This window comes from Lysobacter sp. CCNWLW3, assembly GCF_036697405.1.
GTDB lineage: Bacteria > Pseudomonadota > Gammaproteobacteria > Xanthomonadales > Xanthomonadaceae > Lysobacter.
Genome location: NZ_JBAHWA010000005.1, coordinates 141,471 through 252,023, shown reverse-complemented (window position 1 = coordinate 252,023; position 110,553 = coordinate 141,471). Strand labels below are relative to the sequence as shown.

General features: G+C 68.6%; 107 protein-coding genes (1 of these 107 cut by a window edge). 53 read left to right on the top strand and 54 right to left on the bottom strand.

All coding sequences use genetic code 11. From position 1 onward, the window contains the following. The 3 genes from V1318_RS11460 to V1318_RS11450 form a co-directional block, all read left to right on the top strand. On the top strand, nt 1–798 hold the 3' portion of the coding sequence (locus V1318_RS11460; protein ID WP_332939801.1) for a hypothetical protein. 6 nt of this gene lie to the left of the window's left edge; only the last 798 of its 804 coding nucleotides appear in the window; its start codon lies off the left edge, out of view; it ends in the stop codon at nt 796–798. Between the two features lie 64 nt (nt 799–862). Then, nucleotides 863–2,077, top strand: coding sequence for an RtcB family protein (locus tag V1318_RS11455; protein WP_332939800.1), 1,215 nt, complete (start codon nt 863–865; stop codon nt 2,075–2,077). A gap of 290 nt (nt 2,078–2,367) precedes the next feature. Beyond that, complete coding sequence (locus V1318_RS11450) at nt 2,368–2,604, top strand: hypothetical protein (protein ID WP_332939799.1); 237 nt, start codon at nt 2,368–2,370, stop codon at nt 2,602–2,604. A gap of 27 nt (nt 2,605–2,631) precedes the next feature. Here V1318_RS11450 and V1318_RS11445 read toward each other — a convergent pair whose 3' ends face one another. Continuing rightward, complete coding sequence (locus V1318_RS11445) at nt 2,632–3,543, bottom strand: DMT family transporter (protein ID WP_332939798.1); 912 nt, start codon at nt 3,541–3,543, stop codon at nt 2,632–2,634. 83 nt (nt 3,544–3,626) lie between these two features. On the opposite strand from V1318_RS11445, the gene V1318_RS11440 reads away from it, so the two are divergent. The 4 genes from V1318_RS11440 (at nt 3,627) to V1318_RS11425 (ending at nt 7,807) form a co-directional block, all read left to right on the top strand. After that, nucleotides 3,627–5,072, top strand: coding sequence for a PLP-dependent aminotransferase family protein (locus V1318_RS11440; RefSeq protein WP_332939797.1), 1,446 nt, complete (start codon nt 3,627–3,629; stop codon nt 5,070–5,072). A gap of 66 nt (nt 5,073–5,138) precedes the next feature. Beyond that, nucleotides 5,139–5,957, top strand: a complete 819-nt coding sequence (locus V1318_RS11435; RefSeq protein WP_332939796.1) for a hypothetical protein — start codon at nt 5,139–5,141, stop codon at nt 5,955–5,957. A gap of 65 nt (nt 5,958–6,022) precedes the next feature. Next, nucleotides 6,023–6,583, top strand: a complete 561-nt coding sequence (locus V1318_RS11430) for a nucleoside 2-deoxyribosyltransferase domain-containing protein (RefSeq protein WP_332939795.1) — start codon at nt 6,023–6,025, stop codon at nt 6,581–6,583. A gap of 72 nt (nt 6,584–6,655) precedes the next feature. Then, nucleotides 6,656–7,807, top strand: a complete 1,152-nt coding sequence (locus V1318_RS11425) for a DUF2235 domain-containing protein (RefSeq protein WP_332939794.1) — start codon at nt 6,656–6,658, stop codon at nt 7,805–7,807. 7 nt (nt 7,808–7,814) lie between these two features. Here the strand turns inward: V1318_RS11425 and V1318_RS11420 are convergent, their stop codons facing one another. After that, nucleotides 7,815–8,507, bottom strand: a complete 693-nt coding sequence (locus V1318_RS11420; protein WP_332939793.1) for a glutathione binding-like protein — start codon at nt 8,505–8,507, stop codon at nt 7,815–7,817. Continuing rightward, a complete protein-coding gene (locus tag V1318_RS11415) occupies nt 8,504–9,433 on the bottom strand; it encodes a haloalkane dehalogenase (protein WP_332939792.1) in 930 nt (309 codons plus the stop codon). Before V1318_RS11415 ends, V1318_RS11420 begins: the two co-directional genes overlap by 4 nt. Nucleotides 9,434–9,677: 244 nt before the next feature. On the opposite strand from V1318_RS11415, the gene V1318_RS11410 reads away from it, so the two are divergent. Next, the gene (locus V1318_RS11410; RefSeq protein ID WP_332939791.1) at nt 9,678–10,721 is read left to right on the top strand and encodes a lipid A deacylase LpxR family protein; all 1,044 of its coding nucleotides are present in this window, start codon (nt 9,678–9,680) and stop codon (nt 10,719–10,721) included. A gap of 260 nt (nt 10,722–10,981) precedes the next feature. Here V1318_RS11410 and V1318_RS11405 read toward each other — a convergent pair whose 3' ends face one another. Then, the gene (locus V1318_RS11405) at nt 10,982–13,324 is read right to left on the bottom strand and encodes a PKD domain-containing protein (RefSeq protein WP_332939790.1); all 2,343 of its coding nucleotides are present in this window, start codon (nt 13,322–13,324) and stop codon (nt 10,982–10,984) included. 652 nt (nt 13,325–13,976) lie between these two features. On the opposite strand from V1318_RS11405, the gene V1318_RS11400 reads away from it, so the two are divergent. Then, nucleotides 13,977–14,381, top strand: coding sequence for a DUF3224 domain-containing protein (locus V1318_RS11400; protein ID WP_332939789.1), 405 nt, complete (start codon nt 13,977–13,979; stop codon nt 14,379–14,381). Between the two features lie 49 nt (nt 14,382–14,430). Further along, nucleotides 14,431–15,105: a YoaK family protein gene (locus V1318_RS11395; protein WP_332939788.1), complete on the top strand. Its 675-nt coding sequence runs from the start codon at nt 14,431–14,433 to the stop codon at nt 15,103–15,105. A gap of 114 nt (nt 15,106–15,219) precedes the next feature. Here the strand turns inward: V1318_RS11395 and V1318_RS11390 are convergent, their stop codons facing one another. Further along, nucleotides 15,220–16,203 carry an NAD(P)-dependent oxidoreductase gene (locus V1318_RS11390; RefSeq protein ID WP_332939786.1) on the bottom strand — a complete coding sequence of 328 codons (984 nt, stop codon included), beginning with the start codon at nt 16,201–16,203 and terminating at the stop codon, nt 15,220–15,222. A gap of 122 nt (nt 16,204–16,325) precedes the next feature. Between V1318_RS11390 and V1318_RS11385 the strand changes: the two genes are divergently transcribed. Beyond that, nucleotides 16,326–16,664 (top strand): hypothetical protein, encoded by a 339-nt coding sequence (locus V1318_RS11385; RefSeq protein WP_332939785.1) that lies wholly within the window; start codon nt 16,326–16,328, stop codon nt 16,662–16,664. Here the strand turns inward: V1318_RS11385 and V1318_RS11380 are convergent. Then, the gene (locus V1318_RS11380) at nt 16,661–17,251 is read right to left on the bottom strand and encodes an isochorismatase family cysteine hydrolase (protein ID WP_332939784.1); all 591 of its coding nucleotides are present in this window, start codon (nt 17,249–17,251) and stop codon (nt 16,661–16,663) included. The two genes, V1318_RS11385 and V1318_RS11380, sit on opposite strands and share 4 nt — an antisense overlap. 131 nt (nt 17,252–17,382) lie before the next feature. Between V1318_RS11380 and V1318_RS11375 the strand changes: the two genes are divergently transcribed. Beyond that, a complete protein-coding gene (locus tag V1318_RS11375) occupies nt 17,383–18,000 on the top strand; it encodes a trimeric intracellular cation channel family protein (protein ID WP_332939783.1) in 618 nt (205 codons plus the stop codon). 39 nt (nt 18,001–18,039) lie between these two features. Here V1318_RS11375 and V1318_RS11370 read toward each other — a convergent pair whose 3' ends face one another. The 6 genes from V1318_RS11370 to V1318_RS11345 form a co-directional block, all read right to left on the bottom strand. Then, nucleotides 18,040–18,828, bottom strand: coding sequence for a MetQ/NlpA family ABC transporter substrate-binding protein (locus V1318_RS11370; RefSeq protein ID WP_332939782.1), 789 nt, complete (start codon nt 18,826–18,828; stop codon nt 18,040–18,042). Between the two features lie 33 nt (nt 18,829–18,861). Continuing rightward, complete coding sequence (locus V1318_RS11365; protein ID WP_332939781.1) at nt 18,862–19,554, bottom strand: methionine ABC transporter permease; 693 nt, start codon at nt 19,552–19,554, stop codon at nt 18,862–18,864. Beyond that, nucleotides 19,551–20,558 carry a methionine ABC transporter ATP-binding protein gene (locus tag V1318_RS11360; RefSeq protein WP_332939780.1) on the bottom strand — a complete coding sequence of 336 codons (1,008 nt, stop codon included), beginning with the start codon at nt 20,556–20,558 and terminating at the stop codon, nt 19,551–19,553. The genes V1318_RS11365 and V1318_RS11360 overlap by 4 nt, the downstream gene beginning before the upstream one ends. A gap of 130 nt (nt 20,559–20,688) precedes the next feature. Then, nucleotides 20,689–21,351 carry a DsbA family oxidoreductase gene (locus V1318_RS11355; protein ID WP_332939779.1) on the bottom strand — a complete coding sequence of 221 codons (663 nt, stop codon included), beginning with the start codon at nt 21,349–21,351 and terminating at the stop codon, nt 20,689–20,691. 121 nt (nt 21,352–21,472) lie between these two features. After that, the gene (locus V1318_RS11350) at nt 21,473–22,003 is read right to left on the bottom strand and encodes a GNAT family N-acetyltransferase (protein WP_332939778.1); all 531 of its coding nucleotides are present in this window, start codon (nt 22,001–22,003) and stop codon (nt 21,473–21,475) included. Nucleotides 22,004–22,063: 60 nt separating this feature from the next. Then, nucleotides 22,064–23,713: a M28 family metallopeptidase gene (locus V1318_RS11345; RefSeq protein WP_332939777.1), complete on the bottom strand. Its 1,650-nt coding sequence runs from the start codon at nt 23,711–23,713 to the stop codon at nt 22,064–22,066. 374 nt (nt 23,714–24,087) lie between these two features. Between V1318_RS11345 and V1318_RS11340 the strand changes: the two genes are divergently transcribed. Further along, nucleotides 24,088–25,365 (top strand): MFS transporter, encoded by a 1,278-nt coding sequence (locus V1318_RS11340; RefSeq protein WP_332939776.1) that lies wholly within the window; start codon nt 24,088–24,090, stop codon nt 25,363–25,365. A gap of 63 nt (nt 25,366–25,428) precedes the next feature. Here V1318_RS11340 and V1318_RS11335 read toward each other — a convergent pair whose 3' ends face one another. Together V1318_RS11335 and V1318_RS11330 are read right to left on the bottom strand one after the other, a co-directional pair. Beyond that, on the bottom strand, nt 25,429–25,860 hold the full coding sequence (locus V1318_RS11335; protein WP_332939775.1) for a PepSY domain-containing protein: 432 nt from the start codon (nt 25,858–25,860) through the stop codon (nt 25,429–25,431). 140 nt (nt 25,861–26,000) lie between these two features. Continuing rightward, on the bottom strand, nt 26,001–26,645 hold the full coding sequence (locus V1318_RS11330; protein ID WP_332939774.1) for a hypothetical protein: 645 nt from the start codon (nt 26,643–26,645) through the stop codon (nt 26,001–26,003). Between V1318_RS11330 and V1318_RS11325 the strand changes: the two genes are divergently transcribed. From V1318_RS11325 to V1318_RS11305, 5 genes are all read left to right on the top strand, one after another. Beyond that, nucleotides 26,644–26,901 (top strand): hypothetical protein, encoded by a 258-nt coding sequence (locus tag V1318_RS11325; protein WP_332939773.1) that lies wholly within the window; start codon nt 26,644–26,646, stop codon nt 26,899–26,901. The genes V1318_RS11330 and V1318_RS11325 overlap by 2 nt on opposite strands. 69 nt (nt 26,902–26,970) lie before the next feature. After that, a complete protein-coding gene (locus tag V1318_RS11320) occupies nt 26,971–27,540 on the top strand; it encodes a TetR/AcrR family transcriptional regulator (RefSeq protein WP_332939772.1) in 570 nt (189 codons plus the stop codon). 27 nt (nt 27,541–27,567) lie between these two features. Further along, the gene (locus tag V1318_RS11315) at nt 27,568–28,032 is read left to right on the top strand and encodes a PaaI family thioesterase (protein ID WP_332939771.1); all 465 of its coding nucleotides are present in this window, start codon (nt 27,568–27,570) and stop codon (nt 28,030–28,032) included. 13 nt (nt 28,033–28,045) lie between these two features. Beyond that, nucleotides 28,046–28,516: a MaoC family dehydratase gene (locus tag V1318_RS11310; RefSeq protein WP_332939770.1), complete on the top strand. Its 471-nt coding sequence runs from the start codon at nt 28,046–28,048 to the stop codon at nt 28,514–28,516. 92 nt (nt 28,517–28,608) lie between these two features. Next, entirely contained in the window at nt 28,609–29,967 is a 1,359-nt protein-coding gene (locus tag V1318_RS11305) for an MATE family efflux transporter (RefSeq protein ID WP_332939769.1), read from the top strand. Between the two features lie 114 nt (nt 29,968–30,081). Here V1318_RS11305 and V1318_RS11300 read toward each other — a convergent pair whose 3' ends face one another. Then, nucleotides 30,082–30,291 carry a cold-shock protein gene (locus tag V1318_RS11300; protein ID WP_055904688.1) on the bottom strand — a complete coding sequence of 70 codons (210 nt, stop codon included), beginning with the start codon at nt 30,289–30,291 and terminating at the stop codon, nt 30,082–30,084. Between the two features lie 311 nt (nt 30,292–30,602). On the opposite strand from V1318_RS11300, the gene msrB reads away from it, so the two are divergent. After that, nucleotides 30,603–31,070, top strand: coding sequence for a peptide-methionine (R)-S-oxide reductase MsrB (gene msrB, locus V1318_RS11295; protein ID WP_332939768.1), 468 nt, complete (start codon nt 30,603–30,605; stop codon nt 31,068–31,070). Nucleotides 31,071–31,091: 21 nt separating this feature from the next. Here the strand turns inward: msrB and V1318_RS11290 are convergent, their stop codons facing one another. Continuing rightward, entirely contained in the window at nt 31,092–31,637 is a 546-nt protein-coding gene (locus V1318_RS11290; protein ID WP_332939767.1) for a hypothetical protein, read from the bottom strand. Nucleotides 31,638–31,786: 149 nt separating this feature from the next. Here V1318_RS11290 and V1318_RS11285 point away from each other — a divergent pair, with 149 nt between their 5' ends. Next, on the top strand, nt 31,787–32,101 hold the full coding sequence (locus tag V1318_RS11285; protein WP_332939766.1) for a DUF3247 family protein: 315 nt from the start codon (nt 31,787–31,789) through the stop codon (nt 32,099–32,101). 89 nt (nt 32,102–32,190) lie between these two features. After that, nucleotides 32,191–32,439: a DUF3297 family protein gene (locus tag V1318_RS11280; protein ID WP_332939765.1), complete on the top strand. Its 249-nt coding sequence runs from the start codon at nt 32,191–32,193 to the stop codon at nt 32,437–32,439. 121 nt (nt 32,440–32,560) lie between these two features. Here the strand turns inward: V1318_RS11280 and V1318_RS11275 are convergent, their stop codons facing one another. Then, nucleotides 32,561–33,934, bottom strand: a complete 1,374-nt coding sequence (locus tag V1318_RS11275; protein WP_332939764.1) for an amino acid permease — start codon at nt 33,932–33,934, stop codon at nt 32,561–32,563. A gap of 209 nt (nt 33,935–34,143) precedes the next feature. On the opposite strand from V1318_RS11275, the gene V1318_RS11270 reads away from it, so the two are divergent. Then, a complete protein-coding gene (locus V1318_RS11270) occupies nt 34,144–35,571 on the top strand; it encodes a DUF1800 domain-containing protein (protein ID WP_332939763.1) in 1,428 nt (475 codons plus the stop codon). 1 nt (nt 35,572) lies between these two features. Then, on the top strand, nt 35,573–36,712 hold the full coding sequence (locus V1318_RS11265) for a DUF1501 domain-containing protein (protein WP_332939762.1): 1,140 nt from the start codon (nt 35,573–35,575) through the stop codon (nt 36,710–36,712). Nucleotides 36,713–36,724: 12 nt separating this feature from the next. Here V1318_RS11265 and V1318_RS11260 read toward each other — a convergent pair whose 3' ends face one another. The 5 genes from V1318_RS11260 to V1318_RS11240 form a co-directional block, all read right to left on the bottom strand. Beyond that, the gene (locus V1318_RS11260; RefSeq protein ID WP_332939761.1) at nt 36,725–38,593 is read right to left on the bottom strand and encodes a hypothetical protein; all 1,869 of its coding nucleotides are present in this window, start codon (nt 38,591–38,593) and stop codon (nt 36,725–36,727) included. Nucleotides 38,594–38,638: 45 nt separating this feature from the next. Continuing rightward, nucleotides 38,639–40,921 carry a hypothetical protein gene (locus V1318_RS11255; RefSeq protein WP_332939760.1) on the bottom strand — a complete coding sequence of 761 codons (2,283 nt, stop codon included), beginning with the start codon at nt 40,919–40,921 and terminating at the stop codon, nt 38,639–38,641. A gap of 313 nt (nt 40,922–41,234) precedes the next feature. Next, nucleotides 41,235–41,759 carry a class I SAM-dependent methyltransferase gene (locus V1318_RS11250; RefSeq protein WP_332939759.1) on the bottom strand — a complete coding sequence of 175 codons (525 nt, stop codon included), beginning with the start codon at nt 41,757–41,759 and terminating at the stop codon, nt 41,235–41,237. Between the two features lie 84 nt (nt 41,760–41,843). Beyond that, complete coding sequence (locus V1318_RS11245) at nt 41,844–42,812, bottom strand: diguanylate cyclase (protein ID WP_332939758.1); 969 nt, start codon at nt 42,810–42,812, stop codon at nt 41,844–41,846. 7 nt (nt 42,813–42,819) lie between these two features. Then, nucleotides 42,820–47,553, bottom strand: a complete 4,734-nt coding sequence (locus V1318_RS11240) for a PAS domain S-box protein (RefSeq protein ID WP_332939757.1) — start codon at nt 47,551–47,553, stop codon at nt 42,820–42,822. 207 nt (nt 47,554–47,760) lie between these two features. Here V1318_RS11240 and V1318_RS11235 point away from each other — a divergent pair, with 207 nt between their 5' ends. Then, nucleotides 47,761–48,138 carry a metalloregulator ArsR/SmtB family transcription factor gene (locus tag V1318_RS11235; RefSeq protein ID WP_332939756.1) on the top strand — a complete coding sequence of 126 codons (378 nt, stop codon included), beginning with the start codon at nt 47,761–47,763 and terminating at the stop codon, nt 48,136–48,138. A 208-nt stretch (nt 48,139–48,346) separates the two neighbouring features. After that, entirely contained in the window at nt 48,347–48,721 is a 375-nt protein-coding gene (locus V1318_RS11230; protein WP_332939755.1) for a YciI family protein, read from the top strand. A gap of 201 nt (nt 48,722–48,922) precedes the next feature. Here the strand turns inward: V1318_RS11230 and V1318_RS11225 are convergent, their stop codons facing one another. The 4 genes from V1318_RS11225 to V1318_RS11210 all read right to left on the bottom strand — a co-directional run bounded on the left by V1318_RS11225 (nt 48,923) and on the right by V1318_RS11210 (nt 52,920). Continuing rightward, entirely contained in the window at nt 48,923–49,426 is a 504-nt protein-coding gene (locus V1318_RS11225; protein ID WP_332939754.1) for a hypothetical protein, read from the bottom strand. 86 nt (nt 49,427–49,512) lie between these two features. Continuing rightward, a complete protein-coding gene (locus tag V1318_RS11220; protein WP_332939753.1) occupies nt 49,513–50,337 on the bottom strand; it encodes an alpha/beta hydrolase in 825 nt (274 codons plus the stop codon). 270 nt (nt 50,338–50,607) lie between these two features. Further along, a complete protein-coding gene (locus V1318_RS11215) occupies nt 50,608–51,927 on the bottom strand; it encodes an amidohydrolase family protein (protein ID WP_332939752.1) in 1,320 nt (439 codons plus the stop codon). A 234-nt stretch (nt 51,928–52,161) separates the two neighbouring features. After that, a complete protein-coding gene (locus V1318_RS11210) occupies nt 52,162–52,920 on the bottom strand; it encodes a type 1 glutamine amidotransferase domain-containing protein (protein WP_332939751.1) in 759 nt (252 codons plus the stop codon). A 112-nt stretch (nt 52,921–53,032) separates the two neighbouring features. Here V1318_RS11210 and V1318_RS11205 point away from each other — a divergent pair, with 112 nt between their 5' ends. Together V1318_RS11205 and V1318_RS11200 are read left to right on the top strand one after the other, a co-directional pair. Next, complete coding sequence (locus V1318_RS11205; protein ID WP_332939750.1) at nt 53,033–53,929, top strand: LysR substrate-binding domain-containing protein; 897 nt, start codon at nt 53,033–53,035, stop codon at nt 53,927–53,929. A gap of 86 nt (nt 53,930–54,015) precedes the next feature. Continuing rightward, nucleotides 54,016–54,573 carry a DUF3016 domain-containing protein gene (locus tag V1318_RS11200; protein ID WP_332939749.1) on the top strand — a complete coding sequence of 186 codons (558 nt, stop codon included), beginning with the start codon at nt 54,016–54,018 and terminating at the stop codon, nt 54,571–54,573. A 532-nt stretch (nt 54,574–55,105) separates the two neighbouring features. Here the strand turns inward: V1318_RS11200 and V1318_RS11195 are convergent. Then, nucleotides 55,106–56,035: an alpha/beta hydrolase gene (locus V1318_RS11195; protein ID WP_332939748.1), complete on the bottom strand. Its 930-nt coding sequence runs from the start codon at nt 56,033–56,035 to the stop codon at nt 55,106–55,108. Between the two features lie 177 nt (nt 56,036–56,212). Here V1318_RS11195 and V1318_RS11190 point away from each other — a divergent pair, with 177 nt between their 5' ends. Then, nucleotides 56,213–58,159 (top strand): beta-propeller domain-containing protein, encoded by a 1,947-nt coding sequence (locus V1318_RS11190; RefSeq protein WP_332939747.1) that lies wholly within the window; start codon nt 56,213–56,215, stop codon nt 58,157–58,159. A gap of 51 nt (nt 58,160–58,210) precedes the next feature. Here V1318_RS11190 and V1318_RS11185 read toward each other — a convergent pair whose 3' ends face one another. Together V1318_RS11185 and V1318_RS11180 are read right to left on the bottom strand one after the other, a co-directional pair. Beyond that, entirely contained in the window at nt 58,211–58,627 is a 417-nt protein-coding gene (locus V1318_RS11185; protein WP_332939746.1) for a VOC family protein, read from the bottom strand. A gap of 134 nt (nt 58,628–58,761) precedes the next feature. Then, entirely contained in the window at nt 58,762–59,670 is a 909-nt protein-coding gene (locus V1318_RS11180) for a LysR family transcriptional regulator (RefSeq protein ID WP_332939744.1), read from the bottom strand. A 124-nt stretch (nt 59,671–59,794) separates the two neighbouring features. Here V1318_RS11180 and V1318_RS11175 point away from each other — a divergent pair, with 124 nt between their 5' ends. The 4 genes from V1318_RS11175 (at nt 59,795) to V1318_RS11160 (ending at nt 63,320) form a co-directional block, all read left to right on the top strand. Next, nucleotides 59,795–60,556: an SDR family oxidoreductase gene (locus V1318_RS11175; protein WP_332939742.1), complete on the top strand. Its 762-nt coding sequence runs from the start codon at nt 59,795–59,797 to the stop codon at nt 60,554–60,556. Between the two features lie 211 nt (nt 60,557–60,767). Then, complete coding sequence (locus tag V1318_RS11170; protein ID WP_332939741.1) at nt 60,768–61,229, top strand: RcnB family protein; 462 nt, start codon at nt 60,768–60,770, stop codon at nt 61,227–61,229. A 174-nt stretch (nt 61,230–61,403) separates the two neighbouring features. Then, the gene (locus tag V1318_RS11165; RefSeq protein ID WP_332939740.1) at nt 61,404–62,390 is read left to right on the top strand and encodes a zinc ribbon domain-containing protein; all 987 of its coding nucleotides are present in this window, start codon (nt 61,404–61,406) and stop codon (nt 62,388–62,390) included. A 57-nt stretch (nt 62,391–62,447) separates the two neighbouring features. After that, on the top strand, nt 62,448–63,320 hold the full coding sequence (locus V1318_RS11160; protein WP_332939739.1) for a hypothetical protein: 873 nt from the start codon (nt 62,448–62,450) through the stop codon (nt 63,318–63,320). 108 nt (nt 63,321–63,428) lie between these two features. Here V1318_RS11160 and V1318_RS11155 read toward each other — a convergent pair whose 3' ends face one another. From V1318_RS11155 to V1318_RS11140, 4 genes are all read right to left on the bottom strand, one after another. Beyond that, nucleotides 63,429–64,274 carry an arylamine N-acetyltransferase gene (locus V1318_RS11155; RefSeq protein ID WP_332939738.1) on the bottom strand — a complete coding sequence of 282 codons (846 nt, stop codon included), beginning with the start codon at nt 64,272–64,274 and terminating at the stop codon, nt 63,429–63,431. Between the two features lie 107 nt (nt 64,275–64,381). Continuing rightward, nucleotides 64,382–64,894 (bottom strand): DUF1697 domain-containing protein, encoded by a 513-nt coding sequence (locus tag V1318_RS11150; RefSeq protein ID WP_332939737.1) that lies wholly within the window; start codon nt 64,892–64,894, stop codon nt 64,382–64,384. A gap of 81 nt (nt 64,895–64,975) precedes the next feature. After that, complete coding sequence (locus V1318_RS11145) at nt 64,976–65,269, bottom strand: hypothetical protein (protein ID WP_332939736.1); 294 nt, start codon at nt 65,267–65,269, stop codon at nt 64,976–64,978. An 88-nt stretch (nt 65,270–65,357) separates the two neighbouring features. Then, nucleotides 65,358–66,326, bottom strand: coding sequence for a LysR family transcriptional regulator (locus V1318_RS11140; protein ID WP_332939735.1), 969 nt, complete (start codon nt 66,324–66,326; stop codon nt 65,358–65,360). Between the two features lie 140 nt (nt 66,327–66,466). On the opposite strand from V1318_RS11140, the gene V1318_RS11135 reads away from it, so the two are divergent. Next, nucleotides 66,467–67,261, top strand: a complete 795-nt coding sequence (locus V1318_RS11135) for an alpha/beta fold hydrolase (RefSeq protein ID WP_332939734.1) — start codon at nt 66,467–66,469, stop codon at nt 67,259–67,261. Nucleotides 67,262–67,275: 14 nt separating this feature from the next. Here V1318_RS11135 and V1318_RS11130 read toward each other — a convergent pair whose 3' ends face one another. Then, nucleotides 67,276–68,271, bottom strand: coding sequence for an alpha/beta fold hydrolase (locus V1318_RS11130; RefSeq protein WP_332939733.1), 996 nt, complete (start codon nt 68,269–68,271; stop codon nt 67,276–67,278). Nucleotides 68,272–68,869: 598 nt separating this feature from the next. On the opposite strand from V1318_RS11130, the gene V1318_RS11125 reads away from it, so the two are divergent. Continuing rightward, nucleotides 68,870–69,502, top strand: coding sequence for a hypothetical protein (locus V1318_RS11125; RefSeq protein ID WP_332939732.1), 633 nt, complete (start codon nt 68,870–68,872; stop codon nt 69,500–69,502). A 40-nt stretch (nt 69,503–69,542) separates the two neighbouring features. Next, on the top strand, nt 69,543–70,028 hold the full coding sequence (locus V1318_RS11120; RefSeq protein WP_332939731.1) for a hypothetical protein: 486 nt from the start codon (nt 69,543–69,545) through the stop codon (nt 70,026–70,028). Nucleotides 70,029–70,066: 38 nt separating this feature from the next. On the opposite strand, the gene V1318_RS11115 is transcribed toward V1318_RS11120, so the two are convergent. Next, entirely contained in the window at nt 70,067–71,044 is a 978-nt protein-coding gene (locus V1318_RS11115) for an alpha/beta hydrolase (RefSeq protein ID WP_332939730.1), read from the bottom strand. 137 nt (nt 71,045–71,181) lie between these two features. Between V1318_RS11115 and V1318_RS11110 the strand changes: the two genes are divergently transcribed. Further along, nucleotides 71,182–72,066, top strand: coding sequence for an AraC family transcriptional regulator (locus tag V1318_RS11110; RefSeq protein ID WP_332939729.1), 885 nt, complete (start codon nt 71,182–71,184; stop codon nt 72,064–72,066). A gap of 24 nt (nt 72,067–72,090) precedes the next feature. Here the strand turns inward: V1318_RS11110 and V1318_RS11105 are convergent, their stop codons facing one another. The 7 genes from V1318_RS11105 to V1318_RS11075 all read right to left on the bottom strand — a co-directional run bounded on the left by V1318_RS11105 (nt 72,091) and on the right by V1318_RS11075 (nt 79,008). Further along, nucleotides 72,091–72,816 (bottom strand): hypothetical protein, encoded by a 726-nt coding sequence (locus tag V1318_RS11105; RefSeq protein ID WP_332939728.1) that lies wholly within the window; start codon nt 72,814–72,816, stop codon nt 72,091–72,093. Nucleotides 72,817–73,044: 228 nt separating this feature from the next. Continuing rightward, nucleotides 73,045–74,436, bottom strand: a complete 1,392-nt coding sequence (locus V1318_RS11100) for an XVIPCD domain-containing protein (RefSeq protein WP_332939727.1) — start codon at nt 74,434–74,436, stop codon at nt 73,045–73,047. A 50-nt stretch (nt 74,437–74,486) separates the two neighbouring features. Continuing rightward, nucleotides 74,487–74,897, bottom strand: a complete 411-nt coding sequence (locus V1318_RS11095) for a hypothetical protein (RefSeq protein WP_332939726.1) — start codon at nt 74,895–74,897, stop codon at nt 74,487–74,489. A gap of 152 nt (nt 74,898–75,049) precedes the next feature. Then, nucleotides 75,050–76,570: an XVIPCD domain-containing protein gene (locus V1318_RS11090; RefSeq protein ID WP_332939725.1), complete on the bottom strand. Its 1,521-nt coding sequence runs from the start codon at nt 76,568–76,570 to the stop codon at nt 75,050–75,052. Nucleotides 76,571–76,583: 13 nt separating this feature from the next. Further along, nucleotides 76,584–77,120, bottom strand: a complete 537-nt coding sequence (locus V1318_RS11085; protein WP_332939724.1) for a lysozyme inhibitor LprI family protein — start codon at nt 77,118–77,120, stop codon at nt 76,584–76,586. A 212-nt stretch (nt 77,121–77,332) separates the two neighbouring features. Beyond that, nucleotides 77,333–77,821, bottom strand: coding sequence for a hypothetical protein (locus V1318_RS11080; protein WP_332939723.1), 489 nt, complete (start codon nt 77,819–77,821; stop codon nt 77,333–77,335). Nucleotides 77,822–77,850: 29 nt separating this feature from the next. Continuing rightward, nucleotides 77,851–79,008: a LamG domain-containing protein gene (locus tag V1318_RS11075; protein WP_332939722.1), complete on the bottom strand. Its 1,158-nt coding sequence runs from the start codon at nt 79,006–79,008 to the stop codon at nt 77,851–77,853. A gap of 841 nt (nt 79,009–79,849) precedes the next feature. On the opposite strand from V1318_RS11075, the gene V1318_RS11070 reads away from it, so the two are divergent. From V1318_RS11070 to V1318_RS11030, 9 genes are all read left to right on the top strand, one after another. After that, nucleotides 79,850–80,365: a hypothetical protein gene (locus V1318_RS11070; protein ID WP_332939721.1), complete on the top strand. Its 516-nt coding sequence runs from the start codon at nt 79,850–79,852 to the stop codon at nt 80,363–80,365. 191 nt (nt 80,366–80,556) lie between these two features. Then, a complete protein-coding gene (locus V1318_RS11065; protein ID WP_332939720.1) occupies nt 80,557–81,183 on the top strand; it encodes a hypothetical protein in 627 nt (208 codons plus the stop codon). Nucleotides 81,184–81,197: 14 nt separating this feature from the next. After that, a complete protein-coding gene (locus V1318_RS11060) occupies nt 81,198–82,583 on the top strand; it encodes an XVIPCD domain-containing protein (protein ID WP_332939719.1) in 1,386 nt (461 codons plus the stop codon). A gap of 195 nt (nt 82,584–82,778) precedes the next feature. Then, the gene (locus tag V1318_RS11055; RefSeq protein WP_332939718.1) at nt 82,779–83,294 is read left to right on the top strand and encodes an alpha/beta fold hydrolase; all 516 of its coding nucleotides are present in this window, start codon (nt 82,779–82,781) and stop codon (nt 83,292–83,294) included. Nucleotides 83,295–83,330: 36 nt separating this feature from the next. Continuing rightward, entirely contained in the window at nt 83,331–83,471 is a 141-nt protein-coding gene (locus tag V1318_RS11050; RefSeq protein ID WP_332939717.1) for a hypothetical protein, read from the top strand. Between the two features lie 198 nt (nt 83,472–83,669). Next, nucleotides 83,670–83,828, top strand: coding sequence for a hypothetical protein (locus V1318_RS11045; protein ID WP_332939716.1), 159 nt, complete (start codon nt 83,670–83,672; stop codon nt 83,826–83,828). A gap of 32 nt (nt 83,829–83,860) precedes the next feature. Further along, nucleotides 83,861–84,397 carry a hypothetical protein gene (locus V1318_RS11040; protein ID WP_332939715.1) on the top strand — a complete coding sequence of 179 codons (537 nt, stop codon included), beginning with the start codon at nt 83,861–83,863 and terminating at the stop codon, nt 84,395–84,397. A 400-nt stretch (nt 84,398–84,797) separates the two neighbouring features. Continuing rightward, nucleotides 84,798–85,898 (top strand): helix-turn-helix transcriptional regulator, encoded by a 1,101-nt coding sequence (locus tag V1318_RS11035; protein ID WP_332939714.1) that lies wholly within the window; start codon nt 84,798–84,800, stop codon nt 85,896–85,898. Nucleotides 85,899–86,008: 110 nt separating this feature from the next. Continuing rightward, nucleotides 86,009–87,118 (top strand): serine hydrolase, encoded by a 1,110-nt coding sequence (locus tag V1318_RS11030; RefSeq protein ID WP_332939713.1) that lies wholly within the window; start codon nt 86,009–86,011, stop codon nt 87,116–87,118. Between the two features lie 101 nt (nt 87,119–87,219). Here the strand turns inward: V1318_RS11030 and V1318_RS11025 are convergent, their stop codons facing one another. Together V1318_RS11025 and V1318_RS11020 are read right to left on the bottom strand one after the other, a co-directional pair. Further along, nucleotides 87,220–87,456, bottom strand: a complete 237-nt coding sequence (locus V1318_RS11025; RefSeq protein WP_332939712.1) for a hypothetical protein — start codon at nt 87,454–87,456, stop codon at nt 87,220–87,222. Nucleotides 87,457–87,680: 224 nt separating this feature from the next. Further along, a complete protein-coding gene (locus tag V1318_RS11020; RefSeq protein WP_332939711.1) occupies nt 87,681–88,034 on the bottom strand; it encodes a helix-turn-helix transcriptional regulator in 354 nt (117 codons plus the stop codon). Nucleotides 88,035–88,340: 306 nt separating this feature from the next. On the opposite strand from V1318_RS11020, the gene V1318_RS11015 reads away from it, so the two are divergent. Together V1318_RS11015 and V1318_RS11010 are read left to right on the top strand one after the other, a co-directional pair. After that, nucleotides 88,341–89,825: a reverse transcriptase domain-containing protein gene (locus V1318_RS11015; RefSeq protein ID WP_332939710.1), complete on the top strand. Its 1,485-nt coding sequence runs from the start codon at nt 88,341–88,343 to the stop codon at nt 89,823–89,825. A 51-nt stretch (nt 89,826–89,876) separates the two neighbouring features. Continuing rightward, nucleotides 89,877–90,854, top strand: coding sequence for a hypothetical protein (locus tag V1318_RS11010; RefSeq protein ID WP_332939709.1), 978 nt, complete (start codon nt 89,877–89,879; stop codon nt 90,852–90,854). Nucleotides 90,855–91,091: 237 nt separating this feature from the next. Here V1318_RS11010 and V1318_RS11005 read toward each other — a convergent pair whose 3' ends face one another. The 3 genes from V1318_RS11005 to aceE all read right to left on the bottom strand — a co-directional run bounded on the left by V1318_RS11005 (nt 91,092) and on the right by aceE (nt 95,990). Beyond that, nucleotides 91,092–92,528, bottom strand: coding sequence for an ankyrin repeat domain-containing protein (locus tag V1318_RS11005; protein ID WP_332939708.1), 1,437 nt, complete (start codon nt 92,526–92,528; stop codon nt 91,092–91,094). Nucleotides 92,529–92,578: 50 nt separating this feature from the next. Further along, the gene (locus V1318_RS11000; RefSeq protein WP_332939707.1) at nt 92,579–93,214 is read right to left on the bottom strand and encodes a hypothetical protein; all 636 of its coding nucleotides are present in this window, start codon (nt 93,212–93,214) and stop codon (nt 92,579–92,581) included. Between the two features lie 70 nt (nt 93,215–93,284). Then, complete coding sequence (aceE, locus tag V1318_RS10995) at nt 93,285–95,990, bottom strand: pyruvate dehydrogenase (acetyl-transferring), homodimeric type (RefSeq protein ID WP_332939706.1); 2,706 nt, start codon at nt 95,988–95,990, stop codon at nt 93,285–93,287. Between the two features lie 395 nt (nt 95,991–96,385). Here aceE and V1318_RS10990 point away from each other — a divergent pair, with 395 nt between their 5' ends. Next, on the top strand, nt 96,386–96,787 hold the full coding sequence (locus V1318_RS10990; protein WP_332939705.1) for a transposase: 402 nt from the start codon (nt 96,386–96,388) through the stop codon (nt 96,785–96,787). Between the two features lie 172 nt (nt 96,788–96,959). On the opposite strand, the gene V1318_RS10985 is transcribed toward V1318_RS10990, so the two are convergent. The 3 genes from V1318_RS10985 to V1318_RS10975 all read right to left on the bottom strand — a co-directional run bounded on the left by V1318_RS10985 (nt 96,960) and on the right by V1318_RS10975 (nt 98,261). Further along, entirely contained in the window at nt 96,960–97,289 is a 330-nt protein-coding gene (locus tag V1318_RS10985; RefSeq protein WP_332939704.1) for a multidrug efflux SMR transporter, read from the bottom strand. Beyond that, nucleotides 97,286–97,525, bottom strand: a complete 240-nt coding sequence (locus V1318_RS10980; RefSeq protein WP_332939703.1) for a hypothetical protein — start codon at nt 97,523–97,525, stop codon at nt 97,286–97,288. The genes V1318_RS10985 and V1318_RS10980 overlap by 4 nt, the downstream gene beginning before the upstream one ends. A 112-nt stretch (nt 97,526–97,637) precedes the next feature. Continuing rightward, the gene (locus V1318_RS10975) at nt 97,638–98,261 is read right to left on the bottom strand and encodes a glutathione binding-like protein (RefSeq protein WP_332939702.1); all 624 of its coding nucleotides are present in this window, start codon (nt 98,259–98,261) and stop codon (nt 97,638–97,640) included. Nucleotides 98,262–98,354: 93 nt separating this feature from the next. Here V1318_RS10975 and V1318_RS10970 point away from each other — a divergent pair, with 93 nt between their 5' ends. Further along, entirely contained in the window at nt 98,355–99,227 is an 873-nt protein-coding gene (locus V1318_RS10970; protein ID WP_332939701.1) for a LysR family transcriptional regulator, read from the top strand. 367 nt (nt 99,228–99,594) lie between these two features. On the opposite strand, the gene V1318_RS10965 is transcribed toward V1318_RS10970, so the two are convergent. Continuing rightward, the gene (locus V1318_RS10965; RefSeq protein ID WP_332939700.1) at nt 99,595–100,578 is read right to left on the bottom strand and encodes a glycosyltransferase; all 984 of its coding nucleotides are present in this window, start codon (nt 100,576–100,578) and stop codon (nt 99,595–99,597) included. 43 nt (nt 100,579–100,621) lie between these two features. Further along, entirely contained in the window at nt 100,622–102,907 is a 2,286-nt protein-coding gene (locus V1318_RS10960; protein WP_332939699.1) for an NADP-dependent malic enzyme, read from the bottom strand. Nucleotides 102,908–103,117: 210 nt separating this feature from the next. Between V1318_RS10960 and V1318_RS10955 the strand changes: the two genes are divergently transcribed. After that, nucleotides 103,118–104,461, top strand: a complete 1,344-nt coding sequence (locus V1318_RS10955; RefSeq protein WP_332939698.1) for a hypothetical protein — start codon at nt 103,118–103,120, stop codon at nt 104,459–104,461. Between the two features lie 352 nt (nt 104,462–104,813). Here V1318_RS10955 and V1318_RS10950 read toward each other — a convergent pair whose 3' ends face one another. Beyond that, nucleotides 104,814–106,088 carry a flavohemoglobin expression-modulating QEGLA motif protein gene (locus V1318_RS10950; RefSeq protein ID WP_332939697.1) on the bottom strand — a complete coding sequence of 425 codons (1,275 nt, stop codon included), beginning with the start codon at nt 106,086–106,088 and terminating at the stop codon, nt 104,814–104,816. Nucleotides 106,089–106,342: 254 nt separating this feature from the next. Next, nucleotides 106,343–107,464, bottom strand: a complete 1,122-nt coding sequence (gene rsgA / locus V1318_RS10945) for a ribosome small subunit-dependent GTPase A (RefSeq protein ID WP_332939696.1) — start codon at nt 107,462–107,464, stop codon at nt 106,343–106,345. A 196-nt stretch (nt 107,465–107,660) separates the two neighbouring features. Between rsgA and V1318_RS10940 the strand changes: the two genes are divergently transcribed. From V1318_RS10940 to V1318_RS10930, 3 genes are all read left to right on the top strand, one after another. Then, nucleotides 107,661–108,914, top strand: a complete 1,254-nt coding sequence (locus tag V1318_RS10940) for a pyridoxal phosphate-dependent aminotransferase (protein ID WP_332939695.1) — start codon at nt 107,661–107,663, stop codon at nt 108,912–108,914. Nucleotides 108,915–108,922: 8 nt separating this feature from the next. Beyond that, a complete protein-coding gene (locus tag V1318_RS10935) occupies nt 108,923–109,558 on the top strand; it encodes an SGNH/GDSL hydrolase family protein (protein WP_332939694.1) in 636 nt (211 codons plus the stop codon). Between the two features lie 106 nt (nt 109,559–109,664). Beyond that, nucleotides 109,665–110,339: a methyltransferase domain-containing protein gene (locus tag V1318_RS10930; RefSeq protein ID WP_332939844.1), complete on the top strand. Its 675-nt coding sequence runs from the start codon at nt 109,665–109,667 to the stop codon at nt 110,337–110,339. Nucleotides 110,340–110,553: the final 214 nt, after the last annotated feature.

The window sequence follows — 110,553 nt, the reverse complement described above, 5'->3', positions numbered from 1 at the left end:
AAGGACATGTACAAGGTGATCGTGGAACGGCCGCGGCGCGGAGGTCGCTACAGCAGCGAACGCCGTCCCCTGGCCGATCCCGAGGACCAGACCCAACACGAAAGCCTCAAGTTCCGCCATCGCTCGCGCAAAGGGCTCAACGAAAACCTCAACCCGCTGCGGCGATATCTCGGCCGGCAGGTCGGCCGTCGGTGGGACGAGGTCTACTCGGAGCTGTGCGCCAACATCGACCGCCGCAATACCGTGCAGCGACACATCCACGAACACCTCGAGGATTTCGTCGCGCTGCGGGCGCAGACCTTCGACGGCGCGCTGCACTACGAGCGCGGCTACGGCGGCCTGCGGCGACTGGCCCAGCGCTGGACGCCCAAGCTCTATGTGGATCCGGTCAGCGGCGTGCTGCTGATCAACCACGCGGGGCTCCAGGCCGAGCGCGAGGCCCGACGCGAGTACGCACGGGCGCGCAAGCCGCAGACACCGGCCGACGTACGGCCGCTGGACGAACTGCATCAGCTGCGTCGCATCGACGGCATCTGGTACGAGATCGAACTCGCACCGCTGCCGGCGGTCGCGGCGGCGGCCGGCGCCGAACCGAAGGCGTCCAAGCCGGTCGCGCCCTACGACGTGGTCGCGCGGCGTCCGGCCAGGCGGACCGGCAAGCCCTGCGGCCATCGCGGCTGCGAGGCCTGCCGGCCCTACGGTCGCGCCGGCCTGTACGCGCGCGGCAAGCGCCAGTTGAATCGGCACGAGCTGCAGCGTCACGGCCTGCGCAATCACGACGGCGAACGCCTGCACTGAGTCAACATGAAGCAAACCGGCGGCGTCGCACGGAGCGCGCCGCCGCCGTTCAGGAGACAACACCATGAGTCATCAATACGAACTGCTGCATGCCGAAGGCGCCACCCCGATCAAGGGCTGGGTCCGCGGCGTGCCGCTGGAATCGCAGGCGCACGAACAGCTGCGCAACATCGCCGCCCTGCCCTTCGTCGGGCCCTGGGTGGCGGTGATGCCCGACGTGCATCTGGGCAAGGGCGCGACCGTGGGGTCGGTCGTGCCCACGCGCGGCGCGATCGTCCCGGCCGCGGTCGGCGTCGACATCGGCTGCGGCATGGCCGCGGTACGCACTACTCTGCGCGCCAGGGATCTGCCCGACAGCCTGGCTCTGCTGCGCTCGTCGATCGAGCGCAGCGTGCCGGTCGGCAACGGTCCTGGCGGCGATCACCGCAAGCGCCCGGACAGCATCGATACCCGGATCGCGCAGTCGGGGCTGATGCCGCGCCTGGAGGCGGTGCGCGCCCGCCATCCGAAGGTCCGCAACGACAAGGTCGACAAGCAGCTGGGCACGCTCGGCGGCGGCAACCACTTCATCGAGATCTGCCTGGACGAGGCCGACGCGGTGTGGGTGATGCTGCACTCGGGTTCGCGCGGCACCGGCAACCTGATCGGCACCTACTTCATCGAGCAGGCGCGGCGCCAGCTGGAACGGCGCGTGCTGGGCTTCCACCTGCCCGACAAGGACCTGGCGTTCTTCCTGGAAGGCGAGCCCTTGTTCGAGGAGTACGTCGAGGCCGTGTCCTGGGCCCAGGACTACGCGCGCGAGAACCGCGAGGCGATGATGGCGCGGGTGCTGCACGAGATGCGCCAGCGCCTGCCGAAGTTCCAGTTGGAAAAGATGGCGGTCAACTGCCACCACAACTACGTGCAGCGCGAACAGCATCACGGCGAGTCCCTGCTGATCACCCGCAAGGGCGCGGTCAGCGCGCGCGCCGGCGAGCTTGGCATCATTCCCGGCAGCATGGGCACCTGCAGCTACATCGTGCGCGGCAAGGGCAACGCCGACAGCTTCCACAGCTGCAGCCACGGCGCCGGCCGCGTCATGAGCCGCACCCAGGCGCGCGCGAGCATCACCCTCAAGCAGCACCGCGAAGCCACCGCGCACGTCGAGTGCCGCAAGGACGCGGCGGTGATCGACGAATCGCCGGCGGCCTACAAGTCGATCGACGCGGTCATGGCCGCGCAGACCGATCTGGTCGAAGTGCTGCACACCTTGCGGCAGGTGGTCTGCATCAAGGGATGAGGCCGAGCGCCGGATCGCACGCCGCTCCGCGAGGGGCGGCGTTTTTTTGCCACCGGTTTCCCGACGATCGGGCGGCGCATCCCGGCCCGAAAGGTCCGCCCCGTATGGTTCGCAAGGCCGTCGCGATAACGCCGTTCGTCGCAATTTCGCGATCGCAACAAAACGTAACGACGGGACTGCGACACGGTGCGCGATTCGCCCCCTCGTCAGGGCCGCGCGGGTAACGGATAGTTAACCGGCCGGGCGTATCGTCGTCCGGGCAGGGGGCCCGCTCAAGGAGAGGTGGAGCCATGAACGATCTGGCATTGGATGCCGCGTCGTCTCACGCGACCCTGTCGCATGAGGACCGCGAATTGGCCGTCACCTACGGCATCGAAGCGCGTCGGCACCACGCCGAACGCGCGTGGACCGACATACAACACGAACTGGCCGCCGGCTGGGCGCGCATGCGCGGCTATCGGCGTGCCGAGTGGCCGGACGTGGTCGACCACGTCGAGGCCGCCTGGAACGGCGCGATCCGGCTGTAGCGGCGCGGGCGCGCTACGCGCCCTTGCCTAAGCCGCGGCCGGCCGCGGCCGCCGCGGCCATTGCCATTTCAGATTGACGCCCAGCGTGCCCAGCACGATCAGGGCCACGCCCAGCATCTGCACGCCGCCCAGGGTGCTGCCGTAGAGCAGGTAGTCCAGCGCCAGCGCGATCACCGGATAGACGAAGGCGAGCACCGCGATCGTCACCACCGGCAGGCGCGGATAGGCCGAGTAGAACAGCACGTAGCACACGCCGCTATGGATCAGGCCCAGGCCGGCCAGCCAGTACCAGTGCGGCCCGGCCTGGGCGACGGCGGCGTAGTCGGCGAACGGCGCCAGCATGCACAGGCCGACCAGGCACTGGATCAGCACCACCGCGAACGGCCGTTCGCGGCTGATCCGGCGCGACAGGATCAGCGAGGCGCCGCACAGCAGGGCGGCGACGAAGGTCAGTCCGATGCCGATCAGATAGCCGGCGTCGGCGCTGCGCCACAGCTTGAGCGGATCGGCCGAACAGGCCACGCCGACGAAGGCCAGCGCGGTCCAGGCCCAGTCGGCCGGACGCGTGCGCTCGCCGAAGAACAGCGCGGCCATCGCCAGCATCGCGAACGGGAAGAAGTGGTAGACCATGGTCGCCACGCCGATCGACGAACGCGCCATGCCGGCGAACAGGGCGACCCAATTCAGCACCAGCAGCACGCCGCTGACGATGGCGGCGCGGATCAGCGCCGGTTCCCGGCTCAGCCCGCGCAGGTGGCCGCGCGCCAGGCCCCAGACGATCAGGAACGCGCTGCCGAACACGCAGCGGAAGAACACGGTGGTGATCGCGTCCTGGCCGCCCTCGTGGGCGAACACGCCGACCGATCCGATCAGGATCTCGGCGACGAACAACTGGATCAGCGCGGTGCGCGATTCGGCGGGGCTGGCGGTCGGGTTCATGGAGGCAGGCTAGGTCCGTGCGCGCGACCGGTACAGACTCAGTTAGACTCGGTTTCGACCAGTACAGATTGGCGGAGCCCGTCATGGCAAACGAGCTGCTTTACGAACGCCTCGCCGAACGTCTGCGCGGCCAGATCCAGCGCGGCACCCTGCGTGCGGGCGAGCGCCTGCCCTCGCTGCGCCGGCTCGGCCGCGACCAGCGCATCAGCCTGGCCACCGCGGTCGAGGCCTATCTGCAACTGGAACGCGAAGGCCTGATCGAAGCACGCCCGCGCTCGGGCTACTACGTGCGCGCGCCCGCCGCGCCCGCGCCGCGCGCCAGCAGCCATCGCCGGCCGCGCGCGCCGCAGCCCATCCGCAACCCGGCCCTGCTGGGCGTGCTCGACGTGCTGGGCCGCTGCGACCTGATCTCGCTGCACGCGGCCACGCCCGCGCCCTCGCTGCTGCCGACCGCCGCGCTCGCCGCCGCGGCCTCGCGGGTGATGCGCCGCAATGCCCAGGCCGCGCTCAGCTACGCCGTGCCGCAGGGTCTGGCGCCGCTGCGCGCGCGGATCGCGCAGCGCTACGCCCAGTGCGGGGTCGACGTCGACCCCGACGAAATCGTGATCACCGCCGGCGCGATGGAAGCGATCAGCCTGGCGCTGCGCACGGTCGCGCGCGCGGGCGACGTGGTCCTGGTCGAGACGCCGACTTACTACGGCCTGCTGCAGGCGGTGGCCGAGCAGGGCCTGCGCGTGATCGAGGTCGCCAACCGTCCCGGCCAGGGCATCGACCCGACGCGCTTGTCCGAACTGCTGGAGCGGCATGCGGTGCGCGCCGCGGTGCTGGTGCCCAACTTCAACAACCCGGTCGGCAGCCTCACCGGCGAGGCCGCCAAGCGCGACATCGTCGCCGCCTGCGCCGCGCATGGCACGGTGCTGATCGAGGACGACCTGTACGGCGAACTGGCCTACTCGGGCGAGCGCCCCAGCCCGCTGCGCCGCTACGACGAGAGCGGCGGCGTGATCACCTGCGGCTCCTATTCCAAGATGCTCGCGCCCGGCCTGCGCGTGGGCTGGGTGATGGGCGGGCGCTGGGCGACCGCGCTGCTGCGCGCGAAGTGCTTCTCCACCGTGGCCACCTCCACGCTGTCGCAACTGACCATCGTCGAGTACCTGGAACGGTACGACTTCGACCGTGGCCTGCGCCGCCTGCGCCGCGAACTGGCCACCAGCGCCCAGCGTTATCGCGAGGCGATCGCCCTGCACTGGCCGGCCGGCACCTGCGTGAGCGCGCCGGCCGGCGGCATGGCGCTGTGGCTGGAGCTGCCGCCGCAGGTCCAGGGCCAGGCCCTGTTCGAAGCCGCGCTGGCGCGCGGCATCGGCACCCTGCCCGGTCATCTGTTCTCCAACCGCGGCGACTACGATCGCCACCTGCGCCTGAGCTGCGGCCAGCCCTGGAGCGAACAGGTCGACGACGCGTTGCGCACGCTAGGCGCCCTGGCCGGCGGCCTGGCCGGCGATCCGGCCGGTCGAAAACGCGGACCGTGACCGCTGTCCGGCCGCCGCCGCCGGCGGCGTTGGAGCATGCAGGAACCCATGCACAGGGAGTGCGGCATGAACATCGGCAACAACAATCTGATCCTGAGCAAATACCCGGCGGCGATCGAGAAGCATCCCGAGGCCAGGCGCGCGTTGTGTTTCGGCGACTCCTGGTTCCAGTACGTGCCGCATCCGACCGACCTCAACAAGCAGATCGCGCGGCTGTTCAAGAAGACCCTGTTCCTGCGCGAGGGCGTGGCCGGGCGCGACAGCGCGATGTGGAAGGCGGCGCTGCCGCGGATCCAGCGCGAGATCGGCACCTTCGGCTTCGATGCGATCCTGCTGTCCAACGGCGGCAACGACATCGTCGGCGAGGAGCTGCGCGAATTCGTCAAGACCGCCGCGCAACCGCAGTCCACCGGCTCGGGTCCCTGGGGCGAAATCCCGCCGGAGGTGTTCGACCACATCCGCCTGGAAACCTTCGAGCACGCCTTGCGCTACGCGATCAAGGACATGAAGGAAGTGGTGCAGATCCGCGACCTGCTCTCGCGGGACACGCTCATCTACGTGCACACCTACGACTACATTTTCCCCAGCGGCAAGGCGTTCAAGCTCGGGCCGTTCACGATGGGCCCCTGGGTCAAGCCCTTCCTGGACAATGTCGGCCTCACCGATCCCAAGCGCCAGCGCGTGGTCACCAGCTGGCTGGTCGACCAGTTCGCGCGCGCCCTGCGCGCGTTCGTCTCGCAGAACGCGAATATGCGCCTGGTCGATTCGCGCGGCACGCTCAAGACGGCGTCGCAGTGGGAGAACGAGATCCATCCGGTGGCCAGCGGTTTCGAGGCGATCGCCAGGAAATGCTGGAAACCGGCGCTGACCGGCGTACTGGAGTAAACCGCGGCTGGGCTAGACTGCGGGCGCGCCGCGCGGCGCGCCCCACCGTCCCGCCCGAGGTCGCGATGAAAACCCTGCTGCTCTGGTCCCTGCTGCTTGCATCCGCGCCCACGATCGCCGCCGAGGCCGCCAAGCCGCCGCCGGCCGCGTCGGTCACGGTGAAGTCGCCGCAGCCCGTGCCCGGCGACGACCGCATCAAGGTCTTCCTGGCCGGCAGCATCGACATGGGCGGCTCCGAGAACTGGCAGGCGCGGGTCGAGCAGGCCCTGGCCGACGAAGGCGTGGTGCTGCTGAACCCGCGCCGCGACGATTGGAACCCGGCCTGGAAACCCTCGGCCGCGGAACCGGAGTTCCGCAAGCAGGTCGAGTGGGAGCTGGGCGCGCTCAATCGCGCCGACGTGATCCTGATGTACTTCGCGCCGGCCTCGCAAAGCCCGATCACCCTGCTCGAACTGGGCCTGCACGCGCCTTCCGGCAAGGTCCTGCTGGCCTGCCCGGAAGGCTATTGGCGCAAGGGCAACGTCGACATCACCGCCGACCGCTACGGCGTGCCGCGCTACGAATCGCTGGACGCGCTGATCGCCGGCGTGCGCGCGCGCCTGGCCGAACTGCGACGCCGGCGCTAGCCGTGCGCGGCGCGCGGTCGCAGGCTGTGCGATGAGTTCCCTTCATACTGGCCGACCCATGCGAGGCCGTGCATGAGCCCAGCGCGCAATATCGTCGTCTGCCTGGACGGCACCAACAATTCCCCCGCCGACGCCCGCACCCACGTGCAACGTCTGTACCGGCTGATCGAGAAATCCCCGGCCCAGCTCACCTATTACCAGCCCGGCGTGGGCACGCTGGAGCCGATCGGCGTGCTCGGCCCGATGCGGCGCCGGCTGCTGATGGGCCTGGACTCGGCCAGCGGCTGGATGCTGCAGCGCCATGTCTGCGCGGCCTACCAATTCCTGTCCGACGCCTACCGCGAGGGCGACCGGCTCTACTTGTTCGGCTTCAGCCGCGGCGCCTATTCGGTGCGCGTGCTGGCCGGCATGCTGGGCACGGTCGGCCTGCTGCAGCCGGGCATGCACGAGATGGTCGCGTTCGCCTGGCAGGCCTACGCGAGCATGCCGGTGCTGCCGCGCCGCAGCGAAACCGCGCCGCCGCGCCAGCAGCAGGCCTTGCGCGATTACTTCCGCCGCATCCACAGTTTCCGCAAGAGCTATTCGCGGCGCGTGCCGGTGCGTTTCCTCGGGCTCTGGGACACGGTCAGTTCGGTCGGCCTGCCCTGGCTGCCGCGCGTGTACAGCCGCACCGCCTCCAATCCCATCGTCGCCACCGTGCGCCAGGCCATGGCCCTGGACGAGCGCCGCGGCAACTTCGTGCAGAACCTGTGGACGCGCACGCCGCCGGGCGGCCAGGACGTGCGCGAGGTCTGGTTCGCGGGCGGTCACGGCGATGTCGGCGGCGGCTACCCGACCGCCGGCGGCGAACGGGAGCTGGCGCGCATTCCGCTGGCCTGGATGCTGCGCGAGGCCGAGGCTGCGGGCCTGCTCAGCGATCCGCACGCGCGCGCCGAGGCCGGTCTGCCCGATCTCGACGACGACGAGGCGCTGCGCCGGTTCGCGCTGGCGCCGCGCCACGACGAAATCCGCCACTGGCTGTGGCAGTTGTCGGAACGATTGCCGATACCGCGCTGGTCGCAGACCGCCGACGGACGCTGGCAACGGCGCTGGCAGCCGCATCGCGGCCGCGCGCGCACGCTGCGGCCGGGCGCGCTGGTGCACGAGAGCGTGTACCTGCGCAGGGAACTCGATCCGAACTATCGGCCCGAGAATCTGCGCGAGGACGCCCAGCGGGTGCGTTGAGCGCGCCTCAGCGCGGCGCGCCCTGCCCGAACAGGATCCGGCGCTGCTCGTCGCTGACGCGGGTATCGGGCGCGTAGGACTCGGGCGTGTCGGCGTACGTACGCTGCACCGCCGGGCGCTCGCGCATGCGTTCGAACCAGCGCCGCAGCTGCGGGAAATCCTGCAGCGACTGGCCGTGCGAGGTATGCGGCACGATCCAGGGGTAGCAGGCCATGTCGGCGATCGAGTACTCGCCGGCGATATAGTCGCGCCCGGCCAGGCGGCGGTCGAGGACGCCGTAGAGGCGATGGGTCTCGCGGGTGTAGCGGTCGATCGCGTAGGGCACCTTCTCCGGCGCGTAGACGTTGAAGTGGCCGATCTGCCCGGCCATCGGGCCCAGCCCGCCGACCTGCCAGTACAGCCATTGCAGGGTCTGCGCGCGGCCGCGCGCATCGCCGGGCAGGAAGCGGCCGGTCTTCTCGGCCAGGTACTGCAGCATGGCGCCGGATTCGAACAGCGCCAGCGGCGCGCCGCCGTCGGCGGGCGCATGGTCGACCAGGGCCGGGATCTTGTTGTTGGGCGAGATCTTCAGGAATTCGGTCTCGAACTGCGCGCCCTTGCCGATGTCGACCGGCACGATCCGGTGCGCCAGTCCGGACTCCTGCATGAACAGCTTGAGCTTGAGGCCGTTGGGCGTGGGCCAGAAATACAGATCGATCATGAGCGGGCTCCGGCGCGGGGGTGAGCAGGGCGGACCTCGGCGACGAACCCGCGCAGCGCGCGTCCGATCTCGTCCGGCGCATCTTCCTGCAAATAGTGGATGCCGGGTACCGTGACCTCGCGCTGGTTGGGCCAGCTGCGGCAGAAACGCCGCGCGCGCCCGGTCAGCAGCGCGCCTGGCTCGGCGTTGACGAACAGCTTGGGCAGCGGGCTCCAGGCCAGCCACTGCGCATAGGCCTCGACGCAGGCGGCGACATCGGCCGGCGCGCCCTCGATCGGCAGCTCGCGCGCCCACGCCAGGGTCGGCTCGCGCGCCTCCGGCGCGCGGAACGGCGCGCGATAGGCCTCCATCTCGGCCTCGCCCAGGGTCCGCAGCACGCTGCGCGGCAGCACCTGTTCGACGAAGAAATTTTGCTCGCGCACCAGGCGTTCGCCGTCCTCGCCGCGCAGGGCGCGGAACAGGCGGTCGCGGCCGTCGGGGAAATCCTCCCAGCGCCGCGCTTGCACCAGCGCCTCCATGTAGGCGATCGCCTGCACGCGCTCGGGATGGCGGCGCGCCCAGTCGAAGCCCAGCGCCGAGCCCCAGTCGTGCAGCACCAGCACCACGCGCTCCAGCGCCAGCGCGTCGAACCAGGCATCGAGGTGGCGCGCGTGATCGGCGAAGCGATAACCGCCGTCCGCGGCCGCGCCGCTGCCGCCCATGCCGACCAGATCCGGCGCCAGGCAGCGCCCGAGGTCGCCGACATGCGGAATCACGTTGCGCCACAGATAGGACGAGGTCGGATTGCCATGCAGGAACACGATCGGATCGCCGGCGCCGCTGTCGACGTAGCGCAGGGTGGTTCCGAGCACCGCGAGTTCGCGGCGCGGATGCGGGTCGTGCGCGGCGATCGCGGCGGCGGCATGGGTAGGGGCGGCTATCGACATGATCCGGTCCTGGGCGAAGGAGACGGCCCAGCTTAGGTCTGGCATGGTTCCCAGATAAGGTCCAGATTCGTCATATTTCATGGAACCAGTTTTGCGGATTCCGCTCCCCCGCATGCGCCGGCCGCATCCGAATGGAATACAGCGTCGCGCCGTTGCGCGTGAACCATGGCGCAGGCGCCCTCATTTGAATCCGGCCACGCCTCCGCAAGGCGCGCGCGTTCCCTATCGCTATCCGACCCCCCCCATGCATCGCATCGCCTTGCTGCTCCTGCTTCTGCTCGCCGCCACCGGCGCCCGCGCCGACGACCGCGACACCTGCGTCACCGGCCACACCAAGCTGCCGCCCACGGTCAATTTCCGCGTCGACAACGATCTGTTCGGCGGCCAGGACCAGGGCTACAGCAACGGCGTGCAGCTGACCCTGGTCTCGCCCAACCTGGTCGACTACACCGACGACCCCTGCCTGCCGCGCCTGGCGCGCTGGATCAACCGCCACGTCAGCGCGCTCACGCCGGAAGGCTTCGAGCAGCAGAACATGGTGGTCAGCTTCGCCCAGGGCATCTTCACTCCCACCGACTACAGCCGCCGCGATCTGATCGAGGACGACCGCCCCTACGCCGGCGCCCTGCTCGCCAGCCTGGGCTACAACGCGCGCAACGGCGACGAACTGCGCACCACCCAGCTGCAGTTCGGCATCGTCGGCCCTTCGGCCTACGGCAAGCAGGTCCAGAACGAGGTCCACAAGCTGCTCGGCGACGAGACCTTCCAGGGCTGGGACAACCAGCTCCACGACGAGCCCGTGGTGCGCCTGGTCCACGAGCGCATGCGCCGCTATTCGGCCGGCGACGAAGAGAACGGCCCTTGGGGCTGGGACGCGATCGGCCACTACGGCGGCAGCATCGGCAACCTGGCGACCTACGCCAACGTCGGCGCCGAGTGGCGCTTCGGCCGGCACCTGCCCGACGATTTCGGCAGCACGCCGCTGCGCCCGGCCGGCGAGAACACCGCGCCCACCCGCAAGACCCGCGGCGCCAACCAGTTCGGCGCGCACCTGTTCCTGACCGTGGACGCGCGCTGGGTGCTGTACGACATCACCCTGGACGGCAACAGCTTCCGCGACAGCCACAGCGTCGATAAACGCCCCTTCGTCGCCGATGCGGGCTACGGCATGGCCTTCATGTACGGGCGCTGGAAATTCGCCTTGGCGCGCTACCACCGCACGCGCGAGTTCGAGGGCCAGAAGCAGACGCCGGTGTTCGGCAGTTTCACCATCAGTCGGACGCTTTGAGCGAAAGCTAACGGCATTCGCGCTTTGCGCTCATCCCCTCACCCTGGCCCTCTCAGCCTTGCACACCCTTCGGGCGCCGCCAGCGGGAGAGGGAATCAAAGCAGCGCCGATCCTGGAGCCCCTCTCCCGCTGGCGGGGTGAGGGGCACGCGAGCCACTGGCTCGCGCTGCACCGACCGCCCGGCCGCCGGACGGTCGGGCCGGGGGCACGGGTGAGCTGAGGGCGCTGGCGGCGTCCTCAGCGGTTCCGCATCAGCCCACTCAGAACGTCACGCTCCAGCTGTCGATCTTGCCGGTGTCGTCGCTGGCGTTGTCGTTCACGCGCAGCTTCCACACGCCGTTCAAGGTTTCGCTGGACAAGTTGAACGTGACCGTCTTGTTGATGTTGTCGGTGCTGCTGCCGGTGCGGTTGTGGATGTTGTAGAGCGAACCGTCCGGCGCCACCAGGTCCACCTTCAGGTCGCCCTGGTAGGTGTGCACGATCGCAACCGTCACCGAGGCGTTGCTGGGGGCGTTGCCGCTGCGGCCGGAGACCGTGATCGGGCTGTCGACCGTGGCGTTGTCGCTGATGGTGTAGTCGGTGGCGTTGCTGTAAGTCTGCACGCCGCTGGCGGTGACGGTGACGCTGGCGGTCTTGGTGTGGCTCGCCCCGCCGTTGTCGGTGACCGTCAAGCTGACCGTGTAGGTACCGGCTGCCGCGTAGGTCTTGCTGGGGTTGGTCGCGGTGGACGTGGTGCCGTCGCCGAAGCTCCAGGCGCGCGAGACGATGCTGCCGTCGCTGTCGCTGGAGCTGTCGGTGAAGTTCACGCTCAGGCCGCTGGCCGACGAGGCGAAGTTCGCGACCGGCGCCGTGTTGCCGCCGCTGCCGTTGTAGCTCAGCGTCAGCTTGGGCGCCGAGGCGCCTTCGCGCGAAGTCCAGTCGACGCCGTCGATCACGCCCGAGGCATTGACCAGCACGACGCCGTGATTGGCGACCGCGCCCGAGGCCCAGTCCTCGACCAGCTGCACGCCGGCCGCGTTCAGCGCGATGGTGCGCACGCCGGTGGCGCTGGGCGTGACCGTGCCCAGCTTGGTGCCCAGGGTCGCGCCGGCATAGGTCGCGTCGGCCTCGGTCCAGGCGGCGGTGACCTGGTACAGATCGTAGGCCCCGTTGGACAGGTTGCTGACGTTGAGCGAGACCGTGGCCGCGGTGATGTCCAAGCCGGCCGCGGCACCGAGGTTCCAGCCCATCAGGCCGCGCAGTTGCAGGCCGGCATCGTCGCCGTCGGCATACAGGGTGGCGCCGTTGTCGCGGCTGCCGTTGGACTTCACGGTCACGTCGCGCACCGTATCCAGGGTCATGCTGTTGGCCGGCGGCGCGCCCTTGTTGCAGGTGCCGCTGAAGCTGTCGGTGTAGCTGCTGCCGGCCTTGGGCACGAACTCGCCGGTGTAGCCGGTCGCGCTCAGGGTCAGCTTGAGCACGCCGTGGGTGCTGGCGTTGCTGGCCTCGAGCATGGGGTGGCTGCCGTTGAGGCCGTAGAACGCGCGCCCGCCGGTGCCGACCAGGACCTGGCGGATGCCGTCGCTGGCGGCGGCCTGATTCGGATTCATTTTGCCGTAGCGCTGGTAGTTGTGATCGTGGCCGACCAGCACCAGGTCGGCCTTGGCCGCGTACAGCGCGTCCCAGAACGGCTTTACCTGGCTGTAGCCGCTGTAGTTGCCGCGGCTGACCAGCGGGTGGTGGAAATAGGCCGCGGTGCAGGGCTTGGTGTTGGCGGCCAGATCGTTCTGCAGCCAGGTGATCTGGGCGCTGGCGACGCTGCCGCCGGACATGGTGTTGAGGGCGATGAAGTGCCACTCGCCCACGTCCCAGCTGTAGTAGCCCTTGCTGCGGTCGCCGGCCGGACCGTTCTGGACGCCGACGCCGTTGAAGTAATCGAAATAGCCGCTGGCGCCGCTGGTGTTGTACTCGTGATTGCCGGGCGTGGGGCTGGTCAGGGCCTTGAAGCGGCCCCAGGTCGGCGCGTAGCGGTTGTTGTACTCGCTGAGCGTGCCGCTGCTGTAGGCGTTGTCGCCGGCGGTGAACACCGCGGTCGGGTTGATCGCCACGATCAGGTCGGAGGTGCCCGCGCAGGCATTGCCGCTGGTGTCGCAGATGTCGCCGGCGCCGGCCACGATCACCGGGCTGGCGGCCAGCGCACGGGTGCCGTAGTCGTAGCTGTCCAGCTCGTAACGGCTGTCGGGATTGCCGAAGTAGCTCTGGATCTCGACGCAGTCGCCGCGCAGGGCGCGGGCGTGGAAGGCGCGGCCGTTCCAATGCGTACCCTCGAAGTGGTAGACGTCGCCGCCGGAGCTGCGGATCACCAGGGAATCGTAGGGCTTGAGCTGCAAGGCCTTGAAGCCCAGACGTATCCATTTGGCGCCCGGCTGGCAGACCCGGTTGCTCGCCGCGGCCAGCATCGAAGCGCCGCGCGCGGGTTCGATGCGTCGGGTGACGGCGTCGTCTTCCGCCAGCTGCAGGGTGCGTTGCGCGGCGCCGGCGCTCGGCGCGATCGCGAGCGCGCTGGCCAGCGCTAGCGTCGCGACCGCATCGCGGCCCAGCCGTTCCTTGTGGGTCTTGTTCACTGGAATCTTCCTGATGGGTTCTTGAAGTGGATGTGCGCGGATCGCGCCGTATCTGCCATCAGGGCGAAGCGCGCGGCGGGCACGGACCCGTCCGCGCACGCGGTTGCGCGCGCGTCGGACGCCGGGCGCCGACGCTACGGAGTGCAGCTCACCGACGGCGCGGCCCTGGCGGGCCATCGGTGCAATCGCCCGCATGCGCCCCCTGCGCCTGCGGTGCGTGTTCTTGCCCCAGCGGACTGCGCCGCTTCTGGGGTCCGGCGATAACGCAGCGGATCATCGACCGCTTGCGGCGGCGCGACTGAGGCCGGCGTCACAAGGCGATGCGCCGCTTCGACGCCGACGCGCGGCGCGCCCATGCCGGCCGCGTTCGCGCCGGCCATGGTGTCGCGGTTTTGTTGCAATCTCGCTTGGCGACCCCGGGGCCCGATGAGTCGGCCGTCACAGCTTTCCCGCGCGCCGTCCTTATCCGCAACCGGGAAGTGCGATCGCAGGGGCGACGAGCGCAGGCATGCATGGGCGCCGCCGTCGATCGGCCCGCGGTCCTGGCCGGGACCGGGCCGACAGCCGACGGCGGCGATTGACCTGCGCCTTCGCCGGAGCGAGCATCGGTCGCTACGCGCGATCCGCGCGACCCACGCGAGGACCGCACCCAATGAGCACGCGCATCCGCGGCGTCTTCGACGTCCGCATGATCCCGCAGCCGGCCGACGATGCGGCGGCCGGCCAGGCCATCGGCCGCATGTGGCTGGACAAGCGCTACCACGGCGAACTCGATGGCGGCAGCCAGGGCCAGATGCTGGCCTTCCGCAGCGTGGTCGCGGGCTCGGCGGGCTACGTCGCGATGGAGCGCGTCGACGGCACGCTGGCCGGCCGCCGCGGCAGCTTCGTGCTGCAGCACAGCGCGATCATGGATCGCGGCACGCCCCATCTGGTGCTGCAGGTCGTGCCCGATTCCGGCAGCGACGAGCTGACCGGGCTGAGCGGCAGCATGGCGATCGAGATCGCCGACGGCCAGCACTACTACGACTTCGACTACAGCCTGCCGTCCGAATCATGAGCGCAGCTCGCGTTCCGCGCGCCTAGCCGACAGACAGGGGAGAGTTCGAGTGGGTTTACAGCATCTGCCACGCTGGGTATGGCTGGGGGCCAGCTCCCTGGCCTGCATCGCCGGCATGGTCAACGTGATCGGCTATCTGGGCTTCGAGCATCAGGCGATCACCCACCTGACCGGCACGACTTCGCTGCTCGCCGCGGCGCTGGCCGGTGCCGATCTTCGCGCCGCGATGCACCTGCTGGGCATGATCCTCGCCTTCTTCGCCGGCGCCACGCTGAGCGGCATGATCGTGCAGGACAGCACCCTGCGCCTGGGACGCCGTTACGGCGTGGCCCTGGCGATCGAGTCGGTACTGCTGTTCGCGGCGGCGCCGTTGTTTCATCGCCAGCAGATCCTCGGCGCGTTGCTCGCTGCGGTGGCTTGCGGGCTGCAGAACGCCATGGCCAGCACTTACAGCGGCTCGGTCGTCCGTACCACCCACCTCAGCGGCATGATCACCGACCTGGGCATCGGCCTGGGCCATGTCCTGCGACGACGCCCCCTGTCGCGGCAGCGTTTGTCGCTGAGCGCCTTGATCGTCGCCGGTTTCTTCGTCGGCGGCTTGGCCGGAGCGTTCTCCTTCCGTCGCCTGGGCTACGACGCCTTGTACCTGCCGGCCGCGTTGACCGGCGCGACCGGCGTGCTCTACGCCCTGTACCGTCATTTCCACCCGCTGCCGTCCGGCTGACATCGCTCGTTCCCGGCGCTCAGGTCTCAGGCGGCACGCGGATGGAGACCTCGGTCGCGAGGCGCGGGCCGCGCCGGCGGCACCGGGCCGGCGGGCTCCTCCGCCCCAGGCGCGTCAGTCGACCGGATACGGCCCGTCGGCGAAGGTTTCGGCGTGATAGCCCTTGCGGCCGATCGCGCGCGCCAGCTCGCTGCGCACGTCCTCGCCCGCGGCCAGGCGCTGCAGTGCGTAGGCGAAGTCGTAGCGCGGACGCCAGCCCAGTTGCTCGCGCGCGCGCTCGTTGACGTAGACGCGCTCGATGCCCGCGAACATGCGCCAGCCGCGGCGTGCGTATTCGTCCCGGTAGCCAGGCGCGTAACGCGCGACCACCGCCGGCGCGTCCTCGCGCAGCTGTTGCAGGTCGTCGCGGGTGAACGGCGTGGTCGCGCTGATGATGTAGCGGCCGAAACCGATCGCCGGCGCGCGCGCGATCGCGAGCAGGTGGGCGTCGACCACGTCCTCGATGTCCACGCGCCGGTACAGCAGTTCGTTGGCCTTGATGTTGGCGTCCTCGAAGGCGTCGCGCGAGGCCTTGAGGTCGTCTTCTTCGGGGAAGAAGCGCGAGGTGCGCAGGACCAGCGTCGGCAGCCCCTGCTTGTGCTGGAACAGCTCGCACAGGCTCTCGGCGGCGATCTTGCTCACCCCGTAAATGTTGCGCGGCACCGGCACCACGTCCTCGGTGACCCAAGCCGCGGGCGCGCCCGGCGGCGGGGTTAGGGCGCGGCCGAAGGCGCTGGTGGTGCTGGTGAACACGAACGCGCCGACACCGGCGGACACCGACTCCTCCAGCAGATTGAGCGTGCCGGAGATGTTGGTGTCGACGAAGGCCTGGCGGCTGTGGGTGGCCACGTGCGGCTTGTGCAGGGTCGCGGTGTGCAGCACCGCGTCGACCCCGCGCATGCAGCGCGCGACCAGTTCGCGGTCGACGATGGAGCCGACCGCGTCGGTGTAGGCGGAGGCGGCCACGTCCAGTCCGAGCGCTTCGTGACCGTCGTGGCGCAGGCGGCGCATCAGCGCTTCGCCGAGGTGGCCGGCACTGCCGGTGACCAGGATCTTCATGCGGGACATTCCGAAAGGCGCGGAACGCGACGGCGTTCCGTGTCCGCATTCTCCCCCATCGCGGCTGATGCCGCCATGCAGGGAGCCGGTTAAGATCGCCGGACCCCGTCGGGAGCATCGCCATGATCGTGAGGGTATGGCACGGCCGCACGCCGCTGGCGCGCGGCGACGCCTATGCGCGTTTCCTGCTCGAGCGCGCGCTACCGGACTATCGCGCCACCGCCGGCAATTTCGGCGCCGGCGTGTTGCGCCGCGACGAGGACGCGGTCAGCCACTTCCTGACCGTGAGCCTGTGGCCGTCGCGCGAGGCCATCGCGGCCTTCGCCGGCGACGATATCGAAACCGCCAAGTACTACCCCGAGGACCGCGATTTCCTGCTCGAGTTCGAAACCAGCGTGCGCCACTACGACCTGATCGGCGCAGAGTTCGGCGCGGCGATCGCCGGCTTCGCGGCCGTCTAGGCGCCGCGCGCCAGCAGCTCATCGACGCCGACGATGTCGGCGAACGCCGACAGCTGCGCGATCGAGGCCGCGTGGTCCTCCAGGCTGGCCGAGGCGCAGGCGTCCTCGACGATGGCGACCTCGAAATCGCGGTCGTGGGCATCGCGCGCGGTGGACTGCACGGCCCAGGTGGTGCTGACACCGGCGATCACCAGGCGTTGGATGCCCCGGGCGCGCAAAGCCGCGTCCAGCCCGGAAGCGTAGAACGCGCTGATGCGCGACTTGCGCACGATCAGGTCCGAGGGCCGCACGTCGAGCTCGGGATGAAAGGCGGTGCCGGGCGTGTCCCAACGCAGGGCGTCGAGCTCGCGGGCGCGCGCGAACAGACGCGAACGCGGCGGCCAGTCGGCGTAGTCCGCGGCGAAACCGACCTTGACCAGCGCCACCAGCCAGCCGTGCGAGCGCGCATGCGCCAGGGCGCGATTGGCCTGGGCGACCACGCCGCGCTGCGCGGCCTGGGCCGCCGAACGCGCGACGCGGCCGTCGGGATGCATGATGTCGACGATGTAGTCCAGGCCCAGGAAGGCGGTGGCGACGGACGATGGCATGGGCGTCTCCTATGGCATGAGCGGACGCGAGTATGCGGCCGGTGCGGCGCGGCCGCCGTGAGGATGCACGTCCCGCCGTGGCGGTGCGATCATGGGATCGCGGCCCGCGTACGACCGCCAGGGAGCGCCCCATGCTGCTGCACATCGCCTATCTGATCGCGATCGCCGCCGAAGCCATGACCGCGGCCCTGGTCGCCGGCCGCCGCAACATGGACTGGCTCGGCGTCTGCGTGATCGCCTGCATCACCGCCCTGGGCGGCGGCACGCTGCGCGACGTGCTGCTGGGCCACCATCCGCTGGGCTGGGTCGAGCACCCGATCTACCTGGGCATCACCATCGGCGCGGCCCTGTTGACCGCGGTGGTCGCGCCGATCATGCGCAAGCTGCGCACCGCCTTCTTGTTGTTGGACGCATTGGGCCTGGTGGTGTTCACCATCATCGGCTGCAACGTCGCCACCTCGATGCAGCTGCCGATGTTCATCGTGCTGATCAGCGGCATGATCACCGGCACCTTCGGCGGCGTGCTGCGCGATCTGCTGTGCGGGCAGATCCCCTTGCTGTTCCAGAAGGAGCTGTACGCGACCGTGTCGCTGCTGACCGGCCTGCTCTACGTGCTGGCGCAGCGGGCCGGCCTGGCCCACGACCTGGCCATGTTCGGTGCGATGGCGATCGGCTTCACGGTGCGGGCGCTGGCGATCCGCTACCACTGGGAAATGCCGAAATTCGTCTACAAGGAAGATTGGGACTGAGGCGCCGGGACGGACGCGTGCGCATCCCGCGCGCCGGACTCAGAACGCCGGCAGCACCGCGCCGCGGTACTTGGTCTGGATGAACACCTTGACCTCGGGGCTGGTGAGCGCCGCGGCCAGCTTCTTCACCCGCGGGTCGTCGAGGTTGTCCGGACGCGCGACCAGATAGTTCACGTAGGGCGAGTTGCGGTCCTCGATGGTCAGCGCGTCGCGGGTCGGATCCAGGCCGGCGTCGAGCGCGTAGTTGGTGTTGATCAGGGCCAGGTCGACCTGGTCGAGCACGCGCGGCAGCATCGCCGAGTCGAGCTCGCGGAAGGCCAGCTTCTTCGGGTTCTCGATCACGTCGCGCAAGGTCGCCAGCGGATCCTTGGGGTCGCGCAGTTTGATCACCCCGGCCTTGTGCAACAGGATCAGGGCGCGGCTGTTGTTGCTGGGATCGTTGGGGATGGCCACGTCGGCGCCGGCCGGCAGCGCGTCCAGCGACTTGTAGCGGCGCGAATAGGCGCCGAAGGGTTCGATGTGCACGCCGACCACGGTGGTCAGCCGGGTGCCGCGATTGCGGTTGTAGGCATCCAGATAGGGCTCGGTCTGGAAGTAATTGACGTCGATCAGCTTCTGCGCGACCTGGTCGTTGGGCTGCACGTAGTCGTTGAACACGCGCACCTCCAGCTTCACGCCCTGCTTGGCCAGCAGCGGCTTGACCACGTCGAGGATCTCCGCGTGCGGCACCGCGGTCGCGGCCACGGTCAGCGTATCGGCGGGCGGCTTGTTGCCGGAGCAGCCGGCCAGCACGACCAACGCGAACGAGTACAGGGCGAGTTTCTTCATCGAATCGGTTCCGGAGGTGGGGATGTCGCGGCTTCAGCGACGGCTGAAGCGCGCGACCAAGCGGTCGCCGGCGCTTTGCAGCGCCTGGACCAGAATCAACAGCAGGATCACCGTGACCAGCGCGACATCGCCGTGCGAACGCAGGTAACCGTCGCGATAGGCCAGATCGCCCAGGCCGCCCGAGCCGATCGCGCCGCCCATGGCGGTGTAGCCGATCAGGGCGATGGTGGTGACGGTGGCGCCGGCGATCAGGCCGGGCAGCGCTTCGGGCAGCAACACGCGCAACACGATCTGGCGCGTGTTGGCGCCCATCGCCAGGCTGGCTTCGATCACCCCGCGCTCGACTTCGCGCAGCGCGGTCTCGACCAGCCGCGCGTAGAACGGCGCGGCGCCGACCACCAGCGGCAGGATCGCGCCGCGTACGCCCAGGGACGTGCCCATGGCGGCCAGGGTCAGCGGAATCATCGCGATCATCAGGATGATGAAGGGCACCGAGCGCAGCAGATTGACCAGCAGCGACAGCACGCCGTAGAGCTTGGGCCGCGCATGCAGCTGGCGCGGCGCGGTCAGGAACAGCAACACGCCCAGCGGCAGGCCGATCAGCAGGGTCAGCGGCAGGGCCCCGGCCAGCATCAGCAAGGTGTCGCCGCCGGCCTGGGCGATCTCCAGCCACTTGGCCGCGTCCAGATGCGGGAACCAGGCCGCGAAGATCGCTATGGCGGTCATCGGCGCACCTCCTCGACGTGCACGCCGGCGCGCGCGAACGCGGCCAGGGCGAGTTCGGCGTCGCCGCCGACCAGGGACACGGTGAGCTGGCCGTAAGGCGTGTCCTTGATGCGGTCGATGCGCCCGGCCAGGATGTTGTAGTCGACGCCGGACTCGCGCGCGACCCGGCCCAGCAACGGCTCGTAGGTCTGCTCGCCGAAGAAACTCAGGCGCAGGATGCGGCCGGGCACCGCGGCCATGTCGCGATGCAGCTCGCCTTCGTCCAGGTGCTCGGCCTCGGCGACGAAGCGGCGCGTGGTCGGATGGCGCGGATGCAGGAACACCTGGCCGACCGGGCCGCTCTCGACCAGCGTGCCGGCGTCGAGCACGGCGACGCGGTCGCAGACGCGGCGGATCACGTCCATCTCGTGGGTGATCAGCACGATGGTCAGGCCGAGCTCGCGGTTGATGCCGGCCAGCAGTTGCAGCACCGAGGCGGTGGTCTGCGGATCCAGCGCGCTGGTGGCCTCGTCGCAAAGCAGGATCTTGGGGCCGGTGGCGAGCGTGCGCGCGATGCCGACGCGCTGCTTCTGCCCGCCCGACAATTGCGCCGGGTACTTGTGCGCCTGATCGTTCAGGCCGACCCGCGCCAGCAACTCGTCCACGCGCGCGGTTACCTGCGCCTTGGCCACGCCTGCCAGTTCCAGCGGGAACGCGACGTTCGCCGCCACCGTCTTGGACGACAGCAGATTGAAGTGCTGGAAGATCATGCCCACGCGCCGGCGCAGGGCGCGCAGGCCGTCGGCGTCGAGCGCGCCCACGTCGTCGCCGTCGACCAGGACGCGGCCGCCGCTGACGCTCTCCAGGCGGTTGATCAGGCGCAGCAGGGTGGATTTGCCGGCGCCGGAGTGGCCGATGATGCCGAACACCTCGCCGGCCTCGATGCGCAGATCCAGCGGCTGCAAGGCCGCGCTGTCCTGGCCCGCGCTCCGGTACGACTTTCTGGCCTGCTGGAATTCGATCACGGAGTCGGAAGCTCGGAACGCGGCGCTCAAGCCTAGCGCGTGGCGACGACGGTGTCGCGCACGCGCGGGCATGAAGTCAGAACGTTTCGTCAGTAGCGCGCCGCATCGCGTCGGCGCGGCCCGGCCGCGATCACGGCGCCTGCGCCGGCTCCAGGCCCGCGATCTGGCGCAGCGCGCGCTCGAACAGCTCCACCGGCTGGCCGCCCTGGATCAGATGACGGTCGTTGATGATCACCGACGGCACCGCGCTGATGCCCTGGCTCTGGTAGTGGCGCTCCTGCGCGCGCACGTCCTCGGCGTATTCCTGCGAGGCCAGAATGTCCTTCGCGCGCGCCGCATCCAGCCCGACCGAAGCCGCGACCTCGGCGAGGACCTCGTGCGCCGACACGTCGCGGCCTTCGCTGAAATAGGCGCGCAGCAGGGCGTGCTTGAGCTCGCGCTCATGATCGCCGCCCTCCAGCGCCGCCCAATGCAGCAGGCGGTGGGCGTCGAAGGTGTTGTAGATGCGGTTGCGCAGGTTGAACTCGAAGCCCAGCGCGGCGCCGCGCTGGCGCAGCACTTCGCGGTTCTGGGCGAGCTGGGCCGGGGTCGAGCCGTACTTTTCGAACAGGTGCTCGTCGATGTCCTGGCCCTGCGGGCCCATCTGCGGATTGAGCTCGAAGGGCTGGAAGTGCAGCTCGACCGCCACCTCGTCGCCGACGCGCGCGATCGCCTGTTCCAGCGACTTCAAGCCGACCGCGCACCAGGGGCAGGAAACGTCGGAAACGAAATCGATCTTGATCGGCTTGGACATGGCGACACCGTGCGTATGCGGCCGTAGCGGCCCTATCGCTACAAGATGCGGCGTCGCGCCCGCCGCTTCAACCGCGGCAAGCGTGCATGGATGGGCCGTAGCGTTCCAGCCTTGACGCGCTTCAGTCCAGCGCCAGGCCCAGGATGCGGTCGTCGTAATCGCGGCCGCCGACATTGAAGCGGCGCGTGCCCAGGGCGCGGAAGCCGCAGCGCTCGTAGAAGCCGATCGCGGCCGTGTTGCCGGCGTACACGCCCAGCAGCAGGCGCGGCGCACCGGCCGCGCGCGCATGCGCCACCGCGGCCTCGAGCAGGCGCTTGCCCCAGCCGCCGCCGTGGAAACGGCTCAGCAGATAGATGCGCTTGAGTTCGAGATCGCGAGCGTCGAGATCGTCCAGCGGCAGCTGCGCCGGCGCGACCACGGCATACCCCACCGGCGCGTCGCCGGGCGCGATCTCGGCCAGCCACAGCGCGCAGGCCGGATCCTCCAGCCACGCGCGATAGACCGACGCGGCGTGCGCACGCTGGCAATGCTGGACGATGTCGCCGCCGCCGAGGATGCCGGCGAAGGTTTCCAGGAAGGTGGCCTGGCCCAGCAGCGCCAGCGCGGCTTCGTCGCCGGCGACGCAGGGGCGGAGTCGGAGGTCGTGGCTCATGGGTTCGATCGGGTTCGCGGCAGCGCCCGCTCCGTCGCCGGAGCGGGCGGCGCATGAGGCTTACTTGCGCTCGGCCGACGTGGCGTCGCGCGCGGCGCGGAACTCCGAATCCTGGCTCCAGTTCGGCCAGCGCTTGGAGTTGGCCAGGCCGTTGCCCAGCGTGTACAGCAGCTCCAGATCGCGCGCCATGCCGGTGAAGCTCCAGCTGGCTTCCCACTGGTCGGCCGGCTGGTGGTAGCGGTCGGCGGTGTAGGCCTGCTGCGCGGCTTCGCCGGCGGCGCGGCCGCCGTCGACCTTGTCGTCGCCGGAACCGAACGAGATCGCCGGCACGCCGCGCTTGGCGAACGGGAAGTGATCGGAACGGAAGAAGTGGCCGGCTTCGGGCTTGGGATCGGTGACGTAGCTCAGGTTCCAGCCCTTGGCCAGGTCGATCAGTTCGTCCAGCAGTTCCTGCTTGGCGCTGCCGGAGGTGGTGAAGTCGCGCGAGGGACCCGTCGGGTCGAGCGCGTCGGTGTTGATCACCGCCACGGTCTTGGCCAGCGGGTACAGCGGCTTGGACGAGTAGTACTCCGAACCCAGCAGGCCCTTCTCCTCGGCGGTCACCGCCAGGAACACCACCGAACGCTGCGGCTTGGGACCGTGGGCGAAGGCGCGGCCCATCTCGATCAGCGCCGCGGTGCCGGTGGCGTTGTCGACCGCGCCGTTGTAGATCTTGTCGCCCTTGGCGTCGGGCGCGCCCACGCCCAGGTGATCCCAGTGGGCGCTGTAGATCACGGTCTCGTCCGGACGCTGGGCGCCGTCGACGCGGCCGACGATGTTCTGCGAGGTGATGACTTCGCTCTTGACCTTGTAGTTCGCCGACAGGGTCGCGCCCTTGAGTTCGACCGGCTTGAAGTCGCGGGTCTGCGCCTGGCGCTTGAGCGCCTCGAAATCCAGGCCGGAACGCTTGAACAGATCGACCGCGAAATCGCGCTGGATCCAGCCTTCCATGGTCGGATGGGTCGCGCCGGGACGGTCGCGCACCACGTCGAACATGGTGTTGGTGTTGGAGTTCTTGACCGTGGCCCAGCCGTAGGAGGCCGGATCGGTCTCGTGCACGATCAGCAGGCCGAGCGCGCCCTGGCGCGCGGCTTCCTCGTACTTGTAGGTCCAGCGGCCGTAGTAGGTCATGGCCTTGCCGCCGAAATCGCCGGCGCCGCTTTCGAAGTCGGGATCGTTGATCAGCACGACCGCGATCTTGCCCTTGAGGTCGACGCCCTTGAAGTCGTCCCAGTCGCGCTCCGGCGCCTTGACGCCGTAACCGGCGAACACCAGCGGCGCGTTGGCGATCGACACCGACGTGGAACCGTCGAGCGCGGCGCGCACGGCGATTTCGCCGCCCTGGCTCAGCGCCTGCGACTTGCCGCCCACCGCCACCGACAGGGTCGGCGTGCCTTCGATCTGGGCGCGCTTGAGCGGCACCGCCTGGGTCCAGGCGCGCTGGCCGTCCTTGAGATCGCCGCCGGGCTGCAGGCCCGCGGCCTTCATCTGCGCGACCACGTAGTCGATGGTCTTGGTCTCGCCGGCGGTGGCCGGGCCACGACCTTCGAACTCGTCCGAGGACAAGGTCTTGACCTCGTCGGACAGACGCTGGGGATCGAACTTGGGCGTTTCGGCCGCCAGGGCCGCGGACACCGACAGGGACAGCAGGGACGCAACCAGCAATTTCATGGACGCAACACCTTGGGCCGAAGTGCGGCCGATACTAGAGGAGCGCGGATCGGCCGGTCCAGCGGCGGAAGTCAGGGGCGCGCGACGACTGTGCCGAATCGGTGGTTTCGGCGCACAGCGACTGGAACTGTGCGTTGTCCTGGCGACCCTGCCACGCATTCATCTTGTGCGGCACACTGTCGCCTTCGGCGATGCGGCCGCAACCGCGTCGTCGCTCCCCCACCCCGAAGCGCCCGCCGACCGCCACGCGAGCCCGACGCTCGCCGCAGCCCGTGGCAGCCCACGCTGCCGGCCCGCGCATCCCCCGATGGCCGTACCGCAATGACCCCCGCTCTGCGCCGCATTTCCCCCTTCCACGCGCCACGGCCCGCGCGATGAGCGCGTCCGTGTCCGCATCGCCGGCCCTGCGGCCGCGCTCGCTGTGGCAGGGCCGCGCCCTGGTGCTGGCCGGCATCGTGCTGTCGGCGTTCACCCTGCGCACCGCGGTGACTTCGTTGACGCCGCTGCTGGACAGCCTGGGCCGCGAGTTCGGTTTCGGTCCGACCATGACCGGCGTATTCGGCATGGTGCCGACCGCGGCCTTCGCGGTGTTCGGCGTGCTCACGCCGGCGATCGCGCATCGCCTCGGCCTGGAGCGCGCGGCGCTGAGCGCGATGGCCCTGGCCGCGCTGGGCTTGCTCGCGCGCGCGTTCGCCGGCGACACCTGGCAGCTGCTGGTGGCTTCGGCGGTGGCGCTGTCGGGCATGGGCATCGGCAACGTGGTGCTGCCGCCCTTGGTCAAGCGCTACTTCGCCGATCGCGTCGGCGCGGTGAGTTCGCTGTACATCACCGTGCTGCAGTTGGGCACGATCCTGCCCGCGCTGGCGGCCGTGCCTTTGGCGCAGGCCGCGGGCTGGCGCGTGTCGCTGGGTTCGTGGTCGCTGGTCGCGGTGGCGGCGGCGCTGCCGTGGATCGCGGCGCTGTGGATGGAGCGCTACGGCCGCTCCGCGCAGGCGCGCGCGCTGGCCGACGCGCACGATCGCGCGGTCACCGCCGCCGACGCGGCGCCCGAACTGATCGCACCCGCGCCGCGCGGTCGGGTCTGGCGTTCGTCGGTGGCCTGGGGCATGGCGCTGATGTTCGGCATGACCTCGCTGATCACCTATTCGATGTTCACCTGGCTGCCCAAACTGCTGGTCGAAGCCGGCGGCAGTCCGGCGCTGGGCGGCAGCATGGTCGCGCTGTTCTCGACCCTGGGCCTGGTGGCGGCGCTGGCCCTGCCCGCGCTGGCGGTGCGCATCGCCAATCCGTTCCCGGTGGTGCTGGCCTGCGTGGTGATGTATCTGTGCGGTTTTGCCGGGCTGCTGTGGGCGCCGATGTCAGCGACCCTGCTGTGGGTCGCGCTGCTGGGCCTGGGGCCGAGCACCTTCCCGCTTTCGCTGACCCTGATCAATCTGCGCACGCGCAGCCAGGCCGGTTCGGCCGCGCTCTCGGGTTTCATGCAGGGCGTGGGCTACAGCATCAGCTGCGTCGGGCCCTTGCTGTTCGGCTGGCTGCACGAAACCAGCCACGGCTGGGTGCTGCCGTTCGGCTTCCTCAGCCTGTGCCTGGTGGTGCTGGCGATCGGCGGCTACCTGGCCTGCCGGCCGCGGATGCTGGAAGACACCTGGTGATGGCGACACGGATCGCGCCGCGGGCCGCGGCGCGATCCGTGCCGATACTGCGCTGGACCGCGATCAATCCTTTTCGGCGCCGATCACGCGGCCGGTCTTGAGATCGATCTTGAGTTCGACATCGCGGCCGGCCGGATCGTCGGCCTCGGCGTTCCAGATGCCGTCCTCGTAGTCGACGTCGTGCACGTTGGTATAACCGGCCACCGCCAGGCGCGCGCGCACGTCGGCCTCGCTGAGGTTGGCGACCTGCTCGTCCGGATACACGCGGCCGGTCTCGGGATCCAGGCGCACGTCGACGCGATTGCCCTCGGCGCTGCGCGCATCGGCTTTCCAGACGCCGTCGCGGAACTTGATGTCGTTGATGTGGGTATAGCCCTGCTCGGTCAGCTGGGCGCGGACCTTGGCTTCGGTCAGCGCCTCCTGGGCCAGTACGGTGCCCGACGCGGCCAGCGCGATCGCGAGCACGGTGGTGCGAAGTACGGCGGTGCGGTTCATGGCAGCCTCCTTGGAGGAAGGTGCAATGAGTCTCGCCACGCCTGCGGCAACCGGCGGTGAATATCGCCTGTTCATGCAATCGCGTTCAGGCGACCTGCACGCGACGCTAACGAACGCGTCGCGGCGGCGACAACGAAGGCTCAGTTGTCGATCGGATACACGCTGGCGATGGGACACTGGATCCGCGACAAGGCGCCGGCGCTGCGCGCGATGCCCTCGCCCGAACGCATCTCCGGCACCGCGACCACCACGTCGCCGGGATTGCCGCAGACCGCGCTGATGCCCATGCCCGAGCGCAGTTCGATGGTGGTGGCGTCGTACAGCTCCGGGCAGCTGTGCGCGAGTTCGACGCGGTAGTAGCGATTGCCGCCGGAGCGTTGCGGCGACACTTCCACCACCAGACCCTTGCCGTCCTCGTTCCAGCCGCGCATGTAACGCGGGTTGAGGCAGTACTGCACCGAGCCGCCGAAGCCGCGGCGTTTTTCCGCGCGCACTTCGACCGCGTCCAGCGTGGCCACGTCGCCGTGGCGGCGATGGCTGGCCAGCGCGAGCTCGGCATAGGCCTTGGCGTCGATCTCGGCCACCGCGGCGACCGCGCACAGGCGCTGTCCGCTGCGCAGGTATTCGTTGCCCCGGCCGCAGACCCAGCCCTCGCGCGCGAGCATGCTGGCCTGCGCGTCGTCGGCGGCGGCCGGACAGTCCTCGCCCAGGTCGACGCGGAAGCGCCGGCCGTCGGCCTGCACCACCGCCAGCGTGCGCTCGGAGGCCTGGCGCACTTCGCTCATGCTGCGCGCGTCCAGGCAATTCGGCGCGGGCGCGGGACCGCGCGCGGATTCGGCCGCCGACGCGGCGGCGCAGGGGACGATCAAGAGGGCTGCAGCGGCGAGCAGGCGCATCGCGATTCCGGGGTCGGTCGCCGGCGCGGCGCCGGCCTGCGGATTAGACGCGAACTGCGGCGACCGGCGCCAGCGCGTGCGGCCGCGCGCGTTGCCCGGCTTTCAGGCGCGCGCGCCGTCCGGGCCGGCCGCCCGCCGGATTTAAATGTCAGTCGTCATGAATACTGCTAGCATCGCCGGACCGGGCCCGGACGCGGTCCGGCGGAGCCACGCCATGAAAGTCAGCCGCGAACAGGCCGCCGAGAACCGCGCGCGCATCGTCGGTGCCGCCGCCCGCTTGTTCCGCGAACGCGGCTACGACGGCATCGGCATCGCCGAACTGATGCACGACGCCGGCCTCACCCACGGCGGCTTCTACGGCCACTTCGAGTCCAAGCAGGACCTGATGGCGCAGGCCTGCGAGCATGCGCTGGCCGGATCGCTGGCCTACTGGACCCAACTGATCGAGCGCGACCGCGAGCATGCGCTGCAACGCATCGCCGCGGCCTATCTGTCGACCGCGCACCGCGACCAGCCCGGCCGCGGCTGCACCTTCGCCGCGCTGGGCGCCGACGCCGCGCGCCTGGACCCGCCGGTGCGGCGCAGCCTGGGCCAGGCGCTGCGCTCCTATCTCGAGCTGCTGACGCCGCTGCTGCCCGGCCGCAGCCGCGCCGCACGCCGCCAGCGCGCGCTGACCGCCCTGGCCAGCATGGTCGGGGCGCTGGTGCTGGCGCGCGCCGTCGACGATCCGGCCTTGTCGGAAGAAGTGCTGCAGGCGGTTTCGGCCGCCGTCTCCTCCCCTTGATCACCTGTCGCCCGATCGGAGCCCGCGATGACCGTGAACGTGTTCGAACTCGAAAGCCTGCGCGGCCTCAACGGCCTGGACACCCTGCGCGCCCTGCTCGCCGCCGGCCGCCCGCCGCCGATCGGCGAGACCCTGGGCTTCGTCCTCGCCGAGGTCGACGAAGGCCGCGCGGTGTTCGCCGGCACGCCCGGTCCGCACGCCTACAACCCGCTGGGCGTGATCCACGGCGGTTACGCCGCGACCCTGCTGGATTCGGCCTGCGGCTGCGCCGCGCACAGCGCGCTCAGCGCGCAGCAGGCCTACACCACGCTGGAACTCAAGATCGCCTATCACCGCGCGATGACCTCCGACACCGGCCCGGTGCGCGCCGAAGCCAAGCTGCTGTCGATCGGCAAGCGCGTGGCCTTCGCCGAAGGCCGGCTCACCGATGCGCAGGGGCGTTTGTACGCCTCGGCGACCTCGACGTTGCTGGTGTTCGAACGCAAGCGCTGAACCAGGACCGCACATGCATAGCGACAGCCCCGACGACGGCCTCTACCTGGACGACCTCGCGGTCGGCCAGCGTTTCGAAACCGACCGCTATACCGTCAGCGAAGCGCAGATCAAAGCCTTCGCGCGCGAGTTCGATCCGCAGCCCTTCCACCTCGACGACACGGCCGCGCGCGCCAGCCTGTTCGAGGGCCTGGCCGCGAGCGGCTGGCATACCGCGGCGATCACCATGCGCTTGCTGGTCGATCGCGGCATCCCCGCCGGCGGCCTGATCGGCGCCGGCGCCGAGATCGCCTGGCCGCGCCCGACCCGGCCGGGCGACACCCTGCAGGTGCACAGCGAGATCGTCGAGGTCTCGCCTTCGCGCTCGCGGCCGGACCGCGGCCTGGTCGTGGTCCGCAACGAGACTCGCAACCAGCGCGGCGAGGTGGTGCAGGCCTTCACCGGCAAGCTGGTCGTGTTCCGGCGTCCGCGCGCGACCGGCTAAGCGACGCCGCCCGCGCCGAACCGTGCCTTGCGGCCATGGCGCGCGCGGCCGGCGCGCGCTAACGTCCGCGCATCGCAGACAAGGGCGTCGCCATGCAAGACCTGACCCAGGGCTCGATTCCCAAACACGTGCTGCGGATGGCTGCGCCGATCATGATCGGCATGCTGTTCCAGACCCTGTACTTCCTGATCGACCTGTACTTCGTCGCGCGCCTGGGCGACGCCGCGATCGCCGGCGTCGGCGCGGCCGGCAACGTCCAGTTCATCGTGATGGCGCTGACCCAGATCCTGGGCGTGGGCACGATGGCGCTGATCTCGCACGCGGTCGGGCGCAAGGACCGCGAGGACGCCAACCTGGTGTTCAACCAGAGCCTGCTGCTGGCGCTGACCTGCACCGCGATCACCCTGGTCGGCGGCTATGCGCTGGGCGGCGCCTACATGCGCACGCTCGGCGCCGACGCCGCGACCACCCAGGCCGGCATCGACTATCTGTACTGGTTCCTGCCCGGCCTGGCGCTGCAGTTCGCCCAGATCGCGATGGGCTCGGCGCTGCGCGGCACCGGCATCGCCAAGCCGACCATGGTGGTGCAGATGCTGACCGTGGTCCTCAACGCGATCCTGGCGCCGGTGCTGATCGCCGGCTGGCTGACCGGCAAGCCGATGGGCGTGGCCGGCGCGGGCCTGGCGACCTCGATCTCGGTCGCGGCCGGCGTGCTGATGATGGCGCTGTACTTCGCGCGCCTGGAGAAATACGTCGGCTTCGATCCCAGCCAGTTCCACGCCCGCCTCGCGGTGTGGAAGCGGATCCTGCGCATCGGCCTGCCGCCGGGCGGCGAGTTCGCGCTGATGTTCGTCTACATGGCGGTGATCTATTGGACGATCCGCGGCTTCGGCGCCGAGGCCCAGGCCGGTTTCGGCATCGGCCAGCGGGTGATGCAGGCGATCTTCCTGCCGGCGATGGCGGTGGCTTTCGCGACCGCGCCGGTGGCCGGGCAGAACGTCGGCGCGCGCCGGCCCGAGCGGGTGCGCGCGACCTTCCATGCCGCCGTCGCGATCGGCGGCGCGCTGATGCTGGGCCTGACCGCGCTGTGCCAGTGGCGTCCGGACTGGCTGGTGAGCGCCTTCACCCAGGAAGCCGCGGTGATCGCGGTGGCGGTGCAGTTCCTGAGCATCATCTCGCTGAACTTCGTCGCCTCGGGGCTGATCTTCACCTGCTCGGGCATGTTCCAGGCCCTGGGCAACACCCTGCCGGCCTTCCTCAGCAGCGCCAGCCGCGTGCTGACCTTCGCCCTGCCGGCGATCTGGCTGTCGACCCGGCCGGACTTCGAACTGCGTCAGCTGTGGCTGCTGTCGGTGGCCTCGGTGACCCTGCAGGCGATCCTCAGCGTGGTGCTGTTGCTGCGCGCGTTGCGCCAGGCCGACAGCCGCATGGCCGCGCCCGTGCCGGCTTGAGCGCGCCGGCCGGGACCCGCCGATCGCCGCCCCGGATCGCGCACAAACAAAAAGCCCGGCCGAAGCCGGGCTTTTCGTTTCGGATCGCGCCCTAGGGCGCGGCCCTTAAGCGGTTCAGACCGCCTGCACCGATTCAGCCTGCAGGCCCTTCTGGCCCTGGGTGACGGTGAAGGAGACCTTCTGGCCTTCCTGCAGGCTCTTGAAGCCCTGCGACTCGATCGCGCGGAAGTGCACGAACACGTCTTCGCCGTTCTCACGGCTGATGAAGCCGAAGCCCTTGGCATCGTTGAACCACTTGACCGTACCGAATTCACGGTTCGACATTTTGCTTGCTCCTTGAAACGTAATGGGAATGCCGCCTACGCGGCCTTGATGCTGGTTGCAAGGAGGAAGCCTGGTGCAACGATGGGCGGATCTGGGATCTACGGCATCGGGCCACGGTTCATGGTGACCCTTGACGAACACAGCACTCGATACGCTAGTCCGCTTCTGGCGGAAATGCAAATGCTGCGTGCGGGAGGGGCCCTCCCCGTTCAGCTGAACAGGGCTGGGAAACAGCGTTCCCGGGCCCTGCGCGCCAGCAGGGACGGGCTTGCGTACCATTCCGGACAGCCCACCGACGCCCGGAGTCCGCCATGACCGCCTTCGACCTGACCCCGCCCAGCGAGGCCCAACGGCGCGAGCTCAGCGCGAAACTGAGCCCCGAGGAGAGCCAGGTCCTGCTCCATCACGGCACCGAGGCGCCGTTCTGCGGGGTGTTCCTGGACAACAAGCTGGACGGCGTCTACACCTGCCGGTTCTGCGGCCTGCCGCTGTTCCGCTCCAGCACCAAGTTCGACTCCGGCACCGGCTGGCCCAGCTTCTTCGCGCCCTATCACCCCGAGCACGTGCGCACCGTGCGCGACACCCGCTACGGCATGGTCCGCGACGAGATCGTGTGCGCGCGCTGCGGCAGCCACCTCGGCCACGTGTTCCCGGACGGCCCGCCGCCGACCGGCGAGCGCCATTGCCTGAATTCGGTCTCGCTGGCGTTCAGCCGCCAGGGCGAGGCCCTGCCCGATCCGCTGGGACGCGGCGGCGCCGAGGCCAGCCCGGCGGATTAGTCCCGCCTGGGGGCGCCGGCCTCAGAACGCGTCGCTGCCCGGCCGCGCCTCGATCCCGAGCGCGGTGGTCAGCACCTGCATGGCCTCGTCGTCGCGGCGCAGGGCGATCCAGCCGGCATGGCTGTCGGTGCCGGTGTTCCAGGTCCACAGGGTGTAGCCGTGCTCGCGCAGGCGGTCGTGGGCGGTGGCCATCAGCGCCGGCACGTCGGTGCCGTCGAGGAAGTCCGGATCGGCGGGGTCGTCGGTGCCCCAGTCCACGCGCAGGTTCCAGCGCGCGGCCAGCTCGTTGATGCTGTCGATGAAGGACTCGCTGTCCTTCCAGTCGACGTAGTAGCCGGCCTTCCAGTCGATCGCGTCCTTGATCAGCCACACCGGTTCGTCGCTGTCCTCGCCGGCTTCGGCCAGCGCCTCGCGGTAGTCGGCGAACTGCTGCAGCGCCGATTCCTCGTCGCCGGGGTTGATCAGCAGCAGCAACTGCCAGACCAGGGCCTCGGGCGTGGCCTCGTCGAGGTCGCCGTCGTAGCCGTCGTAGTCGTCGCTCTCGTAATCGTCGTCGGGTGGGTGCATGGCGGTTCCGCCGCGGGGGAGGCGGGCAGGATGCCGCCTGGACGCGGCGATGGAAAGCGGCGCCGGGCAGCGCGCGCGGAACGCGGCTTCACCCGCGCTTGCGGCGCGCGGGCCTAGAGTCGGCTCCAGTTCCCGAAGCGGCCGCCGCCATGTCCCGCAACGCCGACCACGTCTACACCGCGCCCGCCGATATCGCGCGCCTGGAAGCGCGCATCGCCGACCTGCCCGACGACGCCCGGGTCGAACTGCACATGCGCGACGGCCGCGTGCTGGCCGGCGTGGTCGCCGCCCTGCCGACCCTGCAGTCCTTCTACGGCCCCGGCGACGAGGAAGGCCTCAACGGCGTGCTCCGGCTCGAACCCGTCGACGGCGCCGCCCAGGACCTGTGGCTGGACGAGATCGAGGCGATCCGGCCCCTGACCGAGGTCGAACTGCGCCGGTTCCAGCGCGAGCGGCCGTCCTGAGGCGACCGCGGCCGGCGCGACGCGTATCCTGTGCAGCCGGCGCCGCCACGCGCGCGCCGCGACCGTAGCCACCCGCAGCGATAACGACGATGACCGATACCCCGCCCGACCGCCTGTCCAACGACCCGCGCAGCCCCTTCCACGACGACGCCCTGCTCGAACGCGGCATCGGCATCCGCTTCAACGGCCAGGAACGCCACAACGTCGAGGAATACTGCGTCAGCGAAGGCTGGGTGCGGGTGCCGGTGGGCAAGGCCCTGGACCGTCGCGGCAACCCGATGACGGTCAAGGTCAAGGGCGAAGTCGAAGCCTACTTCCTGACGCCGGCCAAGGAATAAGCGCCGCCGGCGCGGCGCGCGGGCGCAAGCCCCGGCCCCCGTCCGCGACCCGGGCGAAGCCGCCGCCAGCATCTTGCCGAGGCGGCGCGGAATGTCCGCGCGCCGCCTCGGATGTCGGGCCTTATCCGTTCGCCGCCGCGCGCTTGCCCAGGCCCAGCGCGTAGTACAGCACCACCAGCAGGACCAGGAAGGCCGGGCCGACGAACAGCGCGATGCGGGTGTCGGGGAAGTAGGCCATCAGGCCGACCACCAGCACCAGGAACGCCAGCGCGATCCACGAGCCGATCGGGTACAGCGGCATCTTGAACTCCAGCCCCGCGCGCTGCTCCGCGCTCAGGCCGGCGCGGAACTTGCGGTGCGACAGCAGGATCACCGCCCAGGTCCAGATCGCGCCGAAGGTCGAGATCGAGGTCACCCAGATGAACACCTTCTCCGGCACCAGGTAGTTCAGCAGCACGCCGAACAGCAGCACCGCCACCGACACCAGCACCGCCTTGCGCGGCACGCCGCTGCTGGAGGTGATGGCGAAGGTGCGCGGCGCCTGGCCCTGCTGGCCCAGGTTGTAGAGCATGCGCGCGGTGCTGAAGATGCCGCTGTTGCACGAGGACAGGGCCGCGGTCAGGACCACGAAATTGATGATGCCGGCGGCTTCGCGGATGCCCAGGCGCTCGAAGGTCATCACGAACGGGCTGCCGGTGGTGCCCAGTTCGTTCCAGGGATAGATCGACAGGATCACGAACAGCGCGCCGACGTAGAAGATCACGATCCGCCAGAACACCGAGTTGATCGCATCCGGTATCGACTTCTTCGGATTGGCGGCCTCGCCCGCGGTCAGGCCGATCATCTCCACGCCCAGATAGGCGAACATCACCATCTGCAGCGACATCAGCACGCCCTTGGCGCCGTTGGGGAAGAAGCCGCCGTGCGACCACAGGTGCGAGATGCCGGTGGCCACGCCGTTGTTGCCGAAGCCCAGCACGATCATGCCCAGGCCGCCGACGATCATCAGCACGATGGTCACGACCTTGATCATCGCGAACCAGAACTCGAACTCGCCGTAGGCGCGCACCGCGATCAGGTTGACCGAGCCCATCGCCGCCAACGCCGCCAGCGCCCAGGCCCATTGCGGCGTGCCCGGGAACCAGACCTGCATGTAGATGCCGACCGCGGTGATCTCGGCCACGCAGGTCACCAGCCACAGGAACCAGTAGTTCCAGCCGGTGAGATAGCCCGACAGCGGGCCCAGGTAGTCGCGCGCGTAGCGGCTGAACGAGCCGGCGACCGGGTTGTGCACCGCCATCTCGCCCAGCGCGCGCATGATGATGAAGATCGCCGCGCCGCCGAGCAGGTAGGCCAGCAGGATGCCGGGGCCGGCCAGCTTGATCGCGTTGGCCGAGCCCAGGAACAGGCCGACGCCGATCGCGGCGCCCAGCGCCATCAGACGGATGTGTCGCTCGCCCAGGCCGCGATGGAGGTCTTGCGGTTCGCTCTGCATTGCCACGGTCTCCTGGCCATCGCGCCGGGCGCGGGCCTGCGGTTGCGCGGCGCGGCGCGCCGACTGCTCGCAACCCTACGCGATGCGGGCCCGCAGGTGTAGGGGCGGCGGCCGCGTTTTCGGGCCCGCAGGCGGGTTTGCGTCGCCACCCGCGTCAACCGGCGCCGCCGCCCTGCGTTGTCATGACCGACCCCGATGGAGAGCGCGGCATGGGCACTCGCGAAAGCGTGAGCGCGGTCAATCGTTTCGGCCTGGGCGCGGCGCCCGGCCAGCTGGCGCGGATCGACGACCCGCGCGGCTGGCTGCGCGCGCAGCTGCGCGGCGACGGCGCGCAGACTCAGTTCGCCGACCTGCCCGGTAGCCTGGACTACGTCCGCCGCGAGGCCGACTACTACCGCGAACGCCAGGCCGCGCGCCGTCGGAACCAGGGCACCGAGCCGGTCGCCGGCTTCGGCCAGCGTTTCCGCGACGATCAGCTACGCGAACTCGGCCGCCGCTACCGGGTCGCGGTGGCCAGCGAACGCGGCTTCGTCGAGCGCCTGGTGCGGTTCTGGTCCAACCACTTCGCGATCTCGGTCGACAAGCGCGCGGCCGCGCTGTACGCCGCGCCGATGGAGCGCGAGGCGATCCGCCCGCACCTGCTGTCGCGTTACGCCGACCTGCTGATCGCGGTGGAATCGCATCCGGGCATGCTGCGCTACCTGGACAACGTGCGCTCGGTCGGCGCCGATTCCATGCTCGCCCAGCGCGCGCGCCGGCGCATGGCGCGCGCGAACGCGAACGCGCCCAAGCGCGAGCTCGGCCTGAACGAAAACCTCGCCCGCGAAATCCTGGAACTGCACACCCTCGGCGTCGACGGCGGCTACGCCCAGGCCGACGTCACCGAGCTGGCGCGCGCGATCACCGGCTGGGGCGTGCCGCTGCCGCGCGAGCTCGCGGCCGGCGAGGCGTCCTCGGCCTTCGTGTTCCGCGCGGCCGCCCACGAAGGCGGCGTGCGCAGCGTGGCCGGGCGCCGCTATGCCGATGGCGGCCTGGACCAGGGGCGCGCGATCCTCGCCGACCTGGCGGTGCATCCGTCCACCGCGCGCCACCTGTCGTACAAGCTGGCCCGCCATTTCGTCGGCGACGCGCCGCCGCCGTCGCTGGTCGCGCGCCTGGCCTCGGCCTGGCAGCGCAGCGGCGGCGACCTGCCCACCGTCTACGCGGCCCTGATCGACGCGCCCGAGGCCTGGAGCGAGGACGCGCGCAAGTTCAAGACGCCCGACGATTTCGTGATCTCGGCCCTGCGCGCCAGCGGCGCGACGCCGGGCGAAAAACCGCGCGCCCTGGTCGCCCTGCTCGCGCGCATGGGCCAGCCGCCGTTCACCCCGCGCTCGCCGGCCGGCTACGCCGACGAGGCCGCCGAGTGGAGCGGGCCGGACGCCTTGTGGAAACGCGTGCAAGCCGCGCAGGGCCTGGCGGAATCCGCGCCGGAATCCGCACTCTCGGAGGCGCGCGTGAACCCAATGGCGACCGCGCGCGAGGTATTCGCCGATCGCCTCGACGCCGACACCCTGAGCGCGCTGCGGCGCGCCGAATCGCCGCGCGAGGGACTGGCGCTGCTGTTCGCCAGCCCGGCCTTCCAATGGAGGAGCTGAAATGCGACTGAGCCGACGCCATTTCATCGGGGCCGCGGGCGCGGCCCTCACGCTCAGCCTGTGGCCGAGCCTGGGCGCGTTCGCGGCCGCGAGCGACCGCCGCCTGCTGGTGGTGCTGCTGCGCGGCGGCGTCGACGGCCTGCATGTGCTGCCGCCGCGCGACGACGCGGCCTACGCGCGTCTGCGCGGGGCCTTGGCGCCGCAGGATGCGCGGCCCTTGAACGCCGATTTCGCCCTGCATCCTTCGCTGGCCCACGCGCATTCGCTGTACGCGCGCGGGCAACTGCTGCCGGTGGTCGCGATCGCGCCGCCGTATCGCCAGCGCTCGCATTTCGAGGCCCAGGACTGCCTGGAGAACGGCACCGCCAGCGCCAGCGGCGCCGCCACCGGCTGGCTCAACCGCTGCGTCGCCGCGATGCATGGCGGGCAAGCCCTGGCGGTGAGCGCGGTGATGCCCCTGATCATGCGCGGCCCCGGCGCCGCCACGACCTGGTCGCCGCCGTTGCCCGAACAGGTCAATCCGATCCTGCTGCAGCGCCTGCAGGCGCTGTACGCGGCCGACCCGCAACTGGCGGGCGCCTTCGCCAGCGCTCTTGAGCACCAGGGCATGGGCATGGACGCCGGCCAGGCGCGCGGCGGCCGCCTGCCGCAGGCGATGGCCGCGGCCGCCAGGTTCATGGCCACCGCCGACGGGCCGCGCCTGGGCTTCGTCGAGGACTCCGGTTGGGATACCCACAGCAACCAGGCCGCGGTGCTGAAGCGCAAGCTGGACGAACTCGACGCCGGCCTGCGCGCGTTCGAGCAAGGCGCGGCGCCGATCTGGGAGCGCACCGCGATCGCCGTCGTCAGCGAGTTCGGCCGCACCGCCGCGGTCAACGGCACCGCCGGCACCGACCACGGCACCGGCGGCCTGGCCCTGCTCGCCGGCGGCGCGATCAAGGGCGGGCGCATCGCCGGCGACTGGCCGGGGCTGGCGCCGTCCGCGCTCAACGAAGGCCGCGATCTGCGCGCGACCGCCGACCTGCGCGGTCTGTTCAAGGGCCTGCTGGCCGCGCATCTGCGGCTGTCCGAAAGCGCGCTGGAAACGCAGGTGTTTCCGGACAGCCGCGCGGTGCGCGCGATGCAGGGCCTGGTCGTCTGAGCCCGCGCGGGCTCAGACGAAATACAGCAACAGCAGCACCAGCGCCACGTAACCGGCCACGATCGCGCCGGCGATGTCGGCATGGCCGAGCAACGCCGCCGCCACATAGGCCAGCAGGCCGATCTGGAACAACAGGGTGATCAGGGCCAGCCAGACCAGCGGACTGAGGTTGGACGAGAACCCGATCTTCCCGTTCTGCGCGCTCGCGCCCTCGAAGGCCAGCAGGCCTTCGTGGTCGCCGGCGACCACGTAAGACGCGATCGCGTTCAACTTGGCCGGTTCGGCCACCGCCACGCCGGTGCCGTGCTCGCCCACCGCGAACTTCAGATCGTCCACCGCCGCGGCGACGCCCGAATCGCGGAAGCCGTTGAAGCCCGCACCGCCCAGGTCCAGCCAGCTGCGGCTGGTGCTGATGCGGAACAGGCCGGCGATCTGCTCGAACAGCTTGGGGAAGTAGGCGACCACCCAGTCGGCGGTGGCGACCACGTTGATCACCCGTTCGACCCGGCCGTCCTCGACCAGCTGCGCCCAGGGGTAGTCGCTGGGCACCACACTGCCGGCGAAGAACACCCGGCGCACGCGCATGGTCACGTAGCGCTGCAGGGCGCTGGCCAGGATGTAGGTGCCGTTGCTGTGGCCCACGTAGTCGACCGCGCGCACGTTGGGGTAGTGCGCCAGGTGTTCGGTGTAGCGGTCCATGAAATCGCGCACGTTGCGCTGACGGTCGGCGTACAGCAGGAAGCGCGCCATCGGGAAGTAGCCGTACTTGGCGTTGAACACCGCGACCTTCTCGCCGCTGTCGCCGCAGCGGCGCTCGATCTCGCCGCGGATCTTGTCGGTCCAGTCGCCGTAGTCGCGGATGCCGTGCATCACGTAGACCAGGCGCGTGACCTCGCGGTCTTCCCTGAGTTCGACCCGGTCGGGTTCGAGTTCGTCGATGCGGCCCAGCACGGCCAGTTCGATCAGCCGCCGGCGCTCCAGCGCCGCGGGCGTGCCGGCATCGCCCAGGGCGCTGCCGATCTCCTTGTGCCCGGTCTGGGCGATGGTGCGGAACACCGTGCCGGCGGCGGTGTCCAGGTCCTGGCCGTCCTCCTTGCTGACCAGGTCGTCGCGATTGCCGATCAGCTGGATCACCTGCGGAAACGGCTGCCGGCCCTGCACCACCTCGTCCGAGCGCGCGATGCGGATCCACTGCACGCGGGTGTCGGCGATGAAGGGCGAGCCGCTGTGCATGGACAGGAGCAGGCGGCCGATGCCCAGCAGGCGCGCGAGCGCATGGTAGGCGCGGATGAACCAGCAGGTCGGCCAGCCCATGGCGCGGGGCCGCGGGCTCACCGTCCAACCGCGGTTCATGCCGGCCAGCAGCACCAAGCGTTCGCTGCGGTCGACCCAGTCGCGCTTGCCGCGGCGGCCGAACGCGGCGCGGTCCTCCTCCTGGCCGTAGGCCCAGACCAGGGCCTTGCGCAGCAGGGCCGCGCCGGCGCTGTAGCCCAGCAGGATCACGCGCTCGTACTGGCCGCGCTTGAACTCGCTGTGGATGCCCTGCTCGATCGCGTCGGCGATCTCCAGGGCGTCGGCGTTGCTGGTATAGCCGCGTATCCAACCGCCGCGGTAATCGACGATCAGGCGGTCCGCCTCCGGCATCGCGCGCGCGACCAGGTCCAGGGCGCCGCGGAAACGGCCCAGGCCCGGCATGCCGTGCACCAGCACCACCAGGGTGCTGGCCTGGCCCGAGGGCGCGGGTTCCAGGCTCAGGCGCAGATCCAGCGGGCGCACCAGCCAGCGCATCAGCACGCGCAGGAGCAGCCATGCCAGCAGCAGGCCCGCGCCCCAGGCGATCCAGCCCAGGACGTCGGCGCCGATCTCAAGCAACAGGTTCATGCTCGTTCCTTCCTCCCTAAGGAATCGTGCGGCCGTGGAGTGGCCTCAGCCCTTGCCTCCCACGATCAGGCTCTTGTCCTGATTGCCGTCGCGGTAGGCGATGCTCAGCGTGCTCGCGCAGGCCTTGCCGTCGCGGGCCTGGGCCGGCAACGCCTCGGCCAGCAGGCTGGCCGCGGCGCGGATCAGGAAGGTCTGCTCGAACACCCCGCGCAGCATCGCGAAGTTGTCGTCGAAATCGTTCCAGTCGCCGCGCACTTCCAACAGATCGGTCATGCGCGCCGCGCCGCTGCGCAGCCGCTCCCAGCGGCTCCAGAAACGGCGCTGATCGACGTCCGAGCGCAGCAGCACCTGATACACCGTCCACGGCGTTTCGCCTATCGACTCCTGCCCGGCCAGGCCGCCGCCGTAGTCGCGCAGGCTCTTGGCGATCAGCTGCTTGAGCGCGCTGCCGCTGGCGTCGGGACGGCGCCGGTAGGCCTCGAACAGCGGCGCGTAGACCGCCTCGCGGCTGGCGCAGCTCGCGCGCGCGGATTGCTTGGCGTACCAGGGCAAGGCGCGCGCGGCATGGCGCGCCCAGGCCGCATCGTCGGCGCCGGCGAATGCGCGCATCGCCTGGCGCAGGCCGTGATCGCTGAGCATCACGCTCAGGCGCGGCTTGCACTCGCCCGCCGATCCCAGCGCGCCCTGCAGCTGCGCCTCCAGCGCGGGCGCCGCGGCGGCGTCGATCACGCCCCACAGCACCGCGTCGTCGACCACGCGCGCCAGCTCGGTCGCGGTCTTGATCCGGCTTTCCTCCCACCACAGCTGCAGGCCGCACTTGAAGTCGCGCGCGGCGGTCTGCTGCGGCGCGCGCGCCTGCTCCAGGTCGGCCTTGAGCGCGGCGCCGTATTCGGTGGCCCAGGTGTTGGCGTTGGCGCTGTACTGGGTGCTGCCCAGATAGGCGCGGGTAAGCGCCTCGCCGGCCGGCGAGACGTAGCGGCGGCTGACGAAGCGGTCCTTGCGTAGCTGCTTGCTCTTGAGGTTGAACCAGGTGCCCACGCCGAGGCTGAAACCCCAGGCGCGCACGCGCTCGACCGTCTTCTGGTGCAGGAAGAACTCCAGCGCATAGCCCGAGCCGGTATACGCCAGCACGCGCTGGAAATCGAAACTCAGCAGGGCGCCGTGCAGGCGCGCCAGCGCGTCTTCCGACAAAGTGGCCTCGAGCAGTGAGGCTTCGCTGGCCAGGCGCATGTATTCGTAGCTGAAGCCCAGGCTGACCTTGGTCTTGGCGATCTGGGTCACGCGCTCGCTCAACAGTTCGCTGAGCTCCTGCAGCTTCTTCTTCAGCTTCGGCAGCGGGTTGGCCTCGTCCAGGCCGAAGCGTTCGGCCAGGGCTTCGGCGACCGGCCGATAGCGCTGCGGCACCCGCTCCAGCGAAGTCGCCTCGTCGATCGCCTTCAGCGCCGCGGCCGGCGCGTCCAATACGCCGGCCACGACCGAAGCCAGCACCTTCTCCACCGCGGCCGGATCGGCGAATTCGATCTGCACGCCGGCCTTGGCTTCGAAGCGGGCGTCGTGGACCGCGCTCTTGCGCAGCGCGACCCGGAACGCGCGATCGCCGGAGGCGCGCTCGCGCACGAAGCTCAGGCTGAAATCGTCGTCGATCGTGGCGGTGAAGCTGGCACTGGCGCTGGCGCCGACGTTGATCAGAAACGCGCCGGCGCGATCGGCGCCGAGCACGTCGGTCAGCCCGTGCAGCGAGGTGGAGAAAATGTCCGACCAGCTGATGCTCAGGGTGGCGGTGAGCTTGCCGCGCGACTTCAGCGCAACCGCTTCGCCCACGCTCAAGCCGGCGATCTCGGACGCGGACAGCACGCTGGCGATTTCGTCGACGTCGGCCAGCACCGCCTCGCCGATCCGCACCGCGGCGTCGTGGCGCTTGTAGCACAGCAGGCGCAGCGAACGGTCGCCGCCGATGCTGCCGCCGGCGGTGCCGATCTTGGCCGTGGCCTTGGCGGTGGCGGCCGCGCTCAGGGAGTACTTGAGCCAGGCGTTGCCGGGCTGGAAAACGAGCTGCGGGCGCCAGTCGGTGCTGGCCTTGGCCGGATCGACGGCCTCGCCGCGGTTGCCGATCACGCCGTCGTCGTCGATGTCGTCGGCGCTGTTGTACAGGTGGATCGCGGCGGCCGCGGTGACGCCGAACACGGCCTTGATGCTGCCGCTCTGGGCGGTGGTTTCCGCGCCCTTGTCGTAGCTCAGCAGCTCGGTCTTGAGCGAGGAATCCTTGAGCGGTTTGGCGGCGGCGCCGGCCAGCTTTTCGACCAGATCGGGTATCGCGATCTTGCTCATGACGACCTTTCCTTGGAGTCGGGTAGGAGTACGCCCGGGCCTGCGGGTCCGGGCGATCGGGCGCGGAATCGGGCCGCCTTCCCCGCGGCCCGAGCGTGACCGAGTATCCACTTATCGCGTGCCCGCTGTCACCGATACGCGCGCGTCCGGACGCCGGCCGCAAGCGCTCCCCCGCCAACGGCTCAGACCCGGCGCGGGCGGGCGAACAGGCCGCGGCGGCCGCTTCCACGCCGTCCACGCTGCGAATGCGGCGCCCGGCCTCGTCGCCGCGTCGCCAGCGCCACGCCGGTTGTCGGCCAGGTCTGGGGGCGCCTCAGTCGGCGCCGGCGATCACGCACAGCGCCGGCACCGGGCGCAGCGGCGCGCGCTCCGTCGCGACCACCGCATAACCCTGACGCGCGAGGTTGTCGCGCAAACCGGCTTCGATGCGCGTCAGCGCGTCCGCGCCCGGCGGCTGATAAGCCAGATACAAGCGCCCGCGCGGGGCCAGCCAGTCGCGCACGCGCGCCAGCTCCGGCGCGGCGCCGGTCCAGAACCCGTTGAGATTGACCGCGACGATGCGCTGGTAGCGCCGTTCCGGCTCGGCCTTGGCGACCTCGACCACGCGGAAGCCCGCCGCCCCCGAGGCCACGGCATCGGAGTTGCGCCACACCGCCGCCGCGATCGCGGTCGAGGAGCGATCGAGGCCGAGATAGCGCCCACGCGGCAAACGCGGCAGCAGCAGCGCGGCCAGCACGCCGTTGCCGCAGCCCAGCTCCAGCACCGCGTCGGCGGGCTGCGGATCGAGCACATCGAGCATCCAGCTCAAGCGCTCGGGTACGCGCCCGGCGGCGCTCATGCGGAGCCGGTCACGTCGCGGCCGCACTGGGCGGGCGCGCCGGCGGACATGCGGCTGCGGCCGGCGCCATCGCGATGATCGCGTTCAACCGGCCGCCGCGCCCGGGCCCTCGTCGCTGCGCACGCGCGCGCGGCCGCCGCGCTTGGCCCGGTACAGGCCGCTGTCGGCGCGATTGAGCAGGCCCTCGGCGGTGTCCTCGCCGGCCGGCAGCGCGGTCGCCACGCCGATGCTGACGGTGACCGTGCCGTGTTCGCTGGCCGCGTGCGAAATGCCCAGCGCGCGCACCGCGCGCTCCACGTTCTCGACCACGATGCGCGCGCCGTTCAGATCGATCTCGGGCAGCAGGCAGGTGAACTCCTCACCGCCGGTGCGCGCGACCAGGTCGCCGGGCCGCGACAGGCTGCTTTCGATCGCCGCGGCGACCTGGCGCAGGCAATCGTCGCCGGCGAGATGGCCGTAGGTGTCGTTGTAGGCCTTGAAGTGGTCGATATCGATGATGCCCGCCGACAGCGGCTGGCCGCCGCGGCGGCAGCGCTGCCACTCGCGCTCCAGGCGTTCGTCGAACTGGCGCCGGTTGGCGACGCCGGTGAGACCGTCGACCCAGGCCATGCGCCGCAGCAGATCGGACTGCTGCTTCAGGGTCAGGTGCGCGCGCACGCGGTTGCGCACGGTCAGCGCATTGATCGGCTTGGTGATGAAGTCCACCCCGCCGGCGTCCCAGCACGCGGCTTCTTCGGCCGGATCGTCCAGGCTGGTGACGAAGATCACCGGAATGCTCTGGGTCTCCGGATCGGCCTTGAGCGCGCGGCACACTTCCAGGCCGCTGAGGTCGGGCATGACCACGTCCAGCAGCACCAGGTCGGGCGGGGTCTGGCGGCAGAACGCCAGCGCCTGCGCGCCGTTGGTGGCCATGAACACGTCGTGGTCGTCGGAAAACACTTCGTGCAGGGCGCGGATGTTGATGGGTTGGTCGTCCACCACCAGCAGGCGCGCGCGTCGCGAAGCAGCCGCCGTCCCGGGCAACGCTTCCACGTCGAACAAGATCACGTTCATCTCCTTGTCATTCCGATCGGGCCAGCAAGCGGCCGCATACGACGGCCGCAGCCGCGAAGTCGAACCGGGTCAGGGCTTCGGCGATCTGCCGATGCTCGCCCGGGTGGTGACGGGCCAGGCCCGCCTCCACAGAGTGGAATACGTCCAGCGCGCCCAGGTTGGACGCCTCCAGCAGTTCGCGCAGGCGCTGCAGCGAACGCTGCGGCACCGGCGCGTCGTCGGCGGGCGGCGGCGGTTCGTCCGCGCTGAGCGCTTGCAGGCGCTCGCGCGTGGCCGCCGCGGCTTCCTGGAGGCCGTTGCGCAGGGCGCCGAGCTGCAGCGCGCGCAGCCAGTCCTCGCCAGCGCCGACGATCGCCTTCTCCTGCAGCTCGGCCAGCTGCGCCAGGCGCATCGCGCCGACCGTGGCGGCCACGCCCTTGAGGGTGTGCAACTGGCGCGCCGCGTCCTCGCGCTGCTTGGAGCGCAGCGCGGTGGCGAGTTCGCCCATGATCTGGGTGCCGCCGTCGGGGAAGCCGCGCAGCACGTCGGCGTAGACCCGGCGCTTGCCGCCGAAACGGGCCAGGGCGGCTTCCCAATCCAGCACCGCGGGCTCGGCGTTCCTCGGCTCTTCGTTCGCGGGCTCTTCGTTCGCGGGCTCGGCGTTCGCGGGCTCGGCGGAGGACGCCTCGACGGGCGGCGTTGGCGCGACCGGCGGCGCGACGCTGGGCACCGCGGCGACTTGCGCGGCGGCGGCCTGGCTGGCCGCGGCCTGCATCGCGACGGCTTGCGTCGCGACCGCTTGTGCGGCCTCGGCCTGCGCTGCGGGCGCCGGCACCGGCACGGCCGTGGGACTTGCGGACATCGCCGGCGGATTCGGGCGTGCGCTGGCCGGCGCGGCCGCGCTCGCATCGTTGGCCGCCGCGTTCGCGCCGCGCCCGGTCCAATGCAGCAGGCGCTCGACCAGGGTGTCCAGATCGAAGGGCTTGCCGAGATGGTCGTTCATGCCCGCCGCCAGGCAGGCCTCGCGATCCGACGGCAGCACGTTCGCGGTCATGGCGATGATCGGCAGCTTGTTCAGACCCAGGTTGCCGCGGATGCGCCGGGTCGCGGTGTAGCCGTCCATGTCGGGCATCTGGATGTCCATCAGCACCACGTGGTACTTGCCGCCCTGGCCGCCGAGCATCTGCAGCGCCTTGGCGCCGCCGCCGGCCACCGCCACGCGCGCGCCCTCGCTTTCGAGCAGGTCGGTCACCACCTGCTGGTTGGTCGGATTGTCCTCCACCACCAGCAGCGACATCCCGGCCAGGCGGTTGCGCGAGGCCTGCAGCGGCGCCGGTTCGGGCAGCGGCAAGGGCAGGCCCTGGCCGGAACGCGCGTCGGCGACCGCGTCGATCAGCATCGCCACCGTCACCGGCTTCATCAGGAAGCCGTCCAGCACCGCCTGCTCGCGGCCCAGGCGCTCGACCAGCATCTCGCGGCCGTGCGCGGTGACCATCACGATCAGCGGCGCCTGGCTGCCGCCGATCAGGTCGCGGATGCGGCGGCCGGTTTCCCAACCGTCCAGCCCCGGCATGCGCCAATCCAGGAAGATCACTTCGTAGGGCGGGCCCGCGCTGGCGGCGCGTTCGACGAACTCCAGCGCTTCCTCGCCGCTGCGCGCGGCATCGGCCTTCCAGCCGATCGACTGCACCATCGCCAGGATCGCATTGCGCGCGCTGTCGTTGTCGTCCACCACCAGCGCGCGCAGTTCGCGCAGGCGCTCGGGCGGGCCGGTCATCGCCGCGGAGGGATCGCTGGGCAGGTCCAGGGCGATCTCGAAGAAGAAGCGGCTGCCGCGGCCGCGCTCGCTTTCCACGCCCAGCTCACCGCCCATCAGGCGCACCAGGCGCTGGCTGATCGCCAGGCCCAGGCCGGTGCCGCCGAAGCGGCGGGTGGTCGAAGCCTCGGCCTGCGAGAAGCCCTCGAAGATCGCCGCCAACTTGTCCTCGGCGATGCCGATGCCGCTGTCGCGCACCTCGAAGCCCAGCGACACCCGGCCTTCCTCGCGCGCGGCCACGCGCACCAGCAGCACCACTTCGCCGTAGTGGGTGAACTTGACGGCGTTGCCGACCAGGTTGATCAGCACCTGCTGCAGGCGCAGCGAATCGCCGACCACGCGCTGCGGCACGCGCTCGTCGATGTCGAACACGATCTCGATGTCCTTGTCGCCGACGTTGGCGCTGAGGATCACCGAGATGTCGCGCAGCACCTGCTCGAGTTCGAACTCGTGCGATTCCAGGGTCTGGCGGCCGGCCTCGATCTTGGAGAAGTCGAGGATGTCGTTGAGGATGCCCAGCAGGGTCTTGGCGGCGGTCTCGGTCTTGTTGGCGTAATCGAGCTGGCGCAGGTCCAGGCTGGTCTTCTGCAGCAGTTGCAGCATGCCCAGGATCGCGTTCATGGGCGTGCGGATCTCGTGGCTCATGTTGGCCAGGAAATCGCTCTTGGCCTTGCTGGCCGCCTCCGCCGCCGCCACCGCGTCCACCATCGCCGCCTCGGCGGCGCGCTGCACGGTGATGTCCTCGGCGATCGACCAGGTGTAGGGCTTGCCGTCGATGCGCAGGGCCACGCCGTTCAGGCGCACCGGCACGCGCGCGCCGTCCTTGCGCACGAACTGCTTCTCGTACGGGCCGTAGCGGCCGCTGCTGTGCAGGGTGCGCTGGATCGCCTTCTCCTGCAGCTCGTACTCCTTGGGCGTGAGCTTGCCCTGGTCCAGCGCGCGCAGTTCCTGATCGCTGTAGCCGGTCAGGGCGCGGAACTCCTCGTTGAACTCGACGAAGCGGCCGCTTTCGTCGGTCAGCGCGATGCCCAGCGGCGACAGCTCGAACAGGCCGCGCAGCTTGCGTTCGTTGGTCTCCAGCGCGGCCTCGCGGCGCTTGCGCTCGCGCAGATCGACGGCGATGCCCAGGTAACCCACCACCTCGCCGTCGCTCTTGCGCAGGGCGCTGACGTTGAGCAGCACCGGGATGCGGTCGCCGCCCTTGGTGATGTAGGTCCACTCGTTGGAATCGGGCTCGATGCGGGCCTTGGCCACGAACACTTCGAAGCCCGGATCGATGCGCCGGCCCAGCTCCATCTGCAGCGCATGCGCGCGCTCGGCCATCTCGATCGGGTCGTGGAACAGCGCCGGGGTTTCGATGCCCAGCACTTCCTCGGCCGAATAGCCCAGGATCGCCTCGGCGGCGGGGTTGAACAGGGTGATCTTGCCTTCCGGGTCGGAGGCGATGATGGCGTAACCGGCGTTGGCCAGGATCGCGCGCTGCAGCGCCGAATAGGCCTGCAGCTGGGCGGTGCGCTCCTCGACCTGGTGCTCCAGGGTGGCGTTGAGCTGCAGGATCTCGGCCTGGGCCTCCTTGCGCTCGGCGATGTCGCGCAGGGTCGAGGCCACGCCGACCACGCGCCCGCTGCCGCTGCGGATCGGCGCGGCGGAAATCTCCACGTACAGCGGCGACCCGTTGCGGTGGCGGCGGATGGTTTCCACCGCCACCACTTCCTCGCCGGCCAGCGCGCGCTGCAGGATCTGGCCGTCCTCGCGGATGCGCTCGAAGGGCACCACCAGCTCCACCAGCGAGCGGCCGATGGCCTCGTCCGGCGGATAGCCGAACATCTCCTGGGCGGCGCGGTTCCACTCGGTCACCCGGCCGTCGGATGAGGTGCCGACGATGGCGTCGTGCGAGCTTTCGACGATCGCGGCCAGGCGCGCGCTCTGCGCGATCGAACGCTGCTTGCGTTCGTTCGAGCTCATGAACAGATACAGCAGCACCGCCAGCAATGCGCCCAGGGCGGCGATCGAGGCGGCCGCGCGCCAGGGCTGCGGCAGGTCGAGGGCGGCGATCGTCGCCGGCTGGGCCTCGATGTCCATGCGCCACTGGCGGCCGAACAGGGCGAAGGCGCGCGTGCGCGAGCGCGCCTCGTCGATGGCGTCGCCGATGTTGGCGGAGGCGTAGATGCGTTCGGCGTGGGCCGGGTCGGTGATGTCGGTGAGGACGAAACCGTATTCGGCGTGGGTCTGGCCGAAGTCGGCCAGGATGTCGTCGGTGACCAGCGGCGCGTACACCCAGCCCACCGCCGCCGCGGTCTGGGCGGGCTGCGTCGGCTGCCCGTTCGGGTACACCGGCAGCAGGAACAGCATGCTGCGATTGGGATTGCCCAGGGCCTGGACCAGGGTGATCGGTCCGGTCAGGGTCGGCTGCCCGCTCTTGAGCGAGGCCAGCGCGGCCTCGCGGCGCTTGCGCTCGGAGGCGATGTCCAGGCCCAGGGCGGCGCGATTGGGCGCCTCGGGCTCGATGTACTTGATCAGGAATTTCTCGCCCTTGTGCGGCGCGAGCTGGCGGACCTTGATGTCGCGCAGGCCCTCGGCGCGCAGACCACTCAGGAACGCGGCCTCGCGGCCGGCGGGCACGCGCGCGATGTAGCCGAAGCCGCGTGCGCCGGGGAACTCGCGCGCGAGCTCGCGCGACTGCATGTAGCGGCGGAAGCGCTCGCGGTTGATGGTGCCGCCGGCGCCCAGGACCGCGCCGCGCGCGCCGCGCAGACCGTATTCGTAGGTCTGGAAGCGCGTCTTCAGATCGCCCATGGCGCGCTCGGCCATGCTGTCCAGCAGTTGCTGGCTGCGCTCCTGGTTCCCGGATTGCTGGCGCAGCCCCACCATCACCGCGCCGGCCAGTCCCAGCAGCAGCACCAGCAGGGCCAGTCGAGCAGGGCTACGCAGACGACGGATGGGCATCCCCTCCCAGGTTCGGACCGAAGGACGTTAACAGAGGCCCCGTGGAGATTCCGAGTGGGACTGCGCGGAATCGACACCGCCCGCCCCGCCGGCGCCACTGTCCGCGTCCGGCACAGTCGCGCCGGCGCCGTCCCGGACGCGTGCGGATCGCCCGCAATACTTAAGCGATTGCTTGACAATCGAGCGGCCGGACCCACACTCGGACGCATGCGCAGCCCTGCTTCGGACCTGGACCGGGTCTTCCACGCCCTCGCCGACCCCAGCCGGCGCGCGATGCTGGAGCGCCTCGGCGCCGGCGCCGCCAGCGTCGGCGAGCTCGCGCGACCGCTGGCGATGTCGCTGGCGGCGGTGATGCAGCACCTGCAGGTGCTGGAGGACGGCGGCCTGGTGCGTTCGCGCAAGAGCGGCCGCGTGCGCAGCTGCGAACTCGACCGCGAGGGCCTGAACGCCGCCTATCGTTGGCTGGGCGAGCGCCGCCAGGCCGGCGAGCGCGAACACGGCCGTCCCGGCGCCCACCTCGACGGTCCGATCGAAGCGGCACCGCCCACCGCCAAACCCAGGCCACGCAAACGCCGCCCCGCGTAAACGCCGCTGCCCTCGCCGCCCGCGACCGCGGCGTGCTCGACGCCGCGACGGGCGCCACCGTCCGGGCCGACATAACCGTTGCGGGCCATCGGAATGCGTCTCCCGGGACAAGGTCCTTCGTCCGCAGCCACGCCAGCGACATGGCGACTTGCGGCATCGGACGACTGGCCGCACATTGCGCGGGTCCGCCCCCGATCCGAGACCCCGAATGAAGTTTCTGGTGATGATCTACAACGACGACAGCCTGCTCGGCGGCGTGCCCGCCGACGAGGCCAAGAGCATGATGCGCGACTGCCTGATCCACGCCGACGAGTTGCGCGATCAGGGTTTTCTGCTCGATTCGCAACAGCTCGAAGCCCCGGCCACCGCCAAATCGCTGCGCGTGCGCAACGGCCGCGCCACGGTCACCGACGGCCCCTTCGCCGAGACCAAGGAATACCTGGGCGGCTTCAACCTGATCGAAGCCGAGAACATGGACGAGGCCCTGCGCATCGCCGCGCAGTTCCCCTGGGCCAACTCCGGCTGCATCGAGGTGCGTCCGGTGCGCGACCTCGACGCAGTCCGGCTCGCCGTCGGCGCCTGAGCCCGGCCCCGTAGCCAGCGGCCGCCGCGACGGCCGCCGCTGGGTGTTCCTCGACCACCGCGCCGGCGCGCGTATCGCGCCGCCGGCCGGTTCAGCGACAGGCCGCCATCGCCGGCAACGCATCCACGCTCATGCCCCGGCGCTCCCGAATCCCGGGAGGCGTCGGTGATCGGGGCTTTGCGGCAGCCATGAACATGCCGATCAGGCCGCTTGCGGCAGCGGCGCGCGCTGGCGGCGGATCCGCAGCGCCTGCAGCAGCGCCACCGCCAGGAACACCAGGAAGGCCGCGCCGACCGCGGCCTGCAGTTCCGGCGCGTCCGGGCCCGACACCAGCGGCCGGCCCTCGGGGATGCGGGTGGCGGTTTCGGTGAAGCCGGGGATCAGGTGGAAGAACACCGTCAGCGAATAACCGATCACCGCCACGTAGCGCGACAACCGGCCGAAGACCGCCTTGCGGTCGGCGGCCAGCGCCGAGAACAACACCACCAGGGTGATCACGCCCAGCGCATGCGGCTTGCCGAAGCCGCCGTGGCGGAAGATGAAGAAGCCGGTGACGCAGCTGCCGATGGTGAACCACACGTAGACCTTGCCGATCAGCCGGTCGTAGCCGATCTCGCGGTAGCGGATCAGGGCGATCAGGCCGGCGAACAGAGCGATGAGGCTGACGACGGTATGGAACATGCCGAAGGGCGTGATGCCGAACATGGTTCACCTCGCGATGGCTGGGCGGATGGGAACGACGCCCGCGCCGCCGGCGCGGCCGGCGGCGCGGGTGGATCAGGGCTTCAAGCTCAGGACTTCAGGAACGCCAGCATGTCGGCGCCCAGCTTTTCCTTGTGGGTGTCGGTGATGCCGTGCGGCGCGCCGGGGTAGATCACCAGCTTGGCGTGGGGGATCAGCTTGGCCGAGGCGCGCGCGGCGGCGTCCACCGGCACGATCTGGTCGTCGTCGCCGTGCAACACCAGGGTCGGCTTGTCGAACTTCTTCAGGTCTTCGCTGAAATCGGTGGCCGAGAACGCGGCGATGCAGTCGTAGGCGTTCTTGTGCCCGGCCATCATGCCCTGCAGCCAGAACGCATCGATCGCACCCTGCGACTTTTTCGCGCCGGGCCGGTTGTAGCCGAAGAACGGGCCGCTGGCGAGGTCCCGGTACAGCTGCGAACGATCGGCCAGCGAGGCCTGGCGGATGCCGTCGAAGACTTCGATCGGCAGGCCGCCGGGATTGGCATCGGTCTTGAGCATCAGCGGCGGCACCGCCGAGATCAGGCCGAGCTTGGCCACGCGTGCGGTGCCGTGGCGGCCGACGTAGCGGGCGACTTCGCCGCCGCCGGTGGAGAAGCCGAACAGCGAGGCGTCCTTGACGTCGAGATGGTCCAGCAACGCGGCCAGATCGTCGGCGTAGTGGTCCATGTCGTTGCCTTGCCAGGGCTGGCTGGAACGGCCGTGGCCGCGGCGATCGTGGGCGATCACGCGGTAGCCGTTGTCGGCCAGGAACAGCATCTGCGCTTCCCAGCTGTCGGCGTTGAGCGGCCAGCCGTGGCTGAGGACGACGACGGGGCCGCTGCCCCAGTCCTTGTAGTAGATCTGGGTGCCGTCTTGGGTGGTGAGCATGCTCATGGTCTTGCTCCCGGGTCGGTGGGGGTGGGGTCGGGACTGCAATGGCGGTGCGGGCGCGGCCTGGACGACGCAGCCGTCCGCCGATGCCGCGACCTGGCGCGACCGCGGTCGATCCGCAGTCTCGGCTGCTGCGACGGCGCGCCGGCAAGCTGTGGCTCTCCTCGTCAGGGAGATCCCCGGGGCGGCGCGCGGACTGGGACCGCGCGTCGCTCCGGTTTTCTTTTGTCGCGGCGACGCCCGCTTGGGCATGCTACGCCAGCGCGCTACGGCTCAGGGGGCGCTCTTGACCACCACGCCCGCGCGCATCACCAGCACCGGCTTCTCGGTCGCGCGCACGTTCTGCAGCACATCGCCCGGCACGGCCACGATGTCGGCGGCCTTGCCGGCCTCCAGGGTGCCGGTGTCCTGATCGATGCCCAGCAGCTTGGCCGAGCCCTGGCTGCTGGTCATCAGCGCCTGAGCCGGGCTCATGCCCATGTCGACGTAGTCGCCGAACTCGCGCGCGTTGAGGCCGTGCGGGAATACCGCCGAGTCGGTGCCGTAGGCGATCGGCACGCCGATCTTCAGCGCCTGCTTGAACATCTGGGTGTGCGCGGCGGCGGCGGCGCGCGCCTTTTCGCCGATCTTGGGCGGATAGGTGTCCGCCTTCTCGTCCACCCACAGCTGGGTCATGCGCGTGGGCACCAGGTAGACGCCCTTGCTCTTCATCAGCTGCAGGGTGGACGGGGTCAGGAAGCTGCCGTGCTCGATCGAATCGATGCCGGCTTCCACCGCCAGCCGCGCGGCGACGTCGCCGTGGCTGTGGGCGGCGACCTTGCGGCCCCAGTTGTGGGCCTCGCCGATGATCGCGTCCAGTTCGGCCGGCGTGAGCTGGGGCACGTCGACCGGGTCGGATTCGGACAGCACGCCGCCGGAGGCGCAGATCTTGATCACGTCGGCGCCGAACTTCATTTGCTGGCGCACCGCCAGCCGGCATTCCTCGGCGCCGTTGCACACGCCTTCCAGCGGGCCGGCCGGGCGGATGCGCTCCGGCGGCGCGTTGACGCTGTCGCAGTGGCCGCCGGTGGAGCCGAGGGCATGGCCGGCGGCGAGCAGGCGCGGGCCCTGGACCAGGCCGGCGTTGATCGCATTGCGCAGGCCGATGTCGACGAAGTCCGGCGCGCCCAGCTCGCGCGCGGTGGTCACCCCGGCCATCAGCGCCGACTGCGCGTTGCGCTGGGCGTGGAAGGCCTGTTCGGTGGGGAAGCGCAGCATGTTCTCGTAGAAGCCCTGCGCCCAATCCTCGTTGTGGTCCGAGGCCAGGTGAGTGTGCGCATCGATGAAGCCGGGCAGCAGGGTCGCATCGCCCAGATCGATCACGCGCGCGTCGGCGGGAATCGCGGCGTCGCGGCCGACCGCGACGATGCGATCGCCGCGCACCACCACCACGCCCGGCGAGACCAGTTGCCCGCTGCGCCCGTCGAACAGGTGCGCGGCCTTGAGCGCGATCGGTACCGTCGCCGGCGGCGCGGCGTTCTGCGCCAGCGCGCTCGGCGCCAGACTCAGGCCCAAGGACAAGGCAGCGGACAAGGCGGCGTTGCGCAACTTCATACGAACTCTCCCCGGAGCGATATGGTGAGAACGAGTGTAGGGCTTGCTGCGACGCGGGAGCGGGGCCTTCGGATGACCTGCGCCTCAGTTCCCGCGTTCGCACCTGCCCCGATCGCATCCGATCGTGCGCGCGATTCTCCGACCGTCCTCTCCATGACCCGGAGAGGACATCGCGGACGTCGGATGCGCTGAGCCTCAGGCGAACCGCATCGTTCTTCCGGGGCGATGCCTGCGTCAGTCCGCAGCCGCCGACTTGCGCAACAGATCGCGCACCGCCTCGGCGGTGGCGGTGGCCGACTGCGGGTTCTGGCCGGTAACCAGGCGCCCGTCGACGGCGACCTGGCTGGTCCAGTTCGGCGCGGCCTGGTGCCGCGCGCCGCGTTCGATCAAGGTGCTGGCGAGCAGGAAGGGCACCACGTGCTCCAGCTTCACCGCGCGTTCTTCGTCGTCGGTGAAGGCGCTTACGCGCTTGCCGGCGACCAGGTAACTGCCGTCGCTGAGCTTGACGTTCACCAGCGCCGACGGACCGTGGCAGACCGCGGCCACCACGTTGCCGGACTCGTAGATCTTGCGGGTCACGCGCTGCACCGCCGGGCTGTCCGGAAAATCCCAGACCGCGCCGTGGCCGCCGGCGTAGAACACGGCCGAGTACTTGCGGCTGTCGACCTCGTCCAGGCGCGCGGTGCTGCGGATGGCAGCGCGGAACGCGGCGTCGTTCCAGTAGCGCGCGTTGGTGGCGTCGTCGAGTTCAAGGCCGTCCACCGGCGGCTCGCCACCCTGGATCGAGGCGAACTCGACCGGGATGCCGGCCGCGTCGAACACCGCCAGCGGGTGGGTGACTTCGCCCAGGTAGAAGCCGGTGGGCTGGCCGGTGCTGCCCTTGGTGCCGTGGCTGGTCAGCACCATCAGCACCGGCTTGGGCGCGGACGGCGGGGTGGCGCCGGTGGCGGCGGCGGACAGGCCGAACAGGGCGGCGGCGAATAGAGCGCTCATGGCGGGAATCCTGGGTGGGGGTCGGGGATCGACCGGGTGCAGGCACTCTATTCCTGAGGTTTGTGGCGATAAACTGGCCTACAGGCAAATTACTCATGCTTGGAACGCAATAATGAGCCGTCACTACGACCACCTGGCCGACGTCGAGGCCTTCGCCATCGCGGTCGAGCGCGGTTCGCTGACCGCCGCCGCGACCGCGCTGGCGACCACGCCCTCGGCGATCAGCCGGGCGATCGCGCGTCTGGAAACCCGCCTGGGCGTGCAGCTGCTGCGGCGCACGACCCGGCGCCTGGGCCTGACCGAAGCCGGCCGCGTCTACCTGGAGCAATCGCGCGCCGCGTTCGCGCTGATCGACGACGCCGAACGCCGCATCCAGGGCCAGGGCGGCGAGCTCACCGGCAGCGTGCGGCTGAGCGTGCCCAGCACTTACGGCCACTATCGCCTGCCCGCGCGCTTGCAGGCCTTCGCGCAACGGCATCCGCAGGTACGGATCGAGTTGAGCATCGCCAACCGCAACGTCGATCTGGTCGCCGAAGGCTACGACCTGGCGATCCGCCTCGGCGATCTGCCCGACAGCGGCCTGGTCGCGCGCAAGCTGGAGGACGCACCGGCGTGCCTGGTCGCCTCGCCCGATTACCTGCAGCGCGCGGGTCTGCCGCACAGCATCGACGATCTCGCCCGCCATCATTGCCTGTCGTTCGTGATGCCCAGCAGCGGACGCGTGTTCCCCTGGCTGCTATGCGAGGACGGCCGCGACCGCGATTGGACGCCGGCCGGAGCGCTGCGGGTGTCGGACGATCCCTTGGGCATGGTGTCGCTGGCCGAACAGGGCATGGGCATTTGCCAGAGCTACGACTTCATCGTCGGCGAACGCCTGCGCGCCGGGCGCCTGATCGAGGTGCTACCGCAATCGCGCGGCCGCAGCCGCGCGTTCTCGCTGATTTACGCGCCGCATCGGCAATTGTCGGCCGCCGCGCGCGCCCTGATCGAGGCGCTGAGCGCGAGCTAAAGCGCCGCGCGGCCGACATTTGCGGAGCCCCGTACGCAGGCGGACAATCCAGACGTCGCCTCAGCGCGCCATCCACGGAGCCACCCATGATTCTCCGTCCTGCCTTGATCGCCGCCGCGCTCGCGCTATGCCTGGCCGGCGGCGCCGTCGCCAAGAGCCGCAACGTCACCGACCCCGACGCACCGCGCGCCCTGCCCGAACAGGGCCCGATCGACGTGCGTTGGCAGAACCCGGCCCAGTTCACCGAGATCCGCTACAGCGGCAATTCCAGCGAAGCCAGGCGCGGCAACTGGGTCGAAGACCTGGCCCTGCACCTGCGCAAGCGCGCGCAGAAACGTCTGCCCGCGGGCGAACGCCTGGAAGTCGACATCCTCGACATCCGCCGCGCCGGCAACTACGAGCCCTGGCGCGGCGTCGCCTTCAACGACACCCGCTTCATCCGCGACATCTATCCACCGCGCATCACCCTCAACTTCCGCCGCATCGGCGCCGACGGCCAGGTCATCGCCGAGGGCGAGCGCAAGCTCAGCGACATGGGCTTCCTCAGCAACGCCAACACCCTGAGCAACAGCGACCCGCTGCGCTACGAGAAATCGCTGATCGACCGCTGGCTGGACCGCGAGCTCAAGCGCCCCGGCGTCTGAGCCGCACCGCCGCCCGCCGCTCCGTACCCTCCATGGGCGCGGCATCAGCCGCATCCGCCCCTGTAGGAGCGGCGCAAGCCGCGACCGCGAAACCGCACCCACAACGAAACCGACGACGCACACCGAACACCGGGTCGCGGCTCGCGCCGCTACTACCCGGCCATCCCGACTCCGCTTTTTGCTTTCTGTGGGAGCGGCGTAAGCCGCGATGGAAGCCCCGCACTCGTCGCGCAACTCGCGTCATCGCCGCAGTCCAATCGCGGCTTACGCCGCTCCCACAGCGCCACCGCAACGCGCCCCGAACTTCGCTCGCCCCTACCCGCGCCTCTTCCGATCGCTACCTGTAGGAGCGGCGCAAGCCGCGACCGCGAAATCACACCCACGGCGAAACTGACGACGCACGCCGAACACCGAGTCGCGGCTCACGCCGCTCCTACCCGGCCATCCCGACCCCGCTTTCTGTGGGAGCGGCGTAAGCCGCGATCGCGCCACCCCACCCACGACGACGCCACCTCAAAACAGCGATCTCGTCCTAGCGCCGCAGCGTCTCCAAGAACTCCCGCAGCGCCGCATTGAACGCCTCGGGACGATCCACGAACACCCCGTGCCCCGCATCGGCGATGACCTCCAGGCTCGCCCCCGGCACCTGCGCCGCGGCCGCCTTCTGCGCCGCCAGTTCCTCCGAACCGGCCGCCGCCACGATCAAGGTCGGCCGGTCGAACTTCTTCAGCGCGCCGCTGCGATCCACGCCGTACATATCCGCCACCAGCATCGCCACGCCGGTGCTCACCGGCGTGCGCAGGGCGATCTCGACGCGCTGCTTCAGGCGCTCCGGCGCCAAGGGTTGGACGAAGATCGCGCCCATCATCCCTTGCAGGTACTCGCGCGGATGCGCCGCGTAGACCGCCATCATCTGCAGGAAGCGCTGCGTCGCCTGCGGGTTCGCGGCCGCGCCGGCCGCCCCTTTCGACACCGCCGCATCCACCAGCACCAGGCCGGCGACGCGGCCGGTGCCGTAACGCTCCACATAGGCGGCCACGTCCTGCACCCCTTGCGACCAGCCGATCAGCACCACCTTGTCGAGCTTGCGCGCCGCCAGCAGGGCCTCGATATCGCCCGCGCGCATCTCCGGCGTATTGCCGCCGCCGCTGTGTTGCGAGGCGCCCTGCGAACGCGGGTCCATCGCCAGCACCCGATGCCCCTCGCCGAACGCCGCCAGCTGCGCGTCCCAGATCGTATGGTCCATGCCCCAGCCGGGCACGAACACCAGCACCGGCGCATCGCCACTGCGACCGTTGTCGACGTAATGGAGCCGGATACCGTCCGCGGCCTGCACCGAGCCCTCGGCATAGGCTTCGGCCGCGGCCGCCTGCGCGCTCGCCAGCGCGCCCGACAGCAGGAGGGCGCCGGCTAGCGCCAGGGCGCGCAGGCATCCGGGCGTTGCGGGCAAGGTCGTCTTCATGGCGGCGGGCTCGCTGGTCGGTGGAGATCGCCGCGATCATCGCAGCGCGCGCCGGCATGGGACTGTGCCAGGAGTGAGGGTTCGACCCCGTTTCGCCGCCCCCCTCGTTGCAATCGACATCGGCCGGTACGATGGTTGTCGAGCGGCCAGCGCGCCGAGGGGTCACAGGGGATGAGGATGAGCGGAATCGTCAAAGCCATACTGCTGTCGGCTACGCTGGCGCTGGGGACCCTGGCCATGGCACCCGCGGCGGCGGCCGGGCGCAGCCTGCAGCCATTCGAGGATGAGGCCGCCTTTCAAGCCCTGCTGAAGAAATGGCAGCAGCAGGGTGCGCACAGCCGACTGCGTCACCCGGTCGCGGAAGCGCCGCCGCCCGCGCCCATGGCCGCCAGTCCGTCCGCGGTCGATTCGTCGGGACAATCGACCTCGCTGGACATGATCGAGGTCACCGGTTCGCGGATCTCGGCCAGCGACCTAGCCCCCACTGGTCCGGACTCGATCACCAACGTGCAGACCGAAGGCGTCGACGAAGGCGACATCGTGAAGAAGGCGGGCGACTACCTGATCGTCCTTCGACGCGGCCGCTTGTTCACCGTTCGCATCGGCGACGACGAGCTGCGGGCCGTGTCCACGATCCAGGCGCATGCCCCCGGCGTCGATATGGACGACACCTGGATCGACGAGATGCTGATCTCCGAAGGCACGGTGGTGGTGATCGGCTACAGCTACGAACGCGGTGGCACCGAGATCGGCCTGTTCGAACTGGATGCCCGAGGCGGTCTGCACTACCGCAATACCTATCAGCTGCGCAGCGGCGACTATTACTCCGAGCGCAACTACGCCAGCCGCCTGATCGGACGCACCCTGATCTTTTATTCCCCCGTCCCGATCGATCTGGACGATCCGGGTGCCCAGTTGCCCGCACTGCGCCATTGGCGCACGGCGGCCACGCCGGACGACTTCAAGCGCATTCTGCCGGCGACGCGCATTTATCGCGGCCTGGACCGCCCGGATGCCGATCTGGACCTGAGTCTGCACACGGTCAGCGTGTGCGAGCTGCGCGCGACCGAAATGAGTTGTCGCGCCACCGCGGTTCTTGGCCAGAACTCTCGTGAGTTCTATGTATCCGAGGACGCGGTCTACGTCTGGACCAGCGCGTGGCAGGCCGAGGCGGACTCGGGCCGCCCCAAACCGTCGTCGGTGTTCCGCATGCCCCTGGACGGCAGCGCGCCCAGCGCCTTGCGGACCAGCGGCAGTCCGATCGACCAGATGTCCTTCCTGCAACGCGACGGGCACCTGAACGTGCTGGTCGGTACCACTTACGACGGCCAGGGCATGTGGCGGCAGGGACTGAAAGCCGGCGAGGCCGCCCTGCTGCGCGTGCCCCTGGCGTCGTTCGGCGACACGACCGCGCAGGCACCCGCTTCGGCGTATCGCGCATTACCCGGCATCAACATCGAATACGCCGGCCTGTACAACCGCTACATCGGCGATTGGCTGGTCTATGGAGAGGGCGAGAGCTGGGCAGACAAGCGGCCGACCAAGCACTCCGGCTACGCCCTGCGCTATGCCGACAGCCAGGCATCGCTGCAAGCGTTCGGACTGCCGCATTACATCAGCCGCATCGAAGCCTTGGGCGGCGACGCATTACTGGTCGGCCCGAACGGATCCGACCTCCATTTCACCAGCGTGCGCCTGGACGGCAAGCCCGCACCCGCAAGCGCCTTCGTCTATCCGGACACCTACCAAGCCGACCAGCGCACCCATGGCTTCTTCTACCGGCCCACCGGCGAGGGCATCGGCGTCGCCGGCCTGCCGATACTGCGCGAGGATCCGGACGACGACGAAGCCCCCGGCCAGGCCAGCGTCGTCTACCTGCGCAACCGCGCCCTGCGCCTGAGCCGCATGGGCCAACTCGACGCGCGCAACTCGCCCGCCGTCGACGACGGCTGCCAGGTCAGCTGCGTGGACTGGTACGGCAACGCGCGCCCGATCTTCGTCGGCGAACGCGTGTTCGCCCTGCTCGGCTACGAACTGGTCGAGGGCCGCATCGACGCGGACAGCGTCCGCGAGCGGCGGCGGGTGGACTTCGGCCCGGGGCGCCCGGCCGCGGTCTCTCAGTAATCGCCGAACGCCGAACCCTCCCCGCTCGCGGGGAGGGTCGTACGGCATGGCTCAGCCCGCCTGCGCGGCGCTCGGGTCGGCATCCGGATCCATGTAGAACACTTCCCACTGGTGGCCGTCCGGGTCCTCGTAGCCGCGCTGGTACATGAAGCCGTAGTCCTTGGCCTCGGGCGACTTGGCGCCGGCCGCGATCGCCTTCTCGACCAGCGCGTCGACGCCGGCGCGGTCCTCGGCGTTGACGCTGAGAATGGCCAGCACGTTCTTGCTGGCGTCGCCGACCGGCTTGTCGATGAAGGTCTGGAAGAAGGGCTTGACCAGCAGCATCACGTAGATGTCCTCGGACACGATCATGCAGGTCGCGTTCTCGTCGGTGAACTTGGCGTTGAACGAGTAGCCCAGCTGGGTATAGAAGGCGACGGAACGGTCCAGGTCCTGGACGGGGAGGTTGACGAAGATCTTGGTGGCCATGACGAATCCTTGGAGGATGGAAGGTAGGTTGGCGGGCCCAGTACGGGATCGTTTCCGGCCTGCTCTACCTGACGACGAACCAGGGCGCCCGTGATCGACAGCGCGCGCGAAATTATTTTTCCGGCCGCCACGCCTCAGCCGGGCGGGTCCAGATGCGGCTGCAGCAGCTCGGCCATCCACTGCATGAAGACCTGCACGCGCTGGGGCAGGTTGCGGCGATGGGCGTACAGCAGCGACACCGGCATGGGCTCGGCGCGCAGCTGCGGCAGCACCTCGACCAGCTCGCCGCGCTGCAGATAAGGCCCCAGCCCGATCAGCGGGGCCTGGATCAGGCCCAGGCCGGCCAGGCAGGCGGTGCGGTAGGCCTCGACGTTGTTGACGGTCAGTACGCCGGCCATGGGCAGCACCCGGTAAGCCGCGCCGTCCCAGTACTCCCAGCCGTCGGCGCGGCCGCCCAGGCTGGCCGCGTAGTGGACCAGGCGATGCCCGGCCAGGTCCTCCAGGGTCCGCGGCACGCCGTAGCTTTGCAGATAGCCGGGACTGGCGCAGTTGGCCACGCGGAACTGGCCCAGCGGCCGCGCGACCAGGCTGCTGTCGCCCAGGGTGCCGATCCGCACCACGCAGTCGAAGCCCTCGCGCACCAGGTCGACGCGGCGGTCGGCGCTGCTCAGCTCCAACTCCAGTTGCGGGTGCAGGGCCAGGAACTCCGGCAGGCGCGGGATCACCAGCGTATGCGCCATGCCGCTGGGCATGTCCACCCGCAGCCGGCCGCGCAGGGCCTGCGGCGCCTGCCGGAACATGCCCTGCAACTCGTCCATGTCGCCCAGCAGGTCCTTGCAGCGCTCGTAGTAGGCCTGCCCGTCCTGGGTGGTCTGGACCTTGCGCGTGGTCCGGTGCAGCAGGCGCGTGCCGAGCAGGTTCTCCAGCTGCTGCACCGCGGTGGAGGCGCTGGCCTTGGGTAGGCCCAGGCTGTCGGCGGCGCGGGTGAAGCTGGCCAGTTCGGCGACCCGGACGAAGACCCGCATGGCGTCGAGCTGGTTCATGGCGGGCTCCCGGCGGCCATTGTTCGTAATCGGCGAACAGACAAATCGGATTATGCCGATTTATCGCAATCTCGCCCGCCAATAGAGTGGCGCCCACACCCCCAGCCGCCTCGAGGAACGCCCCATGACCACGCCCACCATCGCCCTGATCACCGGCGCCAGCCGCGGCCTCGGCCGCAACGCCGCCCTCAAGCTCGCCGCCCAGGGCAGCGACCTGATCCTGACCTACCGCAGCAACCGCGCCGAAGCCAAGGCCGTGGTCGCCGCGGTCCAAGCCCTGGGCCGGCGCGCCGTCGCCCTGCCCCTGGACGTCGGCGACAGCGCCAGCTTCGAAGCCTTCGCCGGCCAGGTCCGCGAGGCGCTGGCCACGCACTGGCAGCGCGAGCGCTTCGACCATCTGATCAACAACGCCGGCATCGGCACCCACGCCGCGCTGGCCGACACCACCGAGGCGCAGTTCGACGAACTGGTGAACATCCACTTCAAGGGCGTGTTCTTCCTCACCCAGCGCCTGCTGCCGCTGATCGCCGACGGCGGCCGCATCGTCAACGTCTCCACCGGCCTGACCCGCTTCGCCCTGCCCGGCTATGCGGCCTACGCTTCGATGAAGGGCGCGATCGAAGTGCTGACCAAGTACATGGCCAAGGAACTCGGCCCGCGCGGCATCGCCGTCAACACGGTCGCGCCGGGCGCGATCGAAACCGACTTCGGCGGCGGCACCGTGCGCGACAACGCCGACATCAACGCCTACATCGCCTCGCAGACCGCGCTGGGCCGCGTCGGCCAGCCGGACGACATCGGCGGCGTGTTCGCCAGCCTGCTGTCGCCCGACAACCGCTGGGTCAATGCGCAACGCATCGAAGCCTCCGGCGGCATGTTTCTTTAAGTAGGGCGCGGTTAAGCCATCCCCCCTCTGTAACCGGTTACGTCGGCGCCAGGCCGCGCCGACGTTCCGGCCAGGGTTAAAGGAACCTTAAACACGAATGCGCGCAACTCTCGACGCAGGTCGCGTTTGGCACATGATGCAGCTGCATCGACGCCCCATTGCGATTACAACGCATGGCAACGAACGCCATCCGAACACCGGGAGAATCCGCATGAAACGCATATTGCTGGCCACCGCGCTTGCGCTGACCGTCCTCGCGTCGCCGGCGATGGCCGACGGCCGCGGCAAGGGCAACGGCCATGGCCGCGGCCAGGACAAGCACCAGGATCGCGACGACCGTCACGATAGGCACGACCGCGACGACCGCCATGACCGCGGCGATCGCGACGATCGGGGCCACCGCGGCTACGACCGCTACGACAGCCGTTACTACTACAGCTACGACGGCCGCAACCACCCGCCGGGCCGCCACAACGGCTGGCACAAGGACTATCGCCGCGGCCAGCGCATCGACGTGGTCTACATGCAGCCGCGCTATTACATCGACGACTATCCGCGCTACCACCTGGCCCCGCCGCCGCGCGGCCACCGCTGGGTGCGCATGGACGACGGCCGCATGATCCTGATCGCGGTCGCCACCGGCATCATCGCCGACGTGCTGCTGCACCACTGAGTCCGACGCGGCGGCTGCGCCGCCCGCCGGCCCCACGAAGAATCCCGCTGCGGCGGGATTCTTCGTTTGCGGGCCCCGCGCGCATGCCGATGGACGCGCACGCCCGCGGATGCTACTAACCGTCTGCGGGCGCGAGGACGCCCGCACCGTTCATCAGCCTTAGGGGGAGGCCGGATGACCGCCATCGCGTGTGGGGAATGCCGGGCCGAAGTACCCGCGGGGGCGCGCAACTGCCCGGCCTGCGCGGCGCCGGTGCTCGCCAATTTCATGCCGGACCCGCGCCTGGCCGCCGCCCGCGCGCGCCGCGCGAGCGAGCACACCGGGCGCAACATCCTGATCGGCATCGTGATCGTGCTCGGCTGCCTGGCCCTGCTGGCGCGGTGCGCCTCGTTCTTCGGCGAGGTCAGCCAGCGCGCGGACGCGCGCAAGGAAGCCGGGGCCCTGGCCGACACCAGCCGCGAGCTGTTGCTGGCCGAGAAGCGCCGCCTAGACGATGCCGATAACGGGGGCGCGCCCGCCCAAACGCAGGCCCTGCCGGCGAACCCCGCTCCCGCCACGATCGCCCCGGCCACCAACGCCGCCGAACTGCTGCGCGGCATGAACCGGATCGTGCGCGAGCTGCACGCACGCAACCTGCGCGATCAGGTCCGCCTGCAGGCCGAAGTCGCCGCCCTCCAGCTGGAAACGGTGCTGTCGCCGCAAAACCTGACCGACGCCCGCGGCATCGCCGATGGTCAGGCCGCCATGCGTCGCTACCTGGGCCTGGTCGAAGCCGCCTACACCGCCACCCGCGCCGACCGCGTCGAACTCGACCGCCGCATCTATACCCTGGCCGGCGACACGGCCCTGAGCGCGCGCTTCATCCAGGGCTACGAACAATCCAAGTCCCAGCGCGTGGCGTTGGAGAACGCACAAGTCGCCAACCAGCGCCGCGTCGTCGCCGCCACCCAGGCCCTGCTCGGCTTCGCCCACTCGCGCCTGGGCCGCATCTCGCTGGACCAGGGGGAACTGCTGTTCCGCAGCCAGAGCGACCTGGATACTTACCAACGCCTGCTCGCCGACTTCGACCGCGAGGCCGCCCTGGAGCAGGACATCGCGAATCGCCAGCGCAAGATGATCGACGAAGCGCTGGCGAATGCCGAACAGCTCAAGGCGCTGTGAGCCGACCTGCCTACCCCCAGCGCCCACCCGGGCGCTTCGCCGATACGGAAGCCGCCGATGAAAGCCCTGCTCGCCGTCGCCCTGCTAGTCCTGTCTCCCGCCGTGCACGCCTGCATCAACGAGGTGGGCACCGATCACCAGGGGCGCCGGTTCGACACCTCCGACTACATCGGCGACGACATCACCGTCAGCATGCGCGAGCGCGTTGCGCGCTCCTATGCGCTGAAGAACGCACCTCAGACCATCGCCGCGGCACGCAAGAGGCCCAGTTTCGAAACCCTGACCAACCTGGGCGTTTTGTTGATCTATCAGGGGCAGTACCCCCTCGCGGTGCGGCATTTCGTCGCGGTCGAGCGCCTCTACCCGGGCCGTCACGAGACCGCGGCCAACCTGGGCACGGCACTGGAGCTGAGCGGCCAGGACCGCATCGCCCTGCGCTGGATCCGCTTGGGCATCGAACGCAACGCGGACGAGCACTACGGCACCGAGTGGCTGCACCTGCGCATCCTCGAAGCCAAGCTCGCCGCCGCCCGCGATCCCGGCTATCTGCAAGCTCATTCCGTCGCCGGCGTACGCTTCCAGGCCAAGACCGTGCCCGCCCTGCCCAACGTCATGCCGCCCGGCAACCGCGGCACGCCGGTTTCGCCCGCGCAATTGAACCGCGCGCTGCAGTACCAGCTGTACGAACGCAGCCAGTTCGTGTCGCCGCCGGACCCGATCGTGGCCAACCTGCTCTCGGACTGGGCCACGCTCAACCTCGCCGGCGGCCCCATCGAGAACGCGGAGGCGATCTACAAGCTGGCGGTGGCCTACGGGGCGCCGAACGACGCGCTCCTGCGCGAACGCCGCGCCTACATCCGCACCGCGCTCGCGCGCGCATCCGGCTCGCCGGCTGAAGCCGCGACCTGCCCCATTTGCGGGCCCGGTTGAACCTGGTTCCAGGCAACGCCGCTCTCGCGGCGAAGCCGGCGCCATCGCAAGCGCACAACGCCGTTACCGCACTGTAGGAGCGACGCAAGTCGCGACCGCGAACTCCGGCTAGGGCGCAGACTCGTCCGCTTTGCGTTCCAGCAATCGTCGTTCGATGGCCTCACGCAGCGCCGGCCCTTGCGGCGTCCGGATCCCCAGCTCGTCCTCCAGCACCGCGATCACCTCGCCGGCATCGGCCAGTTCGCGCCGCTCGCTGGGCTGGCCCAGGCGATGGATCGCGAAGCTGCCGTCGCTCAAGGTCTTGCGGATGCCGTCGCCGGTGCGTGCCGCGAACAAGCGGCCGCGGAACGACGACTCCGGATGGGTCGACACGTACCAGTTGCCCACGACGTGATCCACGTCCGCCGCCGGCGCCAGATCGAACACATAGAGCGGGCGCCACTCCCCGTCCACCTGTGCGCGCAAGGCATAGCCGCCGTCGCGCCGGACCAGGCGGTAGCGCTCGTGCGGGGTCGTCTGCGGCGCCTCGTCGTGCAGGCGCAGGGGCGCGGTGGGCACCATGCCGCCGAAGCCGACGTCGGCCAGATAATCCGTACCCGATAGGGCGACCGCCAGGCACATGTGGGTGCGCGGCGTCAGCGCATCCTCCGGCCCGCCCATCACCACGCGCGCGCTCAAGCCCTGGGCCTGGAAGCCCAGGTCCCGCAGCAGGGCCAGGAACAGACCATTGAGTTCGTAGCAGTAGCCGCCGCGCCCTTCATGCAGGATCTTGCGCTGCAGCGAAGGCAAATCGAGCGGAACCGGCGCCTGCAGGAAGGTCGCCAGGGTTTCGAACGGGAACGTCGCGGTGTGGCGCCGCTGCAGTTCGCGCAAGGTCTCCAGGCTCGGCGCCGGCGGCGCGTCGTAGCCCAGGCGTTGCAGATAGCGATGGAAGTCCTGCAGCTGCGGCGGCATCGCGCATCCCTCGATGGTATCGGTCCTGGCTACCGTAGGGCCTCAAGTGCGGTTGAGGTCAAGCCGACAAGGGCACCGCCGCTGCAACGCTGCGGTGCGCGCATGGCTCAATCCGCGCCGGCCATCTCGATCAGCTTGGCCACGGTATTGAGGTTGCGCGCCGTGCCCGCGCGCGCGGCCGGGATCACCAGCTTGGACTCGGCCATGCCGTCGCCGTAGTGCACATAGATCTCGCGCTCGCCGAGCGCGATCCGTTCGTCGCGGCGATGGCGCACGGCATCCAGCGCATCCGCCGGTGGCGCCTCGTCCAGGAAGATCGCCAGCACGCGATTGCCGGCGCCCTCGGGAAAGGGATTGGCCGCCAACACCCGCGCCAGGTCGGCGCCGTCGCGCACCACCACCCCGACCGGCTTGCCCGCGTACTCGGCCAGGCGCCGCTCCAGGGCCCGCTTGACCTGCGCCGCGCTCTGCTTGCTGCGCAGCACGACATTGCCGCTGGCGATGTAGGTGCGCACTTCGGTGAAGCCCAGCGCCACGCACATCTCACGCAGTTCGGCCATGGGCAGTTTTCCGGTGCCGCCGACGTTTACGGCACGGAGCAAGGCGATGTAGGTGGGCATGCGCACAGCTTACGAAAAATCGCCGCAGTGACTATGCCGGTATAGACATTCCGGCCCCGCAGGCCCGGCGAACCAGCGGCGTCAGTCGCCGCCACCGTCGCCGGCGCAACCGCACAAGGAGGGGCCGTCCACCGGCGCGCCCGCGTCGTTGGGATGCAACAGGGGATCGTGCTGCGACAAGGAACGAGCTTCCTCGCGCGCATCCATCGAGGCGAACACCAGGCAGACCACCGCTCCGATCGGCGGCAGCAGCCATACCAAGACCGCCTGAAACGCCCGCTGCCCGGAAGACAGCGCGGGATTGCGCAGCACCACGAGTGTGGCGCCCAGATCGAGCAACACCAGTAGGCCCAGGATCACCGCTTGCCAGCTCATCGCCTGCTCCGCAATCCCAGGGGCGTCCGGCGTTAGTGTTGGAGACGGCGCAGCGGCCGTCAATGCGGCGCGAGCGCGGCGCCCTGCGCTATCCCGGGGAGCCGCGGCGTTTCGAGGTTCGCCCCGTCGTCTTGCGCGGCGGCGGGACGGGATCCAGCGCCGCGCGCAGAAACGAGACCTGCGATTCCAGGTATTCCCACAATCGCTGCGCGACCGGCCCCTGCGGCCGGTCGCGACGGCGCGCCGCCACCAGCTCCTCGACCCGCCCCGGGAAGTGCCGGCCGGCGATCGACCGCAGACGGCCGTCGCGCAGTTCCTCCCCGACCAGGAAACGCGGCATATGGCCCCAGCCCAGGTTCTGCAGGATGATTTCCTTCTTCATCAACTGGTCGCCGACCGTGCACTGCGGCGCGCCCTCGACCACGAAGTAATCGCGCGAGGGCGAATGGCGCGCGGTATCGCGCATCACGCATTGGGTGTACTCGCGCATCTGCGCCGGCGTGGGCGCGCGCGTGAGCGGCGCCGGCAACAGCGCCGGCCCCACCACCGGCAGCAGGGCCACCTTGCCCAGGTCCAGCCATTCCAGGCGCGGATCGCTCTTGTCGACGCGGTGCAGGATCAGGTCGGCCTCGCCGTCGAACAAGCGCTCCCACGGGCCGGTCACCGCCTCGAAGTGCAGGTGCAGCCGCGTGGCCGGACATTGGGCGAAGAAGCGCCCGAGCAGGCCCAAGGCCTGCGGGCGCGGGCACAGGTCGCCGATCACCACGTGCAGCTCGCTTTCCTCGCCCATCGCCAGCTGCGCCGCATGCGTGCGCAGACCCTCCAGCTCGCGCAGCAGGGTCTGCGCACGGCGATGGAGGGAACGGCCCGCGTCGGTGGGACGCACCCGATAGCCGCTGCGGTCCAGCAGGCTCAGGCCCAGCTGCCGTTCCAGCTTGGCGACCGCGGCGAACACCGCCGGATGCGAGCGATGCAGGGCCGTGGCCGCGGCCTGGAAGCCGCCGGCCCGTACCACCGCGTCGAAGCACTGCAGGTCGTGCAGGGTGAATTCGGCCATGTCCGTTTTTCTTACAAAGACTACGCGAACTTTGTAATATCAAGACGATACGGACGCAACTAGCCTGCTCTCCATGGCCAGCGCCGCCGCTACGCGAACCGCCCGGTTCGCGACGGCGCCGCCCTTCTGGAGAACACGACATGAGCCGTACCGAATACCTGGATGCCGGCGACGGCACCCGCATCGCCTACCGCCTCGACGGCGACCCCGCCCGGCCCGTGCTGGTGCTGTCCAACTCCATCGGCACCACCTTGCACATGTGGGACGCCGAGATTCCGGCGCTATCCGAACGGTTCCGCGTGCTGCGCTACGACACCCGCGGCCACGGCGGCTCCGGCGTTCCGGCCGGCGCCTATTCGCTGGACCGCCTGGGCCGCGACGTGCTCGAGCTGATGGACGCGCTTCAGATCCAACGCGCGCATTTCCTCGGCCTGTCGCTGGGCGGCTTCGTCGGCCAGTGGCTGGGCGTGCATGCGCCCGAACGCATCGACCGCCTGATCCTGGCCAACACCTCGTCCTACCTGGGCCCGGCGCCGCAATGGGACGAACGCATCGCCGCCGTCCTGCAGGCGCCGGACATGCGCGACACCGCCGAGATCTTCCTGGGCAACTGGTTCCCCCGGCGCATGCTCGACGCCAACCCGCCCGTCGTCGACAAGTTCCGCGACATGCTGCTGAACACCGACCGCCAGGGCCTGGCCGGTGCCTACGCCGCCGTGCGCGACGCCGACCTGCGCCGCACCATCGCCGTGATCCCCAACCCCACCCTGGTGATCGCCGGCCAGTACGACCCGGTGACCGCGGCCAGCCACGGCGAGCTGATCGCCGCGACGGTTCCGGGCGCGAGGCTGCTGACGCTACCGGCGGTGCATTTGTCCAACATCGAGTTCCACCGGGAATTCGTGGACGCCGCACTGTCCTTCTTGAGGCCCTGACCGTTAGCCCAGGCTCACCGCGCAGGCACGTCTCCGGCCTTGATCGCGATCGGCAGCGCATAGTCCACCAACGACACCAGGGTCTTGCCCGGCTCCTCGATCATCACCTCGTGCGCGGAGTGTTCGAACCACACCAGCCGCTTCGACGGTGCGCGCAGCCGCGCGAACCACTCCGACGCCACGGCGGAGGATACGTTGTGGTCGTGGCGGCCCAGGAACAGGATCAGCGGCACGTCCAACTTGCGCACGTCGCTCTTGTCGATGGTCAGCACCTCGCTCAACAGATACTTCATCGAGTAGTCGTTGGCGGCCCATACCGCTTTCAGATCGGCGTCGGTGTACTCGGGCGACAACGCGATCGCCGCCGCCTCCGCATCGCCGCCGGTGCGGTTGTGGACCATGCCGCCGTAGTGATTGAGCCACTTGCGCTGCTTGAACACCGATTCCATCGGCATCGCGGCCGTGCCCTGCGCATAGGGCGCGATCGATTCCAGGTCGGCGATGGCTTGCGCATTGCCGTCGCGGCGCGCGCTGTCCATGCTGAAGCGCCAGCCGCGGCGCTCGCTCTCCGGCGAATTGGCCAATTGGCCGACGCCGATGTAGGCGTGCAACCAATCGGGGCGCCGCTGCGCCAGCTCCAGACCCAGGTAGCTGCCCCAGGAGTGGCCAAGCACGAAGATCTTGTCCTTGCCGTAGGTCTTGCGCAGCCAGGCCACCACTTCCTCGGCATCGGCGATCATGCGCTCACGGGTCATGGTCGGCGCGACCGCCTGCGGGTCGTTTTGCGCATAGGTCTTGCCGGCGCCGCGCTGGTCCCACTGCACGACCGTGAAGTACTCCTCCCAACCTCGTTGGAAGTACCAGCTGGTCGGCATGGAGACCCAGCCCGGCCCGCCGTGCAGCATCAACAGCACCGGATTGCGCTTGTCGTTGCCGCGGATCGACAGCCACTGGTCGATGCCGCCGATGCGGATCTTCTCCAGACGCTCGATGCCTCCATCGGTAACCACGCGTCGCAGGTCCGAGATCACGCGAGTCGCCTCGGCACGGCTACGCGGAGCCGGCCCCTCGGCCGCCACGGCACTTCCGGCAAGGCAGACCAGGCCCAGCAAGACCGCGCCGCACCATCGCATCGTCTGACTGCGCATCGCTACCCTCTCGCCCATGGATTCTGGCGAGCATGCTACCCGCGGCGCCAGACGGCCGCATGACCTGAGAGGTCAGATTGGGCGCAGCTTTGCTCGCGCGCGAGGTCCGACAGCAGCCCAGCATCGCATCGCGGAGCAGGGCTCGCCGTCAGTACCCTCTCGCCAAGCACCTCTCAGCGACGCGCGCAACCATTGCCCCCTACGTCAAAGGGGCACCGATACGCTAAACCTGATCAAGCTCCAGCGGACATCCGCTAGAGCTTTTAGGGACGCGCATCAAAGACCCGTGTTTTGATCAGGCCGGAAGCCTCTCTTCACGCGATGGGCCGCCGGTCCTAACGCTACCAGGCTCGGCCCAACGTCGAAGGAGGACGCCACTCGCGTGCCCCATGAGTGAACTCCCTCTTGTCGGAAGCCAGCACGACGGTGAAAGATGGCGCATGGCACGACAGGAGGTCGCATGCTCGAGGAAGTCATCAAGGCGGGAGGCGGATCCTTCCTGATCTTTGGCGTGGTGGTCGCCCTGGGCTTCTATGCAGTGCGCGGCGTGTTCGGCCTGCACGGCCGTCGCGGCCAGCATCGCAAGGAATTCCTGGAGCTCTGGTCCGACGGCCGCAAACGCGATGCGCTGTGGCTGCAGATGGCGGTGCGGCACGTGTTCGGCAGCTATCTGCCCACGCCGGTGATCCGCTTGGCGCTGAGCCGTCCTGACAGCGGCCAATCCCTGGTCGACCTGTCCTCGCTATGGGGCCTGCTGGTCTACGACAGCGCAAGCCAGAAGGTCGGTTGGCGGCAGGGATGGCACGCCACCCTGCGCAAGCGCCGGCTCGCCCGAGTCGTGCTGATGCTGGGCTATTTCGCCGCCATGTGCGCCGCCGCGGGCGGCGCGTACTCGTCGGCCGTGCTGGGGCCCGGCTTGGCCATGGGTTGGGTCTACGGCTTCTTCGCCGCGATCATGGCCGTGCTGGCCTTCCTGTGCCTGGAGCACGAGGACAAGTTCGCCGTATCGGTCCGCGTGGGCGACGCCTGGGTCAAGCGCATCAACCGCGCCGCTCAGCGGGCTCGCAAACGCCGCCCGCCACCGGCAAGCTGACGGCGCCACATCGATCACACCACCGCCCCGAAGGAACGCCATGCCACGCACGCCCCTGCTATTGCTTTCGCTCGCGTTGTGCGCGCCCGCCTGGGCGGCGAACGCGCCGCCGGTCTCCGCGACCGCCAAGGCCATGGCCTCGGCCTATGTGGACGACCTCAAGGACATGGTGCGCAGCACGGACGGCGTCAAGCCGGACGAAGCCGCGTGCATCGCGCGCATTCCCGCCAGCACCGTATTCGACGCCATGCAGGCGGTCATCGCGCAGTCCTTGAGCGCGGACGAGCAGGCCGAGATGGAGCGCTTCTACGCCAGCCCCGAAGGCCTGCGCCTGTTCGCGTTGTACCGGCGTTGGGGCGACGAACAAAATCCGGCCAGCGATGCCGAGCTGGAGCAAGTCCTGCCGCTGATCAAGTCGGCGGTGCAGGCCAAATTGTTCGACGCCACCTCCTTCCAAAGCCTGGGCTCCGTGAAAGTCATGGACGCGGTCACCCCGCAGCTGGCGCGCTGCTCCTCACCCGGCTGACGACGCGCCCCGGGGGGGCGTGTGACGGCAGGCGTAACTCACGCGCCCCACAACTTCCGCGCCTCTTCGGCGATCACCTCCGGAAATTCCTCCTGGAAGAACAGCTTCGCGCGCGGCACGCGGCGGATGCCCCGCGAGTTCGGGAAGATGCGGTCCAGGTATTCGGCATCGCCCTGATCGAAGATGTCGTCCGCCGCGCCCCACACGATGCGCACCGGGACCTGGCTGCGCTTGAGCTCGGCCTCGATGCCCGCCAGCGGGTTGGGCGACAGCGCGACATGGAAGGCGTGGTACTGCGCGCGGCGCAACGGCGTATTCACCAGCGGCGTGACGTAGTAGTCGATGGTGTCGTCGGCGAAGCGGCTGGGGTCGGCGAACACGGCGGCGCCGAAGGTGGCGCGGGCCTTGGCCTTGTCGGTCAGCCATTCGGCGGTGGCGTCGGCCAAGGTGCCGGCGCGGGCCATGTCCAGCACCGGCTGGATCTTCGGCGGCGGGCTGTCGGGTTCGACGTCGCAGTTGGTCAGCAACAGGCTGCGCACGCGCTTGGGGTGGCGCAGCAGAAACAGCTGGGCCACCGCACCGCCGCTGTCGCTGGCGACGATGTCGGCCTGGTCCACACGCAGCGCATCCAGCAAGGCCGCCAGCATCGCGGCCTGGTCGGAGGCGGCCAGGGGCTGGCCGGCCGGGATCTCCGAGTAGCCCAGGCCCATGAAATCCGGGGCGATGCAGCGGCGGTAGGCGGACAGGCGATCGATGGCGCCGCGCCATTGGTAGCCGTTGAGCGGGGCACCGTGCAGGAACAAAGCCGCGCGCCCCTGGCCGCGTTCGACGTAGGCGATCCTGCCGAACGGCAGCGCGGCGTAGCGGCGGCTTGCGCGGTAGGCGACGGCGTCCAGGGGCGCCTCGGCGCCGGCCTGGGCGAGGCGGCGGCGGGCCGGGGCCAGCGGGGCGTAGCTGCCGGCGACGCCGGCGGCCAGGCCGGCGGCGGCGAGCGTGATGAACTGTCGGCGGTGCATGGATGCGGTCCTGTGGGGGTGACCGGACCATGCTGGCGACTGCGCCGGCGGCGGGCGCACACAAAAGGACGACAGCGGACACGCATGGATGATTTTCGGCACTGTCGGCGGCGGCGACGCCGGCCGAGGATCGGGCCATGAGCGACCGCCCCGCCTGCTACCCCCCACCGCCCGCGGCGCTGTCCCCGCGCGCCGGTGCGGACCGCACGCCCCTGCTGGACGTGCTGACCTCGCCGGTGCCCCAGGGCGTGTTCGACTCGCCGCTGGATGGGCGCCACGTGCTGTGCCTGCATCTGGGCACGCCGGTGCCGGTGTCGTACCGCATGGACGGGCACGACCGCCAGGGCGTGCGCCTGCACGGCCAGTACTGCGTGGTGCCGGCCGGCGCCAGCACGCGCTGGCAGTTGTCGCGGCCGGCGCGCTCGCTGCTGCTGCGGCTGACGCCGTCGCTGTGGCGCGACACCCTGGAATCGGCCGGCACGCGCGCCAGCGAACTGGCGCCCGCGATCCACGTACGCGACCCGCAGGTCGAACGCATCGGCTGGATGATGCAGGCCGAGGACCGCGACGCCTATCCGGGCGGGCGCCTGTTCGTCGACAGCCTGGCCACCGCGCTCGCCGCGCGCCTGCTCAGCCTGCAATCGCGCCGGCCGCCGGCGGCCGAGACGCGGGCGCGCGCCCTGCCCGCCTGGCGCCTGCGACGCGTGCAGGAATACATCGAAGCCCACCTGGACGAACCTCTGTCGCTGGCGGAACTGGCCGCGGTGGCGGGCTACAGCGCCTCGCACTTCAAGGCACTGTTCAAGCAGGCCACCGGCCTGCCCGCGCACCGCTACGTGCTGGAGCGCCGGGTGGAACGCGCGCGTCTGATGTTGCTGCAAGGCGAGCAGCGCATCGCCGACATCGCCCTGGCGGCGGGGTTCTCGCACGCCAGCCACATGGCGCGCTGCCTGCGGCGCGTGCTGGGGCTGAGCCCGTCAGAACTGGCCGGCCAGGCCTACGCGGATCGCACCGCCCACTAAGCTGGGCCGGCACCCCGCCTGGCGCTATACAGCCGCGGCCGGCGCCGCCTTGGCCACGGCACCCACCGCCTTGACCACTGCGGGCAGGGTACGGCTGAGCCACTGCCTCGCCATGCTGGCTTGGAACTTCGTCAGCCACCAATGACGCAGCTCCGCGCGCTTTAGCGTCCAGTGCATTGAGTTGGTGGGCGCGCCATGGAGAGATGACTTGAGCGCGTAAGCCAGCAGCACCTCGACATGGCGCAGCGCCTTGCGCTCGTCGATGGCGGCCGGGTCGGGATAAACGCCCAGCATCAACACCTCCTTCTCGACATCGCGATTGCCGACTTGCGGACGGTAAGGCAGCACGGTCACCACCGCGCTTGCGTCCAATTGCTGGGTGATCGACAGGCTGCAGCCACCTTCCCCCAGAAAGTTGGGAAAGCGCCGCCCTTCCTGCTTGGAAGCCCAGACTATGTTGTTGCCCAGCCAGATCGTGACCGTCGGCAGGCTGTAGAGAATTCGCGCCTCCTCGCCCTGCGCTCCTTGTGCCTCCGGCGAACGAATATGGAGCTCGTCTACGCCGGTGTAGGCATCCACCATAAAGTCGTGGATCGCTAATTCTTCGCGGAATACCTCGAACACGCGCCGGTAGCGCTGGGTCATCGGCTCCCAGTCACGAAGCTTCCGATTTCGCTCTGCAACACCGCGATCGAACGCACCCGCATAGTGCCTGGCGATGCGGCATGCATCGTGCTGTATCGGATCCATTGCGCCCTCCCTGTTGCGGCGAAGGGATTCGCCGCTCGCACTCATATAGGGATTACGAGCCGTTTTTGGCCACCGGCTCGGCGCATTCGTGTCGTCGCCGGGCGGCCGCCGTCGCGCCGGATCAATCGCATGCCGTCACCCCACGGCCCGCTTTGGGGGCGCGGACGCGACGGGAGCTACAGCGGGGCCCGCGACAGGCTCCGCCGCGGGCCGTGTCGCGTACTGGGCCTAGGCCGTACGCCCCGTCTGGCGGGACTGGGCGTTGGCGTCCTGCGACGGCGTCGACTGGCTGGCCTCGTACAGGCGGTTGAGTTGCGCTACCGAATCCGCGACCGGCGTGCGCACCGCATCGTCGGTGCGCATGCTGGCCAGCTGGCGGCCCGGGTTTTGCAGATCGCCCTGCACCACGATCAGGTTCTGGCCGGCGGCCACGCCCTGGGCGTTGGCGGCGCTGAGCACGATGTGGTCGATGCCGGTCAGGCCCTGCTTGCGCGCCAGGCAGGCGGCGCTGGCGGCCATGCAGGCGCTGTTGCCGTCGTACTCGCGGCCCAGGCTGGCGTCGAGGCGGCGGGTGGCCGCTTCGGCCTGCGGCAGCAGCGGGTCGTTGCTGCCCAGCGGACCGGGCGCGGAGCCACGGTTGCCGGGCGGCGGCGCGGGCTGCGCGCCCTGCGGCGCGGCCGGTTGCGTGCCGGGCGCCGGCGCGGCCGGGGCGGGCGCGTCCTGGGTCTGGGTGGGCGGCACCAGCCGCTGCAACGTGGCCGGGTCGAGATTGCCGGTGGCCGGCAGGCCCTGCGCGTTCTGGTAGTTGATTACCGCCGCCTGCATGGACAGGCGGTACACGCCGTCCTCGGCCAGCGGCTGGCCGTCGGCGCCGCGGAGGCCGGCGGCGTTGAGCTGCTGCGCGGCCGCGCGCACGCGGTCGTCGGTCTCGCCGATGCGGATCACACCGTCGTCCACCACCGCACGCGCCTCGATGCCCTGCCCGCGCCGCGGCGGGTCCAGCGCCAAACGGCCGCTGGCGAGGTCGTCTACGTAGTTATCGAATTGCTGGTGGTAGCGCGTGTCCACTTCCATATGCACATGGATCGGCACCGTGGCCACATTGCTCTGCGTGCCCAAGGCCTGGCCGTACTGGATGGTGTCGCCCTCGGTTACCGCGATGTTGCTCATGTGGCGCACGCGCGCGATCACCTCGCCGCCCTCGCGGTCGTAGATGTCGACCAGGCCCTCGGTCGGACTGACCCGGCCCACGTAGCCGGCCAGCGGCGACGGCACGTCGACGCCGCGCGAAGCCGGCCCCGTGGCCAGGCGCGGGTCTTCCAGAATGAAGTCGCGCTTCTCCAGCACCTGGTTTTCGGTCAGGCCGTAATCGCGGCGTGCGGTGCGCACTTCGATTTCCTGGATCTCGCCATCGATGACCGCGTGCCTGCGCCCGGCTTGGCCACCGGCCACCACGCCGTCGACCACGCGCGCATCCGCATTGGCGCCGGGGTGATGGGTGACCAGGCTTTCGTAATCGGTGACCGGCACGTTGACCGTGCGGCCCTTCTGGATCACGCGATAAGGCGTGGGGTCGGCCGGGGCGACGGCCTGCGGGTCTTGCTCGTTCTCGTTGGCCATGGCGGCGATTCCTTTCGTGGTCGCGACGAACGCGATGGGGCCTGCTGCGTTCAGCGGCAGCGGTAATAGGTATTGGATTGCTTATGGTTGACCACGGTCAACTCGCCGTTGTCCTCGCCGCTGAGCAGCAGGACCTCCTCCAGCCGGATCGTGTCCTCGTTGATGTGCAACTGCGAAACGATCTTCCACGCCTGCGGCGTCTTGGAGATCTGCGTCACGCTGACCGGCACCCGATAGTCCTCGTAGCCGGACAGCTTGCGCGCTGCGATCTGGAAGCGCGCATCGCTGTCGGCGGCATCCGGGCGCTTGCAGGCCTCGGGGCTGTCGCCCATCCAGGTGCCTTGCAGCACCGCCGGGTAGGCGGCGGCCGGCACCTTTCCCTTGGCGGGCGAGGCGGTGCAGGCGATGCACAGCAGGCCGGCCAGGGCCACACCGGCGATATGGCTGATTCTGAGCTCCATGCAGCGTCCTTTGCCGTTGGGTGGCGCCTAGGATACGTCGGGCGGCTTGGTCGTCACCATGACTAGCGCCCGCTTTACAGGAACGCTTAGGCCGGCCTGTGCCCCAAAAGGACCTGCCCACAGGCGACGCCATGAATGTGCTGTAAAGCCCTTCACACGGAAGGTCCGCGACGTTGAGGTTCCTGCGTAGGAACGGCCGTATCCTGCTGCGCCAGCTGCATTGGAGCGGACGGCTGCGGCTGCGCCTGCTCCATTTGCGCCAGGCGCTGCAGGGATTCGCTCACCGGCGTACGCACGGCAGCATCCGTCGGCATGTGCGCGAATCGGCGGGCAGGGTCGGTCAGCTCGCCTTCCACCACAATCACCCGCGCGCCGGGCCCCTCCGTCGATGTGGCGCCGCTGAGCACTACGTGATCCACCCGCCCCAAACCATGGCTTTTGGCCAGGCAGGCTACGCTGGCGCTCATGCAATCGCTGGCCGGACTGTGGGCATGGCCCAAACGGGCATCCAGGCGCTGCACGGCGTCTTGCGATTGGCGAAGCAAAGGGTGTGCTTCCGGCAGCGCTGCATCCGCACGGGTCCGCGGCATCGCGCCCCTGTCCGTGTGATCGGGCATGTCGCGCTCGCGTCGCGTGTCCGCTCCGCCCTGCATGGGCACACCGTTGCGGTTCCAGCCCTCGCGCGTCATGGCGAAGGTGTCGCCGCCCGGGCTGACCACCGTTAGGCCGCCGTTCCTGTCCATCATAACGCGCGACATCTCCAGCCGCGCATTGGCATCTATCCCGGTGATGACGGCCGCCCGCGCCGGCGTGCCCTCGTCCACTCGCGCGAAGATGCGGGCCCCACTGGCGGGGTCACGCATCATGGCGTCCAGCAGCTGCACGTCCGGATTGCTGTTGAACTCGCGCGTCAACGATACGTTGCCGCGGGTGTGCACTTGCTCGCGCCACGCCTGACTGAGCCGACCGTCGCCCAGTTCCAGATCGTTCATCAGGCGCACGCCCTCCAAGGCATTGTCGCGACCGGAGACGATGGCAGTGCGCGCGCTGGCCTTAAGCCCTTCGATGCCCTGGCTGCCGATCCAATCGCGAATCTCCGCGGAAGTCTGCGCGCCGCCCTCCAGGTGATCCAGCAGCAAACGACCCCTGTTTTCGTTCTGGTTGTACAGCTTGCTGGTCATCGCCACGATCTCGGCCGCCTGCGCCGGATCGCTCGCGCTCAAGGTCTGCAACCAGGGTATCTGCGACAGCGGCTCTCCAACCTTTTCCCACTTCTTCTGTATCTGCGTCTGGCTGAGCTCATCGACGAAGGCGCGGCCGGGGTCCGAGCGCAGGTAGCCATTGAGCCGGGTCAGCTCTTCACTGCTGAGCGCGTTTCCGGTTTGGCCACGTGTCTGCAGGCGCGTGGTGAGCGAGGCGACCTCACGATCGCTGAACCGGTCCTCGGCGTTCGCCCACGCCTGATAGCCCGCCATCAGATCGTGGACTTTGAGGCCACGATTGCCCTGACCGAAATCCCACTGCACCGCGCCGACGGACCAGCCCGAGTTCCCGGTGCTGTGCGACAGCTGATAGACCGCATAGGTGTTGGTTTCGCTGGCCCGCCCCACCGCGTTGTAGGCGATGGCTTCGAAGGTATTGCGATCCAGCGGGTTGTAGGTGTGATCCGTCACGGGTGGGCTCCTGTTACTTCAGCGCGGCGGCCAGCGCTTTCAGTTCGGCTATACGGGTTTGGGTTCGTTCGATGCGACAGGCCTCAGTCAGGTCCGACGCCTCCTGGCGCGACATGCCCTGAGCGAACGGTTCCAGCAGGCAATCAGCATCGCGATACGCGCCCCAGGTGGCATCCGAGTCCTTCAAATAGCTGGCCAAGTCATCCAGATAGGCTGGGTCGTCTTCCGTGTAGGAGGCGTAGCTGCTTCGGGCCTTGGTCAGAAGGTCCCGGCTGAGCTGGACACGCTGCATCTCCAGTGCATGCATGTCCTTGTAGGGCTTGCATGCATTTGGCCGCGCACGCTCGCATGCCTCGATCTCGATGTCGGGCTTCCTCGCGAAGCAGGCCTCGCGCTTGCCCACGTCGCCTTGTGCGAAGCAATCCTCTTCCGTCGTGGCGGTTGGACGAGGCGCCGAATCCCGCACCCCTTGCGCCAGGGAGGCGGAACAGGCCATACAGAGCGCCCCCGCCAACCCGATCGCGATGGCCTTGCCCATCTTGAGCACCATGTGGCTCTCCCTGCTGCATTCTGGTCGTAGGATACGTCCGCTCCACACCCTGCCGTCAACGGCGCACGGTTTGTGCCATGGGCGAGACGAACTGCACGACATTGATCGCAACTGATTGTTGCGACTCATCGCATCAGATCCTCAGAACCAAACGCCTCGACAAAGAGAAAGGCGGCCTTTCGGCCGCCCGGTTCGTCTCGCTTTCCTGAGGCTTACTTCCCCGCACTCTTGCGCGCATCCGCAAGTGCTGAGGCGCTCAGAACCCCCTGGTTCTCCGCCAACTTCAGCAACTGCATCTCGATCAGCGACGCATTGGTCGATGCGCTTGCCGTGATGGCGGGGGCCTTGGATTCAGAGCCGGCTTGGCGGTTCTGCGAACGCAGGAAGCGGCCTTTCACGGTGTATTCGATGCCTGATCCCGCAGGATCGACGGCCTCCACACGAATGCCGTTGTAGCCCAACACCGACGGTAGCTCCGTCGAGCGCACGCCGGCGCCGGTGACTAACGCGCTGGACAGCTGCGACTGCAGCGAGCGGATGGTCTTGGCGTCGGTGATGGTCAGGGTGGGATTGGGCCGGCCGGAGTAGACCAGGTAGGTCACGCGCAGCGCGGAGGGCGCGGCAGGTTCGGGCGCTTGCGCCCAGGCCGAGCCGCCGGCCAGCGACAGCAGCAGCATTGCGCACAGCTTCCAGGCGTTCATCGCGGACCTCGGGTTGGAAGATGAAGTGTTCATCGGATTTCCTCATGGCCGCCGGCCTGCACGCTATCCGACCACAAACGGAAGTAGCCGCAGAAGTCGGTGTACGGGCCGCGGTCGGCGTACTCGGGGTCGTAGATCTGCGCGCCGGAGTTGTCCAGGTTGGTCGCGGCGGTCTGGCCGGGCTTGTGGCTCCACGTGCCGAAGCCGTCGCGGCGGTACCAGTGGAAGTCTTCCCCGGGCGCGACCACCAAGGCCACGGCGCTCTTGTAGCTGGGGTCGTAGGGATCGGTGATGGGCTCCAAGCCGTCGCGGACGGCGGCAGCGTGGACAACAGCGCAGCTCATGCCGATGGCGGTCTGCCCCGACGCGCGACCGGGTTGGGCGAAGGTGTTGGTGCGCTTGTTGTTGGCGTAGTTGTAGCAGTTGTTCATGGTCATGGAGCCGCCGTTCCACGAGCTGGGCTCGTACAGCGAGTAGCCCGGCGCCATCACCGTGGCGATCTCGTCGAACGACAGCGCGCGGTTGTACAGGTGGACCTCGTCCAGGCGGTCGTTGAAGTAGGCGGTGCCGTCGAAGGCGCGGCCGATCGACAGCGGCGCGTCGGTGTTGCTGTAGATGTCGGCCTGCAGCGGCCAGCTGCCGGCCTCGTTGCCGTCGATGTAGAACTGCACCGTACCCGTGCTGCGCGCCACCGCCACGGCGACGTGGTGCCAGCGGTTGGGCGCCAAGGGCATGGTCGACAAGGACGAGTACGGCAGCTTGGTGGGCGAGCCGGTCAGCCGCAGCGTCACCCGCCGGCTGGTGGAAATGGCGAACACGTAGCCGCCGTTGCTGCCGCGGTTGTCCAGTATGGTCCTGGTGGTGATGGTGTCGCCGACGCGCACGTAGGCGGCGAAACTGAAATCGCCGGTGGCGAAACTCAGCGCCGGCGAGTACGGCACGGTGTAGTACTTGGCCCCGCTCAGGCTGGCGCCGCGGTTGGCCCAGCCCCATGACGTGGTGTTGGCGCCGACGGCGGTGGCGTTATGGCCGTGGTTGGTGACGTCGGTGGCGACCGTGCTGATGGTCTGGAAGTTCCACCCGGCCACTGACCAACCGGACACGATCGGCGTGGGTTGCGAGTGGCTGGAGGCGATGGGGAGCAGCGCGCCGAGTACGAACGCGCAGAGCACGAGCCTAACTTTCATGCGATGTCCTTATGCATTACAGGTCGCGGAACGGGGCGAGGCCCGAGCAGTCGGGCACCCGAGCCGATGTGTGTCGTCCTGACGCATGGTGTGTCGGGGCGAAGGGGAAATACAAGGGGCACCCCATTTCCAAGCCCTGGGCCGCCGTGGCCTAGGCGATCGCAGCCGCGCCGGGCATTGGGCGCACAAATAGACTGCCGCTACTCCGTCTGCTCCACCTCGACCGCCCCTCCCCTCCACACGCAGAACAGAACTCGAAGACAGCCCAGCGACTTGAATCGTCCGAGTACTCCCTGCAAACCTCGCCGCGCCCACGGCAACACTGGCACCAGCGAAAGCCATGGTGGCTGGACGGGTCCGCACGATGCGCCACCGACAGAAACAGTCGCTTGCGGATGTCCCGCTTTAAGGCCTCGGAATCGCTCATATAGGGAATGGTGCCATGGGCATAGGCAAAACAGCACCCTATCAGTACCGCAAAAGCGCACCGATTCCATGCACTCCAGCGCGCCTCCTGGCCAGTCCTCCGCACTTCCTGGCGTCCTCGGCGTCTACGATTCTTGACCACCGGCAAAAGCTCTTACAGGATGAAGCCGAGAGCGCTCAAGTCGGCGTACGCGCGGTCATCATTCACGCTTGCAGTAGGACCCACACGTAATCGCAAACCGTACGCAGGGTGGCAGTTCGGATGCCGCCGCGAGAACCCCCATGGAGAAGGCACATGCCCGCGCTCAACTTTGACCTTCTAGCGACCAGACTGCCCCCCGTGGTCTGCGTACTCGCTGCCTGTGCGTGCGCCACTACGGCCGCAGGTCCTTCAACGGCTCAGGAGAAGCCCGCCATGACGGAATCGACCCCAGCCACCGCTAATGACTCATTCAACGCGCAGCAACTCAACGACAGGGTTCTAGCTTGGATTCTGACCGTGAACGACGCTCGGGACTTATCGACGCAGAGCATCGAAAAGCATACGGGTCTAGATCTAAGAACTGACCCTGAAGACCCCGGCAGATTCCGTGCGGTCGGCGCACTGCCTGAAGCCTGGCGCTTCTCGTTGTCTTCGGTAAAGACCGTCTCCGGGCCGAGCCCTCACGCCGTCCTGTTGAGCATGGGACGGGCCGGCGACAGCTACGCCGATATGACTCCCGTATGCGTTGGCCTAGAGCATTATCAATCCGCCCTCATCGCCGCTGGATTCAAAGCGTCTGAACGTCCGCGGCGGGGGGGCACGGAATACAGGCTCTTCAGAACTGAAAAGGTCTATGTGCGCATTGAGCTTCATGGAAAGACGGCAGCTCTCGACGAACAACTCTGTGTTTCCAGGGTATTCGTCACGGCTGCTGCCCCTCAAGGATGACCGGGCATGGCGACACTTCAAGAAGAGATAGAGGCCAGGCAAAATCTCGACGCGATGCTGGCCGAATTCGAGCAACGGACCAAAACCGACGATCTGAACCCAGACGAGATTTAAGGCCCGACACTTAATCGCAAACCGTATGCACGGTGGCAGTTCGGATGCCGCCGCGAGAGCCTCCATGGAGAAGGCACATGCCCGCGCTCAACTTTGACCTTCTAGCGACCAGACTGGCCCCCGTGGTCTGCGTACTCGCTGCCTGTGCGTGCGCCACTACGCCCGCCGGCCCCTCATCGGTCCAGGAAAAGATCGCCATGACTGAACCCACATCCACCGCAGCCGTCAACACGCAAGACGTATACCAACTCAATGCGCGGGTGCTTACCTGGATACTGAGCGTTCGCAACGTTAACGACTTAACCGCGCAGAGCATCGCAACTCGCACCGGTCTAAAATTCTGGTTCGATCCAGATAATCCGCATCACTTCAGTGCCTCTGGCAAGTTGGTCGCGCCGTGGGTCTACGTGGTGGAATCGCTATCGACTCGTCCCGGCCCGCCCCCCCATTCCATCGGCTTTGAAATGTGGGTTCCTGGTAACAAGGATGCTGACAGGACCGAGGTCTGCATTGGCTTGGACCACTATAAGCAACCTCTTACGGCAGCAGGATTCAAGTCGGTTCGACTTGTTGACTCTCAAAGTCTGGAGTACTGGTCGTTCTCTAACGACAAGGTGGCCGTAAAAGTTCACTTGCGTGGCAAAACCAAGCGATACGACGACCAGCTTTGTGTGTCTAAGGTGATCGTTTCGGCATCGGCTTAGTAAGGAATAGCAGGATGAGCCCTGTTCAGGAAGACCGCGCCGCACGTCAGAAGCTCGACGCCATGCTGCTCGATTTCGAACAGCGCATGCGGGCCGACGATGAAGACCCAGGCAAGGTCTTCAGCGAAGTGCTTGCGGACTCGCCGGACCTGAGGGCAAGCATTCTGCGCACAATCGAGAGCGGCGATTTGCTGAAGTTCGACGCGGAATCAGACCCGAGGTTCAGCGGCAGCTACGACCACAACGACGGCACTCTGCGCCTGTCAATCGGGCTGCTCAATGAGGCGGGTCCCAAGGCGCCGGCCGACGAGCGCGGGCCTAGTACTAACGAAGTACGTTTTGTCAGCGCTCACGAGATCGACCATGCCCTTTCTGCGGACGCCGTTCGGCGCTTAGGGGAGCAGTTCAAGGAACGCGTCGCTGCGATCGCCAACACGCCCTCGCCGCATGACTACACCGCAGTGGTCAAGGACTACAACAATGGCCTGCGAGAGCGAGAGGCCAGGGCGGAAATCGCGGGATTCAATGCGGTGGCCGCGCACGTTAGGCGGCAGGATGCCAATGCGAATTTAGGCAGCTTGTATCAAGCCGATGGCGGTCTGTCCAACTACATTGACAGGCATGGAACCGAGGAGCCGTACACCTACGCTCTCATACCTGGCCTGCACATCAAACCCGATCTTCAGCTCGACGAGGGCAAGAGTCTGGAGGCAATGGCGAAGCAATTTTACGACAGCAACCCAGGCTATCCAGCGCGAAACATCGACTGGGCATTCGGCGAAATCTATCGCCAAGAAGCCACAGCGCAGGCCGCCAATCCTGGTCGGCCGTTTCCCGAGATCAGAATCAATGTCCAGGAGCTCGGTGCCCAGGTCACGTTGCCTCCGGACTTCATCGACACCAGCCGGCCGCAGCCCGATAAGGCGAGGCCGGCTGTCGAGTCACCCGGCCCCACACCTGGCCCTGACGATTCAAACCACCCAGATCACAAGCTGCTGGAGAGAATTCGGGACGGCGTGCGCGGGCTTGAGCAAGGCATGGGGAAGTCCTGGGATGAGCAAAGCGAACGCCTTAGCGCAAGCGCGCTGTCCATGGCGGTGGCCAGCAAATTTGGCCCTGGCGATGATGTGAAGGTCGCGCTGAGCCGCCGCACCGAGCAGAACGCAGCGGGCGAACTTCTGTTCGTCTATCGAGAAGGCCGCGGCGCCTCCCCCGATCCCGTGGCCAACTATGCCCACATGCCCGTGTCGCTAGCGCTGTCGTTGCCCGCGACAGAGCGTTACGGGCAGGCGCAGGCTATGCGCGAGGCTCAGTCGGTCGAACAGCAAGTGCAAGAAGCGGCTAAGCAAGCTCAGGGTATGGACGGGCCCGCGCAAGATGGACCACGAATGCAGCATTAGCTGCTTGATTAGCCCTGCTGGCCGGCGTGGCCGTAGACCACCATGATCGCGCCGGGCCCACGGGCGCACAGATGGACTTGCCCGTTCTTGGGCGTGCTACGTCATCCCGAGGCAACCGCCTGCCGCCGCCCCTAGTCGACGGGCGGCAGAGAAAGGCGTATCACTCCCGACCAGGGGGCCACGGAGGGGCGATCGGTGGACAGCCAGTGGATCAAGCCGAAGGCGGATGCCGAGGCGCCTACCGTCGTGTTCGTGCACGGCATCATGTCGGACGGCGCCAGCGGCTGGAAGAACAAGAAGACCGGCGCCTATTGGCCGCGCCTGGCCGTCGACGAGCTGACCGACGCCGGCGTCTACGTCTTCAGCTATCACAGCCGCGCCTTCGGCGGCCGCTTCCGCGTGACCGACGCCGCCGACGCGCTGTGGGACGAGCTCAAGCGCCACGGCATCCTGCAATCGCGCATCGTCGTGTTGGTGTGCCACAGCATGGGCGGCATCGTCGCCCGGCGTCCTGCTGGTGCAGCGGCAAGGCGAGCTCGCCGCGCTAGGCACCGTCATCGGCCTGTTCCTGGTGGCCTCGCCGTCGGCCGGAGCGCAGTTCGCTGCAGGGCAGCACGGCGCGCCGCCGCGCCGTGGGCGCGCGACCGCCGCCAGCGCCGCTCAAGGGCGCGTGCTGCGCGCCACCTTGACAGGGTTTGGGCGCGGGCCTAAAAGCGGGGCGCGTTTCGTCACTTAAGGAGGAGTGTGATGCGTATCAAGCGTTTGTTGATTGTGAGTGTGTTCGCCCTGCTCAGCGTTAGTGCGTCTGCGCTCAATGCCGAGCCCACCTGCTGGCTGTGCGTGTCCGAGAATGGCCGCATGATCTGCGTGCAGGTGCCCTGCGAGTGAAATAGGGCCGTGGCCCTTGGCGGCCGCCCGGCGGACACTTCACGCGCCCGCTGGGCGGCGCCTTCCTATGGCGCCCCTGCGCCGGCGTTTGCCCTGCCAGCCCGGTCGCCTGGCTCCGAATCCCCCGCGCATAGCGTGCTCTGGCGCGCGCGCTCGTCCAGTAGGATGAGCGGGCCCTCCGCCCAGCCCTCCATTCCCATGAAGCGCCGCCCCGCCTTGCTCGCTCTAGCGCTACTGAGCCTGTGCAACATCAGCCCGGCGGCCACCGACGCCAATGCCGAGTTCGATGCGCTCCACGCCGAGGCGACGCAACGCGCCGCGGGGTGCAGCCAGATCCTTCGCGCCATCTCCCCGTAAGCGGCGGGCACCACTCACCAGGCGTAGTGCTTATGAAGACGATCATCTCTGCGGTTCTGGCCTGCATCGCCCTGTCGGGTTGCGCCGGCGCGTTGGCGCTGGACGCGAAGCTGCAATGCGCGGCCGAGAACGACCGCCCCGCCCCCGAACGCAAGCGCGGCGAGTTTCCGTTCCGGGTGACCTACCTGAGCCAGGGCCAGCGCCACGTGCTGGAAGACACCAAGATCTGCCAGCTGCAGCGCGTGGGCTGCAACGCCTCCGGCCGGCCCGACACCTGGACGGAGACCTTGAAAAGCGGGCGGCCGGACGTTCAAGTGCACTCGCTCATCACCGGCGACATGACGCGCCGGTTCGTGGCTGCCACCGGAGACTGCAGCGTGCTGATGGAGCACAGCAGCTACCGAAGGGAAGAGGCCCACCCGATCTACGCGGTCAGAGCGCTGGACTACCGGGGCGACAAGCTGGTCGGCGGTTCGGGGGGCGCGGGCGCCACGGCTGCACTGAAGGGGCTGGGCGTGGAGATCGTCGCGTTCGAGCAATGGTCGGCCGGCGCGGCGGATACGCCCTAGCTTGGCCGCTGGCCCACGAGTAAGGCGGAGGGATGCAGGGTCCGCGAGCGGTTCCGCCTGTTGGTCGGGTATTTTCCCTAGCCCCCGGCCGTGTCGTTACCGTAGAGGGAGCGCCATGAAGCCTCACTGCCGATGCCCCAGCCCGCCGGGCGGCTCGGTCAGCTGCGACGCGCCCCGGGTCGCGTACCGCGAAATGGTGGCCGGCATCGCTGGACCACGTGTCGTCTAATGCAGACCCCTCTGCAATATTAGTTGCCCCGCCCCCCTTTGTTGACCGACAGCCTGTTCGGCGCCCTCGCCGCCGGCGCTAGAATCGGACCCCTGCTGCCGTCGAGCACGCCATGCCGCTGCGTCTGTCGCATCGGCGGCGCTCGCCACCCACACAGGACGCCGGCCCTCGATGGAAACCGTGTTGTTGCTCGGAGTCATACAGGGCGCTATCACCGGCGCGGGGTTGCTGTTCTATGCCGGGCGCAAGAATGGCTCGCACTGGCTGGCGTTGGGTGTACTGGCGCTGTCGCTGACCCTGCTGCGACTTTGGACGCACGCGGCCGGGCTCGAAGCGCATGGGTGGCTGCGGCGGCTGCCACTCAGCTTCGATTTGGCGATCTTTCCGCTGTTCTACCTGTATGCGCTGAGTCTCACGGCGGCCCCGGCCGCATCGATCCGTCGCGCGTTCGTATGGTTGCTGCCGTGGGCGATCTTCATCGGCTATTCCGTACTCGTCTACGCTGCGGCTATCGGCGAATCGAGCGTCCCGCAGATGGATGCGGTCGCCGCACAGTGGCACTACCGGCAGCTCAAGCGGATCGAGGATTACCTGACGATCGCGATCAACACCGTGCTGGCGGTGCTCCTCTGGTCGCGGGTCCGTCGCCACTACGCCCGCATCGAGAACTGGTTGCCGGATCGGTTCGCGGATCTGCTGCGCTTGCTGAAGACCGTCATGGTCCTGGCGCTGGTCACGGCCACCATCAACCTGATCAGCTTTTCGGCAGTGCACCTTCTTGGGCTCGGCGACAGCGGTGTTTTCAGCCACGCGGCCCAAGCCTTTTACGTCGTGCTGGTGTACACGGCCGGAATCATCGGCTTCCGGCTGAAGGATCTGCCGCAGTTTCCGGACGCGACGACCGAGCCCGCCCGGCCTGCCCGGCCGGACCCGCGCAGCGATGATGCTTTCCAGAAGCTGCAAGCGCTGATGCAGACCTCGGCATTGTTTGTCGACCCCGATCTGAATCTGAACGACGTCGCGCAACGCCTGGGTTTGACCGCGGCCGAAACCTCCCGGGCGATCAAGGAAGGCTCGGGCAAGCACTTCCGTGCTTACGTCAATGAGTTCCGCCTCGAGGCCGTCAAGCGGAAGCTGCGCGATCCCGACTACCGCGGCGTGTCGGTATTGGCGATCTCACTCGAAAGCGGTTTCAACTCCGAATCCAGCTTCTACCGCGTATTCAAGGCCGCGACGGGCCTGTCGCCCACCGATTTCCGCCAGCGGGCCTAGCCGGAGACGGCCTCCCATCTTTTTCTGAGAGCATCCATTTCGCCGGCGGGAGGCATGCCGGCCGTGGCTGGGGGAGCCTGAGCGCTCGTTTCCCCAGGAAGAGCCACCCCATGACACCCAGCCGTTCCGGCTCGCGCCTCGCCGCCGCCCTCTGTGCGGCGCTGCTGTCTCTCGTGTCCGGCTGCGCCTTGAACACGCGCTCGCCCGGCCTTGCCGATTTCCCGAGATCCCCGCACTGGAACGCGCCTGCGATCGCCCAATTGGCGAAAGACGCCCCGGAGCATCGCTCCGATGCATTGATTATCGCCAAGGGAAATCAGCTGGTCCTTCGGCAAGGCCAGACCGTCGCGAAGATCAATACCCATTCGGTCCGCAAGAGCATCATTGCGGTGCTCTACGGCATGGCCATCGACAAGGGCCTCCTGGAGCTCGACGACAGCCTCCAAGAGCTCGGCTATGACGACCGGGAAACGCCCCTGACCCCCGTCGAGAAGCAGGCAACGATCCGCGACCTGCTGATGTCGCGATCGGGCATTTATATCGATGCGTCCGGCCAGAACTGGCAACGCCCGGACCGCCACGCGTCCCGACCGGGCGAAACCTTCTTCTACAACAACTGGGGATTCAATGCGCTCGGCGAAATCCTCGAGCGCGAGACGGGCATGGGGCTGGGCGAGGTGATCGCCACATGGCTGGCCAAGCCGCTCGGAATGCAGCACTTCACGCCCGCGGATGTCGATTGGGACAGCATCGATGGATCGAGCGTCCGCCAATACGTCATCTACATGAGCGCCGACGACCTGATGCGCTTCGCAGTCCTCGTGGCCGACGAAGGCCACTATCGCGGCCAGCGGCTGGTATCGGCGGAGTGGATCCGCGCCATGACGGCCGCGCATTCATCGACCGCAACCGACCCGAAAGACGCCTTTGGCGGAGGGTTCTTCGACGGATACGGCTACCTGTGGTGGGTGCGTCACCAGAACGGGCGGCGCCTGGTCTGCGCCGACGGCCACGGCGGGCAGTACATCATCATCGATCCGGAAACCCGCCTGGTAATGGTCAATCGTCGCAACACCGGCACGCATCTGTTGGCCCAGGGTTGGTTCCTGTGGCGCGGTGTCGAGACCGATCGCTCGTACGTCTATGCCCTGTTCGAACAGGTCAACGGCTTGCTTCAGGCAGATGGCGAGCGAGCGCGAACGAAGCAGGCCGGCCAATGAGCTGATCGTGGTCAAAAGGCGTAAATGAACCTGACCTCTTTTTGCATAGACCCTTTTTGCACTCAAAGACAGGCCAGCGAAGGGGTCGGCTAGCTGGCGTTCTATCTTGTTGTAAGCACCACGAAATGCGGCGAGTCGTCGAATCCCGGCTGGCGATCCGACAGATGCTCATGGTCATAGGTGGCGCCCATGCGCTCCATGTTGTCGGCCGCATCGGTCAAGAACGCCGCGATACGCCGAAGCTCGGCCGGGCTGGCCGACAAACTGATCTCCGCCAGCTCGATGAATCGCACCTCGTCCGCGTCTCGGTCTTCGACGCTGTAACCTCCAAGCTTCATTCCTCACCTGCGCAGATCGAACCGGAAGGCGACAGGATATCGGCACTTGCACCCGTCCTGCCTTTCTTCGGTGCTTTCGTGTCAGGCCTGCGGCGCGCCGCTTGTAGCCGGGCTGGCGGGAGGATCCCGACACGGCTCGCACTGGCACCGCAAAGGGACAACCTCCACGCAATCCGGCCCATGCTGCCCCACCCACGCCCACGCCGAGCACAGCAGGCGCCTACTCAGCCCTTGGCGGGCTTCTTCGGATCAGTGAACACCCGTTTCTTGAGGTCCGCGAGCACCTTGCGCTGGTCGACCTGGTTGAGCAGCCAGAACGTCACGATGGCTTCGGCCATCACCTGCGTCTCGGCGTAGAAGTAGGCCAGCGGCATCCCCATCGCGTCGGCGATGCGCTGAGCCGTAGCCAGATCGGCGTCGTGGACAGCCTTTTCGTAGCGGTTGATGCGAACGGCGGCCGTTTCGGCCGGCAAGCCAATAGCCATGCCCAGCTCCTTCTGAGTGAGCCCGGCATCTTCCCTGGCTGCTTTCAGCCGCTGCGCAAAGATGGAGCGGGCATCTACGTCGGTCTGGGCCATACGCAAAGGATGGCTTCAAACCTCAGGAGCGTAAATTACGTTAAACGTAATTTTATGTCTATACCCCCGCTCATGAGCTGCCCAACCAGTGGCTCCTCTATTGACGCTACATGCTTGTCTTGTATATATGCACTTATTCCTCAAGGAGGAAGGCGGGCGCCCATCGCGCTTAGCGGCTTGCTAAGACGATGCGCATACTCGGGAAAAAGTCATCTCGGGAATGAATGTGACGACTTACTTTTACGTGGTTGTGCCCGTGACCCGGCGATAACATCGCCGGGTTTTTATTTTTCAGGGGGCGGACAAGTGAAGTTCTCCGATGAAGTCTTGGATGCGATAGAAAAAGAGGCTAACAAGCTTAGTCTTCGCTATCACGCCTACCATAACGGCGTCGAACTTGAACACCAACGCCGGAGAAAAATACTAAAAACAACGCCGCCCAAGGCCTTAAAGGCTCCCGATTACTGGAAGATTGATTCAAAATTCAACCCGTTCTATGTGCATAAGCATCGAGCCGCCATAGCGAGATCAATCTCAAACAAAATAATGGAGCATAAGTATGCTCCACACGAACCTGCAAAACGGGAAATTCCGAAACCTCAGGGCGGCACAAGAAGCATCTCGGTATACCAGATTCCCGACGCCGCAATATCTGCCCTCTTCTTTCAAAAACTTCTTCGGAAGAACAGGCATAGATTCAGCAGTTCTTCTTACGCATACAGAGACGATAGAAACGCCCACTTCGCCATACAAGACATTTCTATTGATCTAGCGAACTCATCAAGGGTTTTTATCGCGGAATTTGACTTCTCTAAGTTCTTCGACTCGATATCCCACGACTATTTGTTCGCCCAGCTTCATCAAAATGGTTTCTCAGTCAGTTCGAGGGAAAAGCACGTTATAGAGGCATTTCTGTCGAGCCAGGCGAAGGGAGTACCTCAAGGGACGTCAATATCTCTCTTTCTAGCGAACCTCGTCTGCTGGAAGCTTGATAAGAATCTTGAACTCGCAGGGCTAAAATTCGCACGTTATGCTGATGACACCGTTATCTGGTCACCCGACTACTCGAGAATAGCCCAATCAGTTGACATAATCGCAAACTTCTCTCGAGAAACAGAAGTAAAGATTAACATTGAGAAATCAAAGGGCATACGCTTGCTTTGCGCGAAGGAAATGCCTGCGGAGTTTGCAGAGCGGACCGACCACATTGAATTTCTCGGCTACTCGCTATCGGCAAATAAAATTGGCATCAAGGAACGATCCACCCTAAAGATCAAAAGACAAATTAACTACATTCTCTATCAACATTTGATCCAACCATTGCGCGGCCCAAAGCTGCAAGCGGTAACAATTCCTTCCGCGGGCCGAGACAGGGATCTCATGGCCGCTCTAGGGTCTGTCAGGAGATATCTCTATGGAAATCTTAATGACGAGTACATTCGCCGCTATCTATCAGGCAGTAGCGGGAGAATATTTTATAAAGGGGTTATGAGCTTTTACCCTTTACTGTCCGACAAGTTACAAATGCAAGAACTGGATGGCTGGCTCGTCAATCAAGTTTGGAAAGGTCTTAGGATGCGAGAACGCCTTCTCAAAAAATGGGGATACAACCGCTCTTACATGTTCCCATTCAATGTCTCGCGCAAAGAATTTGCAGCAGCACTTCGCGCTGAGAAGGTAGGTAAACGACGTCTTTATGCAATACCAAGCTTTGTGGTGATCTATCTTGCGCTCCGCAAAGCAGTCTCTGAAGAGGGCGTGGTAAAACTTCTTTCCAGAGATGAATACTGAGACCGCAGGAAGCCCGCAGCATACTAAACTCGACATCGTCAAGGAAAGGCCATGGCTGAAGCAACGGATAGTACAGTCCGAGAAGAAGATGCCGTCGGTTACATTAGCTACTCGTGGAAAGGCGCGCCAAGCGGCGTAATCGATGCCAATGCTGGCGGAACTGCGTTATTGGGAATCGACGAAGCTATTCGCTACTTCAACCGAAGGCAGGCCAAAGAGTTAGTCGGCTTGGACTACCAAATCCCTGTCAAGACCGGGGAAGGGTCATGGATAGCATGGGTCCTGGGCGTTATCGCTGCGCCTGCGGCAATATTCGCAAGCGCCTATGCAAAAAAAGCCGGCGAGAAAATGGCGGATCGTGATTTCGCCGAGATAGGTTTCAAGGATATAGCAAAGAAATCAGTGGACGCCCTGGAGCGCCTGATCGAGTTGATCAAGCATACGCAAAGAACCCAGGACTGGAATCTGGAAAAGGTCGCCTGGAAGGACAATTCCACACTTGTCGGCATCTACAACGACAGCGGAGATATTCTCTACATTCCGACCGAGTATGTGCGCTGGTTCCTCGAGATGCCCAAGTCCGCATTGAAGAAAATAGCGACTCCACTAGAAACCGGTAGAAGCATGACGATTGGCGTAAGAGTAGAAAATGGAGGCTATCGCACCGTTAGTGTCGAGAAATCAGACGTTGACCCCTTGCTCGAAGCTCCAAAAGTAGATGACGATGACTTTCTTTTCCCCGAGCTAGAGCATGGAGAAGACGTAGTGCTCGAAGGCCTTATTACGAGAGGAAACCAGGAGACCAACACTCTCGGCTTTCAGTACAAAGATCACATCTTAAACTGCATGCCAAACATGGGAAACATACGACGCTTCAAACAAGCTATTTTTCTTCATTGCAGAGTACACGCAGCCGTTAACAGACATACGGCCTCGCACGTCCAACTTGATCGACGCCCAACACTGATGATTGAGCAGGTTCAGATTCTTGAGGACGATTCACCCGCCCAGACGTCACTTTTTGACTAACTAGTCGAGCAACTCTAGATACATGAACGTGGCCGGGTAACACATGTGTTGCTGCCTGGCGAGTCACCAGTTGAAAACGCGTAACTAATCCTACATTCGCGATCCGCAGCGGTCTCAGGGCCTCGCGGCCCTTCAGTGGCTCGATGCTGCACGGCCCGGATGATCGGCCTGCTCGGAGCCCTGGACCTTGGTGCTCCAGATTATCTCCGCTAACTCACTCCGGCCACTTTCCTCTGCTCACTTCGCCGCATCCTTCGGCTCATCCTCGCTGGGCGCCCTTGTATCTGCGCCGGCTTCCAGCAAGACTCGCACCAATGCCTCGTTGCCTCTTTGCGCGGCGCGGATCAGCGCGGTGTCACCGTTGGCATTGGCGTGATTGATATCGGCCTTAGCTTGGATCAAGCGCAGGGCGACGTCGGTGTGGTTTTCGTAGGCGGCCAGTAGCAGAGGCGTGTCGCCTTCGCTGTCGGGCGCGTTCACGTCAGACGACGGCAGCAGGACTTCGACGTTATCCAGACGGCCGGCGTAGGCGGCCAGGGCCAGCGCGGTATGGCCGTCGCTGCTAGTGAGCGTAGGCGACGCGCGTTGTTCGAGCAGCCAGACGATATCGGCGGGATGGCCGCAGGCAGCGGCAGCCATTAGAGCGGTACGTTCGCCGACTGGCCGCGCATCGATGGAGGCGCCTTCCAGGGTGAGCGCCGTGGCCAGGTCTTGGGTGGCGGGGTTGTCGCCGATGCCGCAGGCGATCAGGGGCAGCACGGCATTGACCGGCACCACGGCTTCGGCTTGTTGGCGCAGGCGGGCGGCTTCGGCGGGGTTGCCGTTGCGCCGTTGTTCCCAGCGCACGTAGCGGGCGAGCGCTTGGGTTCGCATCACCCCTGGGTACGAGCGGATGGCGAGGGATTGATCGGCTTCGTACAGGGCGCCGTCCACGTCGCCCTGGGTGAGCAGCAGGTAGGCGGCGAAGTTGCCGTGCATGAAGGCGGAATCGGGGAAGGCGCGGGTGGCTTCGCGGTGGGCGCGCAGGGTGGCGTCGCGGTCGGCCATGGCGGTGTACAGGTCGATCTTGGTTTGCGCGCCCAGGCGGCCGCCGCAGGTGGCCGGTGCGGTGTCGCCCACGCGGCAGGCGGGCACGTTGGCGATGGCCTCGGCGGCGGCGCGCCAGTTCTTCTGCGCGATGTAGGCCAGCGCGCGGTGCACGTGCAGCTGCGCGTCGCGTGGGCCCAGGGCTTCGGCTTGGTCCAGGTTGGCCAGGGCATCGGCGTAGCGGCCCTGTTGGGTGTCCACGCGCGCGAGTTGGATGAGGGCGGCGGTGGAATCCGGGGCGGCCAGCAGGGCCATTTTCAGATCCAGCCGGGCCGCGGTGAGCGCGCCGTCGCTGGCGCGGCTGGTGCAGGCGCTGCCGGCGATGAAGGCGTAGCGCGCGCGTTCGATGTAGGCGCGCACGTTGACCTTGGGGTTGGCCTGCGCGATGGCCGCGTCCAGCACGCCCTTGATGCGGGCCAGGCCTGCGTCGTCAGTGCATTTGACGTCGTCGATCTGCGCGGCGGCTTCCAGGACGTCGGGGCCGTCCTCGGCGGTGATTGGCGGGCGATTGTCGGCCGGTGGCGCAGCTTGCGCGCCGGCGGCCAGGAGCATCAGCGAGAGAACGATCGAGCAACGTGCGACGGCCATGTCTGCATCCTTTGCCGGTTCAGCACCGCGAAGCGCGGCACCTTAGTGGGTTATTCCTTGACGATAGGCGTTGTCGTCCACTCAACCGTTTTCACCACCTGTTCAATCTGTTCTAGCGCAGCACGCTCGCCTTGCGGGTAAGCGGCGCCGATCATCAGAAAGAAGTCCCCTTCGAGGACGACCCACAGCACAGAGGATACTGAGAGCTCGCCCCCGTCGGTGGTACGCGCGCTGTAGTCGTACGACATACGACGGCCACTTCGACCGGCTATCAGCGCTTCGGTGATGGTCGATACTTTTGCATCGGCGAACTCTTCCCTGATACCTTCCTCTGCGACCTTCAACAGGACTTCCGCGGTCGGATCGGGTATGCCTTCAAGCGACTTAATGGTGAGCTTGACGGCGGGATTGACGCCTATGTGATCTTCTGGATATTGCATCAACGCCACCACGGGCGTCGCATAGGCGAGGACCTTCTGTTTGAACTCCTCGCTGGAAAACTCCATGCGCTTGAGACTCTGGACGTTTTCTTCGGCCGTTATGAAGCGCCAACTGTCCGGCTTGGTTACACGCAGCCCTAACGCAATATTCTCGTAGCGGTTGCCAGGAGCAGGCGGTTCGTTCGCGACACTGGCGCCCATGTAGCAGAGCAGCAGTAACGTTGCGGCGATGAATTTCTTAAACATTCGGATCCCCTGAACTCGCATTGGCCCCATCAAACAAAAGGCGACCTTGCGGCCGCCTTTTGCTTTTACCTCAAACCCCCAGGGGGTTGGGCTTCTCCACATCAATCTTGTACTGCTTGATCGCCCGAGCCACATCCTTGCCCGTCATCTTGCCTTCCGCCGCCAGCGCCGCGACCGCGGCGTGGGCGATGTAGTAGCGGTCGACCTCGAAGTGGCGGCGCAGGTTGGCGCGGGTGTCGCTGCGGCCGAAGCCGTCGGTGCCCAGCACGGTGTAGCGCATGGGGACGAAGGCGCGGACTTGTTCCGGGTACATGCGGATGTAGTCGGTGGCGGCGATGGCCGGGCCCTGGCGGCCTTCCAGCAGCTCGGTGACGTAGGGCTTGCGCGGGGTCTTGGCCTCGGGGTTGAGGCGGTTCCAGCGTTCGGCGTCGGTGGCGTCGCGGGCGAGCTCGTTGAAGCTGGGGCAGGACCAGATGTCGGCGGTGACGCCGAAGTCCTTGTCCAGCAACTCGGCCGCGGCGATGGCTTCGCGCAGGATGGTGCCGCTGCCCAGCAGTTGCACGCGCAGTTCGCCCTTCTTGGGCTTGCCAGCGTCGGTCAGCAGGTACATGCCCTTGATGATCCCGTCCGCGCTGCCTTCCGGCATGTCGGGGTGGGTGTAGTTCTCGTTCATCAGGGTGAGGTACCAGTACTCGTCGCGCTGCTCGGTGAGCATGCGCTGCATGCCGTGCTGCAGCAGGGTGACAACCTCGTAGCTGAAGGTGGGGTCGTAGCTGCGGCAGTTGGGGATGAGGCCGGCCTGGACCATGCTGTGGCCGTCTTCGTGCTGCAGGCCTTCGCCGTTAAGCGTGGTGCGGCCGGCGGTGGCGCCTAGCAGGAAGCCGCGCGCGCGCATGTCGGCGGCCTGCCAGGCGCTGTCGCCGATGCGCTGGAAGCCGAACATCGAGTAATAGATGTACAGCGGCAGCATCTGCAGGTCGTTGGTGCTGTAGCTGGTGGCCGCCGCCAGCCAGGACGCGAACGCGCCGGCTTCGGTGATGCCTTCTTCCAGCACCTGGCCGGTGGTGTCTTCGCGGTAGTACATCAGCTGGTCGCGGTCGACCGGCTTGTACTTCTGGCCGTGCGGGGCGTAGATGCCGAGCTGGCGGAACAGGCCTTCCATGCCGAAGGTGCGCGCTTCGTCGGCGACGATGGGCACCAGGCGCGGGCCGACCTGCTTGTCGCGCAGGGCGATGTTGAGCGCCTGCACGAAGGACATGGTGGTGCTGATTTCGCGCTCGCCGGTGCTCTTGAGCAGGCGGTCGAAGGCTTCCAGCTTGGGCACTTCCAGCGAGGTGCTGGCCTTGCGGCGGCGCTGCGGCAGGAAGCCGCCCAGGGCCTTGCGGCGCTCCAGCATGTATTCGATTTCCGGCGACTTCTCGCCGGGGTGGTAGAACGGCACGGCGCCGTCCTTGAGCTGTTCGTCGGTGACCGGGATGTTGAAGCGGTCGCGGAACAGGCGGACGGCTTCGTCGTCCATCTTCTTGGTGCCGTGGGTCGGGTTGAGCGATTCGCCCGAGGCGCCCATGCCGTAGCCCTTGACCGTCTTGGCCAGGATCACGGTGGGCATGCCCTTGGTGTTGACGGCTTCGGTGTAGGCGGCGAAGACCTTGTGCGGGTCGTGGCCGCCGCGGTTGAGGCGCCAGATGTCGTCGTCGGACAGATTGGCGACCAGGGCGGCGGTTTCCGGGTACTTACCGAAGAAGTTGTCGCGGGTGTACTTGCCGCCGAAGGCTTTGCAGTTCTGGTATTCGCCGTCGACGGTTTCCATCATCAGCTGGCGCAGGCGGCCGGTGGTGTCGCGCGCCAGCAGCGGGTCCCAGTAGCTGCCCCAGATGGTCTTGATGACGTTCCAGCCGGCGCCGCGGAACTGGCCTTCGAGTTCCTGGATGATCTTGCCGTTGCCGCGCACCGGGCCGTCCAGGCGCTGCAGGTTGCAGTTGACGACGAAGACCAGGTTGTCCAGGCCTTCGCGGCCGGCGACGGAGATGGCGCCCAGGGATTCGGGTTCGTCGGTTTCGCCGTCGCCGAGGAAGGCCCAGACCTTGCGGTCGGACTTGGGCATCAGGCCGCGGCCTTCCAGGTACTTCCAGTTGCGCGCCTGGTAGATGGCGCTGATCGGGCCCAGGCCCATGGAGACGGTGGGCACCTGCCAGTAGTCCGGCATCAGCCAGGGGTGCGGGTAGGAGCTGATGCCGCGGCCGTCGACTTCCATGCGGAAGTTGTCCAGGTGCGATTCGCTCAGGCGGCCTTCCAGGAAGGAGCGCGCGTAGATGCCGGGCGAGCTGTGGCCCTGGACGCCGATGACGTCGCCGGGGTGGTCGGCCGAGGGGGCGCGCCAGAAGTGGTTGAAGCCGACGTCGTACAGGGTGGCCGCCGAGGCGAAGCTGGCGATGTGGCCGCCCAGGTCGCCGGGCTTGCGGTTGGCGCGCACGACCATGGCCATGGCGTTCCAGCGGATCAGCGAGCGGATCCGCCATTCCATCGCGGCGTCGCCGGGGCTTTTGGCCTCCAGGTGCGGCGGGATGGTGTTGATGTATTCGGTGGTGGGCTGGAACGGCAGGTGCGCGCCGGCGCGGCGCGTGACCTCCACCATGCCTTCGAGCAGCTGGTGGGCGCGCTCGGCGCCGTCGCGGGCGATGACGGCCTGGACGGACTCGACCCATTCCTGGGTTTCGGTGGGATCGGGGTCGTTCTGCAACAGGTCGTGCAGGGAGCTGGCAAGCGGCTGGTTCATCGATCTCGCGGCCCCGTGGCCGCGCCTCGGAAGTGGGGGCGGATTAGAGTCCCGAGTCTAACAAATGGGTGGCTGGGATCGGCTTGCTTTGGGTGGTGAAAGGGGTGGGATAGTACGTTTTGATTAGGGATGGGGTGGGTGCGCGGGGGTTTGGGCTGTCGCGATCGCGGCTTACGCCGCTCCCACACGAAGCCCGACGGCCCGCCTGCCCCCTGTGGGAGCGGCGTAAGCCGCGATCGGCCACCCGCACCGGGGGAAAATCCGACGCCACGACAGGCAGCCCGCTGACTGTCTTTGCCCAGTGCAGAAGCGACGCTGGCGCCATGCCCTGCCCGTCCACGCCCCGTCCCCGTTCCCACGCCTTGCGCCTAGGCCGCCGTTCGGAACCGGGGCGGGTGTATCTGGTCACGTTCACCACCGAACGGCGGCGCCCCTCGTTCTGCGACGAGTCGCTGTGCGCGACGATGGTCGACGCGCTGTTGGATCGCCGGCTCTGGACGAGGTCGCGGCTGTTGGCTTGGGTGCTGATGCCCGATCACTGGCACGGGCTGGTGGAGCTGGGGCCGTGGGAGACCTTGCCCGACCTGGTGCGGCAGCTCAAAACCAACACCTCGCGGCGATTGCGCGCGGTCGATCCCTCGCTGTCGGTGGTGTGGGCGTCGGGGTATCACGACCGCGCGTTGCGTTGCCAGGAGTCGTTGATCGATGCGGCGCGGTACGTGGTGCTGAATCCGGTGCGGGCTGGATTGGTGCGGCGGGTGCGGGATTATCGGTATTGGGGCGCCGTTTGGGCGTGAGGTTGCGCGATCGCGGCTTACGCCGCTCCCACAGAAGGCGCCGCGCGTCACTGCTTTCTGTGGGAGCGGCGTAAGCCGCGATTGAGCCCCATTCGCCGACGAGGTTTGCAGTGCGAGATCCCACCAACGCGGCCATCACCTCCCATCACGCCGATTACACCTCATCACGCCCCTAGGCCGGCGCGCGATGCAGCAGCACGATGCCGGCGACGATCAGGGCGACGCCGCCGAGGCGCAGGGGGTTGAGGGTTTCGCCGAACACGGCGGCGCCCAGCAGGACGGTGCCGGCGGCGCCGATGCCGGTCCACACCGCGTACGCGCTGCCCACCGGCAGGGCGGTGAGGGCACGGCCCAGCAGGTAGACGAAAGCGGCCAGCGCGATCAGCGAGACGACGGTCCAGCCGGGGCGGGTGTAGCCCTGCGACAGCTTCATCGACGCCGCCCAGGCGACGTCGATAAGGCCGGCGGCGATCAGCAGCAACCAGGCGGTGGCGGGTTTCATGCGGCGTACTCCCGCAAAGTTCGACGGTTATGCGAGCGGCGGGCCCAGTCGAACCGCGCATCGACGCGCGGCCCGTCTGCGCCGGCGCGTTCGACGCGGTGCGCTCGTGCCGGCGCGGCGCGAGGACGACGCGGTCTGGCGCAGGAGCGCTGCACCGCGATGGCGATGGCGATGGCGATGGCGATGGCGATGGCGATGATGGTGGTGGTGGCGACGGCTGTGGCGACGCTGTTCACGCGACCACCTGCGCCTGCGGGGCGCGCTCGGCCTGCAGGGCCTCGGCGACGGCGGGACGGGCGCGGATGCGTTCCAGGTAGATGGTGGTGGCAACGGCTGTGGCGACGCTGTTCACGCGGCCACCTGTGCCTGCGCGGCGCGCTCGGCCTGCAGTGCTTCGGCGACGGCGGGACGGGCGCGGATGCGTTCCAGGTAGGCGGCCAGGTGCGGGGTGTCGTCCAGCGGCAGCTTCAGCGCGCGCGACCAGTCGGCGATGGTGAACAGGTAGGCGTCGGCGATGCTGAAGTCGTCGCCCAGCAGGAAGGCGTGTTCGGCCAGGTGGCGGTCGACCAGGGCCAGGCGCGGGACCAGGCGCTCGCGCGCGACCGCGCCGGGCTGCTCGCCGTACTCGGGGTGGAACAGCCAGGGGCTGTAGGTCTTGTGCAGCTCGGTGGCGATGTAGGTCAGCCAGCTCAGCAGTTCGGTGCGGCGCGCTTCCGGCGCGATCCGGCCGCTGGGGTCCAGGCTGCCGAGGTGGCTGAGGATGGCGACGCCTTCGCGCAGCAGGCGGCCGTCGTCGAGTTCCAGCAGCGGCACGTAGCCCAGCGGGCTGAGCTGGCGGAAGTCGCGGCCGTCGGCGACCACGACCGGCTTGGGGCCGATGCGCACGCGCTGCAGTTCGACCGGCAGGCCGAGTTCGCGGATGACCAGGTGGGCAGCGAAAGAACACGTGCCCGGAGTGAAATAGAGCTTCATGGCGGAGTCCGATGCGTAAGGGGAACGGGAGCCGTTACCCTGCGCGCAGACCCGCGCCGCGAGTACCGGCGCCACGACAAGGATTGCTTGCAGATGCGACACGATCGGCTGTCCCTGGAAGACCTGGAACTGGTGCGCGCGATCGGCGCCAGCGGCAGTTTGAGCGGCGCGGTGCGGCTGCTGGAGGTGGACCACTCCAGTGCGTTCCGGCGCCTGGCCGCGATCGAGGCGCGCGTGGGCGCGGCGCTGTTCCGGCGCAGCCGCCGCGGTTACACGCCCACCGAGGCCGGCGACCTGGTGATCGTGGCCGCGCAACGCATGCTGTCGGACGCCGAGCATCTGGCGCGGCAACTGGCCGGCCAGGACGCGCGCGCCGAGGGCCGCATCCGCATCACCATCCCCGACACCCTGGCCGCGGTGGCGGCGCGCATGTGCGCGGATTTCCGCCGCGCGCATCCGGCGTTGAGCTGCGATCTGATCGTGGCCAATGCGTTCTCCAGCCTGCAGCAGCGCGATGCCGACGTGGCCCTGCGCGCCAGCGAGGCGCCGCCGGAAGGGCTGTCGGCCAAGCGTCTGGCGACCATCGCGACCGCGGCCTATGCCGCGCGCGGCGCCGGCGACCGCAGCCCGATCCCGGGCGGCGATTGGGTGGGGTTCGACGAGGCGCTGGCGCATTTGTCGTCGGCGCGCTGGTTGCAGCAGCAGGTGCCGGCGGCGCGCATCGCGATGCGGGTGAATTCGCTGCCGGCGGCGGTGGCGGCGTGCCAGGCCGGGCTGGGCCGGGCCTTGCTGCCGTGCTATTTCGCCGACGAGGCCAAGGGCTTGAAGCGCTTGTCGGAGGCGCTGCCGGACGTGCGCACGGAGTTGTGGTTCGCGACCCATCCGGATCTGCGGCGGTCGGCGAAGGTGCGGTTGTTGCGGGAGTTCGCGGTGGCGTGGATCGGGCGGGAGTTGGGGGGCGGGTAGGCGGGGCGTGCGCGCCCTGTGGATCACGGCTCCTTTGGGATTCGATGGTGGCAGTGGAGTGCTTCGGCCCCCGATCGCGGCTTACGCCGCTCCCACAGGAAGCGGGCGGCATCTTCGTGGCGATAGCGCGCTGGATTGGATGGCGTAAGGCGCGAGTTGCGCGGTGGCCGGAGGTGCGCGGTCGCGGCTTGCGCCGCTCCTACCAAGGGCGATAGGCGTCGTTACGGATCGCGACTTGTAGCGAATCGGTCGAGATTGCCTTGTACGGGTTGCGACTGCCTTGTTCGAGTCGCGCTGCCTTGTTCGAGTGGCGTTGCCTTCTGCGGGCGCTACGGCTTTCTGTGGGAGCGGCGTAAGCCGCGATCGATCAGGCGTGATGCAGGCCGAACCAACTGCGCGGCAGCAGCAGCTTCAGCGCGCGCTCGGCGCTCTTGCGGCGCAGGCCGGGCTGGAACAGGCCGCGCAGCACCGGCCTCAGCCAGTGGCGGCGCTTGTGCTTGAGGATGGCTTCACGCGCATCGGCCTCGATCCGGTACATGGCCAGCACGTTGCGCGCGTCGCGCAGCGGGCGGCCGCGCAGCTCGGGCATCTGCCGCAGGCAGTGCTCCAGATCGTCGGCGGTGCCGCGGTAGAACTGCACGGTGCGTTCGTAGCGGCGGCGCACCGCGACCTCGGGCGCTTCGTCGCGCGCGAACACGCAGCCGCTGACGCTGCCGGGGTGGCGCCGGTATTGCAGCAGCGGCCGGCGCAGGCACAGCGACTGCCCGAGCAGGGCGCCGCGCAGGCTCAGGGCGTTGTCCTCGATCGGGCCCAGCAGCGGGCCGAAGCGGTCGTAGACCTCGCGCCGGAACGCGAGGGTGGCGCCGAGCAGGCCGATCAGGCGGCCGATGCGCACGTAATAATCCAGCTCATAGCGCTCCGGGCGGCGCCGGAAGCGGATATCGATGCGCTCGCCGTTGGCGTCGATGCAGTCGAAATCGCTGCCCAGCACCATCGCCTCGGGCGCTTCCTCGAACGCGCGCAGGATGGTGGCCACGCGTTCGGGGTAGGCGATGTCGTCGCCGGCCATCATCACCACGACCTCGCCGCGCGCCAGGTTCATGACGTCGTTGAAATGCGCGGCCACGCCCAGGTTGCGCGCGGTGCGGCGCACGCTGACCTGGTGCGGGCCGCGGTATTCGGCCGCGACCTGGCGGGCGATCTCGTAGGTGCCGTCGTCGGAACAGTCGTTGGAGACGATGATCTCGCAGGGCACGGTCTGGGCGAACGCGCCCGCGAGCGCGTCGCGGATGTAGGCGGCGTCGCGGTAGCACAACAGCAGCACGCTGACCGCAGGCCTGGTTGCGGTCACCGTTGCGATGCAGGCGCCCCCTTCGCCCATGTCGATGGCTACGCTAGGTGCCGGTAGTCCGCGCGGCGCGGATCTGCGCGTCGACAGCGGCGATCGCGGTCATGTTGACCACGCGCCGCGGCGTCGAAGCCGGGGTCAGGATGTGCGCCGGCTTGTCCAGGCCCATCAGGATCGGGCCGATGGCCACGCCGTCGGTCATCACGCGCACCATGTTGTAGGTGATGTTGGCGGCGTCCAGGTTGGGCAGCACGAACAGGTTGGCACGGCCGTGCAGGGTCGCATTGGGGAAGATGCGCTTGCGCAGCAGGTCGTCCCAGGCGGTGTCGGCCTGCATTTCGCCGTCCATCTCCAGCTTGGGCATGCGCTGGCGGATGATCTGCCGGACCTTGCGCATCTTGGCCGCCGACGGGTTGTCGTGGCTGCCGTAGTTGGAATGCGACAGCAGCGCCACCTTGGGCTCGATGCCGAACAGCTTGAGGCGGTAGGTCGCCTGCAAGGTGGCCTCGGCGATCTGCTCGGCGGTGGGGTCGACCTGGACATGGGTGTCGAGGAAGAACCAGGCGCCCTGGTCGTTGATCACGCCGGTCATGGCCGAGGTGCCCTGCACGCCCGGGTCGAAGTCGAAGATGCTGCGCATGTAGCCCAGCTTCTTGTGGAAGCGGCCGACCAGGCCCGAGATCATGGCGTCGGCTTCGCCGCGCTCGACCATCAGCGCGGCGATCAGGGTCGGACGCGAGCGCAGCAGGTTCTTGGCCGCGGCCGGGCTGACGCCGCGGCGCTCGGTCAGGGCGTGGTACTGCTGCCAGTAGTCGTTGAAGCGCGGATCGTCGTTGATGTTGGTCAACTCGAAGTCCACGCCCTCGCGCATGCGCAGGCCCAGGCGCTCGATGCGGGTCTGGATGACGTCGGGCCGGCCGATCAGGATCGGCGTGGCCAGCTCCTCGTCGATCACCGTCTGCACCGCGCGCAGCACGGTCTCTTCCTCGCCTTCGGCGTAGACCACGCGCTTGCGGTCGGCGCGGGCGCGGTCGTAGACCGGCTTCATCAGCAGGCCGGTGCGGTAGATGTACTGGCTGAGCTTTTCCTCGTAGGCGCCCATGTCGGTGATGGGACGCGCGGCCACGCCGGAGTCCATCGCCGCCTTGGCCACCGCCGGCGCCAGCATGACCAGCAGGCGCGGGTCGAACGGGCGCGGGATCAGGTACTCGGAGCCGAAGGTCGGCACTTCGCCGCCGTAGGCGCCGCCCAGGTCGGACGACTCCATGCGCGCCAGCGCGGCGATCGCGCGCACGCAGGCCAGCTTCATCTCTTCGTTGATGACCGTGGCGCCGACGTCGAGCGCGCCGCGGAAGATGTAGGGGAAGCACAGCGCGTTGTTGACCTGGTTCGGGTAGTCCGAACGGCCGGTGGCGATGATGCAGTCCGGGCGCACGGCCTTGGCGTCTTCCGGCAGGATTTCCGGATACGGATTGGCCAGGGCCAGGATGATGGGCTTGGCCGCCATGGTGGCGACCATTTCCGCCTTCAGCACGCCGCCGGCGGACAGGCCCAGGAACACGTCGGCGCCGGCGACGATGTCGGCCAGGCTGCGCTTGTCGGTGTCGCGGGCGTAGCGCTCCTTGTCCGGGTCCATCTTGCCGCGGCCGGTGTAGAGCACGCCGTCGCGGTCCACGGCCAGGATGTTCTCCGGCTTCATGCCCAGGGCGACCAGCATGTCCAGGCAGGCGATGCCGGCCGCGCCGGCGCCGCTGGTGGCCAGCTTCACGTCCTCGATCTTCTTGCCGACGATCTCCAGCGCGTTGAGCACGGCGCTGCCCACGATGATCGCGGTGCCGTGCTGGTCGTCGTGGAACACCGGGATCTTCATGCGCTCGCGCAGCTTGCGCTCGACGATGAAGCACTCCGGGGCCTTGATGTCTTCGAGGTTGATGCCGCCGAAGGTGGGCTCCAGCGAGGCGATGATGTCGACCAGCTTGTCGGGATCGCGCTCGTCGATCTCGATGTCGAACACGTCGATGCCGGCGAACTTCTGGAACAGCACGCCCTTGCCTTCCATCACCGGCTTGCCGGCGAGCGGGCCGATGTCGCCCAGGCCGAGCACGGCGGTGCCGTTGCTGATCACCGCGACCAGGTTGCCGCGCGCGGTGAGCTCGCTGGCGGCGTTGGGGTCTTCGACGATCGCCTCGCAGGCGTAGGCCACGCCCGGCGAGTAGGCCAGGGCGAGGTCGCGCTGGGTCACCATCGGCTTGGTCGCGGTGACCTTGATCTTGCCGGGCGGACTCAGGCGGTGGTAGTCGAGCGCGGCGTTTTTCAGATCGTTGTCAGACATCGCGGGTGGGCTGCCGTGGCGGGGCCGGAAGGTGAATGGACTAGCAGTCTAATGGATAGCCACGCGGTATTCGCACGCGCCTTCGGCGCCGTTCATTAGTACTTTGGCGTTACCCCCCTGCCCGGCCACGGGCGTGCGACAGCCGACGGGGGCGTATGGCCTTGCTTGCGGGCAGGCGACACAATGCGCGTCCCCCAGGCCGGAACCGTCATGAACTCGACCTCCTCGCGGTCCTGGCCGCATTGGACCTTGCCGATCCTGGTGTTGGCCGGCGTGCTGCTTGCGCAGTCGTTGCTGGTGTTCAATCCGGGCTACTACAGCCACGACGAGTTGCAGTGGGCGGCCTTCGCCGGCCAGCACCCGGGCTGGCATTTCCGCGGCTATCTGTGGACGGACGTGCAGTCCTTCCAGTACCGGCCGCTGACCTTCTCCCTGTGGCTGTGGCTGTCCGAGCACCTGTTCGCGCGGCCGATGGCCTTCCACGGCCTGATGGTGACGCTGGGCGGGCTCAACGCGGCGATGCTGGCGGTGCTGCTGCGCCGCTTCGGCGTGGCCGCCGGCCCGGCCTTCGCCGGCGCGCTGGCGTTCGCGCTGGGGCCGTTCGCGGCCTTGACCCACGGCTGGGTCGGGACCCTGGCCGACCTGATCTGGGTCGGCTGCGCCCTGCTCGTGGCCCTGCTGGCGCAGCGCGAGCGGCCTGGCCCGGCCAGCTGGATCGCGGTGTTCGCGCTGACCGCGCTGGCGCTGCTGGCCAAGGAAGCCGGCATCGTGATCCCGGCCCTGCTCGGCCTGGCCTGGCTGTTGCTGGGCCGGCGCCGCGAGTGGCTGATCGCGGCCTTGGTCGCGGGCCTGCCGGTGGCGATCTATCTGGCCCTGCGCGTGGGCGTGCTGCTGTTCTCGCCGCGCGAGGCCGCCAACTACGGTTGGAGCCTGGCCTTCATTCCCGAGCGCTGGCTGGAGTATCAGCTGTATCCGCCGATAGCGACCAAAATGGCGATCGCCGGCACACTTTCGCGCGGCCTGGGCGACGGCCGGGTCTGGCTGGCGATCCTGGTCTGGCTGGCGACCGCGGCGGCCCTGTGGCGGGTCGGCGCGCGCTGGTGCCTGGGCTGGCTGCTGGCCGGCACCGCGGCGCTGGGGCCGGTGATGATCCTGGCCGAGTCGGCCAACCAGTACGGCTACGGCTACGCGGCCGCGACCGCGGCGGTGTGCGCGGCGGCCTGGCCGCGGATGCGGCGCTGGGGCAAGGCGGTGTTGATCGTCGCGGCGCTGCTGAGCGTGTGGCACGGCGTCAACGTGATGCGGCGCATGCACGAGGTCGGGCGCATCCAGTCGGTGTACTCGCCGGCGCTGGCGCGCGCGGTGGCGCAGCAGCCGGCCGGCGTGCGCTTGAAGCTGGCCGACGCCGGCCAGGAATGGATCTACCTGCGCCTGTCGCACGAGATTCCCAGCTACGCCGGGGTCGAGATCGGCGACCGCGCGAAGTTGGTCGCGGCCGGCGAGGCGGCGGATTACGAAATCCAGCACGACGGGTCGCTCAAGCCGTTGCGGTGAACGGTGGCCGAGGCGTTGATTTCTGTGGGAGCGGCGTGAGCCGCGATCGCGCAACTTCGGCAGCGACGACATCGCGGCTCACGCCGCTCCCACAGGAAGCAGCAGCGCGGTTTCCGCATGTCGCGCTTCCATGAAATTGCACGGCGCGGTCAGGTCAGGTCAGGTCAGGTCAGGTGCGATAGTCGCGCATGCCATTGCCCACCGTTGGCGAAGGCGTTGATTTCTGTGGGAGCGGCGTAAGCCGCGATCGCGTGGCTTCGACTGCGACGAGATCGCGGCTTACACCGCCCCTACCCCGGCGCCGTCAACCGCAGGCAGCGGTGCGCGCGATCTGGGCCGAACCCCGCCTGCCTCACACGTCCGGCGCGCTGCCGGTGTCGGCGATGCTGTCCAGGCGGATGCGGTTGGCGAACAGCGAGAACGCGAGCATGCCGGCCAGGCCGTTGGCGCGCTGGATCCACGGCGGCATCCAGCGCGGCGGCCTGATCACGCCGTCCTGGAACAGCGGTTCGAAGCGCTGCACGTCGGCCAGGGTCATCTTGCCGGCGAACAGCCAGCGGCACAGGCGCAGCTTGCCGCTGCGCAGCGCCCAGCGGAAGAAGGTGTGCACGCCGACCAGGCCGCGCAGGTAGACGGTGTCCTTGGTAAACGCCGCGCCGCCGTGCGTGGGCACGCCGCGGAACACGCGCTGGGCCGAGGCGAAGCTGTCCTCGTGCGATTGGCCGGCGTCGAGGAAATAACGGAACACCTGGATGAAGTCGGCGCCGTCCAGCGCCATCGCCACCGCCTCGATGCGCAGGCTCAGGCGCTTCATGCGGCCGATATCGATGCTGCCGGTGATCTGTTCGGCGAAGGTCGCCAGGCCTTCCTGGGTCGCGGTGCTGCGCGGCGAAGCCAGGGCCAGGCTGGGCAGCACGTGCTGCTCGCGGCCGTTGAGCGCGGTCAGCGAATGCACGAAGGCCTCGTGCTGCAACAGCTGGTCGCGGTCGTAGTCGCTGAAGGCCGCGCCGCTGCGCAGGCGGATGCGGGTGGCGCCGGCGGCGGCCTTGGCGATCAGGTCCGGGTCCAGGATCACCTCGATCACGCGGCCGTCGAAATAGTCGTCGAGGTCGCGCTGCAACTGCAGGTGCAGGGCGGTGGCGGAGATCTTCACGGTTTCGGCCGGCGACATCAGCTCGTGGTCGAGTTCGTCGGCGATGGAGATGAAATGGCGCGCGGCCTCGCGCGTGCTGGGGCCGTGGCCCGGCAGGGCTTCGTCGGGCTTGCCGAACAGCTCGATCGACAGCGCGGTCACGCCCGGGCTGCCCAGCGCTTCCAGCAGTTCGGCGGCGATGCCCCAGCTGCGCGCGGACTCGGCCAGGTACTGGCCCAGCGGATGGTCGGGGTCGGATTCGGCGGCGACCGCGGCCAGTTCGCGCCGCACTTCGCTGAAATCGAGCTTGGGGTAGGCGATCTGCGGCAGCGTCGCGGTGCCGCGCGCGTAGTCGGCCAGGAACTGGATTTCCAGGCCGGCCGGCCAGCTGGCCAGGGTCAGCAGCTTGACCTCGCGCGCGGCGCGGACCATGCGCGCGTCCAGCAGCGCGTGGTGCTGGATGTCGGCGGGCAGCTCGTAGGGGGGGGCGCTCATGCGGGTGCGTGGGCCGAAGGCAACAGCAAATCCCCCCAGCCCCCCTTTTTCAAAGGGGGGTATAAGACGCCTGCTGCGCACCGGAGCACCGCTGCCGCCCCCCTTCGTGAAGCCGCTGCTTCTCGCTTTTGCGAAGCCTCTACCTCGCCCCTTCGCGAAGCCGCCGTCTCGCCGTTTTGCGAAGCCGCTGTCTCCCCCCTTTGCAAAAGGGGGGCTGGGGGGGATTTGCTTTGCGCCAGCGCCATCCGCGCCATCTAGTGCTTCCCGTATTTTTCGTCCAGGCGCTTGTTCAAGATCTTGCCCTGGACCTTCTCCTGCGACCTCTGCGCGTGCCGGGTGGCCAGCTTGTTGGCGGCGCCGGCGACCTCGTCGCGCAGCTTCAGGTAATTGGCGAAGCGCTGCGGGTCCAGCTTGCCGGCTTCGATCGCCGCGCGCACCGCGCAACCGGGCTCGCGCGCGTGCGAGCAGTCGCGGAACTTGCACTGCTGGGTCAGGGCCTCGATGTCGCCGAAGTTCTCGGCGACGTTTTCCTCGCCGGTGGGCTTGAGCTCGCGCATGCCCGGGGTGTCGATCAGGCAGGCGCCCGAGGGCAAGGGGATCAGCGCGCGGTGGGTGGTGGTGTGGCGGCCGCGGTCGTCGCTGGCCCGCACCGCGCCGGTCTTCATGCGCTCGGTGCCCAGCAGGGTGTTGGTCAGGGTCGACTTGCCGGCGCCGGAGGAGCCGACCAGCACCACGGTGCGGCCGGGCTGCAGCCAGGGGTTGAGCGCGGCCACCGAGCCCGGGTCCTTGGCGTTGACCGGGCGCACGGCGATGTTCTGCGCCGCCAGCTCGACCAGGGTCGCCATCGCCTCGGGCAGGGTTTCGGGGTCGGCCGCCTCGGCCAGGTCGGACTTGGTCAGCACCACCACCGGCTCGGCGCCGCCGCCGACCAGCAGCAGGTAGCGCTCGATCCGGCGCGGATTGAAGTCGGCGTCCAGGCCGCAGACGATGAAAACGGTATCGACGTTGGCCGCGATCAGCTGCTGCTTGTAATGCTCGCCGGCGGCGCCGCGCTTGATCGCGGTGCGCCGCGGCAGCAGGGCCACGATCTTGCGGTTGCCGCCCTCGGCGCCCTCGATCAGGACCCAGTCGCCCACGCCGGGGCGCTGCTCGGGCGGGAAGCGCGGGCGTTGCCACTCGGGCAGGGATTCGACCGGGAAACCGGTTTCCGGCCCATCGGCGACCACATAACCGCTGCGGTGCTGCTCGATCACCCGCGCCGGACGGGCCTGGGGGTGAGCCGCCAGCGCCTCGCGCCAGCTGGCTTCGCTCGGCAATGCTTCCCCGGCCGGCAGGGGCCAGCCGATCGCCAGCAGCGCGGCGAGCTCGGGGGTCAAGACAGGGTGGGCGGGCTGTGCATGCCGGGATTCTACATAGGCCGGCGCGCCCCGCCGTGCCGCGGGTCGCGCGATCGCGGGGCCGGACCGCAACGCCGCGCACAAAGGCGGCCTCGGGGAGCGCGCCGCGGCGGCTGTTTCGGCGCGCCGATTCGGCTAGTCTGGCGGGTATTCCGCTCAAAACACCGCCCCCGCAATGTCCCTGCCCCCCTTGAAAACCCGCGAACGCCTGTCCGAAGTCCGTTACGAAATCCGCGGCGAACTCGCCCGGCGCGCCCGCGAACTCGAGGCCCAGGGCCGCAAACAGATCAAACTCAACATCGGCAACCCCGGCGCCTTCGGTTTCCGCGCGCCGGAGCACCTGCAGCGCGCGATCGCCGAGCGCATCGCCGACACCGACCCCTACACCCATCAGCAGGGCCTGCCGGCCGCGCGCGAAGCCATCGCCGCGTTCCATAAGCAGCGCGGCACGCCCAATGCCTCGCCCGAGCGCGTGTTCGTCGGCAACGGCGTCAGCGAACTGATCGACCTCAGCCTGCGCGCGTTGCTCAACCCCGGCGACGAAGTGCTGCTGCCCTCGCCCGACTACCCGCTGTGGTCGGCCGCGACCATCCTCAACGACGGCCGCCCGGTGTATTACCGCTGCCAGCCGGAGAACGGCTTCCTGCCGGACCCGGACGAGATCGAGTCCCTGATCTCCAGCCGCACCCGCGCGATCGTGCTGATCAACCCCAACAACCCGACCGGCGCCGCCTACCCGCGCGAGCTGATCGAGAAGATCGTCGCCATCGCCGCGCGCCACAAGCTGCTGCTGATGTGCGACGAGATCTACGACTCCATCCTGTACGACGGCGCCCAGTTCACCCCGGTCGCGCCGATCGCCGGCGACCTGCCCTGCCTGAGCTTCGGCGGCCTGTCCAAGGTCCACCGCGCCTGCGGCTGGCGCGTGGGCTGGGCGGTGCTGTCGGGCGACCCGGTCGCCAGCGGCGATTTCCACCACGCCATGGACCTGCTGGGCGCGTTGCGCCTGTGCGCCAACGTGCCGGGCCAGTTCGCGATCGAAGCCGCGCTGCACGGCGAAGACACCATCGCGCCGCTGTGCGCGCCGGGCGGCCGCCTGTACGAAGCGCGCCGCGCGGTGATCGAAGCCGTGGACGCCAGCAAGCATCTGGAACTGGTCGCCCCGGCCGGCGCGCTGTACGCGTTCCCGGCCGTGGTCGGCGCCGCCGCGCAGGGCTTCGACGACCACAAGTTCGCGCTGGAGCTGCTGGAAACCGAAGACGTGCTGGTGGTGCCGGGCTCGAGCTTCAACGTGCCCTACCGCAATCACTTCCGCGTGACCCTGCTGCCGCAGCCGGAGGATTTGCGCGAAGTCTTCCACCGCATCGAGCGCGTGCTCGACCGCCACGCCGAACGCGCGGCCGAGGCGCACCGCGCCGCCGTCGCCTGAGCCGGGCCGTGGCCGTGCCGCTGCCGTTGCAGCCCTACCTCGCGCTGGGCGACAGCTACACCATCGGCGAAGCGGTCGAGGAAGCCGGGCGCTGGCCGGTGCAGCTGGCGCGCGCCCTGCGCGAAGAAGGCGCGACCCTGGCCTGGCCGCGCATCATCGCCACCACCGGCTGGACCACCGACGAGCTCAGCGCGGCCCTGGACGCGGCCGAACCGCTGGGGCGCTGGGAGCTGGTCAGCCTGCTGATCGGCGTCAACAACCAATACCGCGCGCGCAGCGTGGCCGATTACGCCGGCGAATACCGCGACCTGCTGCAGCGCGCGATCCGCTACGCCGGCGATCGCCCGCAGCGCGTGCTGGCGATGTCGATCCCGGATTGGGGCGTGACCGCGTTCGGCCAGGGCGACGCGCGCGGCAGCGCGGCCATCGGCGCCGAGATCGATGCCTACAACGAGGCGGCGCGCGCGATCTGCGAACGCCAGGGCGTGGCCTGGGTCGACATCACCCCGGTCTCGCGCGAGCTCGGCGCGCAGGCGGCGATGCTGGCCGAGGACGGCCTGCACCCGTCGGCGGCCATGTATACGCACTGGACCGAACGCGCGCTGCCGGTGGCGCGGCGCCTGCTGGCCGAAGGCGCGCGCTGAGCCGGCCGGCCGCGATTTCCATCGCAACGCGCGGCAATGCCACACTGCGGCCGCGCAACCACCGCCAGCGGAGCAGCAGCAAGCGATGAACGAAGCGGCACAAGCGATGGCCAACGGACAGGCGCTGCGGATCGCGCGCGCCTTCCTGCCCGAGCATCCGCTCGGCAACCGTTGGGACTACTACTACAGCCGCGCCAAGCTCGGCAGCGACCCGCTCTACCCCGGCGTCAGCGCGGCCCTGCGCGGCAGCCGCGCGCCCTTGCTGGACCTGGGCTGCGGCCTGGGCCTGCTCGCCCACACCCTGCATGCCGACGGCATCCACCTGCCCTATCGCGGCGTCGACAGCGACGCCGGCAAGATCCGCCGCGCCGCGCGCGCGGCCGCGCGCGCGGGCCTGCACGAGGCGCGCTTCGACACCGTCGACCTCGCCCGCGAAGTGCCCGAACACCGCGGCAGCGTGGTGATCCTGGACGTGCTGCAGTTCATTCCCTTCGACGCCCAGGCACGCGCGCTGGACGCCATGATCGCCATGCTGACCCCGGGCGCGCGCTTGGTCATCCGCACTGGACTGGACGACGGCACCGGCCGCGCACGCATCACCCGCTTCACCGACCTGTTCTCGCGCGTGGTCGGCTGGATGAACGCGATGCCGCGCTATTACCCCAACGGCGACGCCCTGCGCGCGCGCCTGCGCGAAGCCGGGCTGGAGGTGGAGTTCACGCCCCTGTTCGGCAAAACCCCGTTCAACAATTGGCGGATCGTGGCGGTGAAGCCGGAGTAGCGGCGGGATAGCGCGTCCGCTCCGCGCAGGAGTGCGATTAGCCGCGATTTTCGTCGTAGCCGAGTGTCGCATCGCGACTTACGTCGCTCCCACAGGAAGCAGGGTGCGCTGCCGGGTGCAGAAGCGGCGCGAACCGTGGCGACGGCCATGCCTTCTGTAGGAGCGGCGTGAGCCGCGACCCGCGAAGGCGGCCGAAGCCACGCGGTCGCAGCTT

Coding starts and splice junctions, on each gene's coding strand:
- V1318_RS11425 (WP_332939794.1), top strand. CDS start 6,656: ATGAGCCCAGCGCGCAATATCGTCGTCTGCCTGGACGGCACCAACAAT.
- V1318_RS11180 (WP_332939744.1), bottom strand. CDS start 59,670: ATGAACCAGCTCGACGCCATGCGGGTCTTCGTCCGGGTCGCCGAACTG.
- V1318_RS11340 (WP_332939776.1), top strand. CDS start 24,088: ATGAGCGCGTCCGTGTCCGCATCGCCGGCCCTGCGGCCGCGCTCGCTG.
- V1318_RS11210 (WP_332939751.1), bottom strand. CDS start 52,920: ATGAGCGCTCTATTCGCCGCCGCCCTGTTCGGCCTGTCCGCCGCCGCC.
- V1318_RS11440 (WP_332939797.1), top strand. CDS start 3,627: ATGGCAAACGAGCTGCTTTACGAACGCCTCGCCGAACGTCTGCGCGGC.
- V1318_RS11240 (WP_332939757.1), bottom strand. CDS start 47,553: ATGCCCATCCGTCGTCTGCGTAGCCCTGCTCGACTGGCCCTGCTGGTG.
- V1318_RS11430 (WP_332939795.1), top strand. CDS start 6,023: ATGAAAACCCTGCTGCTCTGGTCCCTGCTGCTTGCATCCGCGCCCACG.
- V1318_RS11200 (WP_332939749.1), top strand. CDS start 54,016: ATGATTCTCCGTCCTGCCTTGATCGCCGCCGCGCTCGCGCTATGCCTG.
- V1318_RS11320 (WP_332939772.1), top strand. CDS start 26,971: ATGAAAGTCAGCCGCGAACAGGCCGCCGAGAACCGCGCGCGCATCGTC.
- V1318_RS11385 (WP_332939785.1), top strand. CDS start 16,326: ATGATCGTGAGGGTATGGCACGGCCGCACGCCGCTGGCGCGCGGCGAC.
- V1318_RS11375 (WP_332939783.1), top strand. CDS start 17,383: ATGCTGCTGCACATCGCCTATCTGATCGCGATCGCCGCCGAAGCCATG.
- V1318_RS11255 (WP_332939760.1), bottom strand. CDS start 40,921: ATGAGCAAGATCGCGATACCCGATCTGGTCGAAAAGCTGGCCGGCGCC.
- V1318_RS11345 (WP_332939777.1), bottom strand. CDS start 23,713: ATGAAATTGCTGGTTGCGTCCCTGCTGTCCCTGTCGGTGTCCGCGGCC.
- V1318_RS11105 (WP_332939728.1), bottom strand. CDS start 72,816: ATGGATCCGATACAGCACGATGCATGCCGCATCGCCAGGCACTATGCG.
- V1318_RS11170 (WP_332939741.1), top strand. CDS start 60,768: ATGAAACGCATATTGCTGGCCACCGCGCTTGCGCTGACCGTCCTCGCG.
- V1318_RS11165 (WP_332939740.1), top strand. CDS start 61,404: ATGACCGCCATCGCGTGTGGGGAATGCCGGGCCGAAGTACCCGCGGGG.
- V1318_RS11025 (WP_332939712.1), bottom strand. CDS start 87,456: ATGAAGCTTGGAGGTTACAGCGTCGAAGACCGAGACGCGGACGAGGTG.
- V1318_RS11150 (WP_332939737.1), bottom strand. CDS start 64,894: ATGCCCACCTACATCGCCTTGCTCCGTGCCGTAAACGTCGGCGGCACC.
- V1318_RS11100 (WP_332939727.1), bottom strand. CDS start 74,436: ATGGCCAACGAGAACGAGCAAGACCCGCAGGCCGTCGCCCCGGCCGAC.
- V1318_RS11450 (WP_332939799.1), top strand. CDS start 2,368: ATGAACGATCTGGCATTGGATGCCGCGTCGTCTCACGCGACCCTGTCG.
- V1318_RS11095 (WP_332939726.1), bottom strand. CDS start 74,897: ATGGAGCTCAGAATCAGCCATATCGCCGGTGTGGCCCTGGCCGGCCTG.
- V1318_RS11195 (WP_332939748.1), bottom strand. CDS start 56,035: ATGAAGACGACCTTGCCCGCAACGCCCGGATGCCTGCGCGCCCTGGCG.
- V1318_RS10950 (WP_332939697.1), bottom strand. CDS start 106,088: ATGAGCGCCCCCCCCTACGAGCTGCCCGCCGACATCCAGCACCACGCG.
- V1318_RS11265 (WP_332939762.1), top strand. CDS start 35,573: ATGCGACTGAGCCGACGCCATTTCATCGGGGCCGCGGGCGCGGCCCTC.
- V1318_RS11290 (WP_332939767.1), bottom strand. CDS start 31,637: ATGCACCCACCCGACGACGATTACGAGAGCGACGACTACGACGGCTAC.
- V1318_RS11400 (WP_332939789.1), top strand. CDS start 13,977: ATGAGCACGCGCATCCGCGGCGTCTTCGACGTCCGCATGATCCCGCAG.
- V1318_RS11085 (WP_332939724.1), bottom strand. CDS start 77,120: ATGGTGCTCAAGATGGGCAAGGCCATCGCGATCGGGTTGGCGGGGGCG.
- V1318_RS11220 (WP_332939753.1), bottom strand. CDS start 50,337: ATGAGCATGCTCACCACCCAAGACGGCACCCAGATCTACTACAAGGAC.
- V1318_RS11110 (WP_332939729.1), top strand. CDS start 71,182: ATGAGCGACCGCCCCGCCTGCTACCCCCCACCGCCCGCGGCGCTGTCC.
- V1318_RS11075 (WP_332939722.1), bottom strand. CDS start 79,008: ATGAAAGTTAGGCTCGTGCTCTGCGCGTTCGTACTCGGCGCGCTGCTC.
- V1318_RS11300 (WP_055904688.1), bottom strand. CDS start 30,291: ATGTCGAACCGTGAATTCGGTACGGTCAAGTGGTTCAACGATGCCAAG.
- V1318_RS11365 (WP_332939781.1), bottom strand. CDS start 19,554: ATGACCGCCATAGCGATCTTCGCGGCCTGGTTCCCGCATCTGGACGCG.
- V1318_RS11435 (WP_332939796.1), top strand. CDS start 5,139: ATGAACATCGGCAACAACAATCTGATCCTGAGCAAATACCCGGCGGCG.
- V1318_RS11335 (WP_332939775.1), bottom strand. CDS start 25,860: ATGAACCGCACCGCCGTACTTCGCACCACCGTGCTCGCGATCGCGCTG.
- V1318_RS11330 (WP_332939774.1), bottom strand. CDS start 26,645: ATGAGCGAAGTGCGCCAGGCCTCCGAGCGCACGCTGGCGGTGGTGCAG.
- V1318_RS11035 (WP_332939714.1), top strand. CDS start 84,798: ATGGAAACCGTGTTGTTGCTCGGAGTCATACAGGGCGCTATCACCGGC.
- V1318_RS11325 (WP_332939773.1), top strand. CDS start 26,644: ATGCTGCGCGCGTCCAGGCAATTCGGCGCGGGCGCGGGACCGCGCGCG.
- V1318_RS10985 (WP_332939704.1), bottom strand. CDS start 97,289: ATGAAACCCGCCACCGCCTGGTTGCTGCTGATCGCCGCCGGCCTTATC.
- V1318_RS11060 (WP_332939719.1), top strand. CDS start 81,198: ATGAGCCCTGTTCAGGAAGACCGCGCCGCACGTCAGAAGCTCGACGCC.
- V1318_RS11000 (WP_332939707.1), bottom strand. CDS start 93,214: ATGTTTAAGAAATTCATCGCCGCAACGTTACTGCTGCTCTGCTACATG.
- V1318_RS11260 (WP_332939761.1), bottom strand. CDS start 38,593: ATGAACCTGTTGCTTGAGATCGGCGCCGACGTCCTGGGCTGGATCGCC.
- V1318_RS11115 (WP_332939730.1), bottom strand. CDS start 71,044: ATGCACCGCCGACAGTTCATCACGCTCGCCGCCGCCGGCCTGGCCGCC.
- V1318_RS11275 (WP_332939764.1), bottom strand. CDS start 33,934: ATGCAGAGCGAACCGCAAGACCTCCATCGCGGCCTGGGCGAGCGACAC.
- V1318_RS11285 (WP_332939766.1), top strand. CDS start 31,787: ATGTCCCGCAACGCCGACCACGTCTACACCGCGCCCGCCGATATCGCG.
- V1318_RS11350 (WP_332939778.1), bottom strand. CDS start 22,003: ATGAGCCACGACCTCCGACTCCGCCCCTGCGTCGCCGGCGACGAAGCC.
- V1318_RS11215 (WP_332939752.1), bottom strand. CDS start 51,927: ATGAAGTTGCGCAACGCCGCCTTGTCCGCTGCCTTGTCCTTGGGCCTG.
- V1318_RS11145 (WP_332939736.1), bottom strand. CDS start 65,269: ATGAGCTGGCAAGCGGTGATCCTGGGCCTACTGGTGTTGCTCGATCTG.
- V1318_RS11410 (WP_332939791.1), top strand. CDS start 9,678: ATGCATCGCATCGCCTTGCTGCTCCTGCTTCTGCTCGCCGCCACCGGC.
- V1318_RS11355 (WP_332939779.1), bottom strand. CDS start 21,351: ATGTCCAAGCCGATCAAGATCGATTTCGTTTCCGACGTTTCCTGCCCC.
- V1318_RS10960 (WP_332939699.1), bottom strand. CDS start 102,907: ATGTCTGACAACGATCTGAAAAACGCCGCGCTCGACTACCACCGCCTG.
- V1318_RS11140 (WP_332939735.1), bottom strand. CDS start 66,326: ATGGCCGAATTCACCCTGCACGACCTGCAGTGCTTCGACGCGGTGGTA.
- V1318_RS11205 (WP_332939750.1), top strand. CDS start 53,033: ATGAGCCGTCACTACGACCACCTGGCCGACGTCGAGGCCTTCGCCATC.
- V1318_RS11190 (WP_332939747.1), top strand. CDS start 56,213: ATGAGCGGAATCGTCAAAGCCATACTGCTGTCGGCTACGCTGGCGCTG.
- V1318_RS11380 (WP_332939784.1), bottom strand. CDS start 17,251: ATGCCATCGTCCGTCGCCACCGCCTTCCTGGGCCTGGACTACATCGTC.
- V1318_RS11175 (WP_332939742.1), top strand. CDS start 59,795: ATGACCACGCCCACCATCGCCCTGATCACCGGCGCCAGCCGCGGCCTC.
- V1318_RS11185 (WP_332939746.1), bottom strand. CDS start 58,627: ATGGCCACCAAGATCTTCGTCAACCTCCCCGTCCAGGACCTGGACCGT.
- V1318_RS11080 (WP_332939723.1), bottom strand. CDS start 77,821: ATGAACGCCTGGAAGCTGTGCGCAATGCTGCTGCTGTCGCTGGCCGGC.
- V1318_RS11125 (WP_332939732.1), top strand. CDS start 68,870: ATGCTCGAGGAAGTCATCAAGGCGGGAGGCGGATCCTTCCTGATCTTT.
- V1318_RS11020 (WP_332939711.1), bottom strand. CDS start 88,034: ATGGCCCAGACCGACGTAGATGCCCGCTCCATCTTTGCGCAGCGGCTG.
- V1318_RS11250 (WP_332939759.1), bottom strand. CDS start 41,759: ATGAGCGCCGCCGGGCGCGTACCCGAGCGCTTGAGCTGGATGCTCGAT.
- V1318_RS11040 (WP_332939715.1), top strand. CDS start 83,861: ATGAAGACGATCATCTCTGCGGTTCTGGCCTGCATCGCCCTGTCGGGT.
- V1318_RS10955 (WP_332939698.1), top strand. CDS start 103,118: ATGAACTCGACCTCCTCGCGGTCCTGGCCGCATTGGACCTTGCCGATC.
- V1318_RS11010 (WP_332939709.1), top strand. CDS start 89,877: ATGGCTGAAGCAACGGATAGTACAGTCCGAGAAGAAGATGCCGTCGGT.
- V1318_RS11160 (WP_332939739.1), top strand. CDS start 62,448: ATGAAAGCCCTGCTCGCCGTCGCCCTGCTAGTCCTGTCTCCCGCCGTG.
- V1318_RS11225 (WP_332939754.1), bottom strand. CDS start 49,426: ATGTTCGGCATCACGCCCTTCGGCATGTTCCATACCGTCGTCAGCCTC.
- V1318_RS11070 (WP_332939721.1), top strand. CDS start 79,850: ATGACGGAATCGACCCCAGCCACCGCTAATGACTCATTCAACGCGCAG.
- V1318_RS11370 (WP_332939782.1), bottom strand. CDS start 18,828: ATGAAGAAACTCGCCCTGTACTCGTTCGCGTTGGTCGTGCTGGCCGGC.
- V1318_RS11045 (WP_332939716.1), top strand. CDS start 83,670: ATGAAGCGCCGCCCCGCCTTGCTCGCTCTAGCGCTACTGAGCCTGTGC.
- V1318_RS11135 (WP_332939734.1), top strand. CDS start 66,467: ATGAGCCGTACCGAATACCTGGATGCCGGCGACGGCACCCGCATCGCC.
- V1318_RS11120 (WP_332939731.1), top strand. CDS start 69,543: ATGCCACGCACGCCCCTGCTATTGCTTTCGCTCGCGTTGTGCGCGCCC.
- V1318_RS11005 (WP_332939708.1), bottom strand. CDS start 92,528: ATGGCCGTCGCACGTTGCTCGATCGTTCTCTCGCTGATGCTCCTGGCC.
- V1318_RS11315 (WP_332939771.1), top strand. CDS start 27,568: ATGACCGTGAACGTGTTCGAACTCGAAAGCCTGCGCGGCCTCAACGGC.
- V1318_RS10970 (WP_332939701.1), top strand. CDS start 98,355: ATGCGACACGATCGGCTGTCCCTGGAAGACCTGGAACTGGTGCGCGCG.
- V1318_RS11445 (WP_332939798.1), bottom strand. CDS start 3,543: ATGAACCCGACCGCCAGCCCCGCCGAATCGCGCACCGCGCTGATCCAG.
- V1318_RS11235 (WP_332939756.1), top strand. CDS start 47,761: ATGCGCAGCCCTGCTTCGGACCTGGACCGGGTCTTCCACGCCCTCGCC.
- V1318_RS11270 (WP_332939763.1), top strand. CDS start 34,144: ATGGGCACTCGCGAAAGCGTGAGCGCGGTCAATCGTTTCGGCCTGGGC.
- V1318_RS11030 (WP_332939713.1), top strand. CDS start 86,009: ATGACACCCAGCCGTTCCGGCTCGCGCCTCGCCGCCGCCCTCTGTGCG.
- V1318_RS11415 (WP_332939792.1), bottom strand. CDS start 9,433: ATGTCGATAGCCGCCCCTACCCATGCCGCCGCCGCGATCGCCGCGCAC.
- V1318_RS11455 (WP_332939800.1), top strand. CDS start 863: ATGAGTCATCAATACGAACTGCTGCATGCCGAAGGCGCCACCCCGATC.
- V1318_RS11065 (WP_332939720.1), top strand. CDS start 80,557: ATGCCCGCGCTCAACTTTGACCTTCTAGCGACCAGACTGGCCCCCGTG.
- V1318_RS11050 (WP_332939717.1), top strand. CDS start 83,331: ATGCGTATCAAGCGTTTGTTGATTGTGAGTGTGTTCGCCCTGCTCAGC.
- msrB (WP_332939768.1), top strand. CDS start 30,603: ATGACCGCCTTCGACCTGACCCCGCCCAGCGAGGCCCAACGGCGCGAG.
- V1318_RS11310 (WP_332939770.1), top strand. CDS start 28,046: ATGCATAGCGACAGCCCCGACGACGGCCTCTACCTGGACGACCTCGCG.
- V1318_RS11420 (WP_332939793.1), bottom strand. CDS start 8,507: ATGATCGATCTGTATTTCTGGCCCACGCCCAACGGCCTCAAGCTCAAG.
- V1318_RS10975 (WP_332939702.1), bottom strand. CDS start 98,261: ATGAAGCTCTATTTCACTCCGGGCACGTGTTCTTTCGCTGCCCACCTG.
- V1318_RS11280 (WP_332939765.1), top strand. CDS start 32,191: ATGACCGATACCCCGCCCGACCGCCTGTCCAACGACCCGCGCAGCCCC.
- V1318_RS11155 (WP_332939738.1), bottom strand. CDS start 64,274: ATGCCGCCGCAGCTGCAGGACTTCCATCGCTATCTGCAACGCCTGGGC.
- V1318_RS11245 (WP_332939758.1), bottom strand. CDS start 42,812: ATGAACGTGATCTTGTTCGACGTGGAAGCGTTGCCCGGGACGGCGGCT.
- aceE (WP_332939706.1), bottom strand. CDS start 95,990: ATGAACCAGCCGCTTGCCAGCTCCCTGCACGACCTGTTGCAGAACGAC.
- V1318_RS11390 (WP_332939786.1), bottom strand. CDS start 16,203: ATGAAGATCCTGGTCACCGGCAGTGCCGGCCACCTCGGCGAAGCGCTG.
- V1318_RS11305 (WP_332939769.1), top strand. CDS start 28,609: ATGCAAGACCTGACCCAGGGCTCGATTCCCAAACACGTGCTGCGGATG.
- V1318_RS10940 (WP_332939695.1), top strand. CDS start 107,661: ATGTCCCTGCCCCCCTTGAAAACCCGCGAACGCCTGTCCGAAGTCCGT.
- V1318_RS11230 (WP_332939755.1), top strand. CDS start 48,347: ATGAAGTTTCTGGTGATGATCTACAACGACGACAGCCTGCTCGGCGGC.
- V1318_RS10930 (WP_332939844.1), top strand. CDS start 109,665: ATGGCCAACGGACAGGCGCTGCGGATCGCGCGCGCCTTCCTGCCCGAG.